Source organism: Pseudomonas bohemica (assembly GCF_002934685.1).
Classification (GTDB): domain Bacteria; phylum Pseudomonadota; class Gammaproteobacteria; order Pseudomonadales; family Pseudomonadaceae; genus Aquipseudomonas; species Aquipseudomonas bohemica.
Genome location: NZ_NKHL01000108.1, coordinates 46,693 through 146,865 on the forward strand (window position 1 = coordinate 46,693; position 100,173 = coordinate 146,865).

General features: G+C 60.5%; 89 protein-coding genes, 5 pseudogenes and 1 riboswitch. Of the genes and pseudogenes, 47 read left to right on the forward strand and 47 right to left on the reverse strand.

The genetic code is table 11. From position 1 onward, the window contains the following. Position 1 precedes the first annotated feature (1 nt). The 4 genes and pseudogenes from CE491_RS14250 to CE491_RS14265 form a co-directional block, all read right to left on the reverse strand. Positions 2 to 1,350 (reverse strand): annotated as a pseudogene (locus tag CE491_RS14250) (IS110 family RNA-guided transposase). 222 nt (positions 1,351 to 1,572) lie between these two features. Next, positions 1,573 to 1,833: pseudogene (locus CE491_RS14255) on the reverse strand (transposase); the annotation flags it as partial. Positions 1,834 to 2,067: 234 nt separating this feature from the next. Continuing rightward, on the reverse strand, positions 2,068 to 3,315 hold the full coding sequence (locus tag CE491_RS14260; RefSeq protein ID WP_110948968.1) for a ribonucleotide-diphosphate reductase subunit beta: 1,248 nt from the start codon (positions 3,313 to 3,315) through the stop codon (positions 2,068 to 2,070). Between the two features lie 426 nt (positions 3,316 to 3,741). Next, positions 3,742 to 6,654: a ribonucleoside-diphosphate reductase subunit alpha gene (locus tag CE491_RS14265; protein WP_110948969.1), complete on the reverse strand. Its 2,913-nt coding sequence runs from the start codon at positions 6,652 to 6,654 to the stop codon at positions 3,742 to 3,744. Between the two features lie 806 nt (positions 6,655 to 7,460). Between CE491_RS14265 and CE491_RS14275 the strand changes: the two genes are divergently transcribed. From CE491_RS14275 to fhuF, 3 genes are read left to right on the forward strand one after another with little or no spacing between them, the layout of a single operon-like run. Continuing rightward, positions 7,461 to 8,198 (forward strand): response regulator, encoded by a 738-nt coding sequence (locus CE491_RS14275; RefSeq protein ID WP_110948971.1) that lies wholly within the window; start codon positions 7,461 to 7,463, stop codon positions 8,196 to 8,198. Positions 8,199 to 8,201: 3 nt separating this feature from the next. After that, on the forward strand, positions 8,202 to 9,839 hold the full coding sequence (locus CE491_RS14280; RefSeq protein ID WP_110948972.1) for an ATP-binding protein: 1,638 nt from the start codon (positions 8,202 to 8,204) through the stop codon (positions 9,837 to 9,839). Then, positions 9,836 to 10,537 carry a siderophore-iron reductase FhuF gene (fhuF, locus tag CE491_RS14285; RefSeq protein WP_110948973.1) on the forward strand — a complete coding sequence of 234 codons (702 nt, stop codon included), beginning with the start codon at positions 9,836 to 9,838 and terminating at the stop codon, positions 10,535 to 10,537. Before CE491_RS14280 ends, fhuF begins: the two co-directional genes overlap by 4 nt. Positions 10,538 to 10,752: 215 nt before the next feature. Here the strand turns inward: fhuF and CE491_RS14290 are convergent, their stop codons facing one another. Together CE491_RS14290 and CE491_RS14295 are read right to left on the reverse strand one after the other, a co-directional pair. Next, positions 10,753 to 11,478 carry a 4'-phosphopantetheinyl transferase family protein gene (locus CE491_RS14290; RefSeq protein ID WP_199885111.1) on the reverse strand — a complete coding sequence of 242 codons (726 nt, stop codon included), beginning with the start codon at positions 11,476 to 11,478 and terminating at the stop codon, positions 10,753 to 10,755. A 197-nt stretch (positions 11,479 to 11,675) separates the two neighbouring features. Further along, a complete protein-coding gene (locus tag CE491_RS14295) occupies positions 11,676 to 12,491 on the reverse strand; it encodes a dienelactone hydrolase family protein (protein WP_110948974.1) in 816 nt (271 codons plus the stop codon). A 198-nt stretch (positions 12,492 to 12,689) separates the two neighbouring features. Here CE491_RS14295 and CE491_RS14300 point away from each other — a divergent pair, with 198 nt between their 5' ends. The 5 genes from CE491_RS14300 to CE491_RS14320 all read left to right on the forward strand — a co-directional run bounded on the left by CE491_RS14300 (position 12,690) and on the right by CE491_RS14320 (position 18,601). Beyond that, complete coding sequence (locus tag CE491_RS14300; RefSeq protein ID WP_199885112.1) at positions 12,690 to 13,118, forward strand: hypothetical protein; 429 nt, start codon at positions 12,690 to 12,692, stop codon at positions 13,116 to 13,118. A 125-nt stretch (positions 13,119 to 13,243) separates the two neighbouring features. Next, positions 13,244 to 13,921: a response regulator transcription factor gene (locus CE491_RS14305; RefSeq protein WP_110948975.1), complete on the forward strand. Its 678-nt coding sequence runs from the start codon at positions 13,244 to 13,246 to the stop codon at positions 13,919 to 13,921. After that, positions 13,918 to 15,261, forward strand: coding sequence for an ATP-binding protein (locus CE491_RS14310; protein WP_110948976.1), 1,344 nt, complete (start codon positions 13,918 to 13,920; stop codon positions 15,259 to 15,261). Before CE491_RS14305 ends, CE491_RS14310 begins: the two co-directional genes overlap by 4 nt. A 505-nt stretch (positions 15,262 to 15,766) precedes the next feature. Continuing rightward, a complete protein-coding gene (locus CE491_RS14315; protein WP_110949056.1) occupies positions 15,767 to 17,101 on the forward strand; it encodes a dicarboxylate/amino acid:cation symporter in 1,335 nt (444 codons plus the stop codon). Between the two features lie 318 nt (positions 17,102 to 17,419). Continuing rightward, positions 17,420 to 18,601: a CaiB/BaiF CoA transferase family protein gene (locus tag CE491_RS14320; protein WP_110948977.1), complete on the forward strand. Its 1,182-nt coding sequence runs from the start codon at positions 17,420 to 17,422 to the stop codon at positions 18,599 to 18,601. Positions 18,602 to 18,751: 150 nt separating this feature from the next. Here CE491_RS14320 and CE491_RS14325 read toward each other — a convergent pair whose 3' ends face one another. Both CE491_RS14325 and CE491_RS30775 read right to left on the reverse strand, forming a co-directional pair. Next, the gene (locus CE491_RS14325) at positions 18,752 to 19,246 is read right to left on the reverse strand and encodes a SprT family zinc-dependent metalloprotease (RefSeq protein WP_110948978.1); all 495 of its coding nucleotides are present in this window, start codon (positions 19,244 to 19,246) and stop codon (positions 18,752 to 18,754) included. 238 nt (positions 19,247 to 19,484) lie between these two features. Then, a pseudogene (locus CE491_RS30775) lies at positions 19,485 to 19,625 on the reverse strand (hypothetical protein); the annotation flags it as partial. A gap of 366 nt (positions 19,626 to 19,991) precedes the next feature. Here CE491_RS30775 and ttcA point away from each other — a divergent pair. Then, positions 19,992 to 20,816: a tRNA 2-thiocytidine(32) synthetase TtcA gene (gene ttcA / locus CE491_RS14335; protein ID WP_110948980.1), complete on the forward strand. Its 825-nt coding sequence runs from the start codon at positions 19,992 to 19,994 to the stop codon at positions 20,814 to 20,816. 182 nt (positions 20,817 to 20,998) lie between these two features. Here the strand turns inward: ttcA and CE491_RS14340 are convergent, their stop codons facing one another. The 16 genes from CE491_RS14340 to arsC all read right to left on the reverse strand — a co-directional run bounded on the left by CE491_RS14340 (position 20,999) and on the right by arsC (position 35,689). Then, entirely contained in the window at positions 20,999 to 21,916 is a 918-nt protein-coding gene (locus CE491_RS14340; RefSeq protein ID WP_110948981.1) for a dihydrodipicolinate synthase family protein, read from the reverse strand. 207 nt (positions 21,917 to 22,123) lie between these two features. Then, positions 22,124 to 23,161, reverse strand: coding sequence for a trans-3-hydroxy-L-proline dehydratase (locus CE491_RS14345; protein WP_110948982.1), 1,038 nt, complete (start codon positions 23,159 to 23,161; stop codon positions 22,124 to 22,126). 269 nt (positions 23,162 to 23,430) lie between these two features. Beyond that, complete coding sequence (locus CE491_RS14350) at positions 23,431 to 24,153, reverse strand: amino acid ABC transporter ATP-binding protein (protein ID WP_110948983.1); 723 nt, start codon at positions 24,151 to 24,153, stop codon at positions 23,431 to 23,433. Next, the gene (locus tag CE491_RS14355) at positions 24,146 to 24,796 is read right to left on the reverse strand and encodes an amino acid ABC transporter permease (RefSeq protein WP_110948984.1); all 651 of its coding nucleotides are present in this window, start codon (positions 24,794 to 24,796) and stop codon (positions 24,146 to 24,148) included. The genes CE491_RS14350 and CE491_RS14355 overlap by 8 nt, the downstream gene beginning before the upstream one ends. A gap of 9 nt (positions 24,797 to 24,805) precedes the next feature. Next, complete coding sequence (locus CE491_RS14360) at positions 24,806 to 25,471, reverse strand: amino acid ABC transporter permease (RefSeq protein ID WP_110948985.1); 666 nt, start codon at positions 25,469 to 25,471, stop codon at positions 24,806 to 24,808. Beyond that, on the reverse strand, positions 25,464 to 27,236 hold the full coding sequence (gene lhpI, locus CE491_RS14365; RefSeq protein ID WP_110948986.1) for a cis-3-hydroxy-L-proline dehydratase: 1,773 nt from the start codon (positions 27,234 to 27,236) through the stop codon (positions 25,464 to 25,466). The genes CE491_RS14360 and lhpI overlap by 8 nt, the downstream gene beginning before the upstream one ends. A gap of 264 nt (positions 27,237 to 27,500) precedes the next feature. Continuing rightward, positions 27,501 to 28,319 carry an ABC transporter substrate-binding protein gene (locus tag CE491_RS14370; protein WP_110948987.1) on the reverse strand — a complete coding sequence of 273 codons (819 nt, stop codon included), beginning with the start codon at positions 28,317 to 28,319 and terminating at the stop codon, positions 27,501 to 27,503. 189 nt (positions 28,320 to 28,508) lie between these two features. Further along, positions 28,509 to 29,267, reverse strand: coding sequence for an AraC family transcriptional regulator (locus tag CE491_RS14375; protein WP_110949057.1), 759 nt, complete (start codon positions 29,265 to 29,267; stop codon positions 28,509 to 28,511). A 39-nt stretch (positions 29,268 to 29,306) separates the two neighbouring features. Then, positions 29,307 to 30,560, reverse strand: a complete 1,254-nt coding sequence (locus CE491_RS14380; protein ID WP_110948988.1) for an NAD(P)/FAD-dependent oxidoreductase — start codon at positions 30,558 to 30,560, stop codon at positions 29,307 to 29,309. Further along, the gene (locus tag CE491_RS14385; RefSeq protein ID WP_110948989.1) at positions 30,557 to 30,793 is read right to left on the reverse strand and encodes a (2Fe-2S)-binding protein; all 237 of its coding nucleotides are present in this window, start codon (positions 30,791 to 30,793) and stop codon (positions 30,557 to 30,559) included. Before CE491_RS14385 ends, CE491_RS14380 begins: the two co-directional genes overlap by 4 nt. Beyond that, a complete protein-coding gene (locus CE491_RS14390) occupies positions 30,786 to 31,919 on the reverse strand; it encodes an NAD(P)/FAD-dependent oxidoreductase (RefSeq protein WP_110948990.1) in 1,134 nt (377 codons plus the stop codon). The genes CE491_RS14385 and CE491_RS14390 overlap by 8 nt, the downstream gene beginning before the upstream one ends. Next, a complete protein-coding gene (locus CE491_RS14395) occupies positions 31,916 to 32,866 on the reverse strand; it encodes a 4-hydroxyproline epimerase (protein ID WP_110948991.1) in 951 nt (316 codons plus the stop codon). The genes CE491_RS14390 and CE491_RS14395 overlap by 4 nt, the downstream gene beginning before the upstream one ends. Before the next feature lie 279 nt (positions 32,867 to 33,145). Then, positions 33,146 to 33,829, reverse strand: coding sequence for a GntR family transcriptional regulator (locus tag CE491_RS14400; protein ID WP_110948992.1), 684 nt, complete (start codon positions 33,827 to 33,829; stop codon positions 33,146 to 33,148). Between the two features lie 92 nt (positions 33,830 to 33,921). Further along, positions 33,922 to 34,593 carry a DNA-3-methyladenine glycosylase I gene (locus tag CE491_RS14405; RefSeq protein WP_110948993.1) on the reverse strand — a complete coding sequence of 224 codons (672 nt, stop codon included), beginning with the start codon at positions 34,591 to 34,593 and terminating at the stop codon, positions 33,922 to 33,924. Positions 34,594 to 34,733: 140 nt separating this feature from the next. After that, positions 34,734 to 35,339, reverse strand: coding sequence for an NAD(P)H:quinone oxidoreductase (gene wrbA / locus CE491_RS14410; protein WP_110948994.1), 606 nt, complete (start codon positions 35,337 to 35,339; stop codon positions 34,734 to 34,736). Continuing rightward, positions 35,336 to 35,689, reverse strand: a complete 354-nt coding sequence (gene arsC / locus CE491_RS14415; RefSeq protein ID WP_110948995.1) for an arsenate reductase (glutaredoxin) — start codon at positions 35,687 to 35,689, stop codon at positions 35,336 to 35,338. The genes wrbA and arsC overlap by 4 nt, the downstream gene beginning before the upstream one ends. Positions 35,690 to 35,791: 102 nt before the next feature. On the opposite strand from arsC, the gene CE491_RS14420 reads away from it, so the two are divergent. After that, complete coding sequence (locus CE491_RS14420; protein ID WP_110948996.1) at positions 35,792 to 36,271, forward strand: TlpA family protein disulfide reductase; 480 nt, start codon at positions 35,792 to 35,794, stop codon at positions 36,269 to 36,271. A 107-nt stretch (positions 36,272 to 36,378) separates the two neighbouring features. Here CE491_RS14420 and CE491_RS14425 read toward each other — a convergent pair whose 3' ends face one another. The 4 genes from CE491_RS14425 to CE491_RS14440 all read right to left on the reverse strand — a co-directional run bounded on the left by CE491_RS14425 (position 36,379) and on the right by CE491_RS14440 (position 41,286). After that, positions 36,379 to 36,783, reverse strand: a complete 405-nt coding sequence (locus CE491_RS14425; protein ID WP_110948997.1) for an META domain-containing protein — start codon at positions 36,781 to 36,783, stop codon at positions 36,379 to 36,381. Beyond that, complete coding sequence (locus tag CE491_RS14430) at positions 36,780 to 37,217, reverse strand: hypothetical protein (protein WP_110948998.1); 438 nt, start codon at positions 37,215 to 37,217, stop codon at positions 36,780 to 36,782. The genes CE491_RS14425 and CE491_RS14430 overlap by 4 nt, the downstream gene beginning before the upstream one ends. Before the next feature lie 168 nt (positions 37,218 to 37,385). After that, the gene (locus CE491_RS14435; protein ID WP_110948999.1) at positions 37,386 to 38,369 is read right to left on the reverse strand and encodes a 2-hydroxyacid dehydrogenase; all 984 of its coding nucleotides are present in this window, start codon (positions 38,367 to 38,369) and stop codon (positions 37,386 to 37,388) included. 163 nt (positions 38,370 to 38,532) lie between these two features. Beyond that, the gene (locus tag CE491_RS14440; protein ID WP_110949058.1) at positions 38,533 to 41,286 is read right to left on the reverse strand and encodes a response regulator; all 2,754 of its coding nucleotides are present in this window, start codon (positions 41,284 to 41,286) and stop codon (positions 38,533 to 38,535) included. A gap of 253 nt (positions 41,287 to 41,539) precedes the next feature. Here CE491_RS14440 and CE491_RS14445 point away from each other — a divergent pair, with 253 nt between their 5' ends. The 7 genes from CE491_RS14445 (at position 41,540) to CE491_RS14475 (ending at position 50,495) form a co-directional block, all read left to right on the forward strand. Further along, positions 41,540 to 42,271: a response regulator transcription factor gene (locus CE491_RS14445; RefSeq protein ID WP_110949000.1), complete on the forward strand. Its 732-nt coding sequence runs from the start codon at positions 41,540 to 41,542 to the stop codon at positions 42,269 to 42,271. A 5-nt stretch (positions 42,272 to 42,276) separates the two neighbouring features. Then, positions 42,277 to 43,656, forward strand: coding sequence for a histidine kinase sensor domain-containing protein (locus CE491_RS14450; protein WP_110949001.1), 1,380 nt, complete (start codon positions 42,277 to 42,279; stop codon positions 43,654 to 43,656). A gap of 631 nt (positions 43,657 to 44,287) precedes the next feature. Continuing rightward, entirely contained in the window at positions 44,288 to 45,190 is a 903-nt protein-coding gene (gene cysM / locus CE491_RS14455; RefSeq protein WP_110949002.1) for a cysteine synthase CysM, read from the forward strand. Continuing rightward, positions 45,190 to 46,545, forward strand: a complete 1,356-nt coding sequence (rlmD, locus tag CE491_RS14460; protein WP_110949003.1) for a 23S rRNA (uracil(1939)-C(5))-methyltransferase RlmD — start codon at positions 45,190 to 45,192, stop codon at positions 46,543 to 46,545. The genes cysM and rlmD overlap by 1 nt, the downstream gene beginning before the upstream one ends. 160 nt (positions 46,546 to 46,705) lie before the next feature. Further along, positions 46,706 to 48,949 (forward strand): GTP diphosphokinase, encoded by a 2,244-nt coding sequence (gene relA, locus CE491_RS14465; protein ID WP_110949004.1) that lies wholly within the window; start codon positions 46,706 to 46,708, stop codon positions 48,947 to 48,949. Positions 48,950 to 49,089: 140 nt separating this feature from the next. Next, on the forward strand, positions 49,090 to 49,923 hold the full coding sequence (gene mazG, locus CE491_RS14470) for a nucleoside triphosphate pyrophosphohydrolase (RefSeq protein ID WP_110949005.1): 834 nt from the start codon (positions 49,090 to 49,092) through the stop codon (positions 49,921 to 49,923). A gap of 26 nt (positions 49,924 to 49,949) precedes the next feature. Next, on the forward strand, positions 49,950 to 50,495 hold the full coding sequence (locus CE491_RS14475) for a DUF2058 domain-containing protein (RefSeq protein ID WP_110949006.1): 546 nt from the start codon (positions 49,950 to 49,952) through the stop codon (positions 50,493 to 50,495). A 55-nt stretch (positions 50,496 to 50,550) separates the two neighbouring features. Here CE491_RS14475 and CE491_RS14480 read toward each other — a convergent pair whose 3' ends face one another. From CE491_RS14480 to purM, 4 genes are all read right to left on the reverse strand, one after another. After that, a complete protein-coding gene (locus CE491_RS14480; RefSeq protein ID WP_110949007.1) occupies positions 50,551 to 50,739 on the reverse strand; it encodes a hypothetical protein in 189 nt (62 codons plus the stop codon). A 337-nt stretch (positions 50,740 to 51,076) separates the two neighbouring features. After that, entirely contained in the window at positions 51,077 to 51,793 is a 717-nt protein-coding gene (locus CE491_RS14485) for a DUF3108 domain-containing protein (protein ID WP_110949008.1), read from the reverse strand. 17 nt (positions 51,794 to 51,810) lie between these two features. Beyond that, positions 51,811 to 52,518: a phosphoribosylglycinamide formyltransferase gene (gene purN, locus CE491_RS14490; protein ID WP_110949009.1), complete on the reverse strand. Its 708-nt coding sequence runs from the start codon at positions 52,516 to 52,518 to the stop codon at positions 51,811 to 51,813. Then, positions 52,518 to 53,576, reverse strand: a complete 1,059-nt coding sequence (purM, locus tag CE491_RS14495; RefSeq protein WP_110949010.1) for a phosphoribosylformylglycinamidine cyclo-ligase — start codon at positions 53,574 to 53,576, stop codon at positions 52,518 to 52,520. Before purM ends, purN begins: the two co-directional genes overlap by 1 nt. A gap of 312 nt (positions 53,577 to 53,888) precedes the next feature. Between purM and CE491_RS14500 the strand changes: the two genes are divergently transcribed. The 6 genes from CE491_RS14500 (at position 53,889) to CE491_RS14530 (ending at position 59,418) form a co-directional block, all read left to right on the forward strand. Beyond that, positions 53,889 to 54,956, forward strand: a complete 1,068-nt coding sequence (locus CE491_RS14500) for a DUF2066 domain-containing protein (protein ID WP_110949011.1) — start codon at positions 53,889 to 53,891, stop codon at positions 54,954 to 54,956. Positions 54,957 to 55,011: 55 nt separating this feature from the next. Next, positions 55,012 to 56,085, forward strand: coding sequence for an AI-2E family transporter (locus CE491_RS14505; protein WP_110949012.1), 1,074 nt, complete (start codon positions 55,012 to 55,014; stop codon positions 56,083 to 56,085). A 308-nt stretch (positions 56,086 to 56,393) separates the two neighbouring features. Further along, positions 56,394 to 57,098 carry a DnaA regulatory inactivator Hda gene (hda, locus tag CE491_RS14510; RefSeq protein WP_110949013.1) on the forward strand — a complete coding sequence of 235 codons (705 nt, stop codon included), beginning with the start codon at positions 56,394 to 56,396 and terminating at the stop codon, positions 57,096 to 57,098. 5 nt (positions 57,099 to 57,103) lie between these two features. Continuing rightward, positions 57,104 to 57,871: an NAD-dependent deacylase gene (locus CE491_RS14515; protein WP_234407600.1), complete on the forward strand. Its 768-nt coding sequence runs from the start codon at positions 57,104 to 57,106 to the stop codon at positions 57,869 to 57,871. A 75-nt stretch (positions 57,872 to 57,946) separates the two neighbouring features. After that, positions 57,947 to 58,633 (forward strand): C40 family peptidase, encoded by a 687-nt coding sequence (locus CE491_RS14520; RefSeq protein ID WP_110949014.1) that lies wholly within the window; start codon positions 57,947 to 57,949, stop codon positions 58,631 to 58,633. 251 nt (positions 58,634 to 58,884) lie between these two features. Further along, positions 58,885 to 59,418: a C40 family peptidase gene (locus CE491_RS14530; RefSeq protein ID WP_110949016.1), complete on the forward strand. Its 534-nt coding sequence runs from the start codon at positions 58,885 to 58,887 to the stop codon at positions 59,416 to 59,418. Positions 59,419 to 59,566: 148 nt separating this feature from the next. Here CE491_RS14530 and CE491_RS14535 read toward each other — a convergent pair whose 3' ends face one another. Continuing rightward, on the reverse strand, positions 59,567 to 60,907 hold the full coding sequence (locus CE491_RS14535; RefSeq protein ID WP_110949017.1) for a PQQ-dependent sugar dehydrogenase: 1,341 nt from the start codon (positions 60,905 to 60,907) through the stop codon (positions 59,567 to 59,569). A 122-nt stretch (positions 60,908 to 61,029) separates the two neighbouring features. After that, positions 61,030 to 61,249: riboswitch (cobalamin riboswitch) on the forward strand. Between the two features lie 104 nt (positions 61,250 to 61,353). Here CE491_RS14535 and cobO point away from each other — a divergent pair. The 11 genes from cobO to CE491_RS14590 all read left to right on the forward strand — a co-directional run bounded on the left by cobO (position 61,354) and on the right by CE491_RS14590 (position 71,642). After that, a complete protein-coding gene (cobO, locus tag CE491_RS14540; RefSeq protein WP_110949018.1) occupies positions 61,354 to 61,965 on the forward strand; it encodes a cob(I)yrinic acid a,c-diamide adenosyltransferase in 612 nt (203 codons plus the stop codon). A 10-nt stretch (positions 61,966 to 61,975) separates the two neighbouring features. Continuing rightward, entirely contained in the window at positions 61,976 to 63,271 is a 1,296-nt protein-coding gene (locus CE491_RS14545; RefSeq protein ID WP_110949019.1) for a cobyrinate a,c-diamide synthase, read from the forward strand. Between the two features lie 174 nt (positions 63,272 to 63,445). Next, positions 63,446 to 64,096 carry a 5,6-dimethylbenzimidazole synthase gene (gene bluB, locus CE491_RS14550; RefSeq protein ID WP_110949020.1) on the forward strand — a complete coding sequence of 217 codons (651 nt, stop codon included), beginning with the start codon at positions 63,446 to 63,448 and terminating at the stop codon, positions 64,094 to 64,096. Next, positions 64,093 to 65,001 (forward strand): adenosylcobinamide-phosphate synthase CbiB, encoded by a 909-nt coding sequence (cbiB, locus tag CE491_RS14555; protein WP_110949021.1) that lies wholly within the window; start codon positions 64,093 to 64,095, stop codon positions 64,999 to 65,001. The genes bluB and cbiB overlap by 4 nt, the downstream gene beginning before the upstream one ends. Then, positions 64,994 to 65,998 carry a threonine-phosphate decarboxylase CobD gene (cobD, locus tag CE491_RS14560; protein ID WP_110949022.1) on the forward strand — a complete coding sequence of 335 codons (1,005 nt, stop codon included), beginning with the start codon at positions 64,994 to 64,996 and terminating at the stop codon, positions 65,996 to 65,998. Before cbiB ends, cobD begins: the two co-directional genes overlap by 8 nt. Further along, positions 65,995 to 67,473 carry a cobyric acid synthase gene (locus tag CE491_RS14565; RefSeq protein WP_110949023.1) on the forward strand — a complete coding sequence of 493 codons (1,479 nt, stop codon included), beginning with the start codon at positions 65,995 to 65,997 and terminating at the stop codon, positions 67,471 to 67,473. Before cobD ends, CE491_RS14565 begins: the two co-directional genes overlap by 4 nt. Continuing rightward, entirely contained in the window at positions 67,473 to 67,994 is a 522-nt protein-coding gene (cobU, locus tag CE491_RS14570; RefSeq protein WP_110949024.1) for a bifunctional adenosylcobinamide kinase/adenosylcobinamide-phosphate guanylyltransferase, read from the forward strand. The genes CE491_RS14565 and cobU overlap by 1 nt, the downstream gene beginning before the upstream one ends. Continuing rightward, positions 67,991 to 69,043 carry a nicotinate-nucleotide--dimethylbenzimidazole phosphoribosyltransferase gene (gene cobT / locus CE491_RS14575; protein ID WP_110949025.1) on the forward strand — a complete coding sequence of 351 codons (1,053 nt, stop codon included), beginning with the start codon at positions 67,991 to 67,993 and terminating at the stop codon, positions 69,041 to 69,043. The genes cobU and cobT overlap by 4 nt, the downstream gene beginning before the upstream one ends. Then, the gene (cobC, locus tag CE491_RS14580; RefSeq protein ID WP_110949026.1) at positions 69,040 to 69,612 is read left to right on the forward strand and encodes an alpha-ribazole phosphatase family protein; all 573 of its coding nucleotides are present in this window, start codon (positions 69,040 to 69,042) and stop codon (positions 69,610 to 69,612) included. The genes cobT and cobC overlap by 4 nt, the downstream gene beginning before the upstream one ends. Next, a complete protein-coding gene (locus tag CE491_RS14585) occupies positions 69,613 to 70,344 on the forward strand; it encodes an adenosylcobinamide-GDP ribazoletransferase (RefSeq protein ID WP_110949027.1) in 732 nt (243 codons plus the stop codon). It abuts the gene before it with no gap. An 89-nt stretch (positions 70,345 to 70,433) separates the two neighbouring features. Further along, entirely contained in the window at positions 70,434 to 71,642 is a 1,209-nt protein-coding gene (locus tag CE491_RS14590; protein ID WP_110949028.1) for an MFS transporter, read from the forward strand. 379 nt (positions 71,643 to 72,021) lie between these two features. Here CE491_RS14590 and CE491_RS14595 read toward each other — a convergent pair whose 3' ends face one another. The 3 genes from CE491_RS14595 to CE491_RS14605 form a co-directional block, all read right to left on the reverse strand. Further along, the gene (locus tag CE491_RS14595; RefSeq protein ID WP_110949029.1) at positions 72,022 to 73,326 is read right to left on the reverse strand and encodes an OmpP1/FadL family transporter; all 1,305 of its coding nucleotides are present in this window, start codon (positions 73,324 to 73,326) and stop codon (positions 72,022 to 72,024) included. A 140-nt stretch (positions 73,327 to 73,466) separates the two neighbouring features. After that, positions 73,467 to 73,958, reverse strand: coding sequence for a hypothetical protein (locus tag CE491_RS14600; protein WP_110949030.1), 492 nt, complete (start codon positions 73,956 to 73,958; stop codon positions 73,467 to 73,469). 277 nt (positions 73,959 to 74,235) lie between these two features. Beyond that, positions 74,236 to 74,460 carry a hypothetical protein gene (locus tag CE491_RS14605; RefSeq protein ID WP_110949031.1) on the reverse strand — a complete coding sequence of 75 codons (225 nt, stop codon included), beginning with the start codon at positions 74,458 to 74,460 and terminating at the stop codon, positions 74,236 to 74,238. A 1,010-nt stretch (positions 74,461 to 75,470) separates the two neighbouring features. Between CE491_RS14605 and rmuC the strand changes: the two genes are divergently transcribed. The 3 genes from rmuC to CE491_RS30975 all read left to right on the forward strand — a co-directional run bounded on the left by rmuC (position 75,471) and on the right by CE491_RS30975 (position 79,028). After that, a complete protein-coding gene (gene rmuC / locus CE491_RS14610) occupies positions 75,471 to 76,835 on the forward strand; it encodes a DNA recombination protein RmuC (RefSeq protein WP_199885113.1) in 1,365 nt (454 codons plus the stop codon). 408 nt (positions 76,836 to 77,243) lie between these two features. Then, positions 77,244 to 78,695, forward strand: a complete 1,452-nt coding sequence (locus CE491_RS14615) for an NCS1 family nucleobase:cation symporter-1 (protein ID WP_110949033.1) — start codon at positions 77,244 to 77,246, stop codon at positions 78,693 to 78,695. A gap of 207 nt (positions 78,696 to 78,902) precedes the next feature. Next, a complete protein-coding gene (locus CE491_RS30975) occupies positions 78,903 to 79,028 on the forward strand; it encodes a PA1414 family protein (protein ID WP_256665300.1) in 126 nt (41 codons plus the stop codon). Between the two features lie 149 nt (positions 79,029 to 79,177). Here the strand turns inward: CE491_RS30975 and CE491_RS14620 are convergent, their stop codons facing one another. The 3 genes and pseudogenes from CE491_RS14620 to speB all read right to left on the reverse strand — a co-directional run bounded on the left by CE491_RS14620 (position 79,178) and on the right by speB (position 82,359). After that, positions 79,178 to 79,468 (reverse strand): hypothetical protein, encoded by a 291-nt coding sequence (locus CE491_RS14620; RefSeq protein WP_110949034.1) that lies wholly within the window; start codon positions 79,466 to 79,468, stop codon positions 79,178 to 79,180. A gap of 255 nt (positions 79,469 to 79,723) precedes the next feature. Continuing rightward, positions 79,724 to 81,103, reverse strand: a pseudogene (locus CE491_RS14625) (sodium:solute symporter). 305 nt (positions 81,104 to 81,408) lie between these two features. After that, on the reverse strand, positions 81,409 to 82,359 hold the full coding sequence (gene speB, locus CE491_RS14630; RefSeq protein ID WP_110949035.1) for an agmatinase: 951 nt from the start codon (positions 82,357 to 82,359) through the stop codon (positions 81,409 to 81,411). A gap of 227 nt (positions 82,360 to 82,586) precedes the next feature. Here speB and CE491_RS14635 point away from each other — a divergent pair, with 227 nt between their 5' ends. Together CE491_RS14635 and CE491_RS14640 are read left to right on the forward strand one after the other, a co-directional pair. Further along, entirely contained in the window at positions 82,587 to 83,480 is an 894-nt protein-coding gene (locus tag CE491_RS14635) for a LysR family transcriptional regulator (RefSeq protein ID WP_110949036.1), read from the forward strand. A gap of 11 nt (positions 83,481 to 83,491) precedes the next feature. Further along, positions 83,492 to 84,082 (forward strand): tRNA-uridine aminocarboxypropyltransferase, encoded by a 591-nt coding sequence (locus CE491_RS14640; protein WP_110949037.1) that lies wholly within the window; start codon positions 83,492 to 83,494, stop codon positions 84,080 to 84,082. Between the two features lie 15 nt (positions 84,083 to 84,097). Here the strand turns inward: CE491_RS14640 and CE491_RS14645 are convergent, their stop codons facing one another. The 3 genes from CE491_RS14645 to CE491_RS14655 all read right to left on the reverse strand — a co-directional run bounded on the left by CE491_RS14645 (position 84,098) and on the right by CE491_RS14655 (position 86,708). Continuing rightward, positions 84,098 to 84,319, reverse strand: a complete 222-nt coding sequence (locus CE491_RS14645) for a DUF6316 family protein (RefSeq protein ID WP_110949038.1) — start codon at positions 84,317 to 84,319, stop codon at positions 84,098 to 84,100. A gap of 387 nt (positions 84,320 to 84,706) precedes the next feature. Beyond that, positions 84,707 to 85,321, reverse strand: coding sequence for an NAD(P)H-dependent oxidoreductase (locus CE491_RS14650; protein WP_110949039.1), 615 nt, complete (start codon positions 85,319 to 85,321; stop codon positions 84,707 to 84,709). Next, entirely contained in the window at positions 85,314 to 86,708 is a 1,395-nt protein-coding gene (locus CE491_RS14655) for a class II fumarate hydratase (protein WP_110949040.1), read from the reverse strand. Before CE491_RS14655 ends, CE491_RS14650 begins: the two co-directional genes overlap by 8 nt. 260 nt (positions 86,709 to 86,968) lie before the next feature. On the opposite strand from CE491_RS14655, the gene CE491_RS14660 reads away from it, so the two are divergent. The 7 genes from CE491_RS14660 to CE491_RS14690 all read left to right on the forward strand — a co-directional run bounded on the left by CE491_RS14660 (position 86,969) and on the right by CE491_RS14690 (position 95,138). Continuing rightward, on the forward strand, positions 86,969 to 87,502 hold the full coding sequence (locus CE491_RS14660; protein ID WP_110949041.1) for a DUF2059 domain-containing protein: 534 nt from the start codon (positions 86,969 to 86,971) through the stop codon (positions 87,500 to 87,502). 28 nt (positions 87,503 to 87,530) lie between these two features. Continuing rightward, entirely contained in the window at positions 87,531 to 87,827 is a 297-nt protein-coding gene (locus tag CE491_RS14665; protein WP_110949042.1) for a BolA family protein, read from the forward strand. A 281-nt stretch (positions 87,828 to 88,108) separates the two neighbouring features. Next, on the forward strand, positions 88,109 to 89,095 hold the full coding sequence (gene trhO / locus CE491_RS14670) for an oxygen-dependent tRNA uridine(34) hydroxylase TrhO (RefSeq protein WP_110949043.1): 987 nt from the start codon (positions 88,109 to 88,111) through the stop codon (positions 89,093 to 89,095). A 3-nt stretch (positions 89,096 to 89,098) separates the two neighbouring features. Continuing rightward, the gene (locus tag CE491_RS14675) at positions 89,099 to 89,734 is read left to right on the forward strand and encodes a DsbA family protein (RefSeq protein ID WP_110949044.1); all 636 of its coding nucleotides are present in this window, start codon (positions 89,099 to 89,101) and stop codon (positions 89,732 to 89,734) included. A 43-nt stretch (positions 89,735 to 89,777) separates the two neighbouring features. Next, the gene (locus CE491_RS14680) at positions 89,778 to 91,568 is read left to right on the forward strand and encodes an ABC transporter ATP-binding protein (protein ID WP_199885114.1); all 1,791 of its coding nucleotides are present in this window, start codon (positions 89,778 to 89,780) and stop codon (positions 91,566 to 91,568) included. 271 nt (positions 91,569 to 91,839) lie between these two features. Next, entirely contained in the window at positions 91,840 to 94,305 is a 2,466-nt protein-coding gene (locus tag CE491_RS14685) for an EAL domain-containing protein (RefSeq protein WP_110949046.1), read from the forward strand. 35 nt (positions 94,306 to 94,340) lie between these two features. Beyond that, a complete protein-coding gene (locus CE491_RS14690) occupies positions 94,341 to 95,138 on the forward strand; it encodes a TenA family transcriptional regulator (RefSeq protein WP_110949047.1) in 798 nt (265 codons plus the stop codon). A 156-nt stretch (positions 95,139 to 95,294) separates the two neighbouring features. Here the strand turns inward: CE491_RS14690 and CE491_RS14695 are convergent, their stop codons facing one another. From CE491_RS14695 to CE491_RS14715, 5 genes are all read right to left on the reverse strand, one after another. Beyond that, the gene (locus tag CE491_RS14695; RefSeq protein WP_110949048.1) at positions 95,295 to 95,531 is read right to left on the reverse strand and encodes a hypothetical protein; all 237 of its coding nucleotides are present in this window, start codon (positions 95,529 to 95,531) and stop codon (positions 95,295 to 95,297) included. A gap of 67 nt (positions 95,532 to 95,598) precedes the next feature. Beyond that, on the reverse strand, positions 95,599 to 96,345 hold the full coding sequence (locus tag CE491_RS14700) for a YciK family oxidoreductase (RefSeq protein ID WP_110949049.1): 747 nt from the start codon (positions 96,343 to 96,345) through the stop codon (positions 95,599 to 95,601). Positions 96,346 to 96,530: 185 nt separating this feature from the next. Beyond that, positions 96,531 to 97,202: an N-acetylmuramic acid 6-phosphate phosphatase MupP gene (gene mupP, locus CE491_RS14705; RefSeq protein ID WP_110949050.1), complete on the reverse strand. Its 672-nt coding sequence runs from the start codon at positions 97,200 to 97,202 to the stop codon at positions 96,531 to 96,533. A gap of 3 nt (positions 97,203 to 97,205) precedes the next feature. Further along, on the reverse strand, positions 97,206 to 97,904 hold the full coding sequence (ubiG, locus tag CE491_RS14710) for a bifunctional 2-polyprenyl-6-hydroxyphenol methylase/3-demethylubiquinol 3-O-methyltransferase UbiG (RefSeq protein ID WP_110949051.1): 699 nt from the start codon (positions 97,902 to 97,904) through the stop codon (positions 97,206 to 97,208). Between the two features lie 94 nt (positions 97,905 to 97,998). Next, a complete protein-coding gene (locus CE491_RS14715) occupies positions 97,999 to 99,327 on the reverse strand; it encodes a TRZ/ATZ family hydrolase (RefSeq protein WP_110949052.1) in 1,329 nt (442 codons plus the stop codon). Between the two features lie 229 nt (positions 99,328 to 99,556). On the opposite strand from CE491_RS14715, the pseudogene CE491_RS14720 reads away from it, so the two are divergent. Then, positions 99,557 to 100,173: pseudogene (locus tag CE491_RS14720) on the forward strand (S-methyl-5-thioribose-1-phosphate isomerase); the annotation flags it as partial.

Genomic DNA, 100,173 nt, shown 5'->3' on the forward strand with positions numbered 1-100,173 from the left:
CCTAAGAAACACCCTCCGCTGGTTGAAGAGTGAAGCCAAATTCGGCGGCACGTCGATGCAGACCTTTTACTACTCGCTCCCGATATCGCTGTTCGTACTGATCCGCTCCTGGATCTCGATAGCTCATGCCGAAACGCATGGCGTTGTAGAACAAAATCGCAATCTTTCGGGCGGTGGCGGTCACTGCTTTGGCTTTTCCGATTCGAGCCGCAAGGCGTCTATAAAAGGCGCCCAGCGCAGTGCTAGTCCTTCCCACTGTGACAGCAGCTAAGCGTAAGTGAGCAGTCAGCCGATTCTTGGTTTTCCGGGTGTGGGCCGAGAGCACTTTACCGCCACTGATCCTGCATCCAGGGGCGAGCGTCAGCCACGAAGTAAAATGATGGCAAGTACGCCATCGACTAAGATCGGTACCGCATTCCGCAACGAGCCGCAGCGCCAGAAAGGGGCCAATACCGTGTATTTGCGTGAGGTCCACACCGACCAATTGTACAGCAAGGTGCGGACATCGAAGTTCAGTGCATTGGGTTGCCGGGTGTTGTGACGCGGCTTAGGAAGCGGCGCTGTTGGGGGCACCTTGACTTGCGAAAGCTTGATGAGAGTTTGCGCGATTTGCTGATCGCAAACGACGAGCTGCGCTTGGTATGCATCGTACATCGCCACTGCCTGTGATAAGGCAAATAGATGTTCCGGCTGATAGTTGCCTACCAGCGCTGCCTCGATGACATCTACACCAGCCTTACAACGCCGATCACTCATCGCAGCTAGCACCGACGGACTCCGTTCGCCTGCGACGATGGCTCGAATGATCCTCATACCGGTCAAACCGGTGATATCCGAGACTACGTGATGCAGCTGCACATTCATGTGCGTCAGGGCTTTTTGCATGTGTTGAATATGCGCAGCCGCATAGTCCAGATGGCGCTCGCGGAGTCTGAGATAACTACGTAGCGCCGCAATTTCTCGATCCGGGTGGAAGCTAGCCCTCAGCAACCCGCAGGAATGAAGCCGTTGAATCCACTGAGCATCATTCACATCGGTTTTGCGTCCCGGCACTGCGCGGGCGTCCCGAGCATTCGCCAGTACCACCTGTAGGCCATGGGCTTCAAGGATCTCATACACCGGAATCCAGTAAACACCAGTCGCCTCCATGGCGACTGTAGTAATTCCGAGACTCACCAACCAGTCAGCCATGCGATCAAGATCAGCAGTGAAGGCATTGAAGGTTTGCACCGGGCTCTCTGCGAGATCTGCGGGAACAGCAACCACATGAAAGCGTGAACCAATGTCAATGCCTGCCGCCCGAGTATGGATGACGGGTAATCCTTTGCGTTCTGAACCACGCTTTTTCATACACACCTCCAGTCAAAGGATGGACTGGACGGGGACTCGGATCAAATCACATTCCTAAACGGGGTCATTAAAGCGCCACCACTAACGGGTCCGCAGCTTCCCCTGGGTCAAGTTTTTTGACGGGGACTTAGCCTCCAAAAAGCCAGCGACCACTGTCCAGAGAGTTCGTGTAGTACGTAGTGTTTCTAGTCCAGTGGGCCGCGGCGCGCCGGGGAGGCGGTTTTTTAATATTGATTTCTCGCGTTCGAGGCGAGCAATCCGAGCTTCCAACTCCTGGATTTTTTGCTGCTCGGGTGTCAGGGCCTTGCTCTGGGGCGTGACGCCGGTACGCTCTTGCTGAAGCTGGTCGACCCAACGGCGCAGCGCCGACTCACCCACACTCAGTGAGCGACTGGCTTCGATGAAGCTGTAGTTTTGCTTGAGCACGAGGTCGGCAGCCTCGCGTTTGAATTCTGGTGAAAAGGTACGGCGTTGCTTGGTCATCTGACACCTCAGTCTGGCGGGTATTCTCGCCTAAATGAGTGTCCGGTTTCATTAGACCACTACAGAGCCAACCGAACGCCGCCTGTAAGGGCGGCTTTCGGTTGGCGGGGCTACGGATTCTAAGTGTGGGTCGTTGTCTGCCTGGAACAACGACTCACAGCGTTTATGGAGTGCTGAATTTCAGCTTAAGGTGAAAAAAGTTCAGTCAATGGTGAAAACCTACGGAAAGTGCCATCAATCCCAGCTCAACGCCCCACCCGTCTGATACTCAATCACCCGCGTCTCAAAGAAGTTCTTCTCTTTCTTCAAGTCCATGATCTCGCTCATCCAAGGGAACGGATTCGTGGTTCCCGGATATTCTTCCTTCAACCCAATCTGCGACAAACGACGGTTGGCGATGAACTTCAGGTAGTCCTCCATCATCGCCGCATTCATGCCCAATACCCCGCGAGGCATGGTATCTCGTGCGTATTCGATCTCAAGCTGAGTACCTTGCAGGATCATCTGCGAAGCCTCTTCCTTCAACTCGGCATCCCACAAATGTGGGTTTTCGATTTTGATCTGGTTGATCACGTCGATGCCGAAGTTCAAGTGCATGGATTCGTCGCGCAGGATGTATTGGAACTGTTCTGCGACGCCGGTCATTTTGTTGCGGCGCCCCATGCTCAAAATTTGAGTGAAGCCGCAGTAGAAAAAGATGCCTTCCAGAACGCAGTAATAGGCGATCAGGTTGCGCAGCAGTTCCTTGTCGGTTTCGACGGTGCCGGTGTTGAATTCCGGGTCGGAGATGGCGCGGGTGTATTTGAGGCCCCAGGCTGCCTTTTTCGCGACCGAAGGAATCTCGTGGTACATGTTGAAGATTTCGCCTTCGTCCATGCCCAGCGATTCGATGCAGTACTGGTAGGCGTGGGTGTGGATCGCTTCTTCGAACGCCTGGCGCAGGATGTACTGGCGGCATTCAGGGTTGGTGATCAGGCGATACACGGCCAGCGCGAGGTTGTTGGCAACCAGGGAGTCGGCGGTGGAGAAGAAGCCCAGGTTGCGCATGACGATGCGGCGTTCATCGTCGGTCAGGCCTTCCGGATTACGCCATACGGCGATGTCGGCGGTCATGTTGACTTCTTGCGGCATCCAGTGGTTTGCGCAGCCGTCCAAGTACTTCTGCCAAGCCCAGTCGTACTTGAAGGGCACGAGTTGGTTGAGGTCGGCGCGGCAGTTGATCATGCGCTTTTCGTCGACGGCAACGCGGGCGGCAGAGCCTTCGAGTTCGGCCAGACCTTCGGCGATGTCGAGTTTGTTCAGGGCAGCCTTGGCGCGGGCGACGGCAGCGGAGTCGCTGGCGTTGGCAGCGCGTGCTTCCAGTGCGGCGGCACCACCGGCGCTGTCGAGTTTGTCCATGGCTGCTTCGGAGGCGTGGCCTGCGTTGGCGCCTTTGGCGGGTTCAGCGGCGTCTTCTTTGTCGAATTCGTCCCAGCTCAGCATGACGTTGAGTCTCCTGCGTGAGGGTCAGTGGTAATGACTGACCTGATGGATCTTGAGTGTTGGTTGCGTATCAGGCGTTGCACGCAAAGAACATGAATAGGTGAGGGTGACCCTCGGTGTCTCTTTATTGCTGAAGCGGGTTGGGCTTCAGTGGAAGGCTTTTGGCAATCGGGTGATTGTCCGGGCCTCTTCGTGAGCAAGCTCACTCCCACAGTTTCTGTGGGGAAATCGATATCTCGGTGCAGCCTTTCCGACATGTAGTGTGGGAGGGCATTACCGCCGGCAAGCCTGACGGCTACAGGGTGTCGGTGTGGTGCCAGTCGACACCTGGGGTGTCGGGTTCGCAAGCAGGCGCGCTCCTGTAGGAGCGCATTTACCGGTCGGGCGCCGATTGCGCGGCGCCCAGGCTCAGTAACGCAGAGCCGCTTACTGACAAGCCTCACAATCCGGCTCGTCGATCGCGCAAGCCTTAGGCACTGGCGCTGGACCGGCTGGTGCTGCTTCGGCTGGACGCGGCGCGGTGATCGCCGAGTCGTCCGGGCCGTGGCCACCGCTGGAAACGGCGTTGAGCTTGCCGGTGTTGATGGTCGACTTCTCGGTGCTGGTCGCAGCCAGGGCACGGAGGTAGTAGGTGGTTTTCAGGCCACGGTACCAGGCCATGCGGTAGGTCACGTCCAGTTTCTTGCCCGAAGCGCCAGCGATGTACAGGTTCAGCGACTGAGCCTGGTCGATCCACTTCTGACGACGGCTGGCGGCGTCAACGATCCACTTGGTGTCCACTTCGAAGGCAGTCGCGTACAGGTCTTTGAGTTCCTGCGGGATGCGCTCGATCTGTTGCACCGAACCGTCGTAGTACTTGAGGTCGTTGATCATGACCGAGTCCCACAGATCGCGTGCCTTGAGGTCGCGAACCAGGTACGGGTTGATCACGGTGAACTCGCCCGAGAGGTTCGATTTCACGTACAGGTTCTGGTAGGTCGGTTCGATCGACTGCGATACGCCGGTGATGTTGGCGATGGTCGCGGTCGGTGCGATGGCCATGATGTTCGAGTTACGAATGCCTTTCTGAACGCGCGCACGCACTGGCGCCCAGTCCAGGGTCTCTTCCAGATCGACGTCGATGTACTTCTGGCCACGGGCTTCGATCAGGATCTGTTGCGAATCCAGCGGCAGCACGCCTTTGGACCACAGCGAACCCTGGAACGTCTCGTAGGCACCGCGCTCGTCCGCCAGATCGCAGGAAGCCTGGATCGCGTAGTAGCTGACGGCTTCCATCGAACGGTCGGCGAACTGCACGGCAGCATCGGAACCGTAAGGGATGTGCTGCAGGTACAGCGCGTCCTGGAAGCCCATGATGCCCAGACCGACCGGGCGATGACGGAAGTTGGAGTTCTTCGCTTGCGGCACGGAGTAGTAGTTGATGTCGATCACGTTATCGAGCATGCGCACGGCAACGTCGATGGTGCGCTTGAGCTTGTCGGTGTCCAATTTGCCGCCCACGATGTGGTTCGGCAGGTTGATCGAGCCCAGGTTGCAGACCGCGATCTCGTCCTTGTTGGTGTTCAGGGTGATCTCGGTGCACAGGTTCGAACTGTGGACCACGCCCACGTGCTGCTGAGGGCTGCGCAGGTTGCACGGGTCTTTGAAGGTCAGCCATGGGTGGCCGGTTTCGAAGAGCATGGACAGCATCTTGCGCCACAGGTCCTTGGCCTGGATGGTCTTGAACAGCTTGACCTTGCCTGGATACTCGGTCAGCGCTTCGTAGTACTCGTAGCGCTCTTCGAAAGCTTTACCGGTCAGGTCGTGCAGGTCCGGCACTTCGGATGGCGAGAACAGGGTCCATTTGCCGTCGTCGAAGACACGCTTCATGAACAGGTCAGGGATCCAGTTGGCGGTGTTCATGTCGTGGGTACGACGACGATCGTCACCGGTGTTTTTGCGCAACTCGATGAACTCTTCGATGTCCATGTGCCAGGTTTCCAGGTAGGCACAGACAGCGCCCTTGCGCTTGCCACCCTGGTTCACTGCCACAGCGGTGTCGTTGACCACTTTCAGGAAAGGCACGACGCCCTGGGATTTGCCGTTGGTGCCCTTGATGTACGAGCCCAGCGCGCGAACCGGCGTCCAGTCGTTGCCCAGGCCGCCTGCGAATTTGGACAACATGGCGTTGTCGTGGATGGCGTGGTAAATGCCCGACAGGTCATCCGGCACGGTGGTCAGGTAGCAGCTCGACAGCTGTGGACGCAGGGTACCGGCGTTGAACAGTGTAGGAGTCGAAGCCATGTAGTCGAAGGACGACAACAGATTGTAGAACTCGATGGCGCGGTCTTCACGGGCTTTCTCTTCGATTGCCAGGCCCATGGCCACACGCATGAAGAAGATCTGTGGCAGTTCGAAACGCACGCCATCCTTGTGAATGAAGTAACGGTCGTACAGGGTCTGCAGGCCCAGGTAGGTAAACTGCTGGTCGCGCTCGTGGTTGATCGCCTTGCCCAGTTTTTCCAGGTCGAATTCGGCCAGGACAGGGTTCAGCAATTCGAACTCGATACCTTTGGCGATGTAGGCTGGCAGCGCCTTGGCGTACAGGTCGACCATTTCGTGGTGAGTGGCGCTTTCGGCGACGCCCAGGAAGCCCAGGCCTTCGGCACGCAAGGTGTCCATCAGCAGGCGCGCGGTCACGAACGAATAGTTCGGCTCACGCTCGACGAGGGTACGCGCGGTCATCACCAGGGCAGTGTTGACATCGGTCAGCGCAACGCCGTCGTACAGGTTTTTCAGGGTTTCGCTCTGGATCAGGTTGGCGTCAACCTCGGCCAAGCCTTCACACGCTTCGGTGATGATGGTGTTCAGGCGGCCCATGTCCAGCGGCGCGAGGCTGCCGTCCTTGGTGGTGATGCGGATCGACGGGTGAGCCTGTACCGGGGCTTCGCCGCCACGACCGGCGCGCTCTTTGGAGCGGTCGTTACGATAGATCACGTAGTCGCGAGCCACTTTTTGCTCGCCAGCGCGCATCAGCGCCAGTTCTACCTGATCCTGGATTTCTTCGATGTGGATGGTGCCGCCCGAAGGCATGCGACGCTTGAAGGTTGCGGTGACTTGTTCGGTCAGGCGGGCAACGGTGTCGTGGATACGCGATGACGCGGCGGCGGTACCGCCTTCAACTGCGAGGAAAGCCTTGGTGATGGCGACGGTGATCTTGTCATCGGTGTAAGGAACTACGGTGCCGTTGCGCTTGATCACGCGCAGCTGACCCGGTGCGGTCGCGGACAGGTCCTGCTGGGTCGCACCTGTCTGCGGCGCGGGGGCCTGCGGATTCTCGCGAGTTGTGTCTGTTTGCATGGGTGTCTCCACGTTCTCTATGTTTATTTGGGCACTATGAGTGTGCCCACCGTTCCGTCTTGAGGCAGTTGACCGACAGGCGTCAGTCCAATGACTTCAAAACGGAGGAGGAAGGGCTAAAGAGCGCCCACCCTGGCTTTGAAGTCCAAAAGGGCGCGGCTCTGTGGCTCGTCACCCTGCAAAAGCTTGTGCAATATGCGTTTTTAATGTTGCAACACTTGTACCGTAACGCGCAGATCATGAAGCTCGGGTGTCTGCCATTCGCGTGTGAGCGGTCAGGCGGTGAAACGGGATAATTCAGCCCGTTGGGCACGAGAAAAAATGCTTGAAATCTCTCGGTCACTTGTGTTTGGTTTTTTGACTGAAACCCTACATGTAGGGGGTCGATCAGCGACGGGGTACAAGATAATGCGTTTCGGACACTAATTGCAACGCATGGCCTGTGGATAAAGCTGTGTGTAATTTGTGTGAGAATCGGGTAGATCCCGTGTAGGCCGCATAGGGACTGGGATGTGCCGCCGGTCACTGTTTTTTGATGATGAAAAAAGACTTGCCCGGTTTTTTGCGGGCGCGAACCCTATCACAAAATGTTGGATTGGCAACGGGCGGGGCAGGGTGGTTTGCATGTCGTGTGTCATGTTGAGCGAGTGGGTAGAATCGCTTGCAACATCCGATATGCAGGTTGGCACCTGTGGGAGTGAACAAGCTCACCCCCCACGGTAGATCCGATGTGCCCAGGCCTGCGTTGCGACGCCCCATCAACACATTCCTTCTATTAATAAGAACAAACCCGGGAGACATGGACTGTGCAGCAAGAACCCTGGCAAGTGCTGATCGTCGAGGATGACGTTCGGCTGGCCGAGCTGACCCGCGATTACCTTGAAAGCAATGGCCTGCAGGTGAGCCTGGAGGGAAATGGCGCGCAGGCGGCGCAGCGGATTGTCGATGAGCAGCCGGATTTGGTGATCCTCGACCTTATGCTGCCGGGCGAGGACGGCCTGAGCATCTGCCGCAAGGTGCGCGAGCACTATGACGGGCCGATTCTCATGCTCACCGCGCGCACCGACGACAGCGACCAGATCCAAGGCCTGGACATGGGCGCTGATGATTACGTGTGCAAGCCGGTGCACCCTCGCGTATTGCTGGCGCGCGTTCAAGCCTTGCTCAGGCGCAGCGAAACAGTCGATACGCCCGCACAGGAACAACGCCGACGGGTGTTCGGCCCCCTCATCGTGGACAGCGCCCTGCGCGAGGCCTGGCTCAACGAGACGAGCATCGAGCTGACCAGCGCCGAGTTCGACCTGTTGTGGCTGCTGGTCACCAACGCCGGGAGAATTCTGTCCCGCGAGGAGATTTTCACCGCCCTGCGCGGCGTCGGTTATGACGGCCAGGATCGCTCCATCGACGTGCGTATCTCGAAAATCCGCCCCAGGATCGGCGACGACCCGGTTCATCCGCGCCTGATCAAGACCGTACGCAACAAAGGCTATCTGTTCGTACCCGAGGCCGCCCGAGACATGAACGCCTTTTCCCGGGGCGGCTGACCGATGAACTCAATCTTCCTGCGCATTTACGGCGGCATGCTCGGGGTGCTGGTGCTGGTGGCGCTGCTCGGCGTGCTGACGCTGCACTTGGTCAATAACGTGCGCGGCGAGCAATACCGCGAGCAACTGGCCCATGGAACCTTCACCCTGATGGCCGACAACCTCAAGCCCTTGAACGGCATCGAGCGCACCCGCGCCTTGGCGGTGTGGGAGCGATTGCTGGGCATTCCGCTGGCACTGGACACCGCTGAGCAGGCGCATCTGGACAGCGGCGCGCGCAATCGCCTGAGCCGCGGGCAGGTGGTGGTCGAACAGACCGGGCCGCACGCCGCGTGGGTGTTTCGTGAGGTCGAGCCGAATGTTTCCGGCAAGCCCGGCAGCGCTGTGTTGTTGACCGGCGAGGTGCAGCAGATCAGCGAGCAGCTGGCGCGGGCGACGATTTTCCTGTTGCTCGACGAGTTGGTGCGTTTTCCGGTGGATGAGCAGCCGATTCGCCTGGAAACCCTGCGCCTGAGCAAGGGCTTCGGCTTCGACATGCACCTGATCAAGTTGGAGCAGGCCGATGTCGATGACGATCAGCGGCGGCGCATCGAAGAAGGCGACACGGTGATGGCGCTGGGTAAGGGCGGCGATTCCATCCGCGTGCTGTCCGGTGTCGGCAAAACCCCGTGGGTGCTGGAGATTGGCCCGCTGTATCAGATGAATCCCTATCCGCCCGAGCTGCTGGTGCTGATCGCGTTTCTCGGGCTGTGCCTGATCGGTCTGGTGGTCTATTTGCTGGTGCGTCGACTGGAGCATCGTCTGCGTGGGCTGGAGGCAGCCGCCACGCAGATCGCCCAAGGCAGTCTGCAAACCCGCGTCCCTGAAACCGGCGCCGATTCAGTGGGGCGCCTGGCCTCGGCGTTCAACGGCATGGCCGAGCATTTGCAGCGTTCGCTGACCATTCAGCGCGAACTGGTGCGCGCGGTGTCCCACGAACTGCGCACCCCGGTAGCGCGCCTGCGTTTCGGGCTGGAGATGATCGGCGACGCCAGCACGCCCGAAGCGCGGCACAAATATAAGGTCGGCATGGACAATGACATTCAGGACCTGGACAAGCTGGTGGACGAGATGCTGACCTACGCGCGCCTGGAGCAGGGCGCGCCGACGCTGAGCTTTCAGCGGGTCGATCTGGATGCCTTGATCGATCAGGTCATCGCTGAACTGGCGCCGCTGCGGGCCAACGTGCGTGTTATCCGCGGGCAGGTCAGTGTCAGCAATGAAGGCTCGGATGACAGCGAAGCCTGGGTCGAGGCCGAGCCGCGTTATCTGCATCGGGCCTTGCAGAATCTGGTGAGCAATGCCATGCGTCACGCCGAATCCGAGGTGCGGGTTGGCTTTCAATTGGGTCAGGAGCGCTGCCGGATCGATGTCGAAGACGATGGCCCCGGCGTGCCGGAAAGCGCCTGGGACCGGATTTTCACTCCCTTTATGCGTCTGGACGACAGCCGTACGCGGGCTTCGGGCGGGCATGGTCTGGGGTTGTCGATTGTCCGCCGGATCGTTCATTGGCACGCGGGACGGGCGTTGATCGGGCGCAGTCAGGCGTTGGGCGGCGCATGTTTCAGCCTGACCTGGCCGCGTCAACAAGGTGAAGTGTGAATAGTGAAGCGTTTGACGGGCCACTGGCCGTGTTCGCCGGGACGCTGGTGCTGGATGACGCACGCCCTGTGATCGCCTTGCCGGAGTTGTTGCCTGACGAAGCGCTTGATCGGTTGCTGTTGCAGATCTATGGCCCGGAATTGATGCCGGCCAAGCTGGCGGTGCTGGTCTCGCAGTGGTTCAAGTTCTATGCGATGCAGCTGATTCCCCCGGTGATCGTCGCAGGTCTGGTAAAGGGCCTGAGTTGGCCGTTGCAGCTGGATCGACTGGCGTTTGCCCTGCATGAGCGCGGGTTTCTCGATGGGGTGAGGTTCGAGGCAGCGGTTTCCGAGGTATCAGCTCCGGATGATCCCTTCGAGCGTTTCGCACCGCTGCTGGACAATCTGCAGCAGGTAATCGCGCGGCTGAGCGCGTATGGCGGTGTCGCGCCGGGGGTGTTGTGGAGCAGTGCCGGGGATTATCTGGAGACCTGTTTGCGGCAGTTGGCTGAGATCGATGACGTGTCAGCCGAAACGGGTCATCGACTGCTGCGCCAACCGCTGCGGCCGGATGGGCGGCGAAATCCGCTGTTCAACGCCATCACCTATTTAGAAGGTGCCGATGGGCAATCCGTCAGGCAGCGGCGCAGTTGTTGTTTGAGTCATCAGGTGGAGTGGGTAGGGCGGTGTGAGCATTGTCCATTAACGGACAGAGCCTGATCCGGTTTTTGGGACTGGTTCAGGACTGCCCTTGACTCTGCCCGGAGGCGTGGGAGCTGGCTTGCCTGCGATCTGCCGGAGACCGGCAGTGACATCTGGCACCTCGCTGCATCAGGCAGACCGCGTACAACGGCTTTGCTACCGCTTCGCAGCAGATCGTCAGCAAGCTGCACTCCCACGCCCTCCGGGCAGAATCAAAAGCATCAACTGCGGTGTCAGGCCGGTATCGCCACCAGACTCAGCAACTGCCCATCCTCCACACTGAACTGCGCGTCCAGCTCCTTGCCGTCGTGCCATTCCTCTGACAATTCGATCTTCAGCCTAAGCCGTGCGCTGCCGTTTTCCGACCACTCCAGCAATTCGGCGTCTTCGAAATAGAAGCGCTTGAGCACGATGGGGTAGAGCGCCTTGAACAGGGCTTCCTTGAGCGAGAACGTCAAGCTCACCCGCAGTGCCACCTGATGCTCGGGCCCGGCCGCCATACGCTGCATTTCATCTGCTGTGAGGATTTCTCCGGCCAGCCTTGAGGCTCGGTCGCTGCTCATGAGCTGTTCGACGTCCATCCCCAGTCCTCGCCAGTGCTGCTTATCGGCGACGATGGCTGCGGCCCAAACGCTGCTGTGGGTGATCGAGCCGCACAGGTCCTGCGGCCAGACCGGCGCGCGGTCGTCACCGATCACTGGCACATGCTGACGGCCATCGAGCTGGCGCATTGCTTCCCGCGCGCACAGCCGACCTGCGAGGAATTCGGCCTGACGTTTGGCCACCGACCGCTGAATGCTCGCGGGCGGTTCGATAAGGCAGCGCTGAAAGTCGCCGTCGACGAGCTTTTGCGGGTCGAACTGGCTGCTGACCAACACCACGTTTTCCAGCGCCTGGGGTAAGGGCCAGTGGGTGGTCAGGGTGGGGCAGCAGGTTGGCAGGATTGGAGATCGGGTCATGGGCGGCATTTTGCCGGGGGATCGCTCGATTGTCATGCAGGCTAAACACCGTGCCTGACAACTACGCTGTACCTGTGGGAGTGAGCTTGCTCGAGCAGGCGCAGTTTCAGCTGCTGAAACATCAGCGACTGCAATCGTTCTTCCGTGAGCAAGCTGCCCCCACAGGCACGAGGTCGACCGGCAAATTACAGGGTGCCTTACAACGTCGAATTCTTCGCGAACTGCTCTTTCAGGAATGCTTTCATGTCCGCCCACGAGCTCATGTCGGCTGTTTCGTTGTAACCAATATCCGGCCCGCCGTGGTCGCCGTGGTCGCCGTGGCTCAGCTTGTCGGCGTCCGGGTTGGTGAAGCCGTGTTTGGCGCCGTCGATTCCGACGAATTTATAGTCGACCTTGGCCGCGTCCATTTCCTTCTTGAAGTCCGCGACGTTCTGCGCAGTGACCATGGTGTCGGCGTTGCCGTGTTCAACCAGAATCGGCGTCCTGGTCACGCCTTCCTTCGCTGGGGTTTTGGTGGTCAGCGCGCCGTGGAAGCTGACGACTGCGTCCAGCGGCTCACCCCGGCGTGCAGCATCCAGCACCACGCCGCCGCCGAAGCAGTAGCCGATGGCGGCGATTTTCTGCGGGTTGGTTTCAGGCTGCTTTTTCAGTTGCTCGACCCCGGCGTCGAAGCGCTTCGCTGACGCTGCCGCATCGGCCGACGCCGCTTGCATGAAGGCCATGGCGTCTTTCGGGTGTTCGGTGTTCTTGCCTTCGCCATACATATCGATGGCCATGGCGCTGTAGCCCAGCACGGCCAGATCACGGGCGCGGCGCTTGGCATAGTCGTTCAGCCCCCACCACTCATGCACCACCACGATGCCCGGACGCGGGCCCTTGATCGCGTCGTCGTACGCGTAGTAACCGACCAGCTTGGTGCCATCGGCGCTCTGGTAATCGATGGTGCGGGTTTTGACTTCTGCCTGAGCGAGGCCGGCCAGGCACATGAGGGCGAGGGCTATCAATAAACGCATGTCGTTCTCCTTCCGAGCGAGGGCTCATCTGGCGTTGAGCCTAGACGATTATGCCGTAGAGATTCGGACCCCGTGCCGTACATAGATGTTCAGCCGAGGTTCAGAACGTGTTCAGGAGGGGTTCAGCGCCTGCTGCGTATTCTCGGCGCCGTATCCACGAAGCACCCGCGAAGGCGCCCGGCGCCGGAGGACCTGCACATGCTGACGTTGAACAAGCTTTTTCTGGCGCTGGCTTTCCTTGGCAGCAGCGCCGCTGTCCAGGCGGCTGATGGCAATGCCGACGTGTCACGCATCGACTACGGCAAGAACAGCGAGAAGACCGACAGAGTCAATGGCATTCGACGTAGCCTTAGTGCCCGGACCGCTGTAGGAACCTGGAATCAAAGCCTCAGCCAACAACATGTCGACCACCCCTACTGCGTCAGTTTCGAAAACCTGACCTGCACCCACAACGGGCTCAGGCTCACTCAGGAAAACCTGCTCGGCAGCTATGATGTGAAGCTGCCGCTGGCGACAGCAGCTAGACTCTCCGACGCCGGCCTGCCGCCACGTGGAGTCGGTCAGGACCTGTCGTTGAGTTTGAGCGAAAGTCAGTACAACTATTTGCCCGTTTACCACCTGTTATAGGCCGTTGTGCAGTTTTTAGCGGTGTCTGAATTGCGTCGTCGCTGCCGGGTTCGTCAACGTGAGCGCCTCGGCAGCGTCGTTCAAGTCCGCGAATCGAGAGGTATGCCTTTGCCTGGGAGAGCGTCATGAAGCTGCTGGTTGTCGAAGATGAAGCCCTGTTGCGTCATCACTTGCAGACCCGCCTGACCGAAAGTGGTCATGTGGTCGAAGCGGTGGGCAATGCCGAGGAAGCGCTGTATCAGGCCGGGCAGTTCAACCATGATCTGGCGGTCATCGACCTGGGCCTGCCGGGCATCGGCGGTCTGGATCTGATTCGGCAGCTGCGTGCACAGAACAAGTCTTTCCCGATCCTGATCCTCACCGCTCGCGGCAACTGGCAGGACAAGGTCGAAGGCCTGGCTGCCGGCGCCGACGACTACGTGGTCAAGCCGTTTCAGTTCGAAGAACTGGAAGCGCGGCTGAACGCGCTGCTGCGTCGCTCCAGCGGCTTCACCCAGTCGATGATCGTTGCCGGGCCGCTGACCCTGGACATCAACCGCAAGCAGGCCTCGCTAAACGAACAGCCTCTGGCACTGACCGCTTACGAATACCGCATTCTGGAATACCTCATGCGCCATCATCAGCAGGTGGTGCCCAAGGAGCGCCTGATGGAGCAGCTGTACCCGGATGATGACGAGCGCGATCCGAACGTGATCGAAGTGCTGGTCGGCCGTCTGCGCCGCAAGCTCGAAGGCCCGCTGGGTTTCAAACCGATCGATACCGTGCGCGGTCTGGGCTATCTGTTCACTGAGCGCTGTCGATGATTCGATCGCTTCGCGTTCGTCTGATGCTGGCCGCCGCGACCCTGGCGGTCATCTTCATGCTGTTGATGCTGCCTGCGTTGCAGAGCGCCTTCAGCCTGGCGCTGGAAAGCTCCATCGAAAAACGCCTGGCGTCGGACGTGACGACGTTGATCTCCGCTGCGCGGGTCGAGGATGACCGGCTGCTGATGCCGACGCTGCTGCCCGGTGAGCAATTCAGCCTGCCGGACAGCCGCCTGCTCGGCTACATCTATAACCGCGCCGGCAAGCTGGTGTGGCGTTCGCGGGCCACCGAGGACGAAGCCATCGACTACCAGCCGCGCTACGACGGGCTGGGCACCGAGTTCGCCAAGATTCGCCAGCCCAATGGCGAGGAATTCTTCGTCTACGACGTCGAGATCAAACTGCTGGGCGGACGTAACGCGGCCTACAGCATCGTCGCCGTGCAGCCGGTGCGCGAGTATCAGGAAACCATTTCTGGCTTGCGGGAGAAACTGTATCTGGGCTTTGGCGGCGCGTTGCTGGTACTGCTGATTCTGCTATGGGTCGGCCTGACCTGGGGCCTGCGCTCGCTCAGAGGCATGAGCCAGGAACTGGACCAGGTGGAAGAGGGCTCGCGGGAAAGCCTCAGTGAAGAACACCCCAGCGAACTGCTGCGCCTGACCGATTCGCTCAACCGGCTGTTGCGCAGCGAGCGCGAGCAACGTACGCGCTACCGTGACTCGCTGGGCGATCTGGCCCACAGTCTGAAAACCCCGCTGGCCGTGCTGCAGGGCGTCAGCGAGACCATCGCCAAGCGCCCCGAGGATCTGGAGCAGGCGCGGATCCTGCAATCGCAGATCGAGCGCATGAGTCAGCAGATTGGCTATCAACTGCAGCGCGCCAGCCTGCGCAAGAGCGGGCTGGTGCGCTATCACGTGGCCCTCAAACCGGTGGTAGAGAGCCTGTGCAACACCCTGGAGAAGGTCTATCGCGACAAGCGGGTCGGGGTCACGCTGGACTTGCCCGACGATTGTCAGGTGCAGATGGAAGAGGGCGCGCTCCTGGAAATGCTTGGCAACCTGCTGGAGAACGCCTATCGACTATGCCTGGGCGAGGTCCGCGTGAGCTGGCGACCGTCGATGTTGGGCGATGAACTGCTCATCGAGGACGACGGGCCCGGTGTGCCCCACAGCCAGCGCGCGCGGATCCTCGAACGTGGCGAGCGGCTGGATCGGCAGAATCCAGGACAGGGGATCGGGCTGGCGGTGGTCAAGGACATCATCGAAAGCTATGGCGCGCAGCTGACGTTGGACGATTCGGATCTGGGTGGCGCGGCGTTCAGGATCCAGTTTGCGATATAGGTGCCGAGATCCGATCTGGTAGTCACCCTGACCCCTGTAGGGGTTAGCCATATGTGTCGGGGGTATGAAGCGAAAGCTGTAGAAGACGTCGCAGGTTACGACTGCAGCGAGCGCGATATGTCATCCCCCCCACACGTCGCCGACCTGGCGCAGCCGCGAGCAAGCGCGCTGCTACAGTGGCCCGTGGTGGGCTAGGCACTCGCGCCCAGGTCAGCGGCGAAGTCGTATAGAAGGCGGATACCCGCCAACCCACGGGTCATTTTCTCGGTAATGGGCGGAAATCCGCCATCGCGTGTCGTGTTTTTTGGCTAACGTTAACAAGGCAGTCCATGCCGCTCGGGGCTTTCGGGGAGTTTGAAGAAGATGGCACGGTGCTTGCGATAGAGGGCGCAGAGGTCTGCCGTGCGCAGCTCGACAACAACAAATCTCTCCGAGCAGGAGGGTTCGCACTTTAGGCGTCGGTCTATCAGGAATGATGCATGCCGAGGCTCTTGAGGAAACTGCAATGACGACTCGTCAGCCAATCTACAAATCCCTGTACGCCCAGGTGATCGTTGCAATCATCATCGGTATTGCCCTCGGTCACTGGTATCCCGAAACCGCCGTTCAGCTCAAACCCTTTGGTGATGCGTTCATCAAGCTGATCAAAATGGTCATCGCCCCCATCATCTTCTGCACCGTCGTTAGCGGTATCGCTGGCATGCAGAGCATGAAATCCGTGGGCAAGACCGGTGGCTACGCACTGCTCTATTTCGAAATCGTATCCACCATTTCGCTGCTGATCGGCCTGGTCGTGGTCAACGTCGTTCAGCCTGGCGCTGGCATGCATATCGATCCGGCCACGCTGGACGCCTCGAAAATTGCTTCCTACGTCACCGCGAGTAAGGATCAGACCGTCGTCAACTTCCTGCTCAATGTGATTCCAGGCACCATCGTCGGCGCGTTCGCCAGCGGCGACATCCTGCAAGTGCTGATGTTCTCGGTGATCTTCGGTTTCGCCCTGCATCGCCTGGGTGCCTATGGCAAGCCGGTGCTGGACTTCATCGATCGCTTCGCCCATGTCATGTTCAACATCATCAACATGATCATGAAGCTGGCGCCGCTGGGTGCGCTGGGTGCAATGGCTTTCACCATCGGTGCCTACGGCGTGAGCTCGCTGGTGCAACTGGGCCAGCTGATGTTGTGCTTCTACATCACCTGCCTGTTGTTCGTACTGGTGGTGCTGGGCGCCATCGCTCGTGCACACGGCTTCAGCGTTGTGAAACTGATCAAGTACATCCGCGAAGAACTGCTGATCGTGCTGGGTACGTCCTCGTCTGAATCTGCCCTGCCACGCATGCTGGTGAAGATGGAGCGTCTGGGCGCGAAGAAATCTGTCGTGGGTCTGGTGATCCCGACCGGTTACTCGTTCAATCTCGACGGTACGTCGATCTACCTGACCATGGCCGCCGTGTTTATCGCTCAGGCGACTGACACTCACATGGACATCACCCATCAGATCACCCTGCTGGTTGTTCTGCTGCTGTCTTCCAAAGGCGCTGCTGGCGTGACTGGTTCGGGCTTCATCGTGCTGGCAGCCACGCTGTCTGCGGTAGGCCATCTGCCGGTAGCCGGTCTGGCGCTGATCCTGGGTATCGACCGTTTCATGTCCGAAGCTCGCGCACTGACCAACCTGGTCGGCAACGCTGTCGGGACGCTGGTCGTGGCCAAGTGGGTAAAAGAACTGGACGTACCGCAAATGGAGGCCGAACTGGCTGCGGGTAGTCGAGCCATCGAAGAACCTCGTCCGGAAGACGATCTGGGCGTGGCCGAAGGCCCTGCTCCGGTAGGCCGTTCCTGATCGGTTAGCGTCACGCTGAAATGAAGAGCCCGCCCGTGGGAAACCCGGGCGGGTTTTTTGTTGGCTGGAATGTGTAGCGCCTAAACCAACGTCTCGCGGGCAAGCGCTCCTACAAGGGAACGCGGTCAGTCTGTGCAATCGCGCACGTCTGACACGACCGAGGCGCGTGATCTTACTGCCGCTTCGCAGCAGATCGTCAGCGAGCTGGATTCATACGGCCTTCGGCCAGAAGCGGAACGTGTCATGCCGAGTCATTGCCCCTTTGCATGCGCAGACCTACGCTGACCTTCATCACTCCGCCATCAGGGAAGGCCCTCCATGCAAGGTCCGTTGTCGTCGCTCAAAGTTCTGGATTTCTCCTCGCTGCTGCCTGGGCCGTTCGCTTCGCTGTTGTTGGCGGACATGGGGGCTGAGGTGTTGCGTATTGAGTCACCGACTCGGCTGGACCTGTTGCGCGTGTTGCCGCCCCACGATCACGGCGTCTCGGCCAGCCATGCCTACCTCAATCGCAACAAGCGCAGTCTGGCGCTGGACCTCAAGCAACCCCAGGCGGTGGAGGTCGTGAAACGCTTGATCGCCGAATACGACATCGTGTTGGAGCAGTTTCGCCCAGGGGTGATGGATCGGCTGGGCATCGGTTACGAGACGCTCAAGGCGATCAATCCGCGGGTGATCTATGTCGCGATCACCGGCTACGGTCAGACCGGGCCTTACCGCCAGCGCGCCGGGCACGACATCAACTATCTGGCACTGGCCGGGCTTGCCAGCCATACCGGCCGCAAGGACAGCGGTCCGTTGCCCTTGGGTGTGCAAGTGGCGGACGTCGCGGGCGGTTCGCTGCACGGGGTGATCGGTCTGTTGGCCGCGGTGGTTGCGCGTCAGCAAACAGGGCAGGGGCAGTTCGTCGACATCAGCATGACCGACTGCGCCTTCAGCCTGAACGCATTGGCGGGTGCAGGCGCGCTGGCGGCCGGTGTCGAGCCTCAGGCTGAGGGACACATGCTCAATGGCGGCAGTTTCTATGACTACTACCGCAGCCGCGACGGCCGCTGGTTTTCGGTGGGCAGCCTGGAACCGGTGTTCATGCGGGCGATGTGCGAGGCGCTGGGGCGGCCGGAGCTGGCCAAACGCGGGCTGTCGCCTGAGCACGCCGATCAGATGGCGCTCAAGAATGAGCTGCAAATCGAGTTCGAACGGCGCAGTTTCGAGGAGCTTGAAATACTTTTCGCCGGGATTGATGCCTGCGTCGAGCCGGTGCTGAGTTTTTCCGAAGCCGTTCGCCACCCTCAATTGCAGGCGCGGCAGGTGGTGACGCACGTTCCCAGGGAGGACGGCAGCTTTCAGCCGCAGATCGCCTGCCCGGTGAAGTTCTCGGATGGCCTGCCAAAGCCTCGGCATATTGGCGTTGCGGTGGGTGCGCACAGTGAACAGGTGCTGGCGGAAATGGGGTTCACTCTGCCTGAAATTGAGTCGATGCGGGATTCTGGGGCAGTCGGCTGAAGGTTGCGGCGTTGCTGCTGGCCCTTTCATGAGCAAGCTCATTCCCACAGTGGATCTACGGTGTGCACAGAGGAGCGGTCAAGCGCAAAAATTGTGGGAGTGAGCTTACTCACGAAGAGGTCTGCCATGGCTATCGAGCGACCAAGGCTTTTACTCAACCCTGGTCTCACCGCTGAACACCAATATCTCCCGACACCGGCGACACAAATACCGACGCCCTTTGCGCACCAGCTTGTGCCGCTGTAGGGAGAACGGGAAATCGCTTTCCGGGCAGGGGCAGCGGTAGATATAGCGGGTCGCGCTGCGGCGGTGGATTTCATAATTGTGGCAGCGGTTGGGCGGCAGTTCATACACGCCGCGCATGATCAGCTGCCATTCCTCGCCGTGCGGCTGGATGGTGTCGCCAAACAGCTGATGGGCCACCAGATGTGCGACTTCATGGGCCACGGTCTGGCGCAGGAAATCTTCGCTGTTTTCCCGGTACAGCTGCGGATTGAAGCGCAGCAGGTTTTCGTGCAAATGCGCGACACCGGCCTTCTGGCCGCGCAGCTTAAGGCTGACGACGGGGCGTTTGAAAGGGCGTTTGAAAAAATCTTCGGCTTGTTGGTAACAGGATTCGACGCGGGTATTGAGTTGCTCGAGCATGCTTCATCGGTCTCCAGAGGACGCGAGTATGCCGCAAAGCGCAGGGTAGCCGAAAACCCGAGGCGCCGAATGGTAGAGGAACGCGCACTCGCGGCATGAACGGAGAACATTGTGGGAGTGAGCTTGCTCACGAGAGCGATATCTCAGGCACCTATTTTTGTCTGACACATCGTCTTCGTGAGCAAGCGCACTTCCCCAGGAATGCTGTTCTAACGGAAGGACCAAACCCTTTTAGTTTGGTGTACTCAGGCCCCACGCCCGCGCCCCACAGCACCACCGTAAACGCCATGATCGCCACCAGCACCACCAGGCCCACCGCCAATACCGAACTTGAGAACATGAAGCCCTCGTCCGGATCGACATTCATGAATACCGGCAGGCGCCATTCTTGATCGGGATGCGTGAACAGCCCCAAAACGTCATGGATCATGCCCGTCACCCTCATCAGGGATGCCGTCGCGCCTGACCGCCTGATGCCGCCAGGGCAAGCCCACAATCTCGATAAAGGGGAATTGGTTGCGACCTCATTGGCAGTATAGAAAGTTGCCAGACTGCAAAACCGGAGGCTTTAGAGCGTTTGGCGCGCTCAAGAGCGCTGTTAATAGCGGCAGGTGATGAGATCGGACAAGCGGGCAGCGACCTGAAGGAGCGCGCAGGTTTCAGGACCAACAGGCATTACCAGCCTCAAGGTTTATGCGTAAAATACCGCCCCTTTCCAGAGTCACAGCGAGCGGACTACAGCGCCATGGGCAGCCTTTCAGTCAATCAGAACAAACTGCAGAAGCGTCTGCGTCGGCTTGCGGGCGAAGCGGTGGCCGATTTCAACATGATTGAAGAGGGCGACAAGGTCATGGTCTGCCTGTCCGGCGGCAAGGACAGCTACACCATGCTCGACGTGCTGCTGCATTTGCAGAAGGTCGCGCCGATCAAGTTCGAGATCGTCGCCGTGAACATGGACCAGAAACAACCCGGTTTCCCGGAGCACGTGCTTCCCGCGTACCTGAAAGAGCTGGGCATTGAGTATCACATCGTCGAGAAAGACACCTACTCGGTGGTCAAGGAGCTGATTCCGGAAGGCAAGACCACCTGCTCGCTGTGTTCACGCCTGCGTCGCGGCACGCTGTACACCTTCGCCGACGAGATCGGTGCGACCAAGATGGCCCTCGGTCATCACCGCGACGACATCGTCGAGACCTTCTTCCTGAACATGTTCTTTAACGGCAACCTCAAGGCCATGCCTCCCAAGCTGCGCGCCGATGACGGCCGCAACGTGGTCATTCGCCCGCTGGCGTATTGCGCCGAGAAGGACATCCAGGCCTATTCGGACATGAAGCAATTCCCGATCATCCCGTGCAATCTGTGCGGATCGCAGGAAAACCTGCAGCGTCAGGTGGTCAAGGACATGCTTCAGGAGTGGGATCGCAAGACCCCAGGCCGCTCGGAAATGATCTTTCGCAGCCTGCAAAACGTAGTGCCATCGCAGCTGGCAGATCGCAACCTGTTCGACTTCACCAACCTGCGCATCGACGAAACCGCTGCTTCGCGGTTCGTGAATGTGGTGAATCTGTAGCAGCGCGACTTGCCAGCGGTGGCGTCATCACAATCGCTTCCGGTGCTGAGGTTTTCACACAGCCTTGTGTGGGAGTGAGCTTGCTCACGAAGGCGGTTTGTCAGATAGACATGCCTATCGAACAGATCGCATTCCTGAGCAACTTCACTCCCACGGTGTTTAGGCGTCGTCCAAATATCGGGTTACAACCCCACATCCGGCAAAACCGGCTTGTTCGCCAGGGCCGTTTTCATCAACCCTTCCACATATTCGCGATCACTGTCCGGCAGGGCCAGGCGCGGTGGGCGAGTGAGGGCGCTGCCGCGTTGCATGATCGCTTCGCACAGCTTGATGCACTGCACCAGATCCGGACGCGCGTCCAGATGCAGCAACGGCATGAACCACTCATAAAGCGCCATCGCCTCGGCGAAGCGTCCTGCCTTGGCCAGGCGGAACAGGGTTTCGCCCTCTTTCGGAAAGGCGTTCGACATACCCGACACCCAGCCCACCGCGCCCACCGCCACGCTTTCCACCAGCACATCGTCCAGCCCGGCAAACAGCACGAAGCGGTCGCCGACTTCATTGCGCACATCGATGAAACGGTTGGTGTTCCCCGACGAATCCTTGAAGCAGACGATGTTGTCGCAGTCGGCCAGGGAAATCAGGATGTCCGGGGTGACGTCGTTCCTGTAGATCGGCGGGTTGTTGTAAACCATCATCGGCAAGTCGGTGGCCGCTGCCACGGCCCGGAAATGCGCGGCGGTCTCGAAGGGTTTGGACGAATACACCAGCGCCGGCATCAGCATGATCCCGTCGGCCCCGGCCTTCTGCACGTCCTTGGCCACGGCGCTAGCATTGGCGCTGGTGAATTCGGCTATCCCTGAAATCACCGGCACGCGCCCGGCGGACGCATCCTTGGCGGCTTCCACCAGGCTGATCTTCTCCGACACGCTCAGTGAGGTGTTCTCACCCACGGTGCCGCAGATCACCAGCCCCGACACGCCATCACGCACCAGGTTGGAAATAACCTTGTGCGTAGCTTCCAGGTTGACGGAGAAGTCTTCGTTGAATTGAGTGGTAACAGCGGGGAAAACGCCGCTCCAGGATACGGAATTGCTCATGGGGTACTCCTTTGGATGAAAGGTATTTCGTATACGTTATGGATTGGACGCATAGCGCCCGGTCATTTTGCGTTCAACAGTTCTTTCAGGACTTCTTCGATTGCCGTGGCAGCGCGCTTGCCGGCGATTGCGGTGTGCCAGTCAATGGAATCTCAGAGCCAAATTCCATCGCGGGCAAGCGCGCTCCTGGAGGAATCCGCATTCAGATCACAGCTTCAACCCAACCGGCCAGGTATCGGTCAACTTGTAACCCTCCGGCCACGGATCTGCGGGGTCGAGCAGGTGTTGATGGGTCCCGGTGATCCACGCCCGGCCTGAGAGGCTCGGCACGATTGCCTTGCGCCCGGCAATCTCGGTCTCGCTCTGGATCTTGCAGTGAAACTCCGAGCCGATGATCGAGCGACCAATAAACCGGTCACCGACCTTCAATACGCCCTTGGCGTGCAGCACCGCCAGACGCGCCGAGCAACCGGTGCCGCAAGGCGAGCGATCGATTTTGCCGGGGCGGATCACCACCGCGTTGGCGGCATTGGCCACGCCGCCGTCGTAGTTCACCGGCGCGGCGATCTGGCAGAACGAAATGTGGTTCCAGTCCTTGTTGGTCGGATGATTGAAACCCAGCTGTTCGTTGGCGGCCTTGGTGATTTTCAGGCCGGTCTCTACCAGATCCTTCGCCTCATCGGCGGTCAGCGAGAAACCCAGCTTCACCGAATCGACGATGGTGAAACTGTCACCGCCATACGCGGTGTCGACCTGAATCGAGCCCAGCCCCGGCACCTCGATCCACACGTCCAGTTGATCGGCGAACGAAGGATGGTTATGCACCTCGACGCTCTGCACCTTGCCGTCACGGCACTGCGCGATGGCTTCGATCAAACCGCCCGGCGCTTCCAGCACCAGACGGGTCTCTGGCTCGGTCATCGGTAGAATTCCGCTGTCGAGCAGCACCGTCGCCACGCACAGCGAGTTGGAGCCGGACATCGGCGGCACGTCCGCCGGTTCCATGATGATCCAGCCCATTTGCGCCTTGGGGTGCTTGGGTGGCACCAGCAGATTGACATGACGGAATACCCCGCCGCGCGGCTCGTTGAGCATGAAATTGCGCAGTACGTTGTCCTTCTCGATCCAGCGCGACTGCTCCCAGATCGTATCGCCCGGCGGTGGCGCAACCCCGCCGACGATCACATCACCGACTTCACCCTCGGCATGACAACTGACTACATGTATCACTTTCGATGAGCGCATGACGTAAGCCTCTCCTGTCGAATACGGTTTGTTTGCCGGTCATCCTCAATGCCTATGAGCAATCCCGGATTTATCCAATGGCGCGGAATCCGTGGGAGCGAGCGTGCTCACGAAGGGGCCAGTACATTCACAACATCTCTGGTGCCTACACTCAGCCTTCGTCAGCAGGCTCATTCCCACAGCTTTGACCTCCATACAACCCGAACTCGGTAGCAGTCTTGCCGACCTCACCGCCGGCAAGCCGTGCTGCTACGGATGTCCGCATGCCTTCAATTGATCGACCGCAAAAAATCCGCCGTCTCGGGACGTTGCGGATGGCCGATGACCTGATCCGGCGTGCCGATCTCGTGCACCAGGCCATTGCGGAAAAACGCCACGCGGTCGGACACATCTCGGGCAAAACGGATTTCATGGGTCACCAGAATCATGGTCATGCCGTCTTCGGCCAACATGCGCATGGTGTCCAGCACCTCGCCCACCAGTTGCGGATCGAGTGCCGAGGTCGCCTCATCGAACAGCATGTAGTCTGGCGACATCGCCAACGCTCGGGCAATCGCCATGCGCTGTTGCTGACCCCCCGACAGCTTGCCGGGGAACACCTTGAGCTTGTCGCCCAGACCCACGTGCGTCAGTTGCTTGACCGCCAGCGCTTCGGCTTCGGCCTTGCTTTTACCGAGCACGGTGCGCGGGGCGAGCATCACGTTCTCCAGCACGGTCAGGTGCGGGAAGGCGTTCCACTGCTGAAAGACGATGCCGATCTTCTGCCGCAATTTGTTGATGTCAGTGCTCTTGGCGTGAACCTCGGTGCCGTCCACGCGGATGCTGCCGCTCTTGATAGATTCCAGGCCGTTGATGCACATCAGCAGCGTCGATTTGCCCGATCCGGAGCCGCCGATGATCGACACTACCTCGCCTTTTTGCACCTGCAGGCTCACGCCCTTGATGACTTCAAGCGCGCCGAATGATTTGTGTACGTTGTCGATCTCAATCATTTTCCTGCCACCTTGTTTCCAGTCGGGCACCCAGACGGGCGATCACCAGACTCATGACGTAGTAAATGAGCCCTGCGATGCACAGCACCAGCAGCGGCTCCTGGATACGGGTAACGATGGTCTGCGAGGCGCGCAGCAGTTCGACGATGCCGATCCACATCACCAGCGCCGTGTCTTTCATCACCGACAGCAGCAGGTTGACCCAGCCCGGAAACGCCACGCGGGTGGCCATTGGCATGACGATCTGACGCAGGTCCTGCCAGTAGCTCAAGCCCAGCGAGCGACTGGCGCGGCGCAAACTCAGCGGCACCGACAACACGCCGCTGCGAACGATCTCGGTGCAGTACGCCGTGACGTATAGCCCCAATACCACGCACGCCACGACGAAGGCACTCCAGTTCAACCCGGCGATGCTTTTCAGCGCGTTGAACAGCACGAACTGGATCAGCAACGGCACGCTGCGAAACACATCCAGTACCCACGCCAGCGGCACGGTGCTGCGCGGCAACAGGGCGCGGGCCATGCCGCAGACCACTCCGGCCAGGGTGCCAATGATCATCGAGATGATCGTCAGCAGGATCGTCACCCACGCCCCCTGAAGCATGAATTGCATGTCGTTCCAGCTGAAACTGCTATCGAACATAGTGATTCCTCAATACCGGAACAGGCGCCAGGACAGCAGCCGCGCCACGGCCACGATGAGTTTGGCTATCAGGTAATAGAGCACCGCCGCAATGGCGAAGAATTCGAAGGTGCGGAAGGTCTTGACGTTGTAGTCCTGGGTCACGCCGGTCAGGTCGTTGTTCAGGCCGACGATTACGCCCATGGAGGTCATCAGCACTGCCCAGACCATCTGGTTGGTCAGCGGGTAGAAGACGATACGCAACAGCTGTGGAATGACGATCAGCCGGTAGGCCTGGGGCGCGCTCATGCCCAGCGAGCGGGCGGCTCGCAGTTGGGTGTCCGGCACCGCCTTGAGGCCGCCACGAAAATTTTCCGCCAGATAACCCGCGTTGTTGATGGTGATCCCTGCCAGCAACGCTGCCCAAGAACTCACGTGCAGCCCGAACGATCCCAGCCCGAAATAAAGGATGTACACCTGAAACAGCGAAGGCGTGTTACGTGCGATGGAAATCCAGGTCGCCGCGAAGCCTCGGAACAGGCGGTTCTTGCCTTGGCGCATGAACACCAGGAACAGCGCGATGATCACCCCGAGGATCATCGACAGGGCGGCGGTTTCGAAGGTAACGATGGCGCCGTCGAGCATGTCCGGTAGTGCCTTGAACGCGGCTCGCCAGTGGAAGCTGTAATCAAACATGGGGCAGCGCCTCCGCTCGTTCCGCCGCCTGCAACCAAATCGGCAGACGCCCGGTGGCCAGACCCGTGCAGGCGCTTTCAACGCATTCGGCAAGGCTGGCGAAATGCACGCAACGACCCACCAGACCGGGCGCGTAATGCGCGTATTTGCCAGAGTTGGTCATCAGATTGCGCGCGGTCGGCGGGATCACCGGCTCGCCGAGCATGCACCAGCAGGTGTCGGTGACGAACAGCACACCGAAATCCTCCAGGATGGCGATGTGGCCTGCCTGTTGCGCGCGCTCCAGCGTGGCGCGACCGCAGGTGATGACGATCGCCAGGTTGTCGCGTTTGCGCCGGCCCTGACAGAGACGGGCGAGGGTGGCGCATTCGCTCAGGGAAAAGTGCGGATTGCCCAGGGTCACCGCATCGACTTCAGGGCTTTGCGCGCTGTTCAGTTCACGCCAGCTGTGCAGCAGGTCCAGGGCGCTAATGTTCAAAGCTTTGCCTGGCGGGTATCCGCCAAGGGCCGTTTCGGCAGTCGTGGCTTCGGGTGTCACACCGACGATATGGAACATCGGCGCGGCGGAAGTCGTGGCGAATGCGGCGCCGAAGGCCTTTAGGTCATCCAGGGTCGGCGCTTTGTGTTCCAGGCCGCAGACCACGGGGATATCGGCGCCGCAGAGCAGGCCGATGTGGTAACCGAGCAGGGGATAGAAACTGTCGTCCAGCGGTCCCAGGTCCGGCATGTCGATACGCAAGGTCGCCAGGCGCTGTTGGGTCAGGTGGCAACCGATTTTCGGCGCCCGGCCGGTCAGGGCGATGCAGATGTCCAGGTAATCGGGGTATTTCAGGGTGCGCGCGCCGATCACACTATTGGCGTAGACCACTGCGTTGGATTCGGCCCAGACGATCTGTTCGCCTAGCTCCGGCGCGCTGTCGAGCAGATACGGCGCGCAGGTGAAGCTGACCCGCGCGCCCATGTCCAGGTAGGCATCGCCCAACTGGCTGGAAGGCTCTCCCAACGCGGGGTCGACACCCAGTTCACGCCAGCGGCGCTTGTCCACCGAGATCGAATTGAGGGTGGTCGGCACGCGGACCTTGGCGTCCCAGTCCACCAGTTGCCGGGCGAAGCGCAGACTGGCAGGGCCGGTATAGATGCAGCCATCGATGTGCGCCTGGGTGATGTCCAGTAGCTCTGTCGCGCCTTGCAGTTCGGCCATGCGCAGGATGATGCCCATTGCCACTTGTGCGGCCCTGCCATAGGCGCCGTCGAGAACGCTCTGATCCATTTCGGTCAGGCTGATGGCGTGGCTGACGCTGTTGGAATGACGGGGTGCGTGCGCAGTGGGGAGGGCGGGTGGCGCGCTGTCGAACGCTGTGACGTGATGGTTTTCGACGCGCAGGAATTTCACCTCGCGCAGGGCAGCGAAACCCGCTTCACCGAGGCTGATGACTGGAAGCGAATGCCCGAACATCTGCTCGGCGACCAGCACGCCCAGGGTGAGGATGTCCTCGACCCGCTCGAACACCAGAGCCGCCGGCGCATGGCCGTTGAGGATCAGCTCCAGCAGCACGCTGCTGCCGGTGCACGAGCCGCGGCCGCTGGGAATTGCCAGCACTTTGCCGGTGATGATCTGGCCGCTGAGAGGGTGATGCCGATCGATCACCTCACCTGTGAACGGCTCGACCCCGCCCCAGAAACTGAGGCCGATATCGGCGTACAACAACTCCCCCTGCGCGCTGCCCGCGACCAGACAGCGCCCGTTCAACGAAACTTCAGACATCGTGGGCTCCAGGATTGAGAACCTCGGAATTTCGGCATGAGCCGTTGTTATGCCGAACATCGAACCCGTGTAGGAAACGCCCTTGCCCGTGATTACTGTGTATCAGGCGCTGGTTGTGTATCTGACCCAACGCAATCGCGGGCAAGCGCGTTCCTGCAGGTAATGTGTCAGGCGCAACTACGTTTGATCGTTTCGAGCGCGGAGCGTCGCGGGATGCATTCCACGCCGAGCATGGCAACGATCAGAACTGTGGTCCTACCTCGATCAGTAATAAACCCCGGGCACGGTCAGGTTGGCGGGCTTGATGTCATCACCCACCCACTTCTTCCACAGTTCGTCATAACGACCGGTGCGCACCTGTTGGTTGACGAACAGATTCAGATAATGGATCAGGCCGTACTCGTTGCGTTTCGCCGCCAGTGACACGTAATCGATAACGTACGGTGCGTTGCCAGCGACTTTCAGGCCCTTGTATTTGCCAGACTTCAGGGTCGCGGCCGCCACGGTGTTGGTCACCACGGTGGCATCGATATGGCCCTGGGCGACGGCGAGGATGGTGTCGTTCTGCGTCTGGTAGGCGCGGAAGCTGCCGGTGCCCCAGGCTTTCTGGTCTTTCTCCAGCGCGATGGCTTCATAGGTGCCGCTGGTGTTGCCGACGTTCTTGCCCTTGAGGTCTTCATATTTGCTGATATTGGTGTTGTCGCGAGTCAGCACCACCATCTGAAAGGCGAAGTAGGGAATGGTCATGCCCACGGTCTTGGCGCGTTCCAGCGTGTCGGAGGTCGAGGCCACGATTACATCGGCACGCCCGGACACCAGCGCCGGGATACGGTCGGGAAACGGCGTTTCGACCACCTCGGCGGTCACACCCAGCACCTTCGCCAGGTCATTGCAGTAATCGACGTCAAATCCGACCGGGTTGTTCTTGTCGTCCCGGGAACCCATTGGCGGGAAATCCAGGGTGACAGCGCAGCGCAGTTTGCCGGAGTCGATGATGTCGTCGAGCTTGTCGGCAAAGGCCACGTTGATGATCGATGAGCTCATTACGGCGAGGAGGGCTACTGCAACAGCATGCTTTTTCATAGAAGCCTCGGTGGATGCAAGTAATGGAACGGTCGGATAAGTAATTTCGTATACGATATTTTCTATGCACGTGGCGTGCCTGTTTTGCCACGCTGGCTTGAGGACGTTGGATCGCAGGTTGTGGGAGTCAGGGGGAATTCTGAGTAGGGCGATGGTGTTACATAAAGGAGCAAAAACGCAGGACGTGCTTCATAGATGCACGTCTGCCCCCTGCGACTCCCGATACGCGCTCGGCGACACCCCGGTCAGCGCCCGAAACTGCCGACTGAACGCGCTGTGGTCGGTGTACCCGCACCTGAGCGCCACTTCGGTGATCGACAGATTCTCCCGCAGCAGCCGTGACGCTTCACCGAGCCGCGCCTTGTGAATCATCTGGCGGGGCGTCAGCTGGAAAATGCGTTTGCAGTGGCGCTCCAGCTGAGCGATGGACAGCCCGGCAATGGCTGTCAATTCTTGCAGCGTGATAGGGCGGGAAAAGTGTTCGCGGATGTAGGCATCGACCTCGGCCAGCTTCTGATAGGCCGGATGCGATTGCAGGATTTGCAGGTCCCGCGAGATGCCCGCCAGGCCGATGATCGCGCCGTGGCAGTCGCGCAGGGCGATCTTGTGAGTCAGGCACCAGATCGGCTGGTTGCCGTAATAAAGGTGCAGCTCCAGTTGATCGCTCAGCTGTCTGCCATCGGCCAGCACCCGGCGATCCTGCGCGGTGTACAAGGGGCCGAAGCGCGCCGGAAAGACATCCTCGGCGGTACGCCCCACCAACTGATGCTTGTCCTTGAAGCCGCAGCGCTGCACCAGTGTCTGATTAACCAGCGCATAACGCGCCTGGGCATCCTTGACGAAAAACACCACGCCGGGAATGGCATCCAGCAAGGGCGCCACCAGCTCAAGGCTGCCGAGCAGTTGATCGAGGTTGTGCAGGGGCGCGGCGGGGATCAGGTCGATCATGTTCACGAGCGGGACGGCCAGGCTGAAGGACTGCGCCGATCATGCGACATCTTCATCCAGACACGCCAGCGTCGCGATTCGCGCAGGACTGAACGGTGGGCGCAGTTGAGGCGGTTCCCAGCCGAGCAGCGTTTGCCCGGCAGTTGCGCAGATGCGTCCCTGACACGCGCCCATCCCGCAGCGGGTGTTAAGTTTGGCGGCGGTCCAGCTGCTGTGATTCGCGAGCTCAGCGTAGGGCACGTCCTCGCAACGGCAGACCAGGGTATCCGGTTTCGCCAGCTTTTTCAGTGCAGGATTGAGGGCGAAGGCGCGATTCAGGCGGTCTGCAAAGTTTTGCCAATGTTTACGTTCAGGCCACAGTTTCCGGGCCTGAGCCCGCTGCCCGAGCGCCGCCAGCCCGGCGATTCGGCCCTCGACCAGCGCCAGTTCGCTGCCACCAAAACCGCTGCATTCGCCTGCTGCGTAATGATCGGCAACGCTGCTGGCTTGCCATTGATCAACGAAGATCGCCCGATGCTCGATGCGGCAACCCAGGGCCGTGGCGATCTCCACATTCGGCACCAGACCGAACCCACAGGCGAGACGATCGCAAGCAATTTCATGGACGCGATCACCCAGTTGTACACGCACCGCTTCCAGCCGATCCACGCCCGATGCCGCCAGCACATGAGCCGACGTGCGATACACGCCGCTGGCTAAATCAAGCGCTTGAATCATCTTGTTCGGCCAACGCCACAGTCCCGCGCCGAACCTGGCAACGTCACCCAATGACGCCTGTTCGGCGATGCGCACGACCTCAGCGCCGTTCTTCTTCGCAGTGGCCGCTGCCGCCAGCAACAAAGGTCCGCTGCCCGCGATCACGATGCGTTCCCCCGCCACCGGCAAGCCACCTTTGATCAACGCCTGCAACGCGCCCGCGCCGGTGACGCCGGGCAAGGACCAGCCGGGGAAGGGCAGCAGCAGCTCCCGCGCACCCGTGCAAACGATGAGTTTGTCGTACGCCAGGACCCAACCCTCTTCAGCGTTTTCCAGCAGCAGGCGTTTGGTCCCGGCGAAGGCGACCACCTTGCTCGCGCTGTGCAACTGAATATTGCCGTGGCGTTGAAGCCGAGCGCGCATCTGACGGGCGGACGCAGACAGCCGAGCCTGCGGACCGTCGCGCCAGATTTGGCCGCCCGGCAGTGGGTTGTCGTCAATGATTGCGATGCTAATTGCGCTGGGCGCCGCGGCCAGCGCTGCCGCCATTCCGGCAGGGCCTGCGCCGATGATCAATAGATCGACATGTTGCGTCATGACCGCGTCTGCACCTGCATGCCCTCGCGGCAGATCGTCTGGCAGGCCAGTCGGCGCAGGCCGTCGATGTTCACCCGGCATTCCTGGCAAATCCCCATGCCGCATAACGGTGCCCGACGTTGGCCGCTGACCGAGGTGCGGCTACAACGGTCGCCGCTGGACATCAACGCTGCGGCGACAGTGGTGCCTTGGGCGAAGCGAAAGGGCTGACCGTCGATGCTCAATTCAGGCATGGGCGCAGGCTCCGATAAAACGTTGTGGCAGATAGGCGTTAAGGTGCGCTTGCAACGCGGTGGGCGGCGGGTTGCGCAACAGTTGAGCGGCGAGCAGCTTCGCGGTGCCGGTGGCCGTGGTCACGCCCAAACCCTCATGACCAACCGCCAGCCACAAACCGGGTTGGGTCGGGTGCTCGCCAATCAGCGGCTGGCCGTCTGGACTTGCAGAGCGAAAGCCGGTCCAGCTGCGAATGCCGTTCAGGCCGCCCAGACCGGGCAGGAACTCCATCGCCCGACGCAGCATCCGCCCCAGCATGGCCGCGTCGACGGCCGGGTCATGATTGTCGAACTGCCGGGACGAGCCGACGAACAATTGCCCGGTCGGACGTTGCTGCACGTTGAACGCCACCGATGGGCCATTGCCTTTGTGGGCGCTGGTGACATAACCCAGCTCGACCAGCGTATGGCTGATCTGCGCCGGGTAGCGGTCGGTGATCAGCAAGTGGCCCTTCTTGGCTTGCAGCGGCAGATCGGCGCACAACTCGCCCGCGTAGATGCCGCTGGCGAGTACCACGGCCGTGGCCTTCAACCATTGGCCACTGGCCAGAAGCACCCGATTGCCCTGGACTTCGACGACCTGCGCCTGCTGCTGATGCACGCGCTCGGGCTGGCGCTGCAACAGCCAGCGCGCCGCATTGGGTGCATAGAGGATGCCGTCGCCGCTGACTTTCAGGGCGCCGAACAGACCGGGACGCAGTGAGGGTTCGCCATGTGCCAGCGCTTCGCCGGTCATCAGTTCGCAGCCAAGCCCGAACGCGCTCAATGCCGAATGCTTGCGCTCGGCCTCGGCCATTTCTTCTTCGTTGCAAGCCAGCCAAAGCGTGCCGTTATTGCGCATCGCGCAGTTGTCAGGCATCTGCGGCGCCAGTTCGCGCCATAACCGTACCGAGTATTCACCCAGCGCCAGCTCGGCCGGGCTGTGGTCCAGCACCACCAGATGGCCCATGCCCGCAGCGGTGGCGGCTGGGCGCTGGCAATCAAGCACCAGTACATCCAGGCCGTGGCTGGTCAGTTCATTCGCGCAGGCCGCGCCGATAATCCCGCCGCCGATGATGATCACATCCGCGGCATGACCCTGGATCACGAACGGATGCCCCAGGCGAACGGATCTTCGTCGTCCAGCAACAAGGTGGCTTCGGCACTGATATAGGCGCGGCCGCGGATGGTGGGCACGATGCGGTCGCCCATCCGACGCTCGCCGTGCTGCCATTGAAAACTGCCTTCGAACTGGCTGCCGATGACGCTGGCCTGATTCCAGATCGCGCCGGGCTCGAGTTTGCCGTCGGCCGCCAGACACGCCAGTTTGGCGCTGGTGCCGGTGCCGCACGGGGACCGGTCGTAGGCTTTGCCGGGACACAGCACGAAGTTGCGGCTGTCGGCCTGATCGTCGTCGGCGAACAGCTCGATGTGGTCGATGATGCCGCCGTCCTCGCCGCGAACCCCTTGGCTCTCCAGCGCCTGACGTACCTTCCAGGTGTAATCGGTGAGGGCATCGAGGTTGTCGCCGGTGACGCTCAGGCCGTGATCGGCAACCAGGAAAAACCAGTTGCCGCCCCAAGCGATGTCGCCGGTCACATTGCCGAGGCCGGGCACATCGACGATGAAGTTCTTGCGGTAGCGATAGGACGGCACGTTGTCGACGCTCACCGAACGGTCGTCGTGCAGCGTCGCCTGGACCGTGCCCACTGGCGTTTCGATGCGATGCACGCCGGGGCCGATCTTGCCCAGATGCGCCAGTGACACCACAAGGCCGATAGTGCCGTGGCCGCACATGCCCAGATAGCCGGTGTTGTTGAAAAAGATCACCCCGGCGCAGGCCCCGGGGTCGACAGGTTTACACAGCAGTGCGCCCACCAGCACGTCGCTGCCACGGGGCTCCAGCACCGTCGCTGCACGCCAGTCATCGAATTCATCGGCCAGCAACCGGCGACGCTCTGCCATGCTGCCGTTGCCGAGGTCGGGAAACCCGTCGAGTACCAGCCGCGTAGGTTCGCCGCCGGTGTGGGAATCGAGGATCTGGATGCGCTTCATGTGTTTATCCCAAGTTGTAGAAGATTGCCCAGTTCAACCGGCTGACGCCGGACCCTGTGGGAGTGAGCTTGCTCACTAGGGGGCGGTAAATTCACAACAATTTCAGCGCCTGAAACTCAGCCTTCGTGAGCAAGCTCACGCCCTCAGCTGATGGGCCGGGCGCTGGATTCATGTCGGTTGCGTCGCGATAAGAACCGGGTTCAGATTGGCGGGAATCCAGGGCGCAGTCTTGACCGATTTCATCCAGGGTAATGACGAAATCGGCACAGTCGCAGAGGATCAGATTTCGCTGATGGCCGCATTGGGCAGGTGGGCATAGAGCGCGCGGCAGACACCGATGATGTGGTGTTCGATCAGTTCGGCGGCTTTGTCCACGTCACGATCGGCACAGGCCTTGAGGATTTCTCGGTGTTCCTGGTCGGCCCTTTCCTTGCCCTCTTCGAAGCTCATCTGCACCCGCAGGTAACGTTCGACCTTGTCGTGGATCGAGCGAATCATGTTCAGCAGAAACGGCCGTTGGGCCGCTTCATAGAGGCAGGTATGGAAGGCCCAGTTCAGTTCGGCCCATCGCCCGATATCGTCATCGCCAACGAACTCGTCGCAGATGGCGCTGGCCTGATCGATCTGTGCCTGGGTCAGCCTTGGCACGGCCAGACGAATCGCCTGAACCTCCAGCAGCACCCGCACCTCGAAGATCTGCGCCAGTTCCGGCTCGGAAATCCGCGTCACCACCGCGCCCTTGTTGCGCTGGAACTGCACCAGGCCTTCGGCTTCGAGCCTTTTCAGCGCTTCCCTGACCGGAATCTTGCTGACATTGAAGACGCGGGCGATGTCGTCCTGACGGATCGGCTCGTCTTCGGCGAACTGGCCGGAAATGATCGACTCGCGCAGATGTTTGGCGATGACCTCGGACGCAGAGGGCGCGACACCGAGGTTGGGAGCGTCAGGAAGAAGGAAAGGCACGCGAGCGACTCAGGCAGTGGACGAATGCCGGATATTGTATACGACCTCCGATTCGTTACACCTGATGTGCCGTGCTGGCGTGAGAAAAAAGATCAGTGGTTGACCGTGAACGACAGCATCATCGACAGCTGGCACATCGGGCGGCCGCTTTGGGCGTGCCATTGGTTGAACGCCGCCTGCACCGCCGCCTGATCGCGCTGGCTGCTGGGCACTTTGTCGACGATGTTCTGAGCGTTGAGCGCGGCCACGACGTCGTAGCTCGGGATGAACGTGTCCTTACCCACCATGCGCAGGAAACGCGGGGCCGACAGCCCTCCCATCTGGTTGCCGTGTTTGAACAGGTAACGCCACAGACCGACGATATCGGTCACCGGCCAATCGGCGATGAAGTTGCCGAAGCTGCCGTGCTCCTGAGCGATGTCGAGAATCAACTGTGCATTGCGCGGCACACTCTTGAGCTTGCCGAGATGGCGAATGATCCGCGCGTCCTGCATCAGCCGCTCAAGATGATCGGCACCCATCAGCACGACCTTTTCCGGATCGAAACCAAAGAACACCTGCTCGAAAGCCGGCCATTTGGCATCCACCAGGCTGTGCTTCAGACCCGCACGAAACACTCGCAGGGCCATGGTCGACAGGTAGCGATCATCGCTAAGGGCCCTGAGTTTTTTCGGCGTGGCGGGAGTCGGCAGATGCGCTTCGAGCGCGGCGGCGGAACCAAAGCGATTGAGGCAGTATTCATTGAGCCATTTGTAGTCTTGCATGCCCTCTCCAAGAAAATTCATATGCGCTGCGAGATCTGCGGGCCTGCCCTGACTGGCGACGCGACCTTCGTGACTGGGACAGATGCCTGATCCGATACCGGGTGCACCGGCAAGCAGGCCTGCCCCATCCCTTGGGCTTCTCAGACCCGCGCAGGTTCAAGCAGCAGGGCCGTTTTCGCCAGGCGCTGGCCCAGCGCGCGGCACAGAGTGGTCTCATGTTGATCCAGCGGGCGCTTGCCATCGGCGCCGGCGTGGTGACTGGCGCCATAAGGCGTGCCGCCGCCGGTGGTCTCGATCAGCGCCGCTTCGCTGTAGGGCAGGCCGGTGACCAGCATGCCGTGGTGCAGCAGTGGCAGCAGCATCGACATCAACGTGGTTTCCTGTCCGCCATGCAGGCTGGCGGTGGAGGTGAACACGCTGGCAGGCTTGCCGACCAGCGCACCGGTCAACCACAGGTTGCTGGTGCCGTCGAGGAAATACTTGAGCGGCGCCGCCATGTTGCCAAAGCGCGTCGGACTGCCCAGTGCCAGCCCCGCACAATTCTTCAGGTCATCGAGAGTCGCGTACAGGGCGCCGGTTTGCGGAATGCTCGGTGCCACGGCTTCGCATTCGGTGGAAATCGCCGGCACCGTGCGCAGGCGCGCTTCCATGCCGCCCATCTCGATGCCGCGCGCGATCTGCCGGGCCATTTCGCCGGTCGAGCCGTTACGGCTGTAGTACAGAACCAGAATGTACGGCGCGCTCAAGGCAGTATCTCCAGAATCTTCTCAGGCGGCCGACCGATCACGGCCTTGTCGCCCACGATCAGGATCGGGCGTTCGATCAGTTTCGGGTGCGCGGCCATGGCGGCGATCAGCGCCTCATCGTCCAGGCTGTCGTCGGCAAGGTGCAGGGTCTTGTATTCGTCTTCGCCCGTGCGCAGCAGTTGACGTGCGCCGATGCCGAGCTTGCCGAGCAGGTCGCGCAGCTGGGCGGCATTCGGCGGGGTTTCCAGATAGCGAACGATGGTCGGGGTCAGGCCGCGTTCCTCGAGCAATTCCAGCGCGCCACGTGACTTGGAGCAGCGCGGGTTGTGATAAAGCGTCAGATCGGTCATTTGCGGGTCGCATCTTTCGTGAAGTGGCGGGTATTCTACAGGCGTCTCGATAAAGACCAAACTAAGGTCCGCATCGCGTTTTCAATGAAAGGAACAAGCATCATGGCAAGGCATCTGGCAGCAGCGGTAGCGCTTATCGGGAGTGTGTTGCTCAGCGGCTGCGGGGTCGATCTGGGGACTGATCAGAACGGTCAGAAGATCGCCAGCGACCGGATCGACAATCATTGGCTGGTGGTCAACTACTGGGCCGAATGGTGCGGCCCGTGCCGTACGGAAATCCCGGAGCTGAACAAATTGTCCGAGCAGATGAACGGGCAGATGAACGGGCAGAAAGTCAGCGTATTCGGGGTCAACTTCGACAATTTGCAGGGTGAAGACCTGAAAGCCGCCAGCAACGCGCTGGGGATCAAGTTCACCGTGCTGGCCCAGGATCCAGCCGATCAATACGATTTGCCCAAGAGCGAGGCCTTGCCGGTGACGTACATCATCGATGACAAAGGCAAGGTGCGCGAACAGTTGATGGGCGAGCAGACCGCGGCCGGTGTGGCGCAGAAACTGGCGGAGTTGAAGGGCAAAGGATGATTCTCGGTCCTCTTTTGCAGAAGCGCGCTTGCCCGCGACCGCAATCTGTTCGTGACCTGTTCGTCATCTGATACACCGCAATCGCGGGCAAGCGTGTTCCTACGAACTCAACCTTCCTCCAGCCAGAACCTCAGCGGCAATCCATCTGCCCGCCACAACTGCAACTGCTCGACCTCGGACACATCCCAGTGCTGAACCTTGCCCAGGGCTCCAAGGAACCGGTGCTCCTGTTCCATCAGCGCCGGCGCGCAAAGTTTGCGGGTGCTGCCCACCGGGCCGAAGCTCAACGCGTCACCCTCCAGCCGATACGCCGCGAACCAGTGATTGCAACCCGCGTTGCCATAGGCGCGGCCGTCCTTGCCCAGGGTCATGGTCAGGTGGCTGTTGTCGATCAGCGGACGCTCACCGATCCATTCCAGCACGTAGCCATGATCGCGCTTGAGCGCCTCGGTATCGGTCGCACAACCTGCCAGCAGCGTGACGGCGAACAGCGTCAGCAACAGCGCTTTCATGCGGCATTCTTGGCACAGGCCGGGCACAGATGGTTGTCACCGACGGTCTTCCAGCCAAGCTCGGCAATGCGCGCGGTGGCGGCAGGCTTGAGGGCTTTCTTGCCCTCCTTGGCGTCCACCATGAACTCGATGTCCTGTTCCTTGCCACAGCCGTTGCAATTGACCTTCCACTGGTGAATCGCAAGCTCGGTGAACGCCGGACCATTGGCTACCGCGACCCATTGGCCGGGCGGGTTGATCAGGTGTCGCACCTTTTCCACATTCAGGCGCATGTACAGGTCTTTGCTGCCTTTGACGGTGACGAGCAGGACGTCGTCGTGCTTGATCGAGCCGCCGTTGCCGGTCACTTGATAGCGACCGACTGCCAGGCTGCGGCATTCGATCAGGGTGTGGTGCGGGGTGAGCATGCTGTAGCGAAAATCGTGTTCGGCCATGGGGGTCTCCAAATTTGCGCGCATGCTAACACTTTAGAGGATGGATTCCCGATGCCGGTGGGCGCAGAACGCTTCCCGTTGCAGGAGCGCGCTTGCCCGCGATCGAGTTGTGTCAGGCACCGAAAATCTGCCTGATTGCACGCTATCGCGAGCAAGGCTTACAGATGGTCATACGGTGTTGTGCGGTGTGCCCGCCGCCCAACTCGCGATGTTCTCCAGCGTCGTCTGAGCAATCGCTCCCAGCGCCTCTTTGGTCAGGAAAGCCTGATGCGCAGTGATCACCACATTCGGAAAGGTCAGCAACCGCGCCAGGACGTCATCCTGCAGCGGCAGGTCCGAGCGGTCTTCGAAGAACAGTTGCGCTTCTTCTTCATACACATCCAGCCCCAGATAACCCAACTGGCCGCTTTTCAGCGCCTCGATCAGCGCCGGGGTGTCGACCAGCGCACCGCGTCCGGTGTTGATCAGCATCGCGCCGCGTTGCATGCGTGACAGCGAATCCTGGTCGATCAGGTGCCGGGTGTGCTCGTTGAGCGGGCAGTGCAGGCTGATGATCTGCGCTTCGGACAGCAATTGATCCAGCGGCAGATAGCGGGCGCCGAGGGCTTCCACCTGCGGGTTGGGATAGGGGTCGTACGCGAGCAGCTTGCAACCGAAGCCAGCCATGATCCGCGCGAACGTAGCGCCAATCTGTCCGGTGCCGACTACCCCGACGGTCTTGCCCACCAGATCGAAACCGGTCAGGCCATGCAAGGTGAAATCGCCGTCGCGGGTACGATTATAGGCGCGATGCAGATGGCGATTGAGTAAGAGGATCAGCGCCACCGCGTGCTCGGCCACTGCATGAGGGGAGTAGGCGGGGACTCGAACCACACTGATGCCCAGGCGTTTTGCGGCCGGCAGGTCAACGTGGTTGAAACCGGCGGAGCGCAGGGCGATCAGCTGGGTGCCGCCTGCGGCCAGGCGTTCGAGGACCGGCGCGCTGAGGTCGTCGTTGATGAAAGCGCAGACCACGGGGTAGCCGTCGGCCAGCTTCACGGTGTCGAGCGTCAACCGCGCGGGCTGGAAATGCAGCTCGATGTCCGGCGTGGCTTGGGCTGCGAGAAAGCTGTCGCGGTCGTAGTTCTGGCTGCTGTAGAGGAGGGTGCGCATGGTTGTTCCTTTATATAGATCTCACGCCGCAAACATGACCACCGTAGGCGCACGCATGCCCGCGAAAAAGCCGGTGTATCCAATGTAACTGTGTCGGGCCCACCGTTGAATCGCGGGCAAGCGCGCTCCTTACACGTTTTGTGGTGGCCGGAGCCCTTGGACGTTACGCACTCACCCGCGCCTCGATCTCCAGCCGGGCAATCGCCTTCTCAAGGTCATCCAGCGCCTTGTCGCTTTCCGGGGAATCCTGTTTGAGCAGGGTTTCGCTGCGCTGGCAGGCGGCGCGCAGTTGCGGTACGCCGCAGTAGCGGGTCGCCCCGTGCAGGCGGTGGACGCGCTCGATCAACGCCACATGGTCGCCGGTCTCGCGGGCGGTGCGGATGGCTTCGCGGTCGGTGTCCAGCGAGGCCAGCAGCATGGCCAGCATATCGGCCGCCAGATCGGCCTTGCCCGCGGCCAGGCGCAAGCCTTCTTCATGATCCAGCACTTGCAGATTGACGCCGCCGTGGCTGATTTCGTGGTGCCGCTCCGGCGCCTGATTGCGCAACGCAAGGCCGGTCCATTTCAGCACCACCTGGGCCAACTGCCGTTCGCTGATCGGCTTGGTCAGGTAGTCATCCATACCGCTTTGCAACAGCGCACGTTTTTCGTTGGCCATGGCGTGAGCGGTGAGGGCGACGATCGGCAGCGACGTGGCCTGACGCTCGGTTTCCCAGCTGCGAATCGCCTCGGTAGCCTGACGCCCGTCCATTCCCGGCATCTGCACGTCCATCAGCACCAGGTCGAACGTCTCGTCCTGCACCGCTTGAACTGCCGCATAACCGCTGTCCACGGCCAGCACCTTGGCGCCCATGTCTTCGAGCAATGTCTGCACCAGCAACAGGTTGGCGGGGTTGTCGTCCACACACAGAATGCGTGGCGGGCGGCTGGACACGGGCTCGGGCACTTCGTTGCGCAACTGCTTGGGGTTGATCAGCTCCGACAGCGCGCGGCGCAGTTTGCGCGTACACGCAGGCTTGGCCTGGAGCTGACAATAGGGATCCGGCACTGACGCCTGATACAGGGCCTGCTCGGTGGTCGGACACAGCACCAGCACCTTGCAGCCCAGGTTTTCCAGATCCCAGATCTGCTGACGCAGACGCTCGGGAGGCAGTTCGTGGGCCGTCACCCCAAGTACCGCCATCTCGATGGCATGGGGCGTTTGATGCACCACGGTCACGCCATTGATGAGGTTTTCCAGATTATTGAAGACCATCGGCTGCAAGCCGCAGTCTTCCAGCTGGTGTTCCAGCGCCTGACGCGTCAGGTCGTGATGCTCCAGCACCGCCGCACGACGGCCCATCAACGGCGGCGCAGGCAGGTCTTCCAGATCGTCGCGGGTTTTCGGCAGGGTCAGGCTGATCCAGAATTCCGAACCTTCACCGGGCGTACTTTCCACGCCGATCTCGCCGCCCATTTGTTCGATCAGGCGCTTGGAAATCACCAGTCCCAGACCCGTACCGCCTGAATGCCGCGACAGCGAGTTGTCCGCCTGACTGAACGCCTGGAACAGCGCGCGCACATCCTGACTCGACAGGCCGATGCCGGTGTCCTGCACGCTGATGCGCAACTGAACCTTGTCGTCCTGTTCGTCTTCGAGCATGGCCCGGGCGACGATTGTGCCTTCCCGAGTGAACTTGATGGCGTTGCTCACCAGGTTGGTCAGGATCTGCTTGAGCCGTAGCGGATCGCCCAGCAGCGACAACGGCGTGTCCCGATACACCAGACTCACCAACTCCAACTGCTTGGCGTGGGCGGCGGGGGCGAGGATGGTCAGGGTGTCCTGCAGCAGGTCGCGCAGATTGAACGGAATGGCGTCGAGCACCAGTTTGCCGGCTTCGATCTTCGAGAAGTCGAGGATCTCGTTGATAATGCTCAGCAGGTTGTCGGCAGACTTTTCGATGGTGCCCAGATAGTCGTACTGCCGGGGTGTCAGTTCGCTTTTTTGCAGCAAATGGGTGAAGCCGAGAATGCCGTTGAGCGGCGTGCGAATTTCGTGGCTCATGTTGGCCAGGAATTCGGACTTGATGCGGCTGGCCTCCAGAGCCTCCTTGCGCGCCATGTCCAGCTCGATGTTCTGGATCTCGATGGTTTCCAGGTTCTGTCGTACGTCTTCGGTCGCCTGCTCGATGCTGTGCTGCAGCTCTTCCTGAGCGTTCTGCAGGGTCGCGGCCATGCGGTTGATACCCGAACCCAGTTCGTCCAGATCGTTGCTGCCCATCGGCGGCAGTCGCGCCTCCAGATTGCCGTCTTTCAACTGCGCGACCACGTGTTTGATCTGGGCGATCGGCCCGTTGATGGTGCGGCTCATGCGCAACGCCAGCATCGCGGTCAGGCCCAACCCGGCGATGATCAGCAGCAGGCTGACGAACAGGCTACGATAACCGCGCAGCAATGTGCCGCTGTGGGACAGTTCCAGTTCGACCCAGCCCAGCAGGCGGTCGGCTTCATCGGGGATGACCTCGCCGGTCAGGTGCCGGTTGCGGCCAAACACCGGCATCAGGTAGCGCGTTGCATCGTTATCGGAGCGCTGCAACATGTGCGTGCTGTTACCAATCGGCGTCTGATTGATCATGGTCGGGCCGGCATGAGCCAGCAGGATGCGGTCGGCGTCGAGAAACGACACCGCACGCACGTCGGCCTGTTCCAGCACCTGGCCGGCGATGCGCTCCAGCATGGCCTCGTCGCGATTGGCCAGCGCCGCGGCGGATAACGGCGCCAGCTCGTTGGCGATCATCTCGCCACGCTTGAGCAGTTGGGTCTGCAGTTCCGAGAGCTGCATCCAGGTGAAGTAGCCGCCCAGCAACCCCGCCATCAGGCAGGTCGGCAGTAGTGTCAGCAGCAATACGCGGCCTTTGATGCCCAGTTTGTTCAGCACACTTTGTTCTCCGGCAATCTCGGTCACGCACGCGGGTTTGCAACGTAAATGCAGCAAGACCTGCGCCATGGTTGCCTTGCTCTTCGTGGGACAGCCCTTGGGTAATCTGCGCAGTGTAGCCACTTGCGCAAGGGTAATCCCGGCTAAATGGGCGATCAGCGAACGCTCCCACATTGTTCTCAGATCCGCCGCCATTGCCTAAGGTCCGGCAATCTTGAATAATCGCGGTCTTGAGAATAGGTCGCAGACGCCAATGAATCCCGCAATCATTCATCGCCCAAGCATACTTGCGATCGAGGATGACCCCGTGCTGGGTGCGTTCGTCCACGACCAACTGGACCGTTGCGGCTTTCACGTCACCTGGTGCCAGAACGGCGCAGAAGGTCTCGCACGCGCGCAGCAACAGCCCTTCGACGTGGTGCTGATGGACATCCTGCTGCCCGGCATGAATGGCCTGGACATTCTCACCCACCTGCGTCGTCGGCATGCGATGCCCATCATTCTGATGTCGGCGCTGGGTGCCGAGGCTGATCGCATCACCGGTTTTCGCAACGGTGCCGATGACTACCTGCCCAAACCCTTCAGTGTCGATGAGCTGCGGGTGCGCATCGAGGCCATTCTGCGGCGTGTGGAACTGGAGCGGCGGTTCAATACCACTGTGCAAACGCCGATTGCTCCCAGTGTTGACGAGCTGACTTTCGACGAGACCGTTTGCGACGTCACCTTCGGTCGCAAGGCCGCGCAACTGACCCGCAGCGAGTACCGGCTGCTGGAAACCCTTTGGCGCAACCCCGAAGATGTCCTGAGCAAACCCTTCCTTTATCAGCACGTGTTGCAGCGTGGCTATTCCCAGCATGATCGCAGCCTGGACATGCACATCAGCCAGATCCGCCGCAAACTCAAGGCCATTGGCTATGAGGCGCATGAGGTGCGCACGGTGTGGGGCAAGGGCTATGTGCTGACGGCAGCGGAAGTGGATGTCTGATCTGCATGCGTGAACCACGCTCCCGTCTGCCGGGCAGGCACTCGCTGTTTTGGAAACTGGCTTTTCTACTGGTGGGCTTCTGTTTGCTGATGATCTGGCTCAGTTGGTACTGGGGCCGGTACATCGAAACGCAGAATGCCTTTCTGTCGCCGGACGCCCGGCATGTGCTCAACAGCTACGCCGCCGAGGCCGAGCAGGCCTGGAGCGTTGGACGCCAGAAAGGGGTCGATGCCTGGCTGCTGGAAGTCCGCCGTCACGAGAAGGGCTGGGTTGGCGTCATTGGCAACGACCTGCAATCGCTGAGCAGCGTGCCGCTGGACGATCAGCAGGTGCAGCGGCTGACGTTCATGCGCGGCGTCGACTGGCCCATGAGCCGGCGGCAGAAAACCGTGCCGTGGCTGAAGATCCCTTTCCCTGACCAACCGAGGGCCGGCAGCCTGATCATCGAACTGCCCGAGCGCTTCAAACCGGGGCACTACGCCTTTATCTGGCAGATGCTGACCAATGTACTGATACCGGCGCTGTTCACCTTGCTGCTCTGTATCGGGCTGTACCGGCTGCTCATTCGTCCACTCAACCAGTTGCGCGAGCAGGCCAACGCCTGGCGTGCCGATCGTCTGTCCAATCGGCTCTCATCGCAGATGACCTCGCGCCAGGATGAGCTGGGCGAGCTCAATCGCGCCTTCGACCATATGGCAGCGCGCTTGCAATCGACTGTGCAGATCCAGCAGCAACTGTTGCGCGATCTGTCCCACGAACTGCGTACGCCCCTGAGTCGGCTGCGGGTGGCCTGCGACAGCGAGCAGAGCCTGCCGGATCTGCGCGAGCGCTTGAGCCGTGAAGTGGAGGGCATGCGACGGCTGGTAGACGACACGCTGCATCTGGCCTGGCTCGATGCCGAGCGGGAAAAGTTGCCTGATGAAGACATCCAGGTGCTGGCGCTGTGGGACATGCTGGTGGACAACGCCTCGTTCGAAAGCTGCTGGCCAACCCGGCAGTTCGTTTGCGACCTGGACAGTGAGTGCTGGGTGCGTGGCCACCTGAACACGCTGGCGCAGGCGCTGGAAAACATTTTGCGCAATGCGATTCGTCACTCACCCCCCGAAGGCATCCTGCGCCTGGGTGGGCGGCGCGACGGTGAGGACTGGCTGCTGTGGCTGGAGGATCAGGGCGGTGGCGTCGATGACAGCGACCTGGAACGCATCTTCGCCCCCTTCATCCGCCTCGACGGCGCCCGGCCCGGTGACGGCGGATTCGGCCTGGGCCTGAGCATCGCCCGCAATTCGTTGCGCTTGCAGGGCGGCGACATGTGGGCCGAGAACACCCATCACGGGCTGCGGATGATCATGCGATTGCCTGCGCGAGAGGTGGAAGCGGTGGTCTGATCGGCAGAACCTCGCATACAACTCCGCCTCTTCGGCCTGGCGCGATACCGGTAGGAGTGAGCTTGCTCAAGAAGGCGTTGGGGCAGACGCTGCAGACATACCGGTTTTGCAGACCTCTTCGCCAGCAAGCGCGCTCCTACAGAAGCGTTTAGGCCTGGCGCGATACCTGTAGGAGTGAGCTTGCTCACGAAGGCGTTGGGGCACACGCTGCAGACATACCGGTTTTGCAGACCTCTTCGCCGGCAAGCGCGCTCCTTTAGAAGCGTTTGGGCCTGGCGCGATACCTGTAGGAGTGAGCTTGCTCACGAAGGCGTTGGGACAGACTCTGCAGACCTGCCGGTTTTGCAGGCCTCTTCGCCAGCAAGCGCGCTCCTACAGAAGCGTTTAGGCCTGGCGCGATACCTGTAGGAGTGAGCTTGCTCACGAAGGCGTTGGGGCACACGCTGCAGACATACCGATTTTGCAGACCTCTTCGCCGGCAAGCGCGCCTACACATTATTCAACTGATTTCAAAGAGCGGTAGATCCCGCTTATTCCTTTTCGCCATATCGAACTCACTTTGCGTGATATGGGCTTGGGACGATTGCCGGTATGATAGGCGACCCCCGCATGTCTGGATCGCGAACACGCCATGACCCTGCAGTATCAAACCATCGCCGATTGCGTCGGCAACACCCCGCTGGTGCGTTTGCAACGCATGGCCGGGAACACCAGCAACACGTTGCTGCTCAAGCTCGAAGGCAATAACCCGGCCGGTTCCGTGAAGGACCGTCCGGCGCTGTCGATGATCACCCGGGCCGAGTTGCGCGGTCAGATCCACCAGGGCGACACCCTGATCGAAGCGACCTCCGGCAACACCGGCATCGCTCTGGCCATGGCCGCGGCGATCAAGGGCTATCGCATGATCCTGATCATGCCCGACAACTCCAGTGCCGAGCGCAAGGCCGCCATGACCGCTTATGGCGCCGAACTGATCCTGGTCAGCAAGGAGGAGGGCATGGAAGGCGCTCGCGATCTGGCCGAGCGCATGCAGGCCGAAGGACGTGGCAAGGTGCTGGATCAGTTCGCCAACGGCGACAATCCTGAAGCGCATTACGTCGGCACCGGCCCGGAAATCTGGCGGCAGACCGACGGTACCATCACCCATTTCATCAGCTCCATGGGTACCACCGGCACCATCATGGGCACCTCGCGTTACCTCAAGGAACAGAATCCGCAGATCCAGATCGTCGGCCTGCAACCCATGGATGGCTCGGCGATTCCGGGTATCCGCCGTTGGCCCCATGAATACCTGCCGAAGATCTATCAGGCCGACCGCGTCGATCGCATCATGGACATGGCCCAGAGCGAAGCCGAGGACGTCATGCGTCGTCTGGCACGCGAAGAGGGCATCTTCTGTGGTGTGTCCTCGGGTGGCGCCGTGGCGGGCATGCTGCGCCTGTCTCGGGAAGTGGAGAATGCGGTCATGGTCGCGATCATTTGTGACCGTGGCGACCGTTATCTGTCGACCGGCGTCTACGATGCGCCCAACTGATGGCCAAACGTGAAACAGGCCTGCGTTTCCAGCCCAGCGGCGGCACCCGGACAACGCAGGTCCCGACCGGTAAAAAGCAACGTTTGAGCATCGAGCGACTGGCCAACGACGGTCGCGGAATCGGCTTTGTGGAAGGTCGCACCTGGTTCGTCGCCGGCAGTCTGGCGGGCGAAGAGGTCGAAGCGCGGGTGCTTGGCGCCCACGGCAAGGTGGTTGAAGCACGCACCGAGCGAATATTTCAGGCCAGCCCCCTGCGCCGCCCGGCACCCTGCAAGCATTTCGGTCGTTGCGGTGGTTGCAGCGTGCAGCAGATGCCCCGCGACGAGCAACTTGCGCTGAAACAGCGCATGCTGGCCGAGCAGTTGAGCCGCATCGCCGGTGTAGAACCCGAGGAGTGGGCCGCGCCCCTGACCGGTGACGAATACGCCTACCGTCGACGGGCACGCATCGCCGTTCGCTGGGATGCCAAAGGCAAACGGCTGGAGGTGGGTTTTCGGGCAGCGTCGAGTCAAGACATTATCGCCATCGAGCAATGCCCGGTGCTGGTACAGGCTTTGCAACCGATCATGACCGCGTTACCGGCCATGCTCGGAACCTTGAGCAAACCGCAGGCGCTGGGGCATGTGGAGTTGTTCAGCGGTTCGGCCAATGCCGTTCTGCTGCGCCACACCGCGCCGCTGGCTGACGAGGATCTGGCCATCCTCGAGGCCTTCTGCGCAACCCATGACGCGCAACTCTGGTTGCATGGCGAGGGTGAACCGCAGCCAGCGGACGCTTCTGCGCAGCTGGGCTATCACCTGGATCCCTGGAATCTGGAATTGGCGTATCGCCCCGGCGACTTCGTGCAGGTCAACGCCCAGGTCAACACGGCGATGATCGCGCAGGCACTTTCGTGGCTTGCACCCCGTTCGGATGAACGAGTACTGGACTTGTTCTGCGGGCTTGGTAACTTCGCTCTACCGCTGGCGCAAATCACGCGCGAGGTGGTGGCAGTGGAGGGCGTCGAGACCATGGTTCGACGGGCCGCCGGCAACGCGGTGAGCAATGATTTGCATAATGTGCAGTTTTATCAGGCGGATCTGTCACAGCCGCTGGACAAGGCGTCATGGGTGGCGGAAGGTTTCCGCGCAGTACTGCTCGATCCTCCGCGTGACGGGGCGTTCGAAGTGGTCGGCAAACTCAGGAAACTGGGCGCCGAACGATTGGTGTATGTGTCGTGCAACCCGGCAACTTTGGCGCGCGACACGGTCGAATTGATCAGGCAGGGCTACCGATTAAAACGTGCCGGAATTCTCGATATGTTCCCGCAGACAGCACATGTCGAGGCGATGGCGTTATTTGAAGCGAGTAAGTGAGGCAGCCGGTTCAAGGAGTTGAATCGGTGCCTCACACGGAGTCTCGTTTAATCCGACTGGCCCGCGCATGCGAGACCTTGCAAGGCCCGCAAGGAACATGCGCTGAAGAAGGCCGGCGACTGATGGCGCATTTCATCGCGCCGTAGGGAAGGTAAGCAACATGGTACAGGTGAGAGCACACCAGCCGATAAACACAGACGGCAGTATCAATCTCGACGCATGGCTCGATCATGTGGTCAGCGTCGACCTCGCAGTGGACCGACAGGCTTTGAAAGAGGCCTGTGAATTTGCCCGGCAAGCCGAGCAACAGGACAACGCCGCCAAGAACCTCTGGGCGGAAGGCACGTCGAGTTTTCAGACGGGCCTGGAAATCGCTGAAATCCTGGCCGACCTCAAGCTCGACCAGGATTCGCTCATCGCGGCCGTACTTTACCGCGGGGTGCGTGAAGGCAAGATTCCCCTGCCCGACGTCGGCCAGCGTTTTGGTCCGACCGTGGCCAAGCTGATCGACGGCGTGCTGCGCATGGCAGCGATCAGTGCCAGTCTCAGTCCTCGTCAATCGTTGGTGCTCGGCACTCAGGCCCAGGTGGAAAACCTGCGCAAGATGCTGGTGGCTATGGTCGATGACGTGCGCGTGGCGCTGATCAAGCTCGCCGAGCGGACCTGCGCCATTCGCGCGGTGAAGAACACCGACGACGAGAAGCGCAACCGGGTCGCCCGGGAAGTCTTCGACATCTATGCACCGCTGGCCCATCGTCTCGGCATCGGCCACATCAAGTGGGAGTTGGAGGACCTGTCCTTCCGCTATCTGGAGCCTGAGCAATACAAGCAGATCGCCAAGCTGTTGCATGAGCGCCGCCTCGATCGCGAACGCTTCATCACCGATGTGATGTCGCAGCTGGAAAACGAACTGCTGGCCACCGGGGTCAAGGCCGACATCAGCGGTCGGGCCAAACACATCTATTCGATCTGGCGCAAAATGCAGCGCAAGGGCCTGGAATTCAGCCAGATCTACGACGTTCGCGCCGTGCGCGTGCTGGTGCCGGAAATGCGCGATTGCTACACCGCGCTGGGCATCGTCCACACCCTGTGGCGGCACATTCCCAAGGAGTTCGACGACTACATCGCCAACCCCAAGGAAAACGGCTATCGCTCGCTGCACACCGCGGTCATCGGCCCGGAAGGCAAGGTGCTGGAAGTGCAGATACGCACCCACGCCATGCACGAAGAGGCCGAACTCGGCGTCTGCGCCCACTGGCGCTACAAGGGCACCGACGTCAAATCCAGCTCCAATCACTACGAAGAGAAAATCTCCTGGCTGCGCCAAGTGCTGGAGTGGCATGAGGAACTGGGCGACATCGGCGGTCTGGCCGAGCAATTGCGCGTCGATATCGAGCCGGATCGGGTCTATGTGTTCACCCCGGACGGCCATGCCATTGACCTGCCCAAGGGCGCGACGCCGTTGGATTTCGCCTATCGTGTGCACACCGAGATTGGCCACAACTGCCGTGGCGCGAAGATCAACGGGCGCATCGTGCCGCTCAACTACAGCCTGCAGACCGGTGAGCAGGTCGAGATCATTACCAGCAAGCACGGCACGCCGAGCCGCGACTGGCTGAACTCGAACCTGGGATACATCACCACTTCCCGGGCGCGGGCGAAGATCGTTCACTGGTTCAAACTGCAGGCCCGCGATCAGAACGTCGCGGCCGGCAAGATCCTGCTCGAGCGCGAACTGGCGCGTCTGGCGCTGCCGCAGGTGGACTTCGACAAGTTGGCGGAAAAAGCCAACATGAAGATCGCCGAAGATATGTTCGCCGCCCTCGGGGCTGGCGATTTGCGTCTGGCGCAATTGGTTAACCTGGCGCAGCAACTGGTCGAGCCGGAACGCGGCAACGAACAGCTGGAGCTGATTCCGCGCAAGGCGACCGGTTACAAACCGGGCAAGCGTGGCGACATTCAGATCCAGGGCGTCGGCAACCTGATGACGCAGATGGCGGGCTGCTGCCAGCCGCTGCCGGGCGATGCCATCGTCGGTTACATCACCCAGGGCCGCGGCGTGAGCATTCACCGTCAGGATTGCGCCTCGGTATTGCAGCTGGCCGGACGCGAGCCTGAGCGGATCATCCAGGTCAGTTGGGGCCCGGTGCCGGTACTCACCTACCCGGTGGATATCATCATCCGCGCGTACGACCGCTCCGGCCTGCTGCGTGATGTGTCTCAGGTGCTGCTCAACGAGCGCATCAACGTATTGGCGGTCAATACCCGCTCGAACAAGGAAGACAACACGGCACTGATGTCGCTGACCATCGAGATTCCGGGGCTGGATGCGTTGGGCCGGTTGTTGGGACGGATTTCGCAGTTGCCGAACATCATTGAGACGCGGCGTAACAGAACGCCTTGAAGCTGATGGGGCTGCGTTGACGCCTTTGCGAGCAAGCTCGCTCCCACAGGGAATAACACTTACCCGTGGGAGCGAGCTTGCTTGCGAAAGGGGCAGTACAGCCACCAGATGCCAAACGTTGGAATTGCCATAGGACCCTCATGTACTCACTCCAGGACCTGCTGAACCTCATGGCCCGCCTGCGCGACCCGCAGTACGGCTGCCCGTGGGACGTGAAGCAGAACTACGCGACCATCGTGCCGCACACCCTCGAAGAGGCCTATGAAGTCGCTGATGCCATCGAGCGTGGCGATTTTGATGACTTGCGTGGCGAGTTGGGTGATCTGCTGTTTCAGGTGGTGTATTACTGCCAACTGGCGCGTGAAGAAGGACGGTTCGAGTTCGACGGCGTGGTCGATGGCATCACCCGCAAACTGATTCGCCGTCATCCCCATGTATTTCCCACGGGCGATCTGTATGCGCCGCTGGAAACGCCGGCCCTGAGCGAAGATCAGGTCAAGCATCGCTGGGAAGAGATCAAGGCTGAAGAGCGCGCCCAAAAGGCGCATGTGCCGGAGCAGCTGTCCCTGCTCGATGACGTGCCAAACGTGTTGCCGGCATTGTCGCGAGCGGCCAAGTTGCAGAAGCGCGCGGCTCAGGTCGGTTTCGACTGGCCCGAAGCCTTGCCGGTGATCGACAAGGTGCGTGAAGAACTCGGCGAAGTCCTTGAAGCCATGGCCGACAACGACACCGCAGGCATCCATGAAGAGATTGGCGACCTGCTGTTCGTGGTGGTCAACCTGGCCCGTCATCTCAAGGTCGACCCGGAAAATGCCTTGCATGCCGCCAACGGCAAATTCGAGCGGCGTTTTCGTTTTATCGAACAGGCCTTGCGCGAAACCGGCCGCCCCATCGAAGATTGCAGCCTCGAAGAGATGGATGCGCTCTGGGGCGAAGCCAAGCGTCAGGAAAAAGACACGCCCAACTGCGGTTGAGTTGAATATTGAGAGAGAGAAGATAAATGGCGGGTATTTCCCTTCGTGACCAGTTGCTCAAGGCAGGTCTGGTCAACGAAAAGCAGGCCAAACAGGTCGCCAAGACCAAGCAGAAAGAACAGCGTCTGGTGCACAAGGGCCAGGCCGCTGCTGACGACGCCGCCCAGCGTGCCGCTCAGGAAGCCATGGCGGAGAAGGCCAGGCGTGACCAGGAGCTGAATCGTCAGCAGCAGGAAAAGGCCGAACAGAAGGCCCGCGCCGCGCAGGTCAAGCAACTGATCGAAGCGACCCGTCTGCCGAAGTTGACGACCGAGGATTACTACAACTTCGTCGACGACAAGAAGGTCAAGCGTCTGTCGGTCAACTCGCTGATGCGCAGCAAGCTGAGCAATGGTTCGTTGGCGATCGTGCATCACGGTGGCACTTACGAGGTGATTCCCCGTGAGGCAGCGCTGAAGGTTCAGGAGCGTGATCCGCGTCGCATCGTGATGCTCAGTGAGCCGACCGAGGAGTTGGATGGTGGCGACGATCCGTATGCCGCTTACAAGATCCCTGATGATTTGATGTGGTAAACCCAGAGACAACAAAACCCGCCTAGGCGGGTTTTGTTTTGTCGCGATTCCGTTATTACGAGTTGCTCGCCGCCTTCTTGGCTTCCAGTGCCGCGAGCTCTGCTGCGTAACGCTGTGCGTCCGATTCATGATGAAACATCCCTACCAGCTGATCTTGCTGGCGGACATCCCAGATCTGAATACCATCGGCGATGGCTTCGTGGGAGATTTGGGCGTCGTCGCGTTCAGTAACAGTAACCGTCATAGTGAGAACTCCTGACTCTTTGAAAACTACGGCAGGACGTCGCAGTGGTTCCTTTATAAATTTTGATAGCTTGCTAAGTAAATGATTGATTTCAGGAAGAGTTATTTACCGATCGTGCAACAATGGCTAACTGTCTGTTTTTGCAGGGAGTGCGGCGTTTTGTCGCACTCATTTGGAGGGTGTGAAGAAAGTTTCATGTTGGAATGGGGAACATCAAGCGCCGGGCAAATGACGATTTCCAGCGTTGAGGTAGACGCACGCGCCGCGCCGAATATACACGCCCACAAAAAACCCCGCCAATCGACGGGGTTCTTCATAAGCCGTATTACAGCCTGAATCAGCTGCCCTTGACCGACTTACCATTCACCGTGCCGTCCTGCAGCATGATGTTGTATTCCTTCCCATCCGTCTCAACCTGCTGCAAACGAACCAGCAGATAGTCGTAGTCCTTGGCGAACCACATCACAGTGATGCGCTTGTTCTGCGTTGGATCACGCACGCGTTCGACCTTGATCGCATCGACCGAACCCACCTTGGTGGCGACTTTTTCAGTACCCAGCACACGGAAGTCATAGGTATCGACCTCATCACCATCCACAACCTGATAGGTCATGCTTTTCTTGCCCGCAGCGACATCATGCTGCAGCGCCAACTGGTAAGTGGATTTGTCCAGAACACCCGCGTTCAGCGGGATTTTCACCGCATCGTTACGGTCGGTTCCAGTGATGAATTTCGTATCCCAGCCAAACGCCAGATCGACTGTCTTGCTCTTGCCCAGGCCGCCACGTTCGAAGTGGTAGGTCTGCGGCAGCAACTGATCCTTGTCGACCTTCAGCGTACTGACTTCAGTCAGGCTGGCGATCATCATCGAAGCCTTGAAGCTCAGGGTCCAAGTGCCGTCGGCGTTCTTTTCCAGGCTGCGTGTGGCGCTGCCGCCGCCCACAGGCAGCTGTTTGAAATCTGCGGTGTAGCTCGCGGAGAAAGGTTGAAGGTCTGCCGCATTGACCGCAGGAAGTGCGAACAGAGCGAAAGCGAAGAGCAAAGCGCGACGCATAATATCTCCTGTTTGAATTAGGTGGCCGGAAGCAAATGGCCGCAGGGCCCCAGTAGCTGGCCGTTCAGTGATGCGCCATGTTCGCTCAGAGCCAGACGGCCCTCGGCGAACCAGCGGATTGCCAGCGGGTAAATCAGGTGTTCCTGGGTGTGAACCCTTCGCGCCAGTGTCGTCGGCGTGTCGTGCAACTCTACCGAAATAACAGCTTGTACGACCAGAGGCCCCCCATCGAGTTCCTCGGTGACGAAGTGCACGCTGCAGCCGTGCTGCGCATCGCCAGCCTCCAGCACGCGTTGATGCGTGTGCAAGCCTTTATACAGCGGAAGCAGGGAAGGGTGAATGTTCAACAGCCGCCCGTGGTAGTGACGCACGAAGGCAGGGGTGAGGATGCGCATGAAACCGGCGAGTACCACCAGCTTCGGCGCGAATGAGTCGATCAGTTCGATCAGCGCCGTATCGAAGGCCTCGCGACCTTCGTAGGCTTTGTGATCGAGAACGCGGGTTTCGATGCCCGCGTTGTTTGCGCGCTCAAGCCCGTAGGCATCGGCGCGGTTGGAAATCACCGCGCGGATGCGAGCCGGGCTTGAACCGTCCTGAAAGCTGTCGATCATCGCTTGCAGGTTACCGCCGGTGCCTGACAGCAACACCACTACATCACAAGGTTGGGGCGTGTCAGGCTTCGACACGTCAGGCTTCACTGCCTCAGGCTTCACTACCTCGGGCATCAGTGTGCCTTGACGTTCTTCAGCTCGACTTGCGCAGCGCCTTCGGCAGCGATGCCGATCTGGCCGATGACCCAAGGCTGCTCGCCTGCTTCACGCAGGGCGTTGAGCGACGCTTCGACGTGTTCCTGCGCGACGCAGATGACCATGCCGACGCCGCAGTTCAGGACGCGGTGCATTTCATGTTCGTCGACGTTGCCTTGTGCTTGCAGCCAGTCGAACACCGCAGGACGGGTCCAGCTCGCCACGTCGACCACCGCTTGTGCGCCTTCTGGCAGTACGCGCGGGATATTGTCCAGCAGGCCGCCGCCGGTGATGTGGGCCATGGCCTTGACCGCGCCGGTGTCCTTGATCAGCTTGAGCAGTTGCTTGACGTAGATGCGGGTCGGCGCCATCAGCAGGTCGGTCAATGGCTTGCCGTCCAGCTGGATGGTTTCGATGTTGGCGCCGGAGACTTCGATGATCTTGCGGATCAGCGAGTAGCCGTTGGAGTGTGGACCGGAAGACGGCAGGGCGATCAGGGCATCGCCTGCGGCGACTTTCGAGCCGTCGATGATCTCGGCCTTTTCCACGACGCCGACGCAGAAGCCGGCCAGATCGTAGTCTTCGCCTTCGTACATGCCTGGCATTTCAGCGGTTTCGCCGCCGACCAGCGAGCAGCCGGCCAGCTCGCAACCCGCGCCGATGCCAGTCACGACCTGAGCGGCGGTGTCGACGTTCAGCTTGCCGGTGGCGTAGTAATCCAGGAAGAACAGCGGCTCGGCACCGCAGACCACCAGGTCGTTGACGCACATGGCGACCAGATCGATACCGATGCTGTCGTGCTTGTTCAGGTTCAGTGCCAGACGCAGCTTGGTGCCGACGCCGTCCGTACCGGAGACCAGCACAGGTTGTTTGTAGCCAGCCGGAATTTCACACAGCGCGCCGAAGCCACCCAGGCCGCCCATGACTTCCGGGCGCTTGGTGCGCTTGGCAACGCTCTTGATGCGTTCGACCAATGCTTCACCGGCGTCGATGTCTACACCGGCGTCTTTGTAGCTCAGGGAGGGTTGCTTGCTCATGATCCAGGCCTTTAGGGGGGATTCGGGGTAACGACCGAGTGGGAGCGGCGCGTGGCCGTGTCATCGCCGGTCTGCGAAGGCGCGCGATTTTATCAGGGTTGGGCCAAGGCGGCCATCCTTGGGCCGACAGGTAGAAGCATGATGAAGAAAAAATAAGCCGGTTGATCGGGGTCGGGCCGTTCGTCGGAGGAGGATAAAAGGTGTAACTTCGTCTCCATAGTGAGCGATTCGGGCCGTTGTGCGGTCTGAGTCGAGCCAGTCATTTTCATGCAGCTATAAATAAGCTGCGATTTTTGTTTCCTGGGAATCTTTATGCGCCTGAAAAACTGCCTGTTCGTAGGTTGTCTGTCCCTCATGAGCCTCCCGGCCCTGGCCGAGACGGTGAACAATCTCTATCAGGTGCGCGAGCCCGTCAGCGGGCAGACTCCCGACGAGAAAACCCGAGCCACTCAGGCTGCGCTGGAGACCCTGGTCATTCGTCTGACCGGCGACCCCAAGGCCGCGCAAGGCCCGGCCCTTGCCGAAGTGCGCAAGGATCCACAGCAGATTATCAGCCAGTACGGTTATGACGCAGGGCCTCCCGAGTCGCTGCAAGTGGATTTCGACCCGGCGAGCACCGAGCGGGCGTTGCGCCAGGCCGGGCTGTCGTTGTGGGGCTCGAATCGTCCGGTGATCATGGCCTGGTGGCTGAATGATGCAACCGATGGCGCCAATCTGGTGGGCGACGGTCAGGCGAGCGCCGAGCCGCTGCGCCGTGCCGCACAGCACCGTGGCCTGCCGTTGCGTCTGCCGCTGGCGGATCTGGGCGAGCAGGGTATCGGCAATGCCAAGACACTGGACGGCAGTGATGTTGCGCCGCTCAAACAGGCATCCGAGCGTTATGGTTCGGACGCCATTCTCGCTGTTCACGCCCAGGAAAATGGCGGCCAGTGGCAGGGTAAGTGGCACCTGTGGCTGGGCGACAAGATGGAGCAGGGCAGTGCGACTGGCGCGAGTTCTGCAGAATTGGCCGACGCCGTACTGCTGTCGGTGAGCCAGCGTCTGGCTCCGCGTTTCGTGGTCAAGCCTGGCGCATCATCGAGCATGGCGCTGGAAGTCCAGGGGATGAATCTGGAACGTTACGCTCAGTTGGGGCGTCTGCTGGAGCCGTTCGGCGGTCGTCTGAAGTCGGTGGATGCTGACCGGGTGGTGTTCGATGTCAGTGGGAGTGCGGACCAGTTGCGCTCGCAGTTGTCGCTGGCCAAATTGCAGGAAGTGCCGGCGGGTGAAGTCGCCAGCGCACCGATCGATGTCGGCCAAGCGCCTGCTCCGGGCGTAGTACCGGGGGCAGCCCAGACACCAGCACCGGCTGCTGCACAAACACTGCACTTCCGCTGGTGAGCGGGTTCATAACGGCGTTGCGTAAAGCATTTCATATAGGATTGAAGGGGCAGTAATGACTGGTACGCGTCGTTGGTTCTGGCTCGGCGGGGTTGTCCTGCTGTGTCTGTTTGTCTGGCTGTTGCACGCCATCCTCACGCCGTTTCTGGTGGCGTTGCTGCTGGCGTACATGGGCGATCCCCTGGCGGATCGGCTGGAAAAACTGAAAATGTCGCGCACCCTGAGTGTGGTGACAGTGTTCGTGATTTTTACCCTCATATTCCTGGGACTGATGTTGGTGCTGGTGCCGATGCTCGCCAAGCAGTTGTATCGCTTGTACGAGCTGGCGCCGCAGATTCTCGATTGGCTACAGCACACCGCGTTGCCGTGGACCCAGGCCAAACTTGGGCTGGCGGACGGTTTCTGGAAGTTCGACAAGGTCAAGGCGGCGATCTCCGAGCACATGGGGCAGACCGGCGATATCGTCGGCATCGTGCTGGCGCAGGCGACCACGTCGACGCTGGCCTTGATCGGCTGGCTGACCAATCTGGTGCTGATCCCTGTGGTCTGCTTCTACCTGCTGCGGGACTGGGATGTGATGATGGCCAAGGTGCGCAGCCTGTTGCCGCGTCACCGCGAGAAGAAAATCGTCGCGCTGGCCGATGAATGTCATGAGGTGCTGGGGGCGTTCATTCGCGGCCAGTTGCTGGTAATGGTCGCATTGGGCGTGATTTACGCGGCCGGCCTGATGCTGGTCGGTCTCGAACTGGGGCTGCTGATTGGCGTGATCGCCGGTCTGGCAGCCATCGTTCCGTATATGGGCTTCGTGATCGGCATTGGCTCGGCGATTCTGGCGGGCCTGTTCCAGTTCGGCGGAGACCTGTATCCGATGCTGGGCATCGTCGCGGTGTTCATGGTCGGGCAGGCGCTGGAAGGCATGGTGCTGACGCCGCTGCTGGTGGGTGATCGCATCGGTTTGCACCCGGTGGCGGTGATCTTCGCGATTCTGGCGGGCGGGGAGTTGTTCGGTTTCACCGGCATCCTGCTGGCGCTGCCAGTGGCGGCGGTGATCATGGTGCTGGTGCGGCACGTTCACGATCTGTACAAGGATTCGGATATTTACGGTGGGATGGAAGATCCGGATCTTTAGCTGATCCCCGTCCTGTGGGAGTAAGCTTGCTCACGAATACGGTCCATCAGTGAATTTGTATTGATTGATTCGACGGTTTCGTGAGCACGCTCGCCCCCACAGTTTGCGTGCAGCAGATGATCTGCTCGGATCAGGCCCTCTTTTTTCCGGCCAGTAGAGCGCCTGAATCCGCCACCTGGCCCGCGATAGACGCAACCCTTTGATTTTGCAGGCCGTCTGGCGCATTGTGCGACCCGCCTTGCGGGTATAAACTTTGCACACTTTACACAGAGGCCCTTGGCGGTTCGTCATTGAACCGTTCAGCCAGCATGAAACCAGTTCAGCTGCCCCTGAGTGTGCGTCTGCGTGATGACGCCACCTTCATCAATTACTATCCAGGTGCCAATGCCGCTGCGCTCGGCTATGTCGAGCGCCTGTGCGAAGCCGACGCCGGGTGGACCGAAAGCCTCATTTACCTCTGGGGCAAGCATGGAGTAGGGCGTACGCATCTTCTGCAAGCCGCCTGCCTGCGTTTCGAGCAAATGGGCGAACCTGCCGTTTACCTGCCAATGGCCGAAGTCATCGATGAAGGCGTCGAGTTGTTCGATCATCTGGAGCAGTACGAGTTGGTATGTCTGGACGACCTGCAAGTGGTGGTCGGCAAGCCTGAATGGGAAGAGGCGCTGTTTCATCTGTTCAACCGCTTGCGGGACAGCGGCCGTCGTCTGCTGATCGCGGCATCGTGTTCGCCGCGGGAGTTGCCGGTCAAGCTGGCGGACCTCAAGTCACGACTGACCATGGCGCTGGTGTTCCAGATGCGCCTGCTGTCGGACGAAGAAAAACTCCGCGCCCTGCAGTTGCGCGCCTCGCGTCGAGGTCTGCACCTGACCGACGAAGTGGGCCATTTTATCCTCACCCGAGGAAAGCGCAGCATGAGCGCGCTGTTCGATCTGCTCGAAGAACTCGACCAGGCCTCGCTGCAGGCCCAGCGCAAGCTGACCATTCCTTTCCTTAAAGAGACGCTGGGCTGGTGATCGGCATTGCGGTCGATCCAGCGCTGGTGCTGCAGACCGCTGCGGCCTTGCGCCACGCCGAACGCATTCTGATCATCACCGGCGCCGGGCTTTCGGCTGATTCGGGGCTTCCGACCTATCGAGGCGTGGGTGGCCTTTATAACAGTCAGACCGACGACGGGCTGCCGATCGAGATGGCCCTGTCCGGTCCGATGTTGCGTCGGGATCCCGCGCTGTGCTGGAAATACATTGCCCAATTAGGCAGCGCTTGCCTGGGCGGGCAGCCCAATGCGGCGCACTATGCCATCGCGCAGCTTCAGCGGCGCAAGCCTGAGTGCTGGGTATTGACGCAGAATGTCGACGGATACCACCGCGCCGCGGGCAGCCCGCCCGAGCGACTGATCGAAATCCACGGCCAGTTGGCGCCGCTCTACTGTCAGTCCTGCGGCGCCGAAGACCCGCAATTGAGCGAACACTTGCAGCGCCCGTTGCCGCCGTTATGCGCGCACTGCCACGGCGTGTTGCGACCGCCGGTCGTCTTGTTTCAGGAGATGCTGCCAGAGCTGGCATTGAACGTGCTGTATGCAGAGATGGCAAAAGGCTTTGATGCTGTGCTCAGCATCGGAACCACTGCCAGCTTTCCTTATATTCACGAGCCGATGCTGCGCACGCGGATTACAGGAGGCTTTACCGCGGAGATAAACCCTTCATCGACCGATCACTCCATTCACATGGATGCATTTCTGAGGTGTAGAGCCTTAGATGTGATGGAAGACCTGGTAAGTCACATTTAATTCGATTGAATTTGCAAATGGCGACGATAGAGGGCATAGTCTCGGCTTCTTTACACATTAGCCACGGTCGTGCCCATGCTAAATCGCTTCGCACCCCTCGTGCCTCTCGCACTCGTAACGCTGCTGTTCGGCTGCGCGGCCCAGATGCCAGCGTCGCAACAACAGTCGCAGAATCCGCAATTAAAGGACTCTGCCACCGCTCAAACCGCCAAGCGTGTCGACTATTCGTCTTCGGTTCTGGATGACGAAATCGCCACCGAAGATGAACTGGCCCAGTTTGCTGACGCGAAACCGTATCAGTTGCCGGTTCTGGCTGACAGCATTCTTGAGCGTGGCAAATCGTTGATCGGTACCCGTTACCGTTTCGGTGGTACCTCGACTACTTCGGGTTTCGATTGCAGCGGCTTCATCGGTTATCTGTTCCGTGAAGAGGCCGGCATGAGCCTGCCGCGTTCTTCTCGCGATATGGTCAATATCGATGCCCCTCTGGTCAAGCGCAATGACCTCAAGCCAGGCGATCTGCTGTTCTTCAGCACCGCAGGCCGCGGTCGTGTGAGCCATGCCGGCATCTATCTGGGCGATGACCAGTTCATCCACTCCAGCAGCCGTCGCAGTGGCGGTGTGCGCGTCGACAGTCTCGACGATGCTTACTGGGCCCGCACATTCATCGAAGCCAAGCGCGCATTGGCCATGGCACCTGCCAAGGTTCCAGAAACAACGACTGCGATGACTTCGACTACAATCAAGCGCCAACACCGGTAGTAGGAACTGTTGCCGTCTCAGCGCGAGCCGCGTTGCTGAGCCAAATCCTGTCCGGCGAGGCGAAGGACACCGAGGATGGTCACTCCTTTCTCAAGTCCTTCAATGACGCCGGGCGGGATTTGGCGCGCAACGTGGCCGTGCTAAGGCCGTGTAGAGACGGCAACATCCCCTACTTTGGGCGCGCGACCGGGGAAATCCCGGTTGCGCGCGATCCTGCAGAGTAAGCCGCATCCTCAGGGGTTGTTGTGTTTATGTCGTTTACGCGCCTGGCCGTTACCTCACTGGCTGTATTGCTGGCTGCTTGCTCCAGCAATCCACCGCCATCCCGACCCAAGGTCGTTTCCAGGCCTGTGGTCTCTGCTCCCTCTCAATTTTCATCTCCCGTCGCTGATGATGTGCTGCTGCGTGCCATTGGGCTGGTGGGCACGCCGTATCGTTGGGGCGGAAACACGCCGGATTCGGGATTCGATTGCAGTGGCTTGATCGGGTACGTGTATCAGGGCGCCGCAGGGATCGTCTTGCCTCGATCGACCCGCGACATGATCAACCTGCGCGGCCCGGACATCGATCGCAGCCAATTGCAGACCGGTGATCTGGTGTTCTTCGCCACCGGTGGCGGCTCGAACGTGAGCCATGCCGGGATCTACGTCGGCGAAGGGCGCTTCGTGCATGCCCCGGCGACTGGCGGCACCGTGAAACTCGACAGCCTCGACAAACCTTACTGGCAGAAAGCGTGGCTCAACGCCAAGCGCGTGATTCAGCCTCCGAATCTGGCGAAGCAGTAAACAGCCTGGCTCTAAGGTGTTTTTCGTGTTCACTGTTTTGCCGAAGTGAACACCGGGTCCTGTAGAAGCGCTTGCCCGCGATGGCGATGTGTTCGGTCGTCGTTGTTTGACTTAACGCCATCGCGGGCAAGCGCGCTCCTACAGATGCTCATTGCGAGGAAGTCTGCGCCGTCCGCGCTGCCGTAACTCGCCAGATCTTGTTGCCGACATCGTCGGCCACCAACACCCCACCTCTGTTGTCGTTGACCACTCCAACCGGGCGGCCTTGTGCTTTTTCATCGGCGTTGAGGAATCCGCTCAACAGGTCTACCGGCGTGCCGCTGGGTTTGCCGTCCTTGAACGGCACGAACAACACCTTGTAGCCGCTGTGGGGATTGCGGTTCCAGGAGCCGTGCTGACCCACGAACAACCCTTCATTGAACGGCGCAGGCAAGGATTTGCCGTCGGCGAACGCCAGGCCCAGGGAGGCAGTGTGCGGGCCGACGGCGAAGTCCGGAGCGATGGCCTTCTGCACCAGTTCCGGATTTTGTGGCGAGACGCGAATGTCCACATGCTGCCCGTAGTAACTAAACGGCCAACCACAAAACGCGCCGTCCTGAACTGAAGTCACGTAGTCGGGCACCAGATCGCTGCCGATTTCGTCACGCTCATTCACCGCTGTCCACAGTTTGCCGGTGCTCGGGTCCCAGTCCATGCCGTTGGGGTTGCGCAGGCCGGAGGCGAATATCCGGTGATTGCCTGTCGCAGCGTCCACCTCCCAGATGGCCGCCCGGCCTTTTTCCGCATCCAGACCGTTTTCACCGGCGTTACTGTTGGAACCCACCGTGACGTACAGCTTGCTACCGTCCTTGCTGGCGATGACGTTTTTGGTCCAGTGGTGATTGATCGTGCCGCCGGGGAGGTCGGTGACTTTCAGCGGCTCACCCTTGATCGAGGTTTCGCCCGACGTGTAGTTGAAGCGCAACAGGCGGTCGGTGTCGGCGACATAGAAGTCATTGCCCACCAGCGTCATGCCTAACGGCGAATTCATATGATCGATGAACACGGTGCGGGTTTCTGCGACGCCATCGTGATCTTGATCGCGCAGCAAGGTGATGCGGTTGGCGCTCGGCACCCCGGCGCCGGCGCGGCCCATGACTTTCTTCATGACCCAGCCCTTGATGCCTTTGCTGTCATCGGGTTTGGGTGGTGCGTTGGTTTCGGCCACCAGAACATCGCCGTTGGGCAGCACATAGAGCCAGCGCGGGTGGTCGAGGTTTTCTGCGAAAGCGGCGACTTGCGTGCCAGGCGCGGCAGTGGGTTTGGCGCCTGCGGGCCAGCCGACTGCCGGGGCGATGTTGACGGTGGGAATCAGCGTCTTGTTCGGTTCCGGCAGCTGGGGCGACGGTCCCATGCCGTCCGAGACCTGCAACCTTGAAGATTCGCCGCACGCCGCGAGCCCGCCGGCGAGCAACAGCAACACCACAACCTGGGGTTTTAGCTTGAACATGATCGAACTCCCTTCCTGGCAGTCATGCAATCGCATGTCTATGAGTAGAGGTCGTTCACAGGTGTCGGTTCAACCTCAGAACAGTGGCCGCTTCGATTGACGCTGTGGGGTCAACCCACTAACCTTCGCCGATTGTTTCAGGTGCCCGCGGCCACGGCCGATCAACAGGGTGAAACAGGGAAGCCGGTGCGAGCGCGTTTGCGATCAATCCCGGCGCTGCCTCCGCAACGGTAAATGAGTCAAGGCCCCGCACGATGCCACTGTGTTCCTCGAACATGGGAAGGCGCGCGGCTTGTGTACCAGCTCATGAGTCCGGAGACCGGCCTGATCCATTCAACAGCATCACGGAGGGCGATGCTCTGCGCAGGCTCGGGCCATTCAGCTCGGCGCCTGCTGTCAGTCTTTGCCTTCCGTTTGCCACACCTGCCCTCAAGCGGAGAGCCCGGATGAGCGAATCCCCCGAACGTGACGAACGCCACCTGGCGCGCATGCAGCGCAAAAAGGCGGTGATGGACGAACGCATTGCCAGCGCGCCCAACGAGTGCGGCTTGCTGCTGGTCCTGACCGGCAACGGCAAAGGCAAGAGCAGCTCGGCCTTCGGCATGCTTGCGCGGGCCATGGGGCACGGCATGCAATGCGGCGTCGTGCAGTTCATCAAGGGCCGCAATGCCACCGGCGAGGAACTGTTCTTCCGCCGCTTTGCCGATCAGGTGCGTTATCACGTCATGGGCGAGGGGTTTACCTGGGAAACTCAAGACCGTCAGCGCGACATCGCCGCCGCCGAAGCCGCGTGGGTGGTGACTCAGGCGTTGCTGCGCAATCCCGAGATCGGTCTGGTGATCCTCGACGAACTGAACATCGCCCTCAAGCACGGCTATCTGGATCTTGAGCAGGTGCTCAGCGATCTGCAGGCGCGTCCGCCGATGCAGCATGTGGTTATCACCGGACGCGGCGCCAAACAGGAGCTGATCGACTTGTCCGATACCGTGTCCGAGATCGGCGTGATCAAGCACGCGTTTCAAGCCGGGATCAAGGCGCAGAAGGGTATCGAATTGTGAGTGAGCGTTCATGAGCCAGCCTCGGTACTGCCCGGCGGTGTTGATCGCCGCGCCCGCCTCCGGCCAGGGCAAGACTACCGTCACGGCTGCACTGGCGCGTCTGCACCGCAACCAGGGGCGCAAGGTTCGGGTATTCAAATGCGGGCCGGATTTTCTCGACCCGATGATTCTTGAACGCGCCAGCGGCAACCCGGTTTATCAGTTGGACATGTGGATGGTCGGCGAAGACGAGAGCCGTCGGCTGCTGTGGGAAGCCGCCGCCGATGCCGACCTGATCCTGATCGAAGGCGTCATGGGCCTGTTCGACGGCACGCCTTCGAGTGCCGATCTGGCGCGGCGTTTCGGCGTACCCGTGCTGGGCGTGATCGACGGCACTGCGATGGCCCAGACCTTCGGCGCACTGGCCTTGGGCCTGGCACGTTATCAACCCGATCTGCCATTTGCCGGCGTGCTGGCCAATCGGGTCGGCACCGTGCGTCATGCGCAGTTGCTCGAAGGCAGCCTGACAGAGGGCTTACGCTGGTATGGCGCGTTGTCGCGGGAAACCGGTATCGAGTTGCCGAGCCGCCATCTGGGGTTGGTGCAGGCCAGTGAGCTCAATGACCTGGACGTGCGGCTCGATGCGGCGGCGGCAGCACTGGCCAGCACCTGCGACGCCACCTTGCCGCCTGCCGTGACCTTCGAAGCGCCGGACATCGTATCCGCCGAGCCTTTGCTTGAAGGCGTGCGCATCGCCGTCGCTCATGACGAAGCTTTCGCGTTTACCTACGGCGCCAGTCTGGATCTGCTGCGGCAGATGGGCGCCGAGTTGCTGTTCTTTTCTCCGATTCGGGATCAGCAATTGCCCGATGCGCACAGCCTGTACCTGCCCGGTGGCTACCCTGAACTGCATCATGTGGCGCTGGGCCAGAACCAGTCGATGCTGCAGGCCATTCGCGCCCATCACACGGCTGGCAAACCGCTGCTGGCCGAATGCGGCGGGATGCTCTATCTGCTGGATGCCTTGACTGACGTCGATGGCCAGCGCGCCGAGCTGGTGGGCCTGTTCAAGGGCGAAGCGGTGATGCACAAGCGCCTGGCCGCGTTGGCCTTGCAGTCTGTGGCATTGCCGGAGGGTACATTGCGTGGACACACTTATCATCATTCATTGACCAGCACCGAACTGACGCCGATCGCCCGTGGCGTCAGCCCCAACGGTGGGCGTGGCGCCGAGGCGGTGTATCGGGAAGGGCGAATGACCGCATCCTACGTACACTTCTATTTCCCATCCAATCCACGGGCGATGGCGGCGCTGTTTTTGCCATGAATACGTATTTGTGTCTGGCACCAACGCGGGCCCGTGGGAGTGAGCTTGCTCACGAAGGGGCCGGTCCATTCGAACCATTTTTAGCGTCTGCAATGGCCTCTTCGCGAGCAAGCTCGCCCCCACAGGGTAATCGGCGCCTGAAAGTTCTGCGTTTTCTTGCCTGTTGGGGCAATCATGACTGACCGCACCTTCAGCGAAGCCGAGCGCGCTGCCGTCTATCGGGCCATTGCCGAGCGCCGGGACATGCGTCATTTCAGCGGCGGCTCGCTGGCGCCCGAGCTGCTGGCGCGGTTACTGGAAGCCGCGCATCACGCGCCCAGCGTCGGGCTGATGCAGCCATGGCGCTTCATTCGGATCAGCGACCGTCAGTTGCGTGGCCAGATTCAGGCGCAGGTGGAAGAGGAACGGATTCGCACCGCCGATGCCCTCGGCGAGCGTTCCAATGACTTCATGAAACTCAAGGTCGAAGGCATCAACGATTGCGCCGAGGTGCTGGTCGCCGCGCTGATGGACGACCGCGAGAAGCACATCTTCGGACGTCGAACCTTGCCGGAAATGGACATCGCATCGTTGTCTTGCGCCATTCAGAACCTGTGGCTGGCGGCCCGTGCCGAGGGCTTGGGGATGGGCTGGGTATCGCTGTTCGAGCCTCAGGCACTGGCCGATCTGCTGCAGATGCCAACCGGTTCTAAGCCCTTGGCAATTCTGTGCCTGGGGCCGGTCAAGGAATTCTATCCGGCGCCGATGCTGGTACTGGAAGGCTGGGCGCAGGCGCGGCCCCTGCAAGAGCTGGTCTTTGAGAACACATGGGGAGTGAATTCATGAGCGTGGCGTTATTGAGCGTTGCCGGGGTTGCGCTGGATGCGCTGCTCGGCGAGCCAAAACGAAACCACCCGCTGGTGGCGTTCGGCCGATATGCCGAGCGCATCGAGCAACGTTTCAACGCCAGCGGCCGCGGCTGGCGCAGTCACGGCGTCACGGCCTGGTTCATCGCGGTCATTCCGCTGACCCTGCTGGTGACTTTTTTCAGCTGGCTGCCCTACGTCGGTTGGCTGGTGGAAGTGGCGACGCTGTATTGCGCGCTTGGGCTGCGCAGCCTGGGGGAGCACGTCCAGCCGGTGGCGCAGGCCCTGCGCAGTGATGATCTTGCCGAGGCTCGCCAACGCGTCGGCTATCTGGTCAGTCGCCGGACCTCGGACCTGGACGCCACCGAAGTCGCCCGCGCCGCTACTGAGTCGGTGCTGGAAAACGGCAGCGACGCGGTGTTCGCCGCGATCTTCTGGTTCGTCGTACTGGGTGCGCCGGGTGTGGTGTTCTATCGCCTGAGCAATACGCTGGACGCCATGTGGGGCTATCGCAACGAGCGTTTCGAGCGTTTCGGTTGGGCCGCAGCCAAAATCGACGACCTGCTTAACTACATTCCCGCGCGTCTCGTGGCGTTGACCTACGCGCTGCTGGGCAAAACCCGACTGGCCCTGCGTTGCTGGCGCACACAGGGGCCGAAATGGGACAGTCCCAACGCAGGCCCGGTGATGGCCGCGGGCGCAGGTGCGCTGGGTGTCGAACTGGGCGGGGCGGCGATCTATCACGGCGAGTTGCATCAACGTTCGCAACTGGGCGAGGGCGCACCTGCCGATGCGAATTCCATCGATCGTGGCTGGCAACTGGTGCAGCGCGGCGTGTGGCTGTGGCTGCTGATCCTATGTCTGGGGACTGAGTTCTATGCTTGAGCACGGCGGTCGATTGCGTGGAGCGGTGGCCAGATACGGCATCGATGAGGCGGATTGGCTCGACCTGTCCAGTGGCATCGCGCCCTGGCCGTGGCCGATCCCGCCAATCCCGGTGTCGGCGTGGGCGCGTCTGCCGGAAACCGATGACGGTCTGGAGAGCGCGGCTCGGTTGTATTACGGGGCTGCGGATCTGCTGCCAGTGGCCGGATCCCAGGCGGCGATTCAGGCGCTGCCGCGTTTGCGTCAGGCGGGCAAGGTCGGCGTGCTGTCGCCGTGTTATGCCGAACACGCCGAAGCCTGGCGCAGTAATGGCTTTCTGGTGCGCGAAGTGCTGGAGCATGAGGTCGAGCGTTTCATCGATGTACTCGACGTGCTGGTGGTGGTCAACCCCAACAATCCCACGGGCCTGAGCCTGACCCCCGGACGCCTTCTGGAATGGCACGCTCGACTGGCCCAGCGCGGCGGCTGGCTGGTGGTGGACGAAGCGTTCATGGACAACACGCCGCATCTTAGCCTTGCCGCCGAGACCCAACGCCCTGGTGTGATCGTTCTGCGCTCGTTCGGCAAGTTCTTTGGTCTGGCGGGTGTGCGGCTGGGGTTCGTACTGGCCGAGTCGCGTTTTCTCAAGGTGTTGGCCAGACAGATCGGGCCTTGGTCGGTTAGTGGCCCTACACGCATTCTCGGCCGGGTCTGTCTTGACGATTTTGAAGGCCATCGACTGCAGCGCGCGCGCACGGAAGCCGCCAGCGAGCGCCTGCTTGCGTTGCTGACCCGCTACGGCTTCGCTCCACAGGGCGGCTGCGCGCTGTTTCAATGGCTGATCACGCCCCAGGCCGCCGAGCTGCACGAATTCTGCGCCCGGCGCGGGATTCTGCTGCGCATCTTTCTGAACAACGCGCTGCACAACAACAGCCTGCGTTTCGGCCTGCCGCGCGATGAAGCCGATTGGCAGCGCCTGGACCAGGCGTTGAGTGAATTTTCTCGGGAGCGTGCATGAATACTCTAGCTACCGGCAGAACCCTGATGGTGCAGGGGACTACCTCGGATGCAGGCAAGAGCACCCTGGTGACTGCGCTGTGCCGCTGGCTGACGCGACAGGGCGTGCGCACGGTGCCGTTCAAACCTCAGAACATGGCACTTAACAGCGCGGTGACCGCTGACGGTGGCGAGATCGGGCGCGCGCAGGCGGTACAGGCCCAGGCGTGTGGCCTGGAGCCGCACACCGACATGAACCCGGTACTGCTAAAACCCAACAGCGACACCGGCGCGCAGGTGATCATTCACGGTCGCGCGGTGACGACCATGAACGCCGTCGCCTATCACGACTACAAGGCCATCGCCATGCAAGCGGTGCTCGCCTCCCACCAACGGCTGAGCGCGGGCTGGCGGGTAGTGATGGTTGAGGGAGCCGGCTCCCCCGCGGAAATCAATCTGCGCGCGGGCGACATCGCCAACATGGGCTTCGCCGAAGCGGTGGATTGCCCGGTGTTGCTGGTGGCCGATATCAATCGTGGCGGCGTTTTCGCGCATCTGGTCGGCACCCTGGAGCTGCTTTCGCCCAGCGAACAGGCGCGCGTGAAGGGCTTCATCATCAACCGTTTTCGCGGCGACATCGCCTTGCTGCAGCCGGGCCTGGACTGGCTCGAACAGCGCACCGGTAAACCGGTGGTCGGCGTGTTGCCCTACGTAATGGACCTGCATCTGGAAGCCGAGGACGGCCTCGATCAACGTCAGACCGACAAGGCCGAGCAAGTCCTCAATGTGGTAGTGCCGGTGCTGCCGCGCATCAGCAACCACACCGATTTCGATCCGCTGCGTTTGCATCCGCAGGTCAATCTGCAATTCATCGGGCCGGGCCAGACAATTCCCTCTGCCGATCTGATCATCTTGCCGGGCTCCAAGAGCGTGCGCAGTGATTTGACCTACCTGCGCAACAGCGGCTGGGACACGGCCATCAGTCGTCATCTGCGTTACGGCGGCAAGGTGTTGGGCATCTGTGGCGGGCTGCAGATGTTGGGTGAAACATTGCACGACCCGCTGGGCCTTGAAGGTGCCGCAGGTTCAAGTCCGGGGTTGGGGTTGCTGGCAATCAGCACCGTACTGGAAGAAGAAAAACAGCTGCGTAACGTGCGTGGCCGACTGAATCTGGAAGACGCCGAGATCACAGGCTACGAGATTCATGTGGGCGTGACCACCGGGCCAGCGCTGGAAAACCCTCTGGTGCAGCTCAGCGATGGCCGCTGCGACGGCGCGCAAAGTGCTGACGGCCAAGTGCTCGGTACCTATCTGCACGGGCTGTTCGAAAACCCGGCCTCCAGCAGCGCCTTGTTGCGCTGGGCTGGTTTGCAGAACGTGCAGCAGGTCGATTACCACGCCCTGCGCGAACGCGACATCGAGCGGCTGGCCGATCTGGTGGAGCAACATCTGAACGGCAGGCTACTGCGTGAACTCTGCGGCCTGGAGCCAACCTGATGCAGCAATTGATCCTCGGCGGTGCGCGCTCCGGCAAGAGTCGGCTGGCTGAAAAATTGGCTGACGAAAGCGGGCTGGAGGTGATTTATATCGCTACCAGTCAACCGCTGGACGGGGAGATGAATCAACGCGTGGCGATGCATCGTCAGCGTCGTCCGGACAGCTGGGGACTGGTCGAAGAACCGCTCGAACTGGCCCGTGTATTGAAAGAAAACGCAGGGACCGATCGCTGCCTCTTGGTGGACTGCCTGACGCTATGGCTGACCAATCTGCTGATGCTGGACGATCCGCAGCGACTGGCGCAGGAGCGCGATGCCTTACTCGACTGCCTGGCGCAATTGCCCGGACACATCATATTCGTCAGCAACGAAACCGGGCTGGGCGTCGTGCCCCTCGGCGAGCTGACCCGTCGTTACGTCGATGAGGCCGGCTGGCTGCATCAGACGCTGGCCGAGCGTTGCCAGCGCGTGGTGTTCACCGTCGCCGGACTGCCCATGACCCTCAAAGGATCCGCACTATGAGTAATGCCTGGTGGCTCAACCCTACCCATGAAATAAATGAAGAAAGTCGCGAGCAGGCGTTGGCCCGGCAGCAGCAGCTGACCAAGCCAACCGGTTCACTGGGCCAGCTGGAAGCGGTTGCGGTGCAGCTGGCCGGTTTGCAGGGGCGGGTCAAACCCAAGGTCGATAAGGTCTGGATCGCGATTTTCGCCGGTGATCACGGCGTGGTCGCCCAAGGGGTTTCGGCGTATCCCCAGGAAGTCACCGGACAGATGCTGCACAACTTCATCATGGGCGGCGCGGCGATCAGTGTGTTGGCCAAACAGCTCTCGGCGCAGTTGGACGTCGTCGATCTGGGCACCGTTTCGCCGCTGAATCTGCCGGGTGTGCGTCACCTGAACCTCGGTGCTGGCACAGCCAACTTTGCCAACGGCCCGGCGATGACCCAAGCGCAACTGGAAGGCGCTCTGGCGGGCGGGCGCGACAGCGTGCTGCGGGCCAAGGCGGCAGGCACTGAGCTGTTCATCGGTGGCGAAATGGGCATCGGCAATACCACGGTGGCCAGCGCACTCGCGTGCTCGTTGCTCAACTGCCCAGCGCCGTTGCTGGTCGGTCCCGGCACTGGGCTGGATGCGCAGGGCATCAATCACAAGGCTCAGGTCATCGAGCAGGCGCTGCAACTGCACGCAGCTCAATCCGGCGATGCGTTGGGCAGCCTGCGTGCGTTGGGCGGGTTTGAAGTGGCGGCGCTGGTGGGCGCTTATCTGGCCTGTGCCCAGGAAGGGATGGCCGCGCTGGTGGACGGTTTCATCTGCACGGTGGCGGCGCTGGTCGCGGTGCGGCTCAACCCGTGTTGCCGCCAATGGTTGCTCTTCGGCCATCGTGGGGCCGAGCCGGGGCATCGTCATGTGCTGGAAACCCTGGAGGCCGATCCGCTGCTGGATCTGGGGCTGCGGCTGGGCGAGGGCAGTGGTGCGGCATTGGCGGTGCCGTTGTTGCGCCTGGCCTGTGAGCTGCACAACGGCATGGCGACCTTCGCCGAAGCAGCGGTGGCGGATCGCCCGGCATGACCTTGCGTCTGGACCTGCTGCGCCACGGCGAAACCGAACGCGGTGGCGGCCTGCGCGGCAGTCTGGACGATGCCTTGACCTCCCTCGGTTGGCAGCAGATGCGCGACGCGGTAGCGAACCCCGCGGCGTGGCAGCGTATTGCCAGCTCGCCCCTGCAACGCTGTGCGCGATTTGCCGAGCAGCTGTCGTCGCAATTGTCGCTGCCGATGAGCCTGGAGCCCGATCTGCAGGAGCTGCATTTCGGCGATTGGGAGGGCGTCAGTACTGCGCAGTTAATGGAAACCGATGCCGAAGGGCTAGGGCGTTTTTGGGAAAACCCCTACACCTTTACGCCGCCCAACGGCGAGCCGGTGTCGGCGTTTTCCGAACGGGTGTGTGGCGCTGTCCTGCGTCTTCAGCAAAAGCACGATGGTGAGCGGATTCTGCTGATCAGTCATGGCGGGGTAATGCGGCTGTTGCTGGCTCAGGCCCGCGGGCTGCCCCGTGAGCAATTGCTGCAAGTGGTCGTCGGGCATGGCGGCTTGTTCGGGCTGAATGTCGACGCGGATTGCGCGCTGACGGAGGTGTAGATGCTGCCGTTCTGGATCGCCCTGCAGTTTCTCAGCAGTCTGCCGATTCGACTGCCGGGCATGCCCGCGCCTCAAGCGATGGGGCGTTCGCTGCTGTTTTATCCGTTGGTGGGCGTGCTGTTCGGTTCGATCCTGATGGCCTTGCATCTCTTGCTCGACGGCGCGCCGCAGTTGCTGCACGCCGCACTATTGCTGGCGGCCTGGGTGCTGCTCAGTGGCGGACTGCATCTGGATGGCCTGGCCGACAGCGCCGACGCCTGGCTCGGCGGTTACGGCGACCGCGAACGGACTCTGACGATCATGAAGGACCCCCGCAGTGGGCCGATTGCTGTGGTGACGCTGGTGATCGTGCTGGTGCTGAAATTCACGGCGATCGTCGCGCTGATCGATGGACATCACAGCATTGCTCTGTTGTTGGCGCCCGTTATTGGCCGCGCCGCGATGCTGGGGTTGTTCCTCGATACGCCTTACGTCCGCGCCGGAGGTTTGGGGCAGGCGCTGGCCGATCATCTGCCGCGAGCGCTGGGCGTGCAGGTGCTGGGCCTGACGGCGCTTGGCTGCGTGCTGGTGTCCGGCTGGGCTGGCGTTTGGGCATTGCTGGTCGGTACGGCGGGTTTTTTCTGGCTGCGTCGATTGATGTTGCAGCGTTTGGGCGGCAGCACTGGCGACACGGCAGGGGCGATGTTGGAGCTGCTGGAAATGACGGTGTTGGTCACGCTGGCGCTGGTTTGACACACCTGTATCCCCGCGCGTAGCTTCCCTGATTCTGATTTGCTGGCATATATGTCCAATTCTGCGCGCGTGATTTCGGGAGAATGAAAATGACATCGGTCTGGCGTACCAGCGGCTGGGTTTTGTTGGGCAGCGCGCTGATTCTGGCGTTGTCGCTGGGTACCCGGCATGGCTTCGGCTTGTTCCTACCGCCGATGAGCGCGCAGTTCGGCTGGGGCAGGGAGGTGTTCGCGTTCGCCATTGCGTTGCAGAACCTGATCTGGGGCCTGGCGCAACCGTTCACAGGAGCTCTGGCTGATCGTTTCGGTGCGGCCAAGGTGGTGTTTGTCGGTGGGATTCTATATGCGGTCGGGCTGGCATTAATGAGCATGGCCGATTCGCCTGCCACGCTGTCCCTGAGCGCCGGGCTGCTGATCGGCATCGGCCTTTCCGGCACGACCTTCTCGATCATCCTCGGTGTGGTCGGGCGTGCCTTGCCGCCGGAGAAACGCAGCATGGGCATGGGTCTGGCCAGCGCGGCGGGCTCGTTCGGTCAGTTTGCCATGTTGCCGGGGACGCTGGGCCTGATCGGCTGGCTGGGATGGTCCATGGCGCTGGTTGCGTTGGGGGTGCTGGTGGCATTCATCCTGCCGTTGGTGGCCATGCTCAAGGACAAACCCGTCCCCGTCACCGCTGGCGAGCAGACGCTGCGCGAAGCGCTCCACGAGGCCTGTGCCCATTCGGGCTTCTGGCTGCTGGCGTTCGGTTTCTTCGTCTGCGGCTTTCAGGTGGTGTTCATCGGCGTGCACCTGCCTGCGTATCTCGTGGACCAGCATCTGCCTGCCGTCGTCGGCACCAGCGTGTTGGCGCTGATCGGGCTGTTCAATGTCTTCGGCACTTATATAGCAGGCTGGCTCGGGGGACGGATGTCCAAGCCGCGTCTGCTCACCGGGCTCTATCTGTTGCGCGCGGTGGTGATCGTGCTGTTTCTCTGGGCGCCGCTGACCCAGACCACGGCGTATCTGTTCGGGATCGCCATGGGGCTGCTCTGGCTGTCCACGGTGCCACTGACCAACGGCACCGTGGCGACACTGTTCGGGGTGCGCAACCTGTCGATGCTCGGCGGTATCGTTTTCCTGTTCCACCAATTGGGCGCGTTTCTCGGCGGCTGGCTGGGCGGCGTGGTGTATGACCGTACCGGCAGTTACGACCTGATCTGGTACATCTCGATTGCCTTGAGTCTGATGGCCGCAGCGCTGAACTGGCCAGTGCGCGAACGACCCGTGGCGCGCCTGCAAATGCAACCGGTGGCACCGTGACCCGCATCTTCTGCTGGTTCGCGGGTACCGCCTTGCTGGCGATGCTGCTGGTCCTGGCCTGGTGGGGCTGGCACCGCGTCGGGCTCGGCGCTCTGCAACTGGGGATGGTCTGCTAGGGTTCGGGTGGCTCGGCATCGGCTGCGGCAGGGAGTAGCGTGTGAACGATACCTAACACCCGACGGTTATTCGTGGCGGCGCTGACGTTGTCCTGCCGTTAGGCAGAACCATAAATCAGCTGCCCCGCATTCGTGCGCTCTTTTGGATCTTCGCTATTCAGCGCTTTGGCCCTTGAATAACGAAAAACCCCGCATCCATCGCTGGCTGGCTGCGGGGTTTTCTGTACGGCGGACAGGCGAGCTGCCTGTGCCGCCAAACGGCATTAGAAGCGGTATGTCAGGCCCAGGCCGAAACCGTTGGCGCTGTTTTCGTATTTCGCGTTGTAGGACTGACCCAGGGCGTTTGAGTCGCGAATCTTGATGTCTTCTTCCTTCAAGTACGAGTACGCCACATCGATGGTGATGTCATCTGTCGGGCTGTAACCGGCACCCACGCTGAAGATCGTCCGGTCGCCAGTCGGGATACGCGGCGAGCGGTTCTCGTTGTTGGTTGGCGATTGGTCGAAGGAAAGGCCGGTACGCAGTACCCATTGCTTGTTCAACTGGTACGAGGTACCAATTGCGTAAGCCCAGACGTCGTGCCAGTTCTGTTCTTCGGTGATATTGGTCACCAGCGTCGGAGCAGCCGCGCCGCCCGCGCTGGTCACGCCGGAGTTTCTCACTGTGATGTCTTTCAGTCGGCTCCAGCGAGTCCATGTAGCACCCGCGTACAGCTTCCAGTCGTCAGTCATTTTCTGAGTGACCGAGAAGTCCACCGACTCAGGGGTATCGAGGCTCAGCTTGCCGTCATAGCGAGCGGCGCCGAGGATCGGGGCAGGAACACCTGCGCCCGGCGTGACTTCTGTATGACCGTCGAGCTTGTAGGTCACTTTCGAGTGGTAGGTCAGGCCCACGCTGGTGGTGTCGGTAGCCTGAACCAGGATACCGGCGTTGAAGCCGTAGCCGACGTCGTCGCCTTTGACCTGGACGCGACCGTCACCCGATGAGCGGCCAGTGACCGGCAGGGTCAGGCCGCTGACATTGAGTGCCGATTCCAGAACGCCGGAAATGCGGTTGATGGTCGGACCGAAACCGATCGAGACCTTATCATTGAAGGCATAGCTGACAGTCGGCTGGAAGGTGATGACTTTCACCATGCTCTTGCTGCCGAAATTGCGCCCCTGGAAGCTGTTTTCGTAGTCGGTGACCAGGCCGAACGGCGCGTAGACACCCAAACCAAAAGCCCACTGATCGTCGATCGGTTTGACATAGAAGCCCATCGGCACGGCAGTGAATGGAACCATGTCGCCTTTGTTGCTGCCGGTGCTTCGACCGCTGACGTCCTTGATGTCAGTCGAGGCGTCGATTGCAGCAACACCAACGGTGACTTGTTGGCGCTTGAGGCGCGACATGCCGGCCGGGTTGCCGTAAACGATGCTGGCATCATCGACGGAAGAGGAGCGGCCCGCAAAACCGGTTCCCATGCCGCTGATGCTTTGCTCGTTGAGGGCAAAACCCGATGCGAAGATTTGGGTGGAGGCGAGAGTAATGGCGAGACTGAGGCTGGATTTGATCATTGTTTTTTTCATTGTTAGAACTCCTTGTTGATCACCGCGCGGAAATTACCAATATTTTTCATCACGCGCTATAGGCTGGATCACCCGAGTTAGAGCAATTTTTGTAGGACAATCCGGGTAAACGTGCTGCGATCTCCAGCGAAACTGCCGAGTCACAAAATGGCTGGTTCGGCCTGGGACAGGGGGCGCACCGAGGTTTGCCAAGCGCTGGTGAAATCCTGCAGTCGGCCCCGGGGCTGAAATACCCTGCGCCAAATCCGCGCCATCCCCAGCAAGTCATCTTCAGAGGGGAGTGTCAGGCGACTGGCCTCGACCATCATCCAGGCAATCGCCGTCGAATAACGCAGGTTCACTGTCAGCTCCAGATCCGGGCCGGTGAGGAAGGCATGCTGACTGGCGAGGCCTCTGACCAGACTCGCAAGGTCTGGATCTTTGGCCAGATAACCATCCCAGAGCTGGTAGTGCAGTGAGTCGGATATGCCGTAAAGGCCGTGCCCGCGCTGGCTGTCGAGCTCGGCGCCCAGCGCTGACTGGCTGGCGGCGACGGCAAGCAGGAACGATTCTGCTCCTGGCTGGTGGCGACCGAGATAGATCAGCGTGGGGCGGATCACATAACGGCGCAGTTCACTGGCGGCGATTCCCATAACACCCTCAGCAGCTCAATGAGCCGGCGGACCCTGACGCTTGGCAGCGGGGATGAAATCCGGGTCCACCGGAAGCGGCTCAGACCGCTTGAGTTGAAGCGTAGTCTCATATTCGCGGTGTAAAGGGCTGTTTTTAAAATATTTCCCGAACGGCACGGCTGTTCATATTTCCGTCGGCCAAGAGTCCGCCGTTTTTTTCATATGAAAAACAGGCACAAAAAAGCCCCGCCTTTTGAGGGCGGGGCTTTGGCGCGCGCTTTTTAACCGACGAACGGTCTCAGGCTGTCAATGCCTGACGCGTGCGGTCGATCACGGCCTGCAGCGGTTCGGCGCTGGAGTACTGATCGGGATAGAGGCGTTCGCTGTGACGGGCGATGCCGTGTTCGTTGACGATGGTGAAGCTGAAGCAGCCTTTGCGGGCAGCCATGATCAGGCAGTCCATCGGAGCGAAGGCGTTGGTGAGGGTGCGGATTGCATCCTGAGTCTGGGTATAAGTAGTCATGGTTATGGTGATTCCTGAATCGACACGCAATAAGAGGCGTGCAAAATAAAAACGTTCCAGTAAACGCGGGCCGATGCTCGAATGCGAGTCAGGGCAGGGCGCAGAACCTGTCTGGAACAAAAGCAGCCAGTTGAAGCGCGATTATCATTTGGCGCTGGGCTGACTGGTAGGTACTTCGGAGGGCAGGCAACACAACAGGAGCAAAGGTTCGATGCTCGGGGTGAAGATCCTGATCAATTTGCAGGCTGGTCTGAGCAGGCCATGATTGCTTCTCCACCCCTCCGATTTGTCGGCAGGTCGTGCGAGTTCATGTCTGGAAACCATCGAGGTGATCGATCCCTTTTTTCAGTCCGTGTGCTTGTGGGCAGTCAGGGATTGAGGGATTTGTTCGATCAGAATTGACTTTCAGCTTGGTACTAACGGCGGCGATGCTAACTGATCTGGCAAACCAGCGCAAGGTCGATTTGCAATCTGCAAGGGTAATGCGATTCACGAAACGCATCATCCAGACTTCACTGCTGCTTATAGCGTTTGGAAATTGACTTGTGCACATTAAAGCGCTTACCTGCCATCTCACTGTCACAATCAGTCCTAACAGCTTGATTTCACGCAGCGAATTATTAAGTCAATGAAAAGCATCGCTTTTTTTCGTTGGTGAAAAAATCGTCAGTTTGAACGCAGGCCCCATTCTACCTGCGTTTGCGGAGGTTCAAGGGGGGTTGTCCACTGAGTTATCCACAGGTTCTGTGGATTGTCCCAAGCGCTTGCTCTAATACGCGGCTTGGCACCGCCGCAGGCCGCTTTTTTCCTTCCTTGTCCCATTCTCAAACGGAATCTGACGGCAGCACAGGTTCTGCGCATAATGCCGCCAGCATGATTATGAGTTGGGGAATTTTATGGCTTTGGACCTCACCAGCCTGTTGCTGGGTTTGGGGGCGGCGGCATTACCGTTGCTGGTGTTGGCGTGGCAACTGCAGCGTCGGGTCGCTCAGCGCGAGGCGGAATCGGCACTGCTCGACGAACGCTTGAGCAACGCGCAGATGGCCCAGGACGGTCTGAATGCGCAACTGGATGCCTGCCGTGACGAAATCAGCGATCTGGGCCAGGCCAACGCGGTCAAGCAGGCGGATCTCGCGGCAGTGCGCCGGGAAGTCGAGCTTCTGCGTCAGCAGCATGAGGCTGCGCGCCAGGCACAGGAGCAATTGGGCCGCGAGCGTGCACTTAAAGAGTCTGAGCTGCGGCGCCTGGACGCGCAGTGTGCTTCGCTTAACGCCGAACTGCGTGAACAGCAGGAAAGCCACCAACAGCGCTTGAGCGATCTACAAGGTTCACGCGATGAGCTGAGGGCGCAGTTTGCCGAACTGGCCGGGAAGATCTTCGACGAGCGCGAGCAGCGGTTTGCCGAAACCAGTCAGCAGCAGTTGGGGCAATTGCTCACTCCGCTGAAAGAGCGCATCCAGTCGTTCGAAAAACGCGTTGAGGAAAGCTATCAGCAAGAGGCCCGCGAGCGTTTCTCGCTAGGCAAGGAACTCGAGCGCCTGCAGTTGCTCAACCAGCGCCTGAGCGACGAGGCCACCAACCTGACCCGTGCGCTCAAGGGGCAGAAGACCCAGGGCAACTGGGGTGAGTTGATTCTGGAGCGGGTGCTGGAGCATGCCGGGCTTGAGAAGGGGCGCGAGTATCAGACGCAAGTGAGCCTCAAAGGCCCGGACGGTGAGCGCTTCCAGCCTGACGTATTGATTATGCTGCCGGGCGACAAGCAGGTGGTAGTGGACGCCAAGGTCAGCCTCACGGCGTATCAGCAGTATGTGTCGGCAGATGATGATGTGATTGCGCAAGTGGCGCTCAAGCAGCATGTGCTGTCGCTGCGTAATCATGTCAAGGGCTTGTCCGGCAAGGATTACAAACGTCTGGAAGGCTTGCACAGCCTGGATTTCGTGTTGTTGTTCGTGCCCATCGAGGCCGCGTTTTCAGCAGCGTTGCAGGCAGAGCCGACGATGTTTCAAGAGGCCTTCGACCGCAACATCGTAATCGTCAGCCCGACCACCTTGCTGGCCACGCTGCGGGTTATTGACAGCCTGTGGAAGCAGGAGCGTCAGAGCCAGAACGCCCGGGAAATCGCCGAGCGGGCGGGCTGGCTGTACGACAAGTTCGTGCTGTTCATTCAGGACCTGGACGAGGTCGGCAGCCGCTTGCAGCAACTGGATAAAGCCTACGGCGCGGCGCGTAACAAGCTGGTCGACGGCCGGGGCAATCTGGTCAGCCGCAGCGAACAGCTCAAGCTGCTCGGCGCACGGGCGAGCAAGAATCTGCCAGCCGACCTGCTGGAGCGGGCGATGACCGATGAAGATGGGTTGGTGCAGTTGCCGGAGTAGGCCTCACCATTGTTGGAGCGCGCTTGCTCGCGACGGCGGCCTTCCAGTCAAACCGTTGTGTCTGAGAAAGCGTTCGCTTGCAAGCGTGCTCCCGCAGCTTTTAGCTGACAAAGCGCGCTTATATTGTATACACACTCTTCCGGGCATCTTCAGCTGCAAAACGCACCGCCATCAAGCACCGCTGCACTGTCAGCGGGCGCCTATCTGCTGATTCGGGCTGATATCGCAACGCTATCTTCCATTTTGCGACTCCTTCTAAAGCCGCTGTTTAACGCCGTTTCGTCCTCTTTAAAAAGTAGCTGGCACGCATTCTGCCTATGGATTCGTATACAACCCAAGCTCGCCCCCGTACGCAGTGTCAGGCACGACCGTTTCGGGAGCCAGTTCGTCCTCTCAGGGAGAAATGCGATGACCGAGCCAATGCCTCAAGGTTACAGCCCTCGTTTATATAACCAGGACCTGGGGCCCGTGCCGCAGAAGTGGAGCTGGTACAACATCTTTGCGTTCTGGATGAGTGACGTGCACAGCGTGGGCGGTTACGTCTTCGCCGCCAGCCTGTTCGCGCTGGGACTGGCGAGCTGGCAGGTGCTGATCGCGCTGCTGGTGGGTATCTGCATCATTCAAGTGATCGCCAACCTGCTGGCCAAGCCAAGTCAGCAGGCGGCCGTGCCGTATCCGGTGATCTGCCGACTGGCGTTCGGCGTCTTTGGTGCGAACATCCCGGCAGTGATTCGTGGCCTGATCGCGGTGGCTTGGTACGGCGTGCAGACCTATCTGGCTTCCAGCGCCTTGATCATTGTGGTACTGCGATTCTTCCCACAAATGTCTGTGTATGCCGAGCCTCATTTTGCAGGCTTGTCTTACCTTGGCTGGTTCGGATTCCTGGCCCTTTGGCTGGTACAGGCAGCGGTGTTCTGGACCGGTATGGATTCGATTCGCCGCTTCATCGATTGGGCAGGGCCGGTGGTCTACGCGGTGATGTTCCTGCTGGCGGGCTGGATCGTCTGGAAAGCCGGCTGGGCCAATATCAGCTTCACCTTGTCCGAAAAATCCCTGACTGGTTGGGAAGCGTTCTCCCAAGTGATCATGGCCACCGCGCTGGTGGTCTCGTACTTCTCCGGGCCTACGTTGAACTTCGGCGACTTCAGTCGTTACTGCCGCAGCATGTCCGAAGTGCGTCGCGGGAATTTCTGGGGGTTGCCGATCAACTTCCTCGCGTTCTCGCTGGTGACCGTGGTGATCGTGTCGGGCACCTTACCGGTATTCGGCGAAATGCTGCATGACCCGATCGCCACCGTCGCGCGCATCGACAACAGTGTGGCAGTGCTGCTGGGTGCGTTCGCTTTCGTGACTGCGACCATCGGCATCAATATCGTCGCCAATTTCGTATCCCCGGCGTTCGACTTCGCCAACGTCGCCCCCAGCAAGATCAGTTGGCGGATGGGCGGCATGATTGCGGCAGTGGCTTCAATCTTCATCACCCCGTGGAACCTGTTCAACAACCCAGCCGTGATTCACTACACCCTCGATGTGCTGGCGGCATTTATCGGCCCGTTGTTCGGCATCCTGCTGGTGGATTACTACCTGATCAAGAAGCAGCAGATCGACGTCGACTCGCTGTTCAACGACGGTCCGAGCGGTCGCTACTGGTACACCGGCGGGGTCAATTACACGGCGGTCAAGGCATTGATTCTGGCGACGCTGGTGGGCATCGCGATCACCTTCGTTCCGGCATTGCAGCCAATGGCCAACTTTGCCTGGTTCACCGGTTGCTTCCTGGGCGGCGCATTGTTCTTCATCTTCGCCCGGCGCAGCCAGGCACACGAAGGAGAAGCACTGGCGCCAGCGGTGACGGGATAAAGGCGAACATATAACGCGAGCGGCTGACGGCTGTGCCGTTGGTCGCGTCAAATCTGGCATTTGCCGCTTTGGAATGTCTCAACGTAAAGAATGGGAAAATTTCCTGACGCGACACTTCGTAGCAGGCGTAAAGTGCGACTTAGCACTATGATCTGCGTTAAGCAGGCCAGAAGTTGGCTGCCAGCATTTCCCTGAAGGGGGCGTTATATGAACAGCAAATTGCAAGAATGGCTTCACGACGTAGGTGTTGCACTGGGTTTGATCGAACGGCCGAAACTGCAGCCGATTCCTGTCCGTACCGACGATGACCAGCGTCGCCGCCCACGCCGCTGAGGCTGGGTTAGTATTAGATGTAAACCAGCGGCGCTATCGCCCGGTAGCCCGCTTCAGTGACTGCACCCGACGCTGTGGATAGCGCCACAGCCACTTGGGTGTGACGCCATCTCAGCCTTCATCTTTCTGGAAATCGAACGCATCTGCGTTCAGCGGGGTTTCCTGCTTGTCATCTGCACCAGTATCAGATCGACCAGCCCATCCAGCGTGAGCTGTCTGTAGTCTGGGTTGTCGGGCAGATGAGAGAGCTCGGTCTTGATCCGGTTCGGGAGAGTGATGTTGAAGTCGCTCTGCAGATCGGCGAAGAAGTCGCTGAAATCCTCTTCCTCGAGAAACAGGTTGCTCATCATCACATCTTCATTTTCCTGGAAGGGTGATTTGTCGACGAGGATCTTCCCAAGCTCATCGATAACGTGCTGTTGGATTTCTTTGCGGTCCATGGAAAGCCTCTGCTCTAGATGTGTGCGAAACCCATCCCGACTTCACATACAGAGGGTTACCGTTTGACAGCCTGGCGTTGCGTCGCTCCCTGGTTCTAGCCCATCGTCACGGCGCTGTCTGGTTAAGGCTAGTCCACGTCGGGGTCTCTGGACTGCTCCTTCTCACATGAAATTTTGTAACCGCCCATAAAAAAGGACGCCCGAAGAGCGCCCTTAGATCCTTGGCTGCGATGGTCAGGCTCGGGACTTGTCGACTCAGGCTGCGCTGGCCACAGCAGCGGGGCGTGGCGAAACGAGGCTGACCACCACGAAACTCACCAGCCCGACCGCCAGGCTGTAGTAAATCGGCGTGTTGGCGTCCAGTCCGTCCTTGAGCATGAACACCAGCGCTGTCACGAACCCCAGGCCCATGCTGGTGATGGCGCCAGCGGTGGTGGCGCGTTTCCAGTAGATCGCCCCGATCAGCGGGATCAGCATGCCGCCCACCAACAGGTTGTAGGCCAGCGTCAGGGCGCTGATTACATCGTTTACCACCAGCGCGATGGCCAGTACGACGATGCCGGTCAGCGCGGTGAACAGTCGGTTGATGCCCAGGCTCGACTGTTTTCCGCCGCGCAGTTTCGGCAGCAGGTCTTCAGTCAGGGTGGTGGATGCGGCGAGCAGGCCGGCGCTCGCGGTCGACATCATCGCGGCCAGGGCAGCGGCGATCACCAGACCGCGAATGCCATCTGGCAGCGAGGCTTTGACGATGGCGGCGAACGCGGTGTTGACGTTGGCCAGGTCCGGCAGCAGGACATGGGCCGCCATGCCGATCAGGGCGCAGGCCAGGCCATAAATGATGCAGTAGATGCCAGCGATGGAGCCGGCGTACTGCGCGACCTTTTCGGTGCGGGCAGTGAACACGCGCTGCCAAATGTCCTGACCGATGAGAATGCCGAAAAAGTAGATCAGGAAATAGGTGATGATGGTGTCCCAGCCGATGGTGGTCCAGCTGAAGCTCGAGGCTGGCAGTTTGGCGACCAGTTCATCTCAGCCACCAACGCGGTACAGGCAGATCGGCAGCAGGATGAACATCAGGCCAACGGTCTTGATCACGAATTGCACGATGTCTGTCAGTGTCAGCGACCACATGCCGCCGATGGTCGAGTACACCACCACCACGCCGCCGCCCAGGAGCACCGAGACCCAGAACGGCAGGTCGAACAGCACTTGCATGACGGTGCCAATGGCCAGGATCGAGGTCACGCCGATCATCAGCGCGTAGGCGAGCATGATCACCGCACTGGCCTGGCGGGCCATCGGGTTGTAGCGTTTTTCGAGGATCTGGGTGACCGTGAAGATTCGCAGCTTGAGCAGCGGCTTGGCGAGGAACAGGTTCAGGGCGATGATTCCAAGGCCCAGTGCGGCGCAGAGCCAGAACCCGGAAATGCCGTGGACATAACCCAGGCGCACGGTGCCGACGGTGGAGGCGCCGCCCAGGACAGTGGCGGCCATGGTGCCCATGTACAGACTTGGGCCGAGGTTGCGCCCGGCCACCAGGTAATCTTCATGGGTCTTGGCCTTGCGCATGCCGTACCAGCCCAGCACCAGCATGCCGGCCGCGTAGATCAGCACGACGAAAATATCTAAAGCCATGGAGTGTCTCCAATCATTGTTTTTATAGTGAGTCGCGAATCATCCGGCTGAAATGACGCAGGCAGTCAGCGGTGAAGGCTGTTTATTGTGTGTGCAGCGATAGCGATGAAGCCGTTTGCGGTCGTTTATGAATTCCATCCACGCGCACAGCACCTGTGTGAATGAGCGTGCTCACGAATGCGCCGGTACATCCAATGCATGTTCAGCGCCTGAACGTCAGCGTTCGCGAGCAAGCTCACTCCCACAGAGTCCGATTCCAGCCATGACCCCCGGTTGGACCGGAGTTCGTTGGGCGGGCCTCGTTTCTAGCGATGCGCCACCCCCGGCAGCACGCAGAGCATTTCGTACAGCAGGTTGGCGCCCAACAGCGAGGTATTGCCGGTGGTGTCGTAAGGCGGGGAAACCTCAACCAGATCGCAACCGATCAGATCCAGGCCCTGGCAACCGCGAATGATCTCAATCGCCTGAATGGTGGTCAGCCCGCCGATTTCCGGAGTGCCGGTGCCAGGGGCCCACGCCGGGTCGATGCCGTCGATGTCGAAGCTCAGGTAAACCGGGCCGCCGCCGACTTTCTCCCGCACTTCAGCCATCAGTGGCGCCAGCGACTTGTGCCAGCACTCTTCGGCCTGCACTACGCGAAAGCCCTGTTTACGGCTCCAGTTGAAGTCTTCGGCGGTGTAGCCCTGGGCACGCAGACCGATCTGCACGACGCGATCGCAGTCCAGCAGACCTTCTTCCACCGCGCGACGGAACGTGGTGCCATGGGCGATCTTCTCGCCGAACATGTGATCGTTGACGTCAGCGTGAGCGTCGATATGAACCAGGCCGACCTTGCCATGTTTCTTGTGGATGGCCCGCAGGATTGGCAGGGTGATGGTGTGATCGCCGCCCAGCGTCAGCGCAATGATGCCGTGCTCGAGGAAGCCATCGTAGGCCTCTTCGATAATGCGCACCGCATCCAGCAGGTTGAAGGTATTGATAGCGACGTCGCCGATGTCGGCAACCGACAGCGAGTCGAACGGTGCAGCGCCGGTGGCCATGTTGTAAGGGCGAATCATCACCGATTCGGCGCGGATCTCACGAGGTCCGAAACGGGTGCCGGCCCGCAACGAGGTGCCGATGTCCAGAGGCACGCCAATGAAGGCGGCATCAAGGCCGGCGGCCGATTGCAGGTGGGGCAGACGCATCATGGTTGCGATGCCGGCGAAGCGCGGCATTTCGTTGCCGCCCAGTGGTTGGTGGAAAATCTTGTCCACGGGATTGCCTCATCGGTGAGTAATTAATAGTTGTAAGCGTGGGGCGGATTCTGCGAACCACGGGGGCCGCGAACAATCGCTGAGGCAAAATACTTAGTTCAGAGATTTCTGAACTATCCGGCAAATCAAGGTAAGCTGCCGCCCATTGCACCTCTGGAGCGTCGTGCTACTGGAAGGTGTTCTGAGGGTGGTTGTTTAAACATGCATGTCGATTCTTTGGTAGGACCATGGCCAACGCACTACCCGATCTCAAATTGTTGCGCATCTTCGTCTGCGTGGTTCGTCATCAAGGCTTTGCCAGCGCGCAGCAAGAGCTGAACCTGTCGACGTCGGCCATCAGCACCTACATGAGTCAGCTGGAGTCGGCGCTGGGCATCGTGTTGTGCCATCGCGGTCGTGGCGGCTTCAGCCTGACCAGCAAGGGTGAGCTGTTTCATCAGGAAACCCTGCGCCTGCTCGGGGAGCTGGAAGGTTTTGAACTGTACGCCGCCGCGCTCAAGGGCGAGTTGCGCGGGACGTTGAACCTCGGCGTGCTGGACTCCACGGTCAGCGACCGGGCATTGCCGTTTGCCGAGGTGATCGGCGCCTACAGCGAAGAGCACCCGGCGGTGCATCTGCATCTCTCGGTCATGAGCCCTTATGAATTGCAGCTCGGGGTGCTGGACAACCGCCTGGATCTGGCCATCGGTTCGTTTTCCACCCGCATGAACGGGCTGTTGTATCAGCCGCTGTATCGCGAACAGCACTGGCTGTATTGCAGTAACCGCCACCCGCTGTTCGCCGAACGGCGCATTCCGGAGCCGGTGATCACCCAGCAGCGCATGGTCGGGCGCGGTTACTGGAGTCAGGCGGAGCTGGCGCGGCATGGTTTCAAGCACAGTGCAGCGACCGTGGAAAGTATGGAGGCGCAGCTGATCCTGGTGCTTTCAGGGGCCTATATCGGCTATTTGCCCGAGCACTATGCGCAATCGTGGGTCGATTCGGGACACTTGCGGGTGCTGCTGCCCGCCACCTTCGGTTATCAGGCGCCGTTTTCGATGATCCTGCGTCGCGGGCGCAGTCGCGAACCGTTGATTCAGACCTTCCGCGATCTGCTCAAAGCTCAGCTCAACCCGCTCTAGGAGGCTCGACCATGCCACGTTCCCGTTGTGAACGCTGTCATCGCCCGGAAGGTCACTGCCTGTGTGGGTTGATCCCACAGCTCGATAGCCGTACCCGCGTGCTGATTCTGCAGCACCCGAGCGAGGTCAATCACGCGCTGAACACTGCTCGCCTGGCAGCGTTGGGGCTCAGTAACGCGCAGTTGGTGGTCGGCGAGGTGTTCGAGGATCTGGCGCAATTGCTCGAGGTGCCGGATTGCCAGGCCATGTTGTTGTTTCCGGGAGAGGGGGCTATCACGCTCACCGAGCAAGGTGCAGAGTCGCGGCCGATCCTGCTGGTGGTTCCCGACGGCACCTGGCGCAAGGCACGCAAGCTGCTGCACCTCAATCCGCTGTTGGCAGAGTTGCCCAGAGTGACGCTGCAAAACGCGCCGACATCCCGCTATCGACTGCGCAAGGCACCGGGACCGGATGCATTATCGACACTGGAAGCCATCGCCCATGCGTTGCAGACCCTCGAGCCGGATCGCGCCTTCGAGGCGTTGCTGCGCCCTTTCGATGCCTTGGTCGAGGGGCAGATTGCGGCGATGGGCGAGGAAACGTTTCGCCGCAACCATTGCTGAGATTCAGCCTGTACGTCAGCCGTTCAGCGAAGTAGGTGGCTCGTCCGATGAAGCTTTGCCAGCCTGCATGCGGCGGATATAGGCGTCGGTTTCCCGCTCGGCGTCCTCCTTGGTATAGAAAGGGCCTTCGAGGGTGTTTTCACGGGTGCTGAAGAAATACAGACCATTGACGCGGGAGACGCGGTCGCTGCGAAACCGCAGGGCGGTCTGGGGGTCTTGCTCACGCTTGCTCAACATAGCCTTCTCCGGTCTTGGGAGTTCAGGTGGGAAAGGATTCAGGACGGCTTAACCGAGAACAACAGTCCGATGACTTTTCCACAGCGTGAGACGGAAAAGCTGGCTGGACGTTCGATACTTTACTCCAAACTTTGACGGCACATAACGGTAGGCGCGCGAATGCGGGGTGTCAGGCAAGATGCATTGGTGGCCACCGCCTTCGCTGCCGTCGTAACCTCTAGCGTCTTCCACAGGTTCGTGGCGGGTCCAGAGGCTTGCGACCGGCATCGCACCTGTGGAAGCTGCTGGAGCCGTGCGACTGCCGCGAATGCGGTGGGGCCAACCAGAAAATGAACCCATTGACCCACCGCTTTCGCCAGCAAGCCAGCCCCTACAGGACGACATCCATCAGCGCTTGCCCAGGGCCTCCGCCTGATGAATCCACTGTTGACGCTGTTCCTCGGTCGAGGTACGGACCGGGGAGAACTCCGTCAGGCGCGTGGTCTTGATCCCGCAGAACGCCATAATGGTCCTCTTCATCTGCCGATGTGCAGGTGCCTTGAACACCCAGCGGAAGTAGCGCGAGGGCGTGTCCAGGGTCACCAGCAATTCCGCGGTCCTGCCCTTGAGCAGTTCGTTGGAAGGGTGGTGACGACCGTGGGCCTTGAACGCGAAACCGGGCATGAACACCCGATCGAAGAAGCCGCTGAGCAGGGTCGGCAAGCCGCCCCACCAGACTGGATAAACGAACACCAGATGCTGCGCCCAGTGGATTTCCCGCTGAGCTTCCAGCAAGTCATGCTCCAGTGTCTGGCTCGATTCATAGCCGCCGCGCAGCACCGGGTCGAATTCCAGTTCTTCCAGTTTCAGCACCCGCACCACATGGCCCTGACTGCGCGCGCCTTGGGCATACGCTTCGCCCAGCGCGTGACAGAGGCTGACGGTCTTCGGCGAACCGATGACCATCAGAATGCGTTTGCCATACCCTTCCAGTGGGGTGGCGCCGCTGATCGGCTCAGCCATTGCTGCCGGCCTCCAGCATCTTCTCGGGACGCACCCAGGCGTCGAACTCAGCATCGGTCAGAAAACCCAGTTGCAAGGCCGCTTCGCGTAGGGTCAGCCCTTCGCTGTAGGCTTTCTTGGCGATCTGTGCCGACTTGTCGTAGCCGATGTGTGGGTTGAGCGCGGTGACCAGCATCAAGCCGCGCTCCAGGTGCTCGGCCATCTTCCCGGCGTCCGGTTCCATGCCCGCGATGCAGTGTTCGTTGAAGTTGCGGCATCCATCGCCCAGCAGACGAATCGACTGCAGCAGGTTGTGGATGATCACCGGCTTGAACACGTTCAATTGCAGATGGCCCTGGCTTGCGGCAAAGGAGATGGTGGTGTCGTTGCCCATGACCTGACAGGCCAGCATCGACAGCGCCTCGCATTGGGTCGGGTTGACCTTGCCGGGCATGATCGAGCTGCCCGGTTCGTTAGCTGGCAGTTTGACCTCTGCCAGACCTGCGCGCGGGCCCGAACCCAACAGTCGCAGGTCGTTGGCGATCTTCATCAGGGTCACTGCCAGCGTCTTCAGTGCGCCGGACAGCGCTGTCAGGGGCTCATGCCCAGCCAGGGCCGCGAATTTGTTCGGCGCGGTCACGAACGGCAGACCGGACAGCGCAGCCAGTTCGGCAGCCACCGCTTCGGCGAAACCATGGGGTGAGTTCAGACCCGTGCCGACCGCCGTGCCACCCTGGGCCAATTCGCATACGGCGGGGAGGGCGGCGCGAATGCTTTTCTCGGCGTAATCCAGCTGCGCGACGTAAGCCGACAGCTCCTGGCCGAAGGTGATCGGCGTGGCGTCCATCATGTGCGTGCGGCCGGTCTTCACCAGCTTCATGTGGCGTGACGACTGCTCGGCGATGCCCGCGGACAGCTCGGCGATCGCCGGCAGCAGCTGTTCCTTGACCGCTTGCGCGGCGGCGATGTGCATGGCGGTCGGGAAGCAGTCGTTGGAGCTTTGCGAGCGATTGACATGATCGTTGGGATGAACCGGCGATTTACCGCCGCGCCCCTTGCCCGCCAGCTCGTTGCCGCGACCGGCGATCACTTCGTTGACGTTCATGTTGCTCTGGGTACCGCTACCCGTTTGCCAGACCACCAGCGGGAACTGGTCGTCCAGCTTGCCGCTGAGCACCTCGTCGGCGGACTGTTCGATGAGTCGTGCGATATCGGCAGGCAGGTCGCCATTGCGGTCGTTGACCCGCGCGGCGGCCTTCTTGATCAGGGCCAGCGCGTGCAGCACAGGCAAAGGCATGCGCTCCTGACCAATGGCGAAGTTGATCAGCGAACGTTGGGTTTGCGCCCCCCAGTAAGCGTCTTCAGGGACTTCGATCGGACCTATGCTATCGGTTTCGGTACGGCTCACTGGACTCACTCCTTAAGGTCGAATAGCGCAGTTTAGTACCCGGCAAGCGAGTTCGGTTCCCGGTAATGGCTGCGCGGCAGGAAGATGCGCGCTCAGTGTGCGACAAAAATACCAATGTGGAAGTGAAACCTTCATGGCATGTCATTGTCATGCGGCGACGATTTAACCGCTCGTAGCGCCGGGGGTTGAGCGCAGGGCAAAAAGGGGCGCAGAATGGCCGGCCTCGGGGTTCAGCCTCGCCTGCTAGATAAGGAAACTCGATGACCCGTCTTCGTGCCATCTGTGCTGCGGTCGCTCTGGTATGCGCCAGCGGCCAGGCTCTTGCCGCCACCGCCAGCCATGAAGCCAGTGCTGTAGCGTTCCTCAAACTGGCTCACGCCGATCAGTTGGGTGCGCCGATTTACATGCAAGCGCAGCAAATGTTCGCCCAGCGTTTTGCTGAAACCAAAGCGCCCGATTCCAAAAAAGCGGTGCTGGAAAAATACCAGGCTCAGGCCAACGCCACCCTGGACAAAGCGATTGGCTGGGACAAGCTGCAACCTGACATGGTCAAGCTGTACACCGATAACTTCAGCGAACAGGAGCTGAAGGATCTGGTGGCTTTCTATCAATCCCCACTGGGCAAGAAAGTCCAGGCGAAGATGCCGCAGATCAGCCAGCAATCGTTCCAGATGACTCAGGAGAAGCTGCAACCGGCAGTGCCTGCAGTCACCAAGCTGCTTGAGTCAATGACCAACGAACTCGTCCCGGCTGGCACCAAAGGTGCCCCTGCTGCGCCCGCCAAGAAACCGTAAATTCCAGAAGCCATGAGCGAAGCCTGACATGAGCATGCAACAGCGAATCGAATCCGCGTTGGCGGTCTTTCAGCCTGAGTACCTGCAGGTACTCAATGAAAGCCACATGCACAGTCGCGGTGCCGACACCCACTACAAGGCTGTGGTGGTCAGCGAACAATTCGCCGGCCTCAACGCCGTCAAGCGCCACCAGAAGGTCTACGGCCTGTTAGGTGGCCTGATGGGTGAGTTTCATGCGCTGGCATTGCACACCTACACCCCGGAAGAATGGTCGAAACTGGGCACAGCGCCCGCGTCACCGACCTGTGCCGGGGGGCATGATTGAGACGAATCAGGCCTGCACGATCCCGTAGGAGCGCGCTTGCCCGCGAAGGCGGAATGTCAGTCGACTCGTAGGTCGCAGGCAGATTGCATCGCGGCCAAGCGCTCTTACCGTGCAGACCTCTTGCATTTCTTGATCTGCATCAATCCCCCACTCATCAACCACCCTGTCTGCCCGCGGCCGATTTTTGCTAGAATCCGCGCCGCGTTGCCGGGTCGGCACGCTTTTATCTGAATCATTCATCCGGTAGGCCCTTTGCGAGGGTCACCACCTGGAGACGCAACATGACCCAAACCGCACCCATCGTCGTCGCGGCGCTGTACAAATTCGTCACCCTTTCGGACTACGTCGAGATGCGCGAACCGTTGCTCAAGGCCATGGTCGACAACGGCATCAAGGGTACCCTGCTGATCGCCGAAGAGGGCATTAACGGCACGGTTTCCGGCAGCCGCGAAGGCATCGACGGGCTGATGGCCTGGCTCAAGAACGACCCACGCATGGACGACATCGACCACAAGGAGTCCTACTGCGACGAGCAACCGTTCTACCGCACCAAGGTCAAGCTCAAGAAAGAGATCGTGACCCTGGGCGTCGAGGGCGTGGACCCGAACAAGGCCGTCGGCACTTATGTCGAGCCACAGGACTGGAACGCGCTGATCACCGATCCTGAAGTGCTGTTGATCGATACGCGCAACGACTACGAAGTCTCCATCGGTACCTTCGAGGGCGCCATCGACCCCAAGACCACGACCTTCCGCGAGTTTCCCGAGTACATCAAGGCCAACTTCGATCCGGCCAAACACAAGAAGGTCGCAATGTTCTGCACCGGCGGCATTCGCTGTGAAAAAGCCTCGAGCTACATGCTTGGCGAAGGCTTCGAAGAGGTTTACCACCTCAAGGGCGGCATCCTCAAATACCTGGAGGAAGTGCCCCAGGAAGAAAGTCAGTGGCGTGGCGACTGCTTCGTGTTCGACAATCGCGTGACCGTGCGCCATGACCTGAGTGAAGGCGACTACGATCAATGCCACGCTTGCCGCACGCCGATCAGCGTCGATGATCGTGCCAGCGAGCACTACTCGCCAGGCGTCAGCTGCCCGCATTGCTGGGATTCGCTGAGCGAGAAGACCCGCCGCAGCGCCATCGACCGGCAGAAGCAGATCGAACTGGCCAAGGCGCGCAATGAGCCACATCCGATCGGTCGCAACTACCGTTTGCTCGACGGCCAATCCAGCGTGCAGCAGGCTGAAGAAATCCAGACCTTTGAGGCTTGAACCATGAACGCCCGCCTGCTCTATGTGATGGACCCGATGTGTTCATGGTGCTGGGGCTTCGCGTCCGTGGCCGACGCATTGGTCGAGCAGGCGAGGGCAGCGGGGCTGCCACTGCATCTGGTGATGGGCGGACTGCGTACCGGCAGCGGCGCTGCGCTGGAGCCGACCACCAAGCGCTATATCCTCGAACACTGGCACGCGGTGCAGGACACCACGGGGCAGTCGTTCAAGTTCGAAGACGCCCTGCCTGACGGTTTTGTCTACGACACCGAGCCTGCCTGCCGCGCCATCGTGGCTGCGCGCAGTCTGGCGCCGGACATCGTCTGGAAACTGGTCAGGGAAATTCAACAAGCGTTTTACCTGCAAGGCCGTGACACGACCAGCGCCTCGGTGCTGGTCGAACTTGCTGAGAACGCCGGACTCCCACGCATCGAATTCGCCGAAGCGTTCGACAGCGCCGAACAGCACGCCGCCACCGCTTCGGACTTTTCCTGGGTGCAGGACCTTGGCATCGCCGGCTTTCCCACGTTGCTCGCCGAGCGCAAGGGCCAACTGGCCTTGTTGACCAATGGCTATCAGCCTCTGGAAGAACTGGCGCCTTTGCTCAGCCGTTGGCTGGAGCGCGCAGCCAGTGCGTGATCCGGTCGATATAGAAGCTTCAAACAGAACCCCTGCCGACAACCTGCTCGCGCGCGTCGATCGTCTCGACTGGGCGCAGATTCGCAAGCTTGCGCTGCACCACCGCAAATCCTTGTGGGTCGCCAATGGCATTGCCGTACTGGCGGTGCTGTGTTCAGTACCGATTCCCTTGCTGCTGCCGTTGCTAGTCGATGAAGTGTTGCTGGGCAAGGGCGATTCCGCGCTGCTGTTCATGAACAACTTTCTGCCGGCAAGCTTGCACAAGCCGGTGGGTTATATCGGCCTGATGCTGGTGGTCACGCTGTGTCTGCGGCTCGGTGCCTTGCTGTTCAACGTGTTACAAGCACGTTTGTTCGCCGGGCTTTCGAAGGACATCGTCTATCGCATCCGCGTTCGCCTGATCGAGCGCCTCAAGCGCATTTCCGTTGGGGAATATGAAAGCCTGGGCAGCGGCACTGTGACGGCGCATCTGGTGACTGATCTGGACACGCTGGACAAGTTCGTCGGCGAAACCCTGGGCAAGTTTCTGGTAGCGATGCTGACGCTGACCGGCACGGCGGCGATTCTGGTGTGGATGCATTGGCAACTGGCGATGCTGATCCTGCTGTTCAACCCGCCGGTGATCTACGCAACGGTCAAACTCGGCAAGCGCGTCAAACACCTCAAGAAACTCGAGAACGACAGCACCTCGCGCTTTACCCAGGCGCTGACCGAAACCCTGGACGCGATCCAGGAGATCCGTGCCGGAAACCGCCAGGGTTATTTCCTCGGTCTGCTCGGCGGACGGGCCAGGGAAGTGCGGGACTATGCCGTGTCGTCGCAATGGAAAAGCGACGCCTCGGGCCGTGCCAGCGGCCTGTTGTTCCAGTTCGGCATCGACATATTCCGTGCGGCGGCGATGCTCACGGTGTTGTTTTCCGACCTGTCCATCGGCCACATGCTCGCGGTGTTCAGCTACCTGTGGTTCATGATCGGCCCGGTGGAGCAACTGCTGAACCTGCAATACGCCTTCTATGCCGCAGGCGGAGCGCTGACCCGGATCAACGAGTTGCTGGCTCGCGCCGACGAGCCGCAGTACGAGGGGGGCGTCAATCCTTTCGTTGGCCGCGAAACCGTGAGCATCGATGTGCGCGGCCTGTGTTTCGGCTACAACGAAGAGTTGGTGCTCAACCACCTGGATCTGTCCATCACACCAGGGGAAAAAGTCGCGATCGTCGGTGCCAGTGGCGGTGGCAAGAGCACGCTGGTGCAACTGTTACTTGGCCTTTACAGCGCCCGGGCCGGAAGCATTCGCTTCGGCGGCGCGAGCCTGGAAGAAATCGGCCTTGAGACCGTGCGCGAAAACGTTGCGGTCGTGCTGCAACATCCCGCGTTGTTCAATGACACCGTCCGCGCCAACCTTTCCATGGGCCGCGAACGAACCGACGAGGCCTGTTGGCAGGCGCTGCATATCGCTCAACTGGAGGCCACGATTCGCGCCTTGCCGCACGGGCTGGACAGCGTCGTCGGACGCTCCGGCGTGCGTTTGTCGGGCGGTCAGCGGCAGCGACTGGCGATCGCGCGGATGGTCCTGGCCGATCCCAAGGTCGTCATTCTTGATGAGGCCACTTCGGCCCTGGACGCTGCCACCGAGTACAGCTTGCATCAAGCGCTGAATCGTTTCCTCAGCGGCCGCACCACGCTGATCATCGCCCACCGCCTCTCGGCAGTGAAACAAGCCGACCGCGTTCTGGTCTTCGATGGCGGCAGCATTGCCGAAGATGGCGATCACCAGCAGCTCATCGCCGACGGCGGCCTCTATGCACGCCTTTATGGTCATCTGCAACAGCTCTGATACAGCTTGTCGGTTTTTTGCAGATCCGGTCTCAAATGGCGTATCGCCAGTGGAACACGTCAATTCTTGGGCTATGCTTGAGCCGGATCGCCAAGGAAAGCGGAAAAGCGTCATATTTACGTCTTTGCTTCGTATGACGGCGCTCGAATTGCTGTACAAAGGTGTGAGAAGAATCCCGCTGCATCGTGGAAATTAGCCGAGTCCCTTGGTTTGAGGAAGGTTTCTTGAATCGGGGAAGGGTGTATCTGGCAGTGCTGATGAAAGGGACACCATGAAGCGAACGCGGATCCTGGAGAAGCCCCGACTTCTGGGCATCGTTTGGCCATTTATCGCCGTAGTGCTTTTACAGGCACTAGTCGGCTGCGTCAGTCTTTACATGATGTCGGCGGTGCGCAGCTATGTGGGCGGGGAAAGCCTGTGGTCCAAGGGGCAAAAGGACGCCATTTACTATTTGAATCTCTACGCCAACAGTCGTGACGAGATCAATTACCTGAAGTACCACCAGGCCATCGCAATTCCCCAGGGCGGGCATGACCTGCGGGCGGCGATGGATCAACCTGAACCGGACATCGCTCGCGCCAGAGCAGACATTCTGCAGGGTGGTAACCATCCCGACGATGCCCAGGGAATCATTTGGCTCTATCTGAATTTTCGTCATTTCAGCTACCTGGAGAAGGCCATCGATCTGTGGAAAATCGGTGACGACTATCTGGTGCAGCTGGACGATGTCGCTCGGGAAATGCACCAGCGCATTACCGAAGGCAGCGCTACCAACGCCGACGTGTTGAACTGGCGGCAGCGCATCAGCGCGATCAACGAAGGTGTCACTCCGGCAGCTAAGGCTTTCAGCGATGCGTTGGGCGAAGGTTCGCGGGTGATCCTGCGGATTCTGGTGGTGGTCAACCTGACCACGGCGGTAGTTTTGATCCTGCTGGCGTTGTTGCGCACCCATAAGTTGCTGGAGCAGCGCCATGCGTTTGCCCTGGCCCTGCAAACGGAGAAGGAGCGGGCGCAGATTACCCTCGAGTCCATCGGCGACGGGGTGATCACCACCGATGTCGACGGCTTGATCGCCTACATGAACCCCGCGGCCGAGCAAATGACTCACTGGAAAACCGGTCAGGCCGCCGGTCTGCCGCTGGCCGCGCTGTTCAATCTGCTCGATGAGAACGACCAGAAAGACAGTTCGACCCTGATCGATCACATTCTCAGCGGCAAGCTCGGGGGAGGCAGCGAAAATTCCAAACTGATTCAACGCCTGGACGGCAGCACAGTGTCGGTCGCGCTGGTGGGCTCGCCGATCCGTACCGAAGGCAGGGTCAGTGGCGCGGTGCTGGTGCTGCACGACATGACTCAGGAGCGCCAATACATCGCCAATCTGTCATGGCAGGCCACCCACGACGCCTTGACGGGCCTGGCCAACCGGCGCGAGTTCGAATACCGCCTGGAACTGGCCTTGAGCGGGCTGGCGCAGCAGGCAGATCGGCATGCGGTCATGTTTCTGGATCTGGATCAGTTCAAGTTGGTCAACGACACCAGCGGCCACGCGGCCGGCGATGAATTGCTTCGGCACATCTGCGCCCTGCTGCAACAGGGCATCCGCGAGGGTGACACCCTGGCACGGCTGGGCGGTGACGAGTTCGGAATCCTGCTGGAGCACTGCTCGCCGGAGTCTGCGGAAAAGATCGCCGAGGGGCTGCGTCAGACCGTGGAAAGTCTGCATTTTGTCTGGAAAGGCCGACCCTTCGTAACTACCGTCAGCATCGGCCTGGTGCACGTTGCCAACACACCCACGACGTTGGAAGCATCGTTGCGCTCGGCAGACATGGCCTGCTACATGGCCAAGGAAAAGGGTCGCAACCGGGTCCAGGTGTATCACGACGACGATTCGGAACTGTCCACCCGCTTTGGCGAGATGGCATGGATTCAGCGCCTGCACATGGCGCTGGAAGAAAATCGTTTCTGCCTCTATTCGCAGGAAATCGCGCCGCTGAGCCGTGATGCGGCTGGGGGCAGCGGTCACGTGGAAATTCTCCTGCGATTGCGCGATGAATCCGGTCGCATGATCCTGCCGGACAGCTTCATTCCCGCCGCCGAGCGCTACGGGATGATGACCACGCTGGATCGCTGGGTGGTGCAGAGCGTGTTCAAGATCATTGCCGATTGCCTGCATGAGAACCACCGCAAGGGCCCGATGGCGGTGTGTGCGATCAATCTGTCCGGCACCAGTATCGGTGACGACGCCTTCCTCGAATATTTGCGACAGCAGTTCCAGATCTACGCAATTCCCCCTGAACTTATCTGTTTTGAAATCACCGAAACCAGTGCGATCGCCAATTTGGGCAGCGCTATTCGGTTCATTAACGAGCTCAAGAGTCTGGGGTGCCGTTTTTCTCTGGATGACTTCTGTGCAGGCATGTCGTCATTTGCTTACTTGAAACATTTGCCTGTAGATTTCCTGAAGATTGATGGCAGTTTCGTAAAAGACATGCTCGACGATCCGGTCAACCGGGCGATGGTGGAAGTGATCAACCATATCGGGCACGTAATGGGCAAGCAGACGATCGCTGAGTTCGTCGAAAGCCCACAGATAGAGCAGGCGTTATTGGAAATCGGTGTGGACTACGCTCAGGGGTATGTCATCGAGCGACCGCAATTATTCACCTGTGAATGTCTGCACGCACGGCCCGCGAGGCAGACCCCAATGTTGTTCAGCGCTCCCGGGACTTTTCGCTGAACGATCCGATGTAATACAACATAAGGAGCTACACAGTGATCGATACGTTCGTTAGAACCGGTCCGCTGATGGATGCCAGCAGTTACCCCGCTTGGGCACAGCAATTGATCAAGGATTGCAGTGAAGCCAAGGCACGCGTGGTAGGGCATGAACTTTATCAACGTATGCGGGATGGTCGGCTCAGTTCCAGGACCATGCGCCAGTATCTCATTGGTGGATGGCCTGTCGTTGAGCAGTTTGCGGTCTATATGGCGCATAACCTGACCAAAACCCGTTTCGCCCGTCATCCGGGCGAAGACATGGCGCGTCGCTGGCTGATGCGCAATATTCGGGTTGAGCTCAATCATGCCGATTACTGGGTAAACTGGAGCGCAGCCCATGAGGTCACGCTCGAAGACCTGCAAGCGCAGCAGGTTCCGTCAGAATTGCACGCACTCAGTCACTGGTGCTGGCACAGCTGTTCGTCGGAGCCTCTGGTCGTCGCGATTGCAGCCACTAACTACGCCATCGAGGGCGCGACCGGCGAATGGTCGGCTGTCGTATGTTCGCAAGATACATACGCAGATTTGTTCCCGCCGGACATACGCAAGCGCGCCATGAAATGGCTGAAGATGCATGCGCAATACGATGATTCCCACCCTTGGGAAGCCCTGGAAATCATTTGCACCCTGGCGGGCAACAACCCCAGTGAGCAACTGCAGGCAGATCTGAGGATGGCGATCTGCAAGAGCTACGAGTACATGTACCTGTTCCTGGAACGGTGCATGGTTTTGGAACCACCGCAGGAAGCAAAGGCGCCGGTGCGCGAACGCCAGTACGCAGTTCGCGCCTGAGCCGATCAACCCTCCATTCGAGGCGGTACGGCCTCGGCGTTTGACCGCATAAAGGGCTGTGTCGGCGTGATGCACAAGACTGTCGGGGAATTCCCCGGCAGCAGCGTCGAGCAGCCCGGGCTGACGGTCAGTTCGACCGGGCTTCCATTGGCCGGATTAGTGGGTTGCAGCGCCGCGTGCCGCAGGCATTCGCCTACCAGCGCGCTGACCCACGACTGGTATTGTCAGCGGATCGCGCAAGGCGCTCCGGCTGGCAGTTCGGTAGATCAGGGCGGTGCGCAGCGGGTAAACCAGACCGGTCAGCAGGGATTCGAGTTGAGTAAGCTCCTGCTCGCTGAAGCGGCCGTCACGCTGAAACGCCAACTCGCCTGTCTGTTCGCGTGCATAACTCATGGGGTAGCTGGCGTTGTGACAGGCTGCGCCTTCCCACAGAGTTAACTTTACGCCCGGCTTGGGCGTATCACTTCTTCTGCGCGTCGAACGCTTGCCCATTGACACCTGTGCTGTCCGGGCCCATCAAGTACAGGTAGACCGGCATGATTTCTTCAGGCGTCGGATTGTTCAGCGGGTTCTCCGCAGGATACGCCTGGGCGCGCATGTCGGTTCGGGTGCCGCCAGGATTAATGCTGTTGGCGCGCACCGAAGCGACGTTTTCCAGTTCATCGGCCAAGGTCTGCATCAACCCCTCGGTGGCGAACTTAGAGATCCCATAAGCCCCCCAATACGCGCGGCCCTTGCGCCCGACGCTGCTGGACGTGAACACCACCGAGGCGTCCTGAGACAGCTTGAGCAGCGGCAGCAGCGTCGCGGTGAGCATGAACGTCGCGTTGACGTTGATGTGCATCACCCGCATGAAATGCTCGCCCGACAACTGCTCGATCGGTGTGCGCGGACCAATGATCGATGCGTTGTGCAGCAGGCCGTCGAGATGTCCGAACTCAGCCTCGATCATCGCCGCCAGCTCATCATATTGATGGGGCAGGGCGGTTTCCAGATTGAAGGGGATCACCACCGGCTGTGGATGGCCAGCGGCTTCGATCTCGTCGTAGATGGCCGTCAGGTTCGACTCGGTCTTGCCCAGCAGCAACACCGTCGCGCCGTGTGCAGCGTAGGTCTTGGCCGCCGCAGCACCAATGCCACGACCTGCGCCGGTGACCAGAATAACGCGCCCTTTAAGCAGGTCGGGGCGGGCGGAGTAGTTGAACATGGGGAGGCCTCTTCGCATGTGATCAAACTGGGGGAGGGGCATGGCGATTTCGCGATGAGCGTTGAGTTTCTTGTGGCAGTGAGCTTGCTCACGAAGGCGGCGCAGCGGCTGTTACATCTGATGTGGATGTAAGAACCACGTCGTGAGCAAGCTCACTCCCACCGGCGTGTTCAGCCTCAGGGCCGTCAGCAGCTGCAAAGAGCGTTATCGAGCACCCGGCGTAAATCCAGCGGCTGATCTACCACCACGTCCGCGCCCCAATGATCGGGGTTGTCATGGGGGTGGATGTAGCCGTAGCGCACGGCGGCGGTTTTGGTGCCTGCATCGCGGCCGGACTGGATGTCACGCAGATCGTCGCCGACGAACAACACGCTGGCCGGGTCCAGATCGAGCATCCTGCAGGCCAGCAGCAGGGGTTCGGGGTCCGGCTTGCTTCTGGTCACGTGATCCGGGCAGATCAGCACCGCCGAACGTTCGGCCAGCCCCAACTGCTCCATGATCGGCTGCGCGAAACGCACCGGCTTGTTAGTGACCACGCCCCAGATCAGCTTCGACTTCTCGATGTCGACCAGAACTTGCTCCATGCCCTCGAACAGCTTGCTATGGACGGCGCAATCCTTCTGATAGCGCTCCAGAAATTCTAGGCGCAAGGTCTCGAATTCCGGCGCGCTCGCGGACATCGCGAACGCTGCCGAGACCATGGCCTTGGCGCCGCCGGAAATTTCGTCGCGGATCAGCTTGTCGTCAACCGGGGCAAAGCCACGCTCGGCGAGCATGGCCTGGCAGATGGCGATGAAGTCCGGCGCTGTGTCGAGCAGAGTGCCGTCCATGTCGAATAGAACCGCTCTCAGGCGCATGACTCAGGCCCCCTTCAGCGTCTGGATCATGTAGTTGACGTCGACATCGGAGGCCAGTTTGTAATGCTTGGTCAGCGGGTTGTAGGTCAGGCCGATGATGTCCTTGACCTCAAGACCCGCGTTGCGGCTCCATGCGCCCAACTCCGAAGGGCGAATGAACTTCTTGAAGTCATGGGTCCCGCGCGGCAGCAGGTTCATAATGTATTCGGCGCCGATGATCGCGAACAGGTACGCCTTCGGGTTGCGGTTGATGGTGGAGAAAAAAACCTGGCCGCCCGGTTTGACCATTTTGTAGCAGGCGCGAATCACCGAGGAAGGATCGGGCACGTGCTCCAGCATTTCCAGGCAGGTGACGACGTCGAACTGCTCGGGCATTTCCTCGGCCAGGGCTTCGGCGGTGATCTGGCGATACTCGACGCTGACGCCGGACTCCAGTTGATGCAACTGAGCCACGGCCAGTGGCGCCTCACCCATGTCTATCCCGGTCACAGTGGCGCCGCGCAAGGCCATCGCCTCGCTGAGAATTCCGCCGCCACAACCAACGTCAAGCACCTTCTTGCCCGCCAGACCCACGCGCTCGTCGATCCAGTTCACCCGCAGCGGGTTGATGTCGTGCAGCGGCTTGAACTCGCTGTTGCGGTCCCACCAGCGATGGGCCAGGGCCTCGAATTTGGCGATTTCGGCGTGGTCGACGTTGCTCATGTGTGATCCCTCTAAAACTTGAAATTCGGTATCGGACCCCGGCATCTGGCCGTGATCGTGCAAAATTTTGTCATTAACGCTCGGCGCCCTTGCCTCAACCCCTGGCGGCAATGCGATTGCCCCAGCTTTTGGCGGTTCTGATCAGCGCCTGTTCGTCCATTCGCGTCAGGCGTTTGTCCTGGAGCAGTTGCTTGCCCGCGACCCAGACGTGTTGCACGCAGTCGCGGCCGCTGGCGTATATAAGCTGCGAAACCGCGTCGTAAATCGGCTGTTGCGCCAGCCCCGACAAGTCGAATGCGACCATGTCCGCTGCCTTGCCGATTTCCAGGGAACCGGTGAGGTCTTCGATGCCCAGAGCACGCGCGCCATTGAGTGTCGCCATGCGCAGCGCACGATGGGCATCCAACGCGGTGGCCGAGCCTGCGACAGCCTTGGCCAGCAATGCAGCGGTGCGGGTTTCGCTCAGCAGGTCCAGGTCATTATTGCTGGCAGCTCCGTCCGTGCCGATAGCGACATTGACTCCCGCTTGCCACAGCCGTTCGACGGGGCAGAAACCGCTGGCCAGCTTCAGGTTCGATTCCGGGCAGTGAATCACGCTGGAATTGGTTTCTACCAGCATCGCCAGGTCGTCATCGCTGATCTGGGTCATGTGCACGGCCTGGAAGCGCGGGCCGAGCAGTCCCAGCCGATGCAACCGGGCGAGCGGACGTTCCTGACGCTGCTGCACCGCCTCGTTCACTTCAAAGGCGGTTTCATGAACGTGCATGTGAATCGCGGCGTCCAGTTCATCGGCGATGACCCGAATCTTTTCCAGGTTTTCATCGCTGACGGTATAGGGCGCATGCGGGCCTATGGCGATTCTGATCCGGTCGTGGTGGGCCAGATCGTTGAACAGTTCGACGCCGATGTGCAGCGATTCGTCAGCGTTACGCGCGCCGGGTATCGGGAAGTCGAGCACGGGCACGGTGATCTGTGCGCGAATGCCGCTGTTATGCACGCGCTCGCAGGCGACCTTCGGGAAGAAGTACATGTCCGAGAAACAGGTGATGCCGCCCTTGAGCTGCTCGGCGATGGCGATATCGGTGCCGTCGCGGACGAAATCTTCGTTGACCCATTTGCTCTCCGCAGGCCAGATGTGCTCCTGCAGCCAGGTCATCAGCGGCAAGTCATCGGCCAGGCCGCGGAACAGCGTCATCGCCGCATGACCGTGGGCATTGATCAGTCCCGGGCTGAGCAGCATGCCGGGCAGTTCGCGGACTTCCAGGGCGTATTGCCGCAAGGCTTCGGCCTTGGGCCCGATATAGACGATCAGGCCGTCACGAATCCCGATACCGTGTTGCTGCAGCACGACGCCAGCGGGTTCGACCGGTACCAGCCAGTCCGGCAGGAGCAGCAGGTCCAGCGGGGCAACGGAGTCGGGCATGAGAACAGGGATCCAGTGGCATTTGACGGGAGGGCGAAGTATACCCGAGCGTCTTGACGGGCGGCTCGCTATAATCGGCGGCTTTTTCAGTTGCTGGCCATTTGATTCCGGGCATCCGAGACAAATTGTGGGAGCGAGCTTGCTCGCGAAGGCTGAGGTTCGATCACTGCAAATGGTTCGAATGTACCAAGCGCCCTGATCTTCAAATTTTCATCAAGTGGGGTGTGCAATGCGCGATCGATTACTGGCTGCGGAGAAAGTGAAGGCCATCGATTGGCAGGACGGCACGCTATATCTGCTGGATCAGCGGGTGCTGCCGTTCGAGGAAAGCTGGCGGCCCTATCACAGCGCTGAAGGGGTGGCCGAGGCCATTCGGAGCATGGTCGTGCGTGGCGCGCCGGCCATCGGCATTGCCGCGGCGTATGGTCTGGTGCTGGCGGTCTTCGAACGTTATGCCGAGGGCGGCGATTGGCAAATGGCCCTGGAAGAGGACTTCGACCTGCTGGTCAACGCGCGGCCCACGGCCGTCAATCTGTTCTGGGCGCTGAACCGCATGCGCGAGCGTCTATATCGGCTCAAGAGCAACGAAGACCCTCGTGCTGCCATGGAAGCGGAGGCGGCAGCGATCCACCTCAGCGACCGCGAAGCCAACCTGACCATGGCGCAACTGGGCGTGGAGCTGATCCGCAAGCATCAGGGCAACCTGCAAACCGTGCTGACCCACTGTAACGCTGGCGCTCTGGCCACGGGTGGCTTTGGTACGGCGCTGGGGGTGATTCGCGCGGCTTATATAGAAGGCATGATCGAGCGCGTCTATGCCGACGAAACCCGCCCCTGGCTGCAGGG

Bases quoted from the DNA above. Each gene is read 5' to 3' on its own strand.
- CE491_RS14260 (WP_110948968.1), bottom strand. From the start codon at position 3,315: ATGCTGAGCTGGGACGAATTCGACAAAGAAGACGCCGCTGAACCCGCC.
- CE491_RS14265 (WP_110948969.1), bottom strand. From the start codon at position 6,654: ATGCAAACAGACACAACTCGCGAGAATCCGCAGGCCCCCGCGCCGCAG.
- CE491_RS14280 (WP_110948972.1), top strand. From the start codon at position 8,202: ATGAACTCAATCTTCCTGCGCATTTACGGCGGCATGCTCGGGGTGCTG.
- CE491_RS14290 (WP_199885111.1), bottom strand. From the start codon at position 11,478: ATGACCCGATCTCCAATCCTGCCAACCTGCTGCCCCACCCTGACCACC.
- CE491_RS14295 (WP_110948974.1), bottom strand. From the start codon at position 12,491: ATGCGTTTATTGATAGCCCTCGCCCTCATGTGCCTGGCCGGCCTCGCT.
- CE491_RS14300 (WP_199885112.1), top strand. From the start codon at position 12,690: ATGCTGACGTTGAACAAGCTTTTTCTGGCGCTGGCTTTCCTTGGCAGC.
- CE491_RS14305 (WP_110948975.1), top strand. From the start codon at position 13,244: ATGAAGCTGCTGGTTGTCGAAGATGAAGCCCTGTTGCGTCATCACTTG.
- CE491_RS14310 (WP_110948976.1), top strand. From the start codon at position 13,918: ATGATTCGATCGCTTCGCGTTCGTCTGATGCTGGCCGCCGCGACCCTG.
- CE491_RS14315 (WP_110949056.1), top strand. From the start codon at position 15,767: ATGACGACTCGTCAGCCAATCTACAAATCCCTGTACGCCCAGGTGATC.
- CE491_RS14320 (WP_110948977.1), top strand. From the start codon at position 17,420: ATGCAAGGTCCGTTGTCGTCGCTCAAAGTTCTGGATTTCTCCTCGCTG.
- CE491_RS14325 (WP_110948978.1), bottom strand. From the start codon at position 19,246: ATGCTCGAGCAACTCAATACCCGCGTCGAATCCTGTTACCAACAAGCC.
- ttcA (WP_110948980.1), top strand. From the start codon at position 19,992: ATGGGCAGCCTTTCAGTCAATCAGAACAAACTGCAGAAGCGTCTGCGT.
- CE491_RS14340 (WP_110948981.1), bottom strand. From the start codon at position 21,916: ATGAGCAATTCCGTATCCTGGAGCGGCGTTTTCCCCGCTGTTACCACT.
- CE491_RS14345 (WP_110948982.1), bottom strand. From the start codon at position 23,161: ATGCGCTCATCGAAAGTGATACATGTAGTCAGTTGTCATGCCGAGGGT.
- CE491_RS14350 (WP_110948983.1), bottom strand. From the start codon at position 24,153: ATGATTGAGATCGACAACGTACACAAATCATTCGGCGCGCTTGAAGTC.
- CE491_RS14355 (WP_110948984.1), bottom strand. From the start codon at position 24,796: ATGTTCGATAGCAGTTTCAGCTGGAACGACATGCAATTCATGCTTCAG.
- CE491_RS14360 (WP_110948985.1), bottom strand. From the start codon at position 25,471: ATGTTTGATTACAGCTTCCACTGGCGAGCCGCGTTCAAGGCACTACCG.
- lhpI (WP_110948986.1), bottom strand. From the start codon at position 27,236: ATGTCTGAAGTTTCGTTGAACGGGCGCTGTCTGGTCGCGGGCAGCGCG.
- CE491_RS14370 (WP_110948987.1), bottom strand. From the start codon at position 28,319: ATGAAAAAGCATGCTGTTGCAGTAGCCCTCCTCGCCGTAATGAGCTCA.
- CE491_RS14375 (WP_110949057.1), bottom strand. From the start codon at position 29,267: ATGATCGACCTGATCCCCGCCGCGCCCCTGCACAACCTCGATCAACTG.
- CE491_RS14380 (WP_110948988.1), bottom strand. From the start codon at position 30,560: ATGACGCAACATGTCGATCTATTGATCATCGGCGCAGGCCCTGCCGGA.
- CE491_RS14385 (WP_110948989.1), bottom strand. From the start codon at position 30,793: ATGCCTGAATTGAGCATCGACGGTCAGCCCTTTCGCTTCGCCCAAGGC.
- CE491_RS14395 (WP_110948991.1), bottom strand. From the start codon at position 32,866: ATGAAGCGCATCCAGATCCTCGATTCCCACACCGGCGGCGAACCTACG.
- CE491_RS14405 (WP_110948993.1), bottom strand. From the start codon at position 34,593: ATGCAAGACTACAAATGGCTCAATGAATACTGCCTCAATCGCTTTGGT.
- arsC (WP_110948995.1), bottom strand. From the start codon at position 35,689: ATGACCGATCTGACGCTTTATCACAACCCGCGCTGCTCCAAGTCACGT.
- CE491_RS14420 (WP_110948996.1), top strand. From the start codon at position 35,792: ATGGCAAGGCATCTGGCAGCAGCGGTAGCGCTTATCGGGAGTGTGTTG.
- CE491_RS14425 (WP_110948997.1), bottom strand. From the start codon at position 36,783: ATGAAAGCGCTGTTGCTGACGCTGTTCGCCGTCACGCTGCTGGCAGGT.
- CE491_RS14430 (WP_110948998.1), bottom strand. From the start codon at position 37,217: ATGGCCGAACACGATTTTCGCTACAGCATGCTCACCCCGCACCACACC.
- CE491_RS14435 (WP_110948999.1), bottom strand. From the start codon at position 38,369: ATGCGCACCCTCCTCTACAGCAGCCAGAACTACGACCGCGACAGCTTT.
- CE491_RS14445 (WP_110949000.1), top strand. From the start codon at position 41,540: ATGAATCCCGCAATCATTCATCGCCCAAGCATACTTGCGATCGAGGAT.
- CE491_RS14450 (WP_110949001.1), top strand. From the start codon at position 42,277: ATGCGTGAACCACGCTCCCGTCTGCCGGGCAGGCACTCGCTGTTTTGG.
- cysM (WP_110949002.1), top strand. From the start codon at position 44,288: ATGACCCTGCAGTATCAAACCATCGCCGATTGCGTCGGCAACACCCCG.
- rlmD (WP_110949003.1), top strand. From the start codon at position 45,190: ATGGCCAAACGTGAAACAGGCCTGCGTTTCCAGCCCAGCGGCGGCACC.
- relA (WP_110949004.1), top strand. From the start codon at position 46,706: ATGGTACAGGTGAGAGCACACCAGCCGATAAACACAGACGGCAGTATC.
- mazG (WP_110949005.1), top strand. From the start codon at position 49,090: ATGTACTCACTCCAGGACCTGCTGAACCTCATGGCCCGCCTGCGCGAC.
- CE491_RS14475 (WP_110949006.1), top strand. From the start codon at position 49,950: ATGGCGGGTATTTCCCTTCGTGACCAGTTGCTCAAGGCAGGTCTGGTC.
- CE491_RS14480 (WP_110949007.1), bottom strand. From the start codon at position 50,739: ATGACGGTTACTGTTACTGAACGCGACGACGCCCAAATCTCCCACGAA.
- CE491_RS14485 (WP_110949008.1), bottom strand. From the start codon at position 51,793: ATGCGTCGCGCTTTGCTCTTCGCTTTCGCTCTGTTCGCACTTCCTGCG.
- purN (WP_110949009.1), bottom strand. From the start codon at position 52,518: ATGCCCGAGGTAGTGAAGCCTGAGGCAGTGAAGCCTGACGTGTCGAAG.
- purM (WP_110949010.1), bottom strand. From the start codon at position 53,576: ATGAGCAAGCAACCCTCCCTGAGCTACAAAGACGCCGGTGTAGACATC.
- CE491_RS14500 (WP_110949011.1), top strand. From the start codon at position 53,889: ATGCGCCTGAAAAACTGCCTGTTCGTAGGTTGTCTGTCCCTCATGAGC.
- CE491_RS14505 (WP_110949012.1), top strand. From the start codon at position 55,012: ATGACTGGTACGCGTCGTTGGTTCTGGCTCGGCGGGGTTGTCCTGCTG.
- hda (WP_110949013.1), top strand. From the start codon at position 56,394: ATGAAACCAGTTCAGCTGCCCCTGAGTGTGCGTCTGCGTGATGACGCC.
- CE491_RS14520 (WP_110949014.1), top strand. From the start codon at position 57,947: ATGCTAAATCGCTTCGCACCCCTCGTGCCTCTCGCACTCGTAACGCTG.
- CE491_RS14530 (WP_110949016.1), top strand. From the start codon at position 58,885: ATGTCGTTTACGCGCCTGGCCGTTACCTCACTGGCTGTATTGCTGGCT.
- CE491_RS14535 (WP_110949017.1), bottom strand. From the start codon at position 60,907: ATGTTCAAGCTAAAACCCCAGGTTGTGGTGTTGCTGTTGCTCGCCGGC.
- cobO (WP_110949018.1), top strand. From the start codon at position 61,354: ATGAGCGAATCCCCCGAACGTGACGAACGCCACCTGGCGCGCATGCAG.
- CE491_RS14545 (WP_110949019.1), top strand. From the start codon at position 61,976: ATGAGCCAGCCTCGGTACTGCCCGGCGGTGTTGATCGCCGCGCCCGCC.
- bluB (WP_110949020.1), top strand. From the start codon at position 63,446: ATGACTGACCGCACCTTCAGCGAAGCCGAGCGCGCTGCCGTCTATCGG.
- cbiB (WP_110949021.1), top strand. From the start codon at position 64,093: ATGAGCGTGGCGTTATTGAGCGTTGCCGGGGTTGCGCTGGATGCGCTG.
- cobD (WP_110949022.1), top strand. From the start codon at position 64,994: ATGCTTGAGCACGGCGGTCGATTGCGTGGAGCGGTGGCCAGATACGGC.
- CE491_RS14565 (WP_110949023.1), top strand. From the start codon at position 65,995: ATGAATACTCTAGCTACCGGCAGAACCCTGATGGTGCAGGGGACTACC.
- cobU (WP_110949024.1), top strand. From the start codon at position 67,473: ATGCAGCAATTGATCCTCGGCGGTGCGCGCTCCGGCAAGAGTCGGCTG.
- cobT (WP_110949025.1), top strand. From the start codon at position 67,991: ATGAGTAATGCCTGGTGGCTCAACCCTACCCATGAAATAAATGAAGAA.
- cobC (WP_110949026.1), top strand. From the start codon at position 69,040: ATGACCTTGCGTCTGGACCTGCTGCGCCACGGCGAAACCGAACGCGGT.
- CE491_RS14585 (WP_110949027.1), top strand. From the start codon at position 69,613: ATGCTGCCGTTCTGGATCGCCCTGCAGTTTCTCAGCAGTCTGCCGATT.
- CE491_RS14590 (WP_110949028.1), top strand. From the start codon at position 70,434: ATGACATCGGTCTGGCGTACCAGCGGCTGGGTTTTGTTGGGCAGCGCG.
- CE491_RS14595 (WP_110949029.1), bottom strand. From the start codon at position 73,326: ATGAAAAAAACAATGATCAAATCCAGCCTCAGTCTCGCCATTACTCTC.
- CE491_RS14600 (WP_110949030.1), bottom strand. From the start codon at position 73,958: ATGGGAATCGCCGCCAGTGAACTGCGCCGTTATGTGATCCGCCCCACG.
- CE491_RS14605 (WP_110949031.1), bottom strand. From the start codon at position 74,460: ATGACTACTTATACCCAGACTCAGGATGCAATCCGCACCCTCACCAAC.
- CE491_RS14615 (WP_110949033.1), top strand. From the start codon at position 77,244: ATGACCGAGCCAATGCCTCAAGGTTACAGCCCTCGTTTATATAACCAG.
- CE491_RS30975 (WP_256665300.1), top strand. From the start codon at position 78,903: ATGAACAGCAAATTGCAAGAATGGCTTCACGACGTAGGTGTTGCACTG.
- CE491_RS14620 (WP_110949034.1), bottom strand. From the start codon at position 79,468: ATGGACCGCAAAGAAATCCAACAGCACGTTATCGATGAGCTTGGGAAG.
- CE491_RS14635 (WP_110949036.1), top strand. From the start codon at position 82,587: ATGGCCAACGCACTACCCGATCTCAAATTGTTGCGCATCTTCGTCTGC.
- CE491_RS14640 (WP_110949037.1), top strand. From the start codon at position 83,492: ATGCCACGTTCCCGTTGTGAACGCTGTCATCGCCCGGAAGGTCACTGC.
- CE491_RS14645 (WP_110949038.1), bottom strand. From the start codon at position 84,319: ATGTTGAGCAAGCGTGAGCAAGACCCCCAGACCGCCCTGCGGTTTCGC.
- CE491_RS14650 (WP_110949039.1), bottom strand. From the start codon at position 85,321: ATGGCTGAGCCGATCAGCGGCGCCACCCCACTGGAAGGGTATGGCAAA.
- CE491_RS14660 (WP_110949041.1), top strand. From the start codon at position 86,969: ATGACCCGTCTTCGTGCCATCTGTGCTGCGGTCGCTCTGGTATGCGCC.
- CE491_RS14665 (WP_110949042.1), top strand. From the start codon at position 87,531: ATGAGCATGCAACAGCGAATCGAATCCGCGTTGGCGGTCTTTCAGCCT.
- trhO (WP_110949043.1), top strand. From the start codon at position 88,109: ATGACCCAAACCGCACCCATCGTCGTCGCGGCGCTGTACAAATTCGTC.
- CE491_RS14675 (WP_110949044.1), top strand. From the start codon at position 89,099: ATGAACGCCCGCCTGCTCTATGTGATGGACCCGATGTGTTCATGGTGC.
- CE491_RS14685 (WP_110949046.1), top strand. From the start codon at position 91,840: ATGAAGCGAACGCGGATCCTGGAGAAGCCCCGACTTCTGGGCATCGTT.
- CE491_RS14695 (WP_110949048.1), bottom strand. From the start codon at position 95,531: ATGAGTTATGCACGCGAACAGACAGGCGAGTTGGCGTTTCAGCGTGAC.
- CE491_RS14700 (WP_110949049.1), bottom strand. From the start codon at position 96,345: ATGTTCAACTACTCCGCCCGCCCCGACCTGCTTAAAGGGCGCGTTATT.
- mupP (WP_110949050.1), bottom strand. From the start codon at position 97,202: ATGCGCCTGAGAGCGGTTCTATTCGACATGGACGGCACTCTGCTCGAC.
- ubiG (WP_110949051.1), bottom strand. From the start codon at position 97,904: ATGAGCAACGTCGACCACGCCGAAATCGCCAAATTCGAGGCCCTGGCC.
- CE491_RS14715 (WP_110949052.1), bottom strand. From the start codon at position 99,327: ATGCCCGACTCCGTTGCCCCGCTGGACCTGCTGCTCCTGCCGGACTGG.